Genomic DNA, 115,343 nt, shown 5'->3' on the forward strand with positions numbered 1-115,343 from the left:
GATTCGGGGACTCATTTGATGAAGCTCAATTTGTAAGTACTAATCCAAGAGTAGTTAAATACCTATCTCAAAAAGATGAAATTCTTAAGCGTCTGGCAAAATCCTTAGAAAATGAGGACTTGGAAGATGTAAAAGCATTAATAGAAGAATTAGAGATAGCGGATCCGGAAACAGGGTCTAAAAACTGGACGGATGTTCGGCAGTTTAATCTGATGTTTGGAACAAAACTTGGTGCTTCTGCTGATTCTGCAACTCAATTATACCTTAGACCAGAAACAGCGCAAGGAATCTTTGTGAATTTCCTAAATGTGCAAAAAACCGGGAGGATGAAAATTCCTTTTGGAATTGCACAAACAGGAAAAGCCTTTAGAAATGAAATTGTAGCAAGACAATTTATTTTTAGAATGCGTGAGTTCGAACAAATGGAAATGCAGTTCTTTGTTCGTCCAGGAGAAGAAATGAAATGGTATGAGTATTGGAAGGAAACAAGACTAAAATGGCATTTATCCCTTGGATTAGGAGAGGAAAATTACCGTTTTCACGATCATGAAAAACTGGCGCATTATGCAAATGCAGCAGCAGATATAGAATTTAATTTCCCATTTGGATTTAAAGAATTAGAAGGAATACACTCCAGAACAGATTTTGATCTTAAAGCACATGAGGAGTATTCAGGTAAGAAGCTACAGTTTTTTGATCCAGAATTAAAAGAAAGTTATGTGCCGTATGTAGTAGAAACATCCGTAGGACTGGACAGAATGTTCTTGGCAGTGTTCTCTACGGCGCTTCAGGAAGAAAAATTAGAAGATGGTACGACAAGAACCGTATTAAAACTTCCTGCTGTAGTCGCTCCTGTAAAAGCAGCTATCTTACCATTGGTCAAGAAAGATGGACTTCCAGAAATAGCACAGAAAATAGTAGACGATCTAAAATGGAAATTTAATGTAGTCTATGATGATAAAGATGCGATTGGTAGAAGGTATAGAAGACAAGATGCAAATGGAACCCCTTATTGTATAACAATAGATCACGATACGCTGAAAGATCAGACAGTAACCATAAGAGATCGAGATACAATGGAACAAAAACGAGTATCTATAACTGCCTTAAAAACGATAATCTCAGAAAAAACAGATCCGGAATTCTGGTTGAAATAAATTAGGATAAAAAGATTTAATAAGTATACTGAAGCTGCTCTGTACAGAGCAGCTTTTTTGTTAAAAAAAAGAAGAAAAAGTTTTGCAAAAATAAAATGTATACCCAAAGCAGATAATAAATTACCCCCTTTTGGTGTTTTAATTGAAAGATATTAAGTAAAATAGACTTGTGCTATATTCAAGTTTAATTGTATTTTAGTAGCTCGTAAATTTTTAAAATCAACAGTTATGTTGTTAAAAAAGATAGTAATTTTCTCTTTTTTGCTTTGTACAGCAATCGCATTCTCTCAAAAAAAAGAGGAAAGAAAAGCTACATTAGTAACAACAGCTAAATATATGAGAGAGGTTACTCCGATTTCCGGGAAAAAATTAATTCCTGAGAAACCGAGGCAGGGACCTATCAACCCCAGAAGAACAGATGGGAATAAGATAGTGCCGGGAAAAGGGTATCCGGTTGGACAGGATGAACTTATTCTGAAAAAACGCAGATCAAAATCTGCACAACGAAGGGGAAAATCTCCTTCTGTTGTTTTTGAAACAAATACCTCGTCAGCAGCACCATCGGATCCGACAGGAGCTGTTGGTCCCAATCATTATGTGAGTGCAAAGAACTTTGCTTTTACAATTCATGATAGGAGTGGGAATGAGTTAGTTGCTTCTACTTCTTTAGAAAATATATGGCCGGGAGAATCTGCAGGGGATCCTATTGTACTATATGATAATTTTGCAGACCGCTTCGTTATCACACAATTTTCTGATACACCCAATGGATTTTTAGTAGCAATATCCAAAGGACCAGATCCGGTTAATGATGGTTGGTATACCTATAGGTTTGAGACAGGAACCTTCCCAGATTATACTAAGTTTTCTATTTGGTCAGATGGATACTACGTTACCGCTAATAAAGATCAAGGAACATTAAATACTTCTGAAGTTGTATTTGCAATCGAAAGAGACAAAATGCTTGTAGGAGATCCGGATGCTCAGATGGTAGGATTTCCATTGCCTGGAGCAAAGATCGGAGGTTTTTATAGTCCGGCATCGTTTAATGCGACAGGGGTGGTATTACCACCAGAAGGAAATGCAAAGATTGCCTACTACCATGATGATGCATGGGAAGGAGTTGCCGAAGACGCGATAAAACTATGGACAATTAATGTGGATTGGTTCAATCCGGAAAACTCGACTATCGAAGAAGCCGAATTATTAACGGTTAGTAATGGAGATATTACTGCTTTTGATTCTGTTTTTGATGGAGGTTCTTTTAGTAATTTACCTCAACCCGGAGGAGAAGGTCAGGATATAGATGTACTACAAGGAGCCTTGATGTTTGCCAGTAATTATCGGAGATTTTGTAGTTATAACAGTGTGGTAATGAATTTTGCAGTAGACATTGATGATCGACCGGATTCGGATAATATAGCAGCAATACGATGGTATGAGCTGCGACAAAATGGAGATGATCAACCCTGGACAGTATACCAAGAAGGGACTTATGAATCTCCTGATGGAAAAAGTGCCTGGTGTGCAAGTATGGGAATGGATCGATATGGGAATATTGGAATGGGATATACAACTATGGGAACAGTGGAAAATGGCGCTACAGAAAATAGTTATCCTTCGATACGATATACAGGACGTTTGATGAATGATCCCCTTGGGACAATGACGATAGTAGAACAGGATATTGCTATTGGTACAGATGTACAGCGAAATGGAGGAGAGCGTTATGGAGATTACGCTCAATTGACAATAGACCCAAGAGATGATCAGACCTTCTGGCATATTGCAGAATATTTTAAAGGTGTAGGGGAAAACTCCAGGAATGTAGTAGGTGCATTTAAAGTAGCGGAAGCAATAACGAACGATATTGGAGTAGTGAGTATTCAATCTCCCGGTGATAAAACTTTTACAAGTTCAGAACAAGTAACTATCATTCTTCAGAATTTTGGGACTGCTTCGCAATCGAATATACCGGTTTCTTATAGTGTAGATGGAGGAGCAGTTGTAAATGAGATTTTTACAGGGACATTGGCAGCAGGAGAACAAGCTTCTTTTACTTTTGATGCAACAGCAAACCTGGCAGGAGGAAAAACATTTACAATTCAGGCAGAATCAAATCTTGCAGGTGATGAAATGACAGAAAATGATTGTGCAACAGTGATTGTTCACAATCTGTTTGCTAAGGATGTTGGAGTGTCGGGACTGGTATCTCCGGTTACAGGAGGAGGACTTTCTGCCGAGCAGGAAATACAAATAAAAATAAGAAACTATGGAGGAGAAGCTCAATCAAATATTCCGGTTTTTTATAGCGTGAATAATGGAGAGCGAATTAATGAAGTATATACAGGTACAATAGCCCCTGATGAGACCGTTACCTATAGTTTTACCACTACAGCAAATTTATTGGAATTTCAGGTATATGAATTCGAGTTGGGAACAGTGTTAGAAGGAGACGAAGACACAGAAAATGATATTCTTTTAAAGACAGTAGAGCATATGTTGTGTTCTCCAACCTCGGATTGTGAGAAATTTGGAGATGGAATTACATCATTTGAGTTGGCTAATGTGTCGAATATGGAAATTCCTTGTGATTCCGGCTATGAAGACTTTACCAATCTGGTGATTAATATAGATAAGGCAGTTGGAGCTTATGTTATGACGGTTAAAGCGGGTTATGCTTCAGATACAGCAGAGCGACTGTCATTATGGGTGGATTTTAATGATAATGCACTATTTGAAGCATCAGAGATGCTATTAGATAATGAAGTTATTAAAGAAGGAGATACAGCGCAGGATTTCTTGATTACATTTGGAGAAAATGCTGTAGAAGGGACACATCTTTTGAGAATTCGTGCAGGAGATACTGAGACGAATGATGGAGGTAAGCTGAATGATGCATGTGATTCTATGCAGTTTGGAACTACACATGATTATTCTATAAAGATTGGAGAAAATACGGTGCCGACAACAGACTTAATTGCTGTTGATCAATCCAATGATAAATTCTTGATAACAATGAGTGACTCTTCGATTGAAGAAGAAGAATTACGAATCTATATTTTTACCATTTTAGGGCAAATAATTGCTTCTAATAAGGTCAGAAGAGATGCCAATGCACGCTTTTCATATGAAATAGATATGTCTTATCGCAGATCGGGAATTTATTTCGCTCGTTTAGGAAATGAAAAAGATGGTAAAGTAGTTAAGTTTGTTGTTCAATGATGAGATCTAATGTTCTCGTATTTTGATCTCATTAATCAAAACTGGGCGTGCATCAGCACATCTGCTTTTTCTTCGTAAACTACTGTATTTAACCCAAACTAGAGCGGGAGGATTTTTTTTGTAAAAATCATTCAGGTTTATAGGGTCTAACTGATCTTTAAATTCTTCGACAGTTAAGACATACGGACATTGTGCATTTTTGTTTGTAGTAATACTTCCCTTACTATATCCTTCTTTCTTCATCTGAGAAACTAAATTTTCTTTAGACATTGTAGCGCTAAGTTTGTTTTTATGTGTGTTCTTCCCTGTGGTACATCCGAGTATGATCATCAATAAAACAGAAATACATATATTTTTCATGTGAATTAGGTGTTAAGTACATACCGTCGTATAAAAATACATTATTTTTTATGGTTTTATGCTTGTAAGTCAGTGTTTATAAAGGGGGTAAATAAGTTGCTGATTATGGGGCGTGCAGAAAACCTTTGCAACAAACCTGCTTTTCTGAGGTATTTAGTATTGAAAAGCAATACCATATATGAAATATTATAGGGCCATTCTGAAATATTATTATGAGATTAATCTATTTAACCTTCTCTTTTGCTTGTTAAGCGGATACCTGTTTGGCGTTTTTTGGGCAATACTATTCTTTTTTACAATAGGGATTGTTATTGGATTGATCGGGTTTCAAATATTTAAAAAGCAGGAATATTATATGTATTATAATTTGGGGTTTACCAGAACAGATTTATTAAAAAAAGTACTTCTGCTACATGGATGTTTGCTTATTCCTTTTACTGGTATAACCGTAATTTTTATATAAGATGAATCAGGCATTGTTTATAGGAGGGATGCATAAATCGTTTAACAGAGTACCTATATTGGAAAATATCTCTTTATGGTGTTATTCTGGAGAGATTATTGGTTTATTTGGCAGAAATGGCTCCGGAAAATCTACGCTGCTTAAATGTATTTATGGAGTGATTAAAAAAGATGAAGGACAGGTGTTAATAGATGGTAAAAGAATGACCTTTCAAAAAATAATCAGAGAGAAAAAGATAGGGTACTTGCCGCAAAATTCTTTTTTACCAAAAGAAAAAAGTGTCAGGGATCTCATCCCTTTGTTTTTCCCGGAAGAAGCGAAGCAAGATGCAATATTTTATGCTCCAGGAGTACATAAACTCGAAAAAACGAGAGTAGGAAAATTATCCTTGGGGGCGCTACGATATCTGGAGGTTCTTTTTTTAATGAACTGCGATCATCCTTTTTTGATGCTGGATGAACCTTTTTCTATGATTCAGCCATTGTATAAGGAAAGAATAAAAGAATTGTTATTGTCCGCCAAGAAAGAAAAAGGAATCATTATTACCGATCATTATTATGAGGATGTATTAACAATATCAGATCGTAATATTTTGGTAAAAGATAGAAAATTGATCCCAATTAATTCAGCAGATGATTTGAAAATAGCAGGATATCTTCGGTAGTCAAATAAGACGTGATATTCGCAGGTTACTTCTTTGGAAATATAGTAGCTTTTAGAATATCTTAGCAATTAGGAATGTGGTATTAGATGTCTGTTAATTTTGGACTACAGTTTAATTTTGTTTAGGATAAAATAGTCACTCAATAGATATTCCAGTTGTTTATTTATAATGTAGATGCACTTAGTTTGTAGTGATAAAAAAGAAATCAATGAAGATCATATCGTATAATGTAAATGGAATTAGAGCTGCCCTCAAAAAAGGATTTATAGATTGGTTGCAACAGGCAAATCCGGATGTTATTTGTCTACAGGAAATCAAAGCGACAAAAGACCAGTTAGATTTGGAAGTTTTTAAAGAAGCAGGATACCCGTATACATATTGGTATAGCGCAGAGAAAAAAGGATATAGTGGAGTAGCGATTCTTTCAAAAACAGAACCCACTCATGTGGAGTATGGTACAGGCATCGATTATATGGATAGTGAAGGTCGTAATATACGGGCTGATTACGATGGAGTATCTGTGATGAGTTTGTACCTTCCCAGTGGGACGAATGTTGCCAGAATTGAACACAAACTAAAGTATATGGCAGATTTTCAGGAGTATATTAACTCCTTAAAAAAAGAGCTGCCGAATCTTGTTATTTGCGGAGATTACAATATTTGTCATCAGGCAATTGATATCCATGACCCGGTTAGAAATAAAAATGTCTCAGGTTTTTTGCCGGAAGAACGAGAGTGGATAGGTGCTTTTATAGACAGTGGGTTTATAGATTCATTTAGGTATTTTAATAATGAACCGCATCAATATTCATGGTGGAGCTATAGAGCAAATGCTCGAGCAAATAATAAGGGATGGCGTTTGGATTATGGGATGGTTTCAAAGCCTCTAGAAGAGAAACTCTCCAGAGCAGTTATTCTTTCGGAGGCAAAACACAGTGATCACTGCCCTATAGTAGTAGAATTATCAGTGTGATAAGAGGTGATTGAAAAAACAATAAAACAATAAAACAGAAGAATAATGATTAGAAGATGGCTGGTGATTACAATGATTGGCGCATTAGCGACATCGTGTGTCTCAACAAAAGTACATAGAGAACTGGAGAATAAATATGCGCGATTAAAGCGAGATCATAGAAAACTGAATGATAAATATGCATCCCTGACAGATGAGAATAACAGGGAGAAAGCAAATTTAGAAAAACTAAGAGGCGATTTTCGAAAATTACAAGAAGAAAGAGATGCATTACAACAACAATATGATAATGCTACAGCAAACTATAAGAAGCTGGAAGATTCTTTTGATGCACTAGGAAGGAATAGTTCTGAGGCGATGGCGGAAAACAGTAGGCAGCACAGAAAATTACTGAAGCAACTGGAGGAGAAAGAAAATGCATTGGCAAAAGAACGAACAAGATTAGAAAAGCTTCAAAAAGATTTGGCATTGAGGTCAAAAAGAGTGGATGAACTAGAAGGGTTAATTGCAGCAAAAGATGCCAAAATGCAGGCGTTAAAAGCATCTATTTCCAAAGCTTTGAGAAATTTTGAAGGAAAAGGACTTACAGTAGAAGAAAGAAATGGAAAAGTATATATCTCCATGGAGAACAAACTGTTGTTTGACTCAGGAAGCTGGGCAGTAGGAGGAAAAGGAAAACAGGCAGTGGATCAATTAGGAACTGTATTAGGGCAAAACCCTGATATAGCAGTACTGATTGAAGGACATACAGATAATGTTCCTTATACCGGAAATGGACAACTAAAAGGGAACTGGGATCTTTCTACTAAAAGAGCGACAGCAATTGTGAATATTTTATTGCAAAACAAAAAAATAGATCCACAGAACCTGACAGCAGCAGGAAGAGGAGAGTTCTCTCCTGTAAGTTCGAATACCAGCACAGATGGAAGAGCTAAAAACAGAAGAATAGAAGTAATATTGACACCTAAGCTGGATGAAATTTCTAAACTGTTGAACGATATTTAATACGATAATGATCATATAAAAAAACGCCTTGGAGAACCCAAGGCGTTTTTTTACGCTGTAAGTAGGAAGTTTATAAACTGTTAAGTATACTTTCTACTTCTTTAGAGTTATTTTCTTTCAGACTTTCCTTCACTCGCTGGAGTACAACCTGAAACTTTTCGATGACTTTTTCAGATTGCATTTTGTCTAATTTAATTTCTTTTCCTGTAGTAGTTACAAGTACATACTCATAGAATTCAATAGGAACGGACTTATCTCTCTTTTTTTGTAGGGATACAGTTCCGTTTTCTTTAACAATGGAAATAACATTTCCTTTTGCAATAACTTTGTCTGTTTCTTTTCCAACATCTGTAGCAACAGAATATACCTGATCAAATACCTCCATTAAGGTAGACCAGTTCTCTTGAGCTTGGGAAGTAAGTCCCAAAGTAAAAACAAAACAAAATAGAAAAATTTTCTTCATGATATTGAGGGTGTTATAAAATGATTAATAAAAACTACTACGATCAGTTTCACGCATTTCTAAACGGAACAAAGATCCTTTTATTGTTAATTATGTAGGTTAAACATGATGTAAAGTAGTTAATTTATTTAACAAAAACCAAAAAGTATGCCATGAATTGAAAAATATAATGAAAGGATTTTTTGTATTAAAAGATTTTCAGGATAATACAGTACTGGTACTATAGTTTTTCGTGATAAAAAGAGAAAGAGATCTTTCTCATGTTTTTATTTTTTACAAATGTATTAGGGTGGATTCGTTAATTTCTATGAATAATTAGCAACAAACATGAAACATAGATATAAAATACATTTAAAAAAAAGGAAAAAACAGATAAGATCTCTTTTTGATATTCTGGCTAATAAAATTTCATCGTATGATCATATAGAACTGTTTTGAGGGTTAAACGATAGTACATTTTTATTTGTGTGCTGGGTTTAGTTTTTTGTATAAATGCAGGAAAAGGGGGCGATTTGGGGTATCAATTAACAAAACATCGGTTGCTCGAGATTAGTTCTTTTTTTACCCTTTTCCTGCTGTCATAGATGAAAGGTGTTATAGTTTATTGTAATAATTTGTATTCGAATTCAGGGTAGCCTCTAAGCCCATCACTATTGGTTAAGGCTGTAAATCTTATTTTATAGATATTGCCATTAGCATCTTTAAGGATGTAATAACGATCTGAATGTGCCACTTTCTTAAAAACACTTCTCCAGCTACTTCCAATAGCTGTTTGGTCTTCGGAGAAAAGAGTATCCTCTACACTCGTTAATGTAAAGTCTTCATAAGGAATATCTTCCGTATTGACTCTATAGGCAGTGACACTTCCTTTTCTATTGTGAATGATAAAATCCGAAAACCCATAAGAACCATATCCGGTAATTGCATTGGTGAATACGGTAAATCCTACATCCCACTTAGATGCTTCCGGTTCTACAGGAACTACTGCATTCTTTTCAAAGCTAAAAAAGGTAAAGTTATAAGCTGCATTCTTGCTGATTCGGATTTGTTGATGAGTAGTGTCATTTAAGTTTGCGTATTGAAGAATATATTCATTCCCTTCTCTGGTAATTCTTATCTTTTTCCAGCCTCTTTTCCCTCCAGAGATACTTACGCTTCCAGGTTTAGGAGTTTCTGTGCTAACTTCGCTTCCTAAATTAAGAAGGTATACTTTATTTTCAGAAGGTGTAACAGAAATTTCTGCAATGGCAGTTTCTAGTATATTTCCGTTAGGAGCGTCAATATATGCAATATTATCTGCTCTGAAAGTCCCTACAGCAACTTCTGGTTGTATAGCAATGACAGAAGCTTCATTGACACTATCGATATCGTCAGTATCTAAGGCTTTTGTAGCCATATATAGAGCTCCGTTTATCGTAACTCTGAAGTGTGCTCCTCCGTAGAAACCTAAATCCCAGGAATCCCTTCTTGGAGTGGTGGCAATTCCGCTACTAAGATCAATAAAAGCTTGATTGGGTTGATTGGGCCCCCCAACATTAACTTGTATATTTCCTCCCAGAGAGGGAGATGTTCCTAGGGCATATTCAATATTCCCTTGTATATTAGATCCGTTATAACTGATGTTCGTGATATTAAGCTTGATATCCGTAGTTTCATCCATATAAGGACTCAATTTTTTGAAGACAATTTTACTGGCAGCTTCTCCAATAGTGATAGGTAATTTAATCTGATTGTTTACAGCTTCAGGAACCGTGGTGAAATCAATACCGTAACGTGCATTTTTGGCATCTATGGAAATAGTAAAACTACCGTTTTCTTCAGCTACCTCAGAATATACAAGTTTGATTTCTGTTTGATTGGGAATCTCCGAAAGATTTGAGGAGAGGTTTTTAAAAGCAACAACAAAAGGATCAGGAGTAAGAGTCTCATCATCACTACATGCCTGAAATAATAGTAGTGTTATTCCATAAAATAGAACAAAGGTTATTTTTTTTATGAGTTTCATCTGTTAGTTTTTTATGAGTTGTCAGATGCAATCAGTCATTCTTTTTATCATTGGTTATATCGAAATGATCGAATGCTTTTTGTCTTTTTATTAAAGGTTGATATCGTATGCTAGTTTTAAGAAATAAGATCTTCCATAAGCAATCGGAATGCTTGTAGGACGACCACTATGTGCTCCTCCGGAAAGCGCATTGGTATCTATAGATCTCACATCAAACAGATTGCGGATTCCGAATGTGGCATGTATTTTATTCGACAGAAAGGACTTTCTGATGGTCGTATTCATCCAGCTATAGGCATCAGTAGTTCCTTTTACAAATACTTGATTCCCTTCTTCGTTGGTTTCTTCACGAAATTGATGTTGCTGACCAATATGCTTGAAATAAACACCGAATACAGTTTTCCATTTAGGAACAGAATATTCCAGGTTTGCATTTAATTGCAGATTGTATAAGAAATCATCTTTGGAGTTTACTTTGCTGTCCAGTATCTTGGAAATTCCAAGAAGAGACCCTCCTACCTGAGCAGAGAAAGTTCCATATCTTAGGGTGTTTTCAGAAAATACACCAAAAGATTTATAACTGTCAATGTTGTTATATTGATATGCTAGAGGGGTTCTGTTTACAACAATTAGTTCTATTCTGTCTTTTAACCCCAGATATGAAGCACTTATTTTATTGCTCAATATTAATTTATCATTTGCTAACCAAGATTGTTTTTTAAGGTGTATAAAAGCAGATACTCCTTGTTCAGGATCTAGACCTGGGTTTCCTTGTATATTGTGATTGACATCTACAAAATATGTAAATAGTTCATTGTAATTAGGTGTTCTGTTAGCAGTACCAATAACAGTTCTTAGTTCTATGTTATTTTTGAATAGATACTTGGAGCTTAAAGATCCGGTATATTGATTTTCGAAAATGCTGCTAAAAGAAATACGTGCTCCCGGACGAATAGAGAATCGATCCGAAAGGTTGATTTCTGACGAGGCAAATATATCATAGTTATCTAAGCTTCTTTTTACTTCTTCTTGCCCTGGGGCAATTGTGATAGCAAATGGAGAACCATTTCCTTCCTCTAAAGTAAGTTCATATCCAGCTTGAAGCGAAAGGGTATTCGAACTTATAATGTTATTAAAGGTACCTCTGGAGAACAGTGCAGATCTTTTTAGGTATTCCTGACTATCTCTGTTTAGCTTTTGATCTTTTCTGATTCGATATGTATATCGTTCCAAGTCTTTTTGCTGTTGCTGGTACGAAACAGAGATGTTGTAATTGGCTTGACCGGAAATCGTTCCAAATCCATTGATGTGATGGTAGTATCTGTTATTTGTAAAGATCTCATCTAACCCTACAGGATCGATTGTTTGCGTTGCTGCATTAGGGTTAAGGTTTACCGTTTTATCAAATTTTTCAATTCGTTCATTAAAATAATTAAACTTATAGAAGAAACGATGGTTCTCTCTGCTTAGGTTGACTAGTAAATTTCCGTTATGTTGTTCTTTAGGGAGCCACTCATGCCCTCTCAATCCATCATCTTTATCGTAGTTTTTTCCTTGATGATCGTTCCAGAAACCTCCAAAATCGTTATGAGTATAAGAGGCATTCCAATAGATTTCATCTGTGAGATTATGACCGATTTTTATAGATTGAACATGTCGCCCTTTATCGAATAATTCATATTCTTCTCCGACAGTTTCTTCCTGAATATAAGCGTCAATTTCCCAGTTGTGTATGGATTGTTTTTTGGTAATAATATTTATAATTCCGGAAACAGCATTAGATCCGTATTGTACTCCCATGGATCCTTCGACAATTTCTACGCGCTCTATATCGTCTAGATTTATTAAGGTAAGATCGGTGTTGTTTCCTACTCCCTCTTCATTAATGACAGGAATATTGTCAATAAGGACTTTAAAATATTGCCCGTCCAGACCAAAAAGGCTTACTCCCGATTTTCCGGAAGATGTATTGGGGATGATATTTAGATTGAGGGTGGTATTTAATATGTCGGCAAGATTATTCCCCGCTTGATTTTCTATTTCGGATCGTGTAATTGTTTTTACTTCAAATACTGATTTTTTTGCTGATTGAGGGTTGTACTGACCTGTCACTACAACTTTGTCCAGACGTTCGATGTTTAAAGAATCTTGGGGTTTATTTTCCTGAGCAAACAAAGGAGCTGTAAGTACTCCCAGGCTCAAGAATAGATATGATTTTAAACGTGTCATTAGTTTTATTCTTTTTTTTATGATGCAAATATATATCTTATTTATATTAAGTCTAAATAAAATTAATGTTTTTAACGTATCGGATTTGTGGGAAAATTCCCTTCTCTTTTTTTGGCAGGGAAGTGGGTTTTTTGAAAAATGGTATATTTGTCGGTAAATAGAAAATCTTTTCTAGTTACCTGTTCTGGAAGAATGAAATTTCTTTGTACTCCATAGTTTTTGAATTAATGTTTAATTTTTAAAACTATTTTATGATGAATTGGAAGATTCAAAAACTATTGAATGGAGAAACGATTATCTCCAAAGAACCAGGAAATTCTATGTTACCTATTTTGAAATCTAAGCAAGCTGTTGTCTTGGTACCTGCTGACTGGATGGATTGCGAACCAGGAGATATTGTTTTTTGCAAGGTAAGAGGTGCTTGTTTTACGCACCTGGTAAAGGCAAAGAATATAAAAAGAGGCGTTTTGATAGGTAATAATAAAGGACATCTTAATGGATGGACGAAGAATGTATATGGAAAAGTGGTCGAGATTTTACCACTTTCATAAAAGTAGCGCGGATAGCGCTTTTTTTATTTCACAGAGTTAATAAATTTCATTCATCAATAGCATTATAGATGGAGAGGTGTAAAGAAGATATAAACTAAAAAAGAACTTCGTCAGAAGTTCTTTTTATAGGTATTAAGAATAGCTTGGTTTATAAGAGTTCTTATTTACTATTAGGGTTGAACCATTCTCCGTTTTTATTAGCGTATACTGTTTTTGTTTCTTCGCCTATCACTAGAACTAATTTGAAGTTTCCTTCTTCATCCTGGAAGGCTTCTTTTATTGTAGCTCCTTCAAAATCTTTTTCTACCGCAGCTTTTACTACATTAGAAACCTGATCAGTTGCTACTTTTGTATACTTTTCCTGAGCTACCTCTATTACTGCTTCTTCTATAGCAGGTGCAGTCTGAGATCCCTGAGCTATGATTGTTGAAGAGAAAGAAACAACAAATACCGCGATTAAAATGCTTAGCTTTTTCATAAGTCTTGAAATTTTTAATTATTAGGTTAATTCGCTTATATCAGAGAAAGAACTGTTCCAAAAGGAAGAATAAAGTAGTCGCAATACTCATCTTTCTGTTTTTCAGTTAATTAGTGTTTTTTGGATTTTTTAATGAATTAAAATTTATTGTGGAAAGAATCATGTAGTTGTGGAATTTCTTCCCAAAAAAGCAATCAACTGCCTTGGAGTAGTGCTACAAAGTATTCAAGGGAAACTACTATAAATTTTTCGGTACAAGTGTCGAAGTTTTTAAATCTCACTAAGTGCATAAAAAGGGGATTTTTTTATAGGTACCCCCTAAAAGAGATTATGTATTTTTGGGAAGACAAAATTGATATGATTACTTAATTCTATAGAGATGAGATATACAAAATTGCCGAATACAGATATTAAGGTGAGTAAAATTTGCTTAGGTTCGATGACCTGGGGGGAGCAAAACACAGAAAAAGAAGGGCATGAACAATTGGATTATGCCATGAGTCAAGGGGTGAATTTTATTGATACCGCAGAATTGTACTCCATTCCTTCCAGAAAAGAAACACAAGGGAGTACGGAAAAAATTATTGGTTCATGGTTGCAAAAGAACAAGAATAGAGATCAGCTGATAATTGCTTCTAAAATTGTTGGTCCTGCAGAGTTTACAGCACATATAAGAGAAGGTAAGTTTGTGAAATCTGAGTTTGAAGACGCTATACATAAAAGTTTAGAAAGGTTGCAGACAGACTATATAGACTTATACCAATTGCATTGGCCGGAAAGAAATACGAATTTTTTTGGCAAATTAGGATATAGTCATTACGAAAAAGAGCTTTGGGAAGATAATTTCGCGGCAGTATTACAAAGTTTGGAAGGATTTATACAGTCTGGTAAGATAAGGCATATAGGATTGTCTAATGAGACACCTTATGGGGTGATGCGTTATATTGAAGAAGCCCGAAAAGGTGCTCCGAAAATGATTACGGTTCAAAACCCATACAGTTTGTTAAATAGAAAAGATGAAATAGGGTTGACAGAGGTGTTGCATAGAGAAAATGTAGGACATTTGCCATACTCTCCTTTAGGCTTTGGACAATTGACCGGAAAGTATTTAGATGCCACTCCTGAAAATGCAAGAGTTACATTGTTTCCTCAATATTCCAGATATCATAATGAGAATTCATTTAAGGCGACGCGTGCCTATAATAAGATCGCCAAAAAATATGGGATTAGTCTTACGCAGATGTCTTTGGCATTTGTTACAGATCGACCTTTTGTAACAAGTAATATTATCGGGGCAACATCTGTAGCACAATTAAAAGAAAATATTGATAGTATTAATCTAACATTGTCGAAAGAAATTCTAAAAGAAATTAATGCAGTACATGCGGATAATCCTAACCCAGCTCCTTAAAAATATCTTTTTTGAAGGAGGTATAATGTTGGAATTGAACGAGAAAATATGTTTGTTTATAAATAGACAAGGTTGTTTACTGAAAAGACTGCAAAAAGAGAGAAGATTGTAATAAAAGAAATTTGAAGGACTGTATATTTCGTTTGAAAATTTTAAAAATCAATCGAATATTATGAGAAAACAGTTACTGATTAAGATGTTTTTATTTGTTTTTGCAGGAGTTTTATTCTCGTGTTCTGAAGATGGGGCAGATGGAAAAAACGGTAAGGATGGTATAGACGGTATAGACGGCAAGGATGGAAAAGATGGAAAAGATGGTGAGGATGGAGAAGATGGGGGCTCCTCTACCTATATTGTGCTAAGCGGAGATATTACAGATGATGCTGCGGCAAAAAAACTGGAAGATATTAATGAATATACGGAAGTAATATTAATAAAAAACACCAGTAATCTAACCAGATTGCACATTACAAAAGCAGTTGACTTAGTTCGTCTGGAAATTAACAATAATGAGAAGTTGACCTCTATTGAGATAGAAGGCTTAGAAGAGGTATACGACTATGTGAAAATAAACAAAAACCCATTGTTAGAGCAGGTTAATATGGCGTCTTTATCGTCGGTAGAAAATTTTCTTTTTACGAACAACAAGAAGATAACGGCACTCTCTTTAAACTTAGAAGAAGCATTTGGAACAGTGTACATCGATAATAATGAAAAACTGGAAAGTGCTTCTTTTCCTCGTTTAAAAGGGAACCTGGAAACCAGCATAAGCATTAGTGATAATATGGCGTTAATAGCTATGGAGTTTCCGGAACTTTCTCGAGCGAACTCGATAAGATGTTATGATAATGTTGCGATAGAGCAATTAGATTTTCCAGCGTTGATAACTCTAGAAGATGGGATTCATATTAGTAATCATCAAAGCCTTTTAGGGGTTTCTTTTCCTGTGTTAGAGACTGCTAAGGATTCTTATATTTCCAGAAATAATAATCTAACAGATATAGATTTTTCAAAGCTTCAAACGATAGAACGTTTTGATTTGCAGTATAGTTGGGAAGATGGGGTGATATATGATGTTAATAGTTTAAAATTATCATCGTTAATAGATTTTAAATATATCGATATTTCGTCTAGAGCTAGAGTAAACACTGCAGATATAGATGCTCTTTTTGCGCATTTACTAACAGTTGCTCCTATTATTACAGGAAAATCGATTTCTTTAGCGGGGACTCCTTCTGCACAGGGAGATGTTGATATTCAGTCTTTTATAGATAATGGAAATACTGTCAATATATATAACCCATAAATACGAAAGAAAAGAAGAGATGCTTTTAGGTATCTCTTTTCTTTTTTTATTATCCAAAAAGATAGGCGGCTATATCTTCGATTTTGGCCACTAACTGAATTTCTATTTGGGTATTTTTTAGGGAAATTTTATTGTATTTTGAAACAAAAATGGTAGAAAACCCTAATTTTTCTGCTTCCTGAATACGTTGTTCTACTTTGCTCACAGGTCGAATTTCTCCCGCTAACCCAATTTCAGCAGCAAAACAGTATTCCTTGGGAACAGGAATGTCTTCGTTAGAAGAGAGAATGGCTGCTACAACGGCTAAGTCAATGGCTGGATCGTCCACAGAGATTCCTCCGGTGATATTGAGGAAAACATCTTTGGCTCCAAGCCTGAAACCAGCACGTTTTTCTAGTACTGCCAGGATCATATTTAATCGTTTTACATTATAGCCTGTACTGCTTCGCTGCGGGGTTCCGTATACTGCTGTACTAACAAGTGCCTGTATTTCGATTAATAGGGGACGCATTCCTTCTATTGTGGCAGCAATGGCAGTACCACTTAAGGCTTCTTCTTTTTTGGAGATTAATATTTCGCTAGGGTTTGTTACTTCCCTTAATCCATTTCCGAGCATTTCATAAATACCTAGTTCAGAGGTAGACCCAAATCTGTTTTTTAAAGATCTCAGAATCCGATATACATGATTTCTGTCACCCTCGAATTGAAGGACTGTATCTACCATGTGCTCTAATATTTTAGGTCCTGCGATATGTCCATCTTTGGTGATATGTCCAATAAGGATGACGGGAGTTGCGGTTTCTTTGGCGAATTTGATAAGCTCTGTAGTACATTCTCGTATTTGAGAAATACTACCTGGACTACTTTCTATGTAATCACTGTGAAGTGTTTGTATTGAGTCAATAATCAGGATATCGGGGTTAATTGCTTCTACCTGTCTAAAAATTTGCTGTGTTTTTGTTTCCGTGAGAACCAGGCAATTATCAGTTTTGGCAGTAATACGCTCTGCCCTCATTTTGATCTGTTTCTGACTCTCTTCTCCGGATACATATAATGTTTTGAAAGGAAGCCTGAGGCTGATCTGTAATAATAAGGTGCTTTTTCCTATTCCAGGTTCTCCTCCTAATAGCGTTAAAGACCCGGGAACAAGTCCGCCTCCTAAAACTCTGTTTAACTCAGCATCATTCGTATTGTATCTCGCATCATGAGAAGTATCGATCTCTGAAATCTTTAATGGTTTGGAAGAACGTTTTGTTTTTTTTGCATTTTCAGGGGTTTTCCAGTCATTTTTTTCTGCTTTCTGTACCAGCTCTTCTGCGATAGTATTCCATTCTTTGCAAGAAGAACATTGTCCTTGCCATTTGGAGTATTGAGTTCCGCAATTTTGACAAAAAAAAGTTGTTTTAGTCTTAGCCATAAAAGAATTCTGTTGTGGGTAAAAATACTACTATTTCTTTTTGATACGGTGTTTCCAAATAAAAAGGCTCTATAATTTAGAGCCTTTCTTTAAACTTATCTTGATTTGGTTACCAACCAAAATCTTCCTTAATTTTATTTACTTTTTCCAGCATAAAGTCTTTTGTCAAAAACGCGACTTCACTTTGTAGGAAACCATTTTCGTATGCTCTCATCGCTTTTTTGGGTTCCCCTATTTGTTCGTAATACATCCCTAAATAGTAATTGCCAAGCATAGTATCAGGGTGTTCTTTTCTGGCAAGTTTTCCTAAAGGTTCTAGCTCTTCCCAGTTTTTATTTTTCTCTATAGCTGTTGAGATAGCAATAAAATCATTGATCCGTATTTTTCTTTTGATACCATATAATTCTTCTGTTGTCTTGTATAGATCAGTAAGATATTCATAAGCGGATGTTTCCAGATGTAGAATAACCTCTTTGTATTTCTTTTTGCTGATTGGGCGATACATTTCAAAGATAACTTCTAATGCTCTGGGAATTGCTTTTCCTACCAGTGTGTAGTGAGTGGATTCTTCAAAATTGTCAAAGAAATATTTTACATTGTCATTATCGATTTCTTTGATTTTTTCATCTAAGCCGACAACATTGTTTCTTATTTTTTCTACATCCTGTGTTCCGGTTGCCATATAGAACCAGGTATCTGATGTTCTATTAGACAAGGCAGCTATGATGCGGTCTTTCATGTTAGGTGCCAAATCTGGGCTTAAGTTAATGTATCCGTGGAAGATGGGGTTTTCTTTAAAAAGAAAATAATTGATGAAGTTGGCAGTATGGTCATGCCCAACGATGATTTTTAATTGTGCTGTTCTATATGTTTGATCCAAATAAGGTAATAACTCCTGACCAATAAATTCATAAAACTCGGCGCCTTTGTTTACAGGAAGGAAATCAGCTAAGTCATATCGGGAGTCTTCTTGTCTTGTTTTGTCTTGGTTTATTCCTACTACAATTGATTCAGGCATGTCCTCCCAATAAGAGAAGTAGTCAACATTTCCTACTACAGGCTCAAATAAATAATCACCATCTAATACAATAATAAGCGGATAGATTTTATCTTCGTTCTTTTTATAATTTCTGGGTAGTTGGATTTTTAATTCCCGGGTTTGATCTAATTTTATAGATTTAAACTTTTCATAGATTACCTGGCCATATGAGCTGGCTGTGATAATGAATGCTAGAAGTAGGATAATACTTTTTTTCATGAGTAGACAATTAAGGTTAAGCACGGAGCAAGATAAGAAATTATTTCCCTCGGTTTAATATCGGAAGAAATAAAAAAGATAACGCTCCGGTAATAATATTTATTGCAGTTTGCGATCCCCATAAAATCCACCCAAAAGCTTCGCCAGCAGGTTTATCTACATTAAAAAGCAATAGTACAGAGGATATTGCCAGGGGAAAAGCTCCAATACCTCCATTGGTCGTGGACATTGCTAGAGACCCGGCAACAAAAGTGACCAAAATAGGTCCCAGGGATAAAGAAGCAGTCTCAGGAATTGTGTTTTTTATGACAAAAAACATAGAAACATATAAGACCCATATCAAGAGTGTATGGAAGATAAAAGCAGGTTTTTTTTTGATTTTTGAGATGCTTTTGACACCTTCCATAATACCATTGCCAAAATCTCGTATTTTGATAATCAATTTATTTTCAGACTTTCTGACTAGTCTTAAAAAAATAATCCCGGATAAGATTAGTGCTAATAAGATACCAAGTGTAATAAATGGATTGCTTATTTTGTTGCTTAAAAAATGGACTAAATATGTTGATTGATAAAAGAATGCAATACATATAATTAAAATAAGCATTAGTAAATCAATAACACGTTCAGAAATAATGGTTCCAAAAGCTTTTTTGAAAGGAATGTTTTCGTAAGAAGAAATAATACCTCCTCTTAAGAATTCTCCGGATCTGGGGATTCCCAGATTCGATAAATACCCCGCCATTACCGCCATGAAACTATTGGCTAGTTTTGGGGAATACCCAAGAGGTTCTAGTAAAAATTTCCAGCGATATGCTCTGGATAGGTGAGAGATAATTCCGAAAAACACCGATATAGCAATCCATTTCGGATTTGCTTCAGTAATGTATTGTAGGGTTTTTTGTCTTTCTTCAGGAGAAAGAGAAGAAATAGAATACCAAATTAAAAAAACTCCCAAACCAAGAGGGAGTATGATTTTTAAAAGCTTACTAAGATTTGGCTTCACTATTTATTTTAATAAATTGTTTTCTTCGTTAGGGAATACTAAAGAAGGTTTAAACTTTTTGGCTTCTTCAATATCCATCATGGCATAAGTGATAAGGATTAATACATCTCCCTTGGCAACTTTTCTGGCAGCTGCTCCGTTTAATGTGATTTCTCCACTGTTTCTTGGACCAGGAATAGCATAAGTCTCTAAACGTTCTCCATTGTTGTTGTTTACAATTTGAACTTTTTCTCCTTCTACAATATTCGCAGCATCCATAAGATCTTGATCTATGGTAATACTACCGATATAATTGAGATCCGCTCCGGTAACTTTGACTCTGTGTATTTTTGATTTTACAACGTGTACATACATGTTACAAAGGTAATTTTTTTAATTAAGGGCTATGTTGTCTATAAGTCGTACTTCTCCTGCAAAAGCAGCAATAAAAGCGCGATATTTTGTGTCAGGTTCAATTTTATGTGCCGATTTTAAGTCTTCGACAGAAGCTATCTCGAAATATTCAAGAGATAAAGTATCATTTTTTTCAAATTGTTGTGACACCCATTCTCTTAATGTTATAACATTTTTTATGCCAAAGTCCTTTTTGACAGCCTGAAGTGTGTCGTAAATGAAGGGGGATTCTTTCAACTGTTTTTCCGTAAGTCTTTTGTTTCTTGAGCTTAAGGCAAGTCCGGATGTTTCTCTGTAAATCGGACATCCGATAATATTTACTGACAAATTTTCTATAGCGACGAGCTTTTTTACAATTTGCAGTTGCTGAAAGTCCTTTTCGCCAAAATAAGCATTTGTAGGATTAACGATTGAGAAAAAATGTTTTAAAACAGTTCCTACTCCATTGAAATGATCTAGCCTGTATTTACCTTCCATTTCGTTTTCTAGTCCTCCAAAATCATATTTTGTAGAAATCATAGTATTTCCATAAACCTCTTTCGCTGTTGGAGAAAAAATAATTATGTCAGAAGATACTTCCGATAATAATGCAATATCTGACTGTAAAGTACGAGGATAGAGAGCCAGATCTTCGGAATTGTTAAACTGAGTTGGATTTACAAAAATACTAACAATAACCGTGTCGTTTTCTTCTAAGGCTCTCTTAACCAGTGCTATGTGTCCTTGGTGGAGTGCGCCCATAGTTGGAACAAAACCGATTGTTTTTTGATTCGTATGTAAAATTGCAACATCGGATTCTATATCCCGTCTTTTTACATGTACTTGCATTTGTCTGAATGTTAAAGGCGTGCAAAAATAAGATATTACTAGCAGACTGCATAAATTTTCGTAATTTTGCCAAAAATTTATTCTAGAGGGACAAGAAAATTATCGATTATATGAAAGATAAGAGGATATTGTATGTATCATCAGAAGTAATACCTTACTTACCAGAAACAGAAATCTCATCCATGTCTTTTGAGGCGCCAAGAATGGTAAATAGCAAAGGAGGGCAAACAAGAATCTTTATGCCCCGCTACGGGAACATAAATGAGAGAAGACATCAATTGCATGAAGTGATCCGTTTGTCTGGTATGAATTTAGTAATTAATGATTTAGATATGCCTCTTATTATAAAAGTTGCTTCCATTCCCAAAGAGAGAATGCAGGTGTACTTTATAGATAATGAGGAGTATTTCAAAAGGAAAGCTACATTGACAGATGAAGACGGGAATCTTTTCCCTGATAATGATGAACGTGCTATCTTTTTTGCTAAAGGGGTTATCGAGACAGTCAAGAAACTGAACTGGTCTCCTGATATCATACATGTGCACGGTTGGTTAGCTTCTCTATTGCCGCTATATCTTAGACATTACTACGCAAATGAGCCTTTGTTTACGGAAAGTAAAATTGTAACTTCTGTATATGGTCATGGCTATGAAGGAGCATTAGACAAGAATATGCAGGAAAAAGTAAAGTTTGATGGAATTCCTGAAGAAAAAATCAGTGTGCTGGAAAACCCAACGTACGATAACTTGATGAAAGTTGCGGTGGATAATTCAGATGCAGTGGTTGTAGGATCGGAAGAAATTTCAGAAGAACTAGTGAAGCATTTAGAAACGATTGATCAACCTGTATTAGATTACAAAAGACCGGAAGAGTTTGCTACAGCTTATGAAAGCTTTTATCAAACAGAGGTTTTTGTGTAAGGAACTTTGTTTAAATTATGAATTGGAATAACAGTTTTAAGAAACTAACAACTTTTGTAGTTGTTTTAAGTAGTGTACTTGTATCTTGTGATGACGAATTTAGTACTGTAGGAAGCAATATTATTGGAGATGTCAATTTTAATGATAGTTCCTATACGGCAATTCCGAAGGCATACTCAAAACGTTTTGAAAGAGTGCAGGTCAATAATTTACCTAATAACTTATTAGGAGTTTATGAAGATACATATGGTACATCTACCTATACTGTTTTATCCCAAATGCAACTGGGGACACAGAATCCGACCTTTGGAACAAATGCGGAATTAGATAGTGTCGTATTAACAATTCCATATTTTAGTACAGAAACAGAAAGCACCACCAATGATGAGGGAGAAGTGGAAAAAAAATATCGCTTAGATTCTCTATACGGTACAGATCCTGTAAAGTTATCGGTGTATCAATCTAATTATTTTTTAAGTTCTTTCGAGACAAATGGTTCTCCGGATGACCGAAAGGTGTATTATGCAGATGATATAAAAGCAAATAAGACGTTAATTGAAGGGACTTTATTAGCAGAGCAAGCAGTGTTTTATCCACAAAAAGATGAAGTGATCTTGCGAGTGAAAGATGGAGACGATGAAGGAGATGAATTAGATGTGGTTAGGCAAGCACCAAGACTGAGATTAAAGTTGTCTAAAGAGTATTTTAAAACATTAATCCTGGATAAAGAAGGGATGCCGGAACTCAGTAATTCGAATAATTTTAATAATTATTTTAGAGGAGTTTATTTCAAGGTAGCACCGATTAATGGCAAAGGTTCATTGCTTCAATTTAATATTAATCAGGCAGATATCACATTGTATTATACATACGACAAGGAGCAGACTACTAACGGAGAAACGACAACAGTACAAGAAGATAAAGAGTTTAAGCTTAATTTTGGTAATAGCGGAATAATACTTAATGGAATAGAGAATGATTTTACTGAAGGGATATTGGTTGGAGAAAGTGTTGTAGACGGTCTTATTGATGGAGAGGATAATTTATTCCTAAAAGGGGGGCAAGGATCTTATGGGATTCTGGAGTTCTTTACGGGGATTGCTAAAGATGCAGAAGGGAATGAGATTACAAACGGAGAAGGAGAGCCTATGACAGAGTTAGAGTATCTCAAGGAGCAGGAGTGGTTGATTAATGAAGCGAATATTAAGTTGTATATTAATCAAGATAAGATAAACTCTGGAGAAGCAGAGCCGGAACGGGTATTTGTGTTTGATGCTGATACAGGAGCAGTTCTGGTTGATTATATTGCCGACAGAACCAATAATGATAATAATCCGGTAAACTCAAGGATTAGTCATTTGGGAAGAATTACCAGAGATACTGACGATAAAGGAGAATACTATAAAATAAGAATAACACAACATATTATCAATCTCTTAAATGGAGATACAGAAAACATTAAGTTAGGAATATCTGTGTCACAAAATGTGAATGAACGTTCAATACGAGACGCTTCTGTTACCCCTACATCCCCAGAAGATCAAAAAGATATTGTACCGTCGTCATCACTGATTTCTCACGAAGGAACAGTGTTGTACGGATATGGAGAAAATGTGCCAGATGATAAACAATTAAAACTGGAAATTTTTTATACAGCAGCAAAAACGAACTAATCAAATATAACTTAAAACTATGTGTGGAATTGTAGGGTATATTGGATACCGTGATGCGTATCCAATAGTATTAAAGGGCTTAAAGCGATTAGAATATCGCGGTTATGACTCTGCAGGAATTGCACTTTATGATGGGGAAGACATTCGATTGTCTAAAACCAAAGGTAAAGTTGCTGATCTAGAAGAAAAACTAGAGAAAGAAATATCAACTTCAGGAAGTATAGGGCTTGGTCATACACGATGGGCTACTCATGGAGTTCCTAATGATGTTAACTCACACCCTCATTATTCTAATTCTGGTGATCTGGTAATCATCCATAATGGAATAATAGAGAATTATGAGTCGCTTAGGAAGGAGCTGATAAATAGAGGGTATTCATTTACTTCAGATACGGATACAGAGGTATTGGTGAACCTGATAGAAGATGTAAAGAAAAATGAAGATGTTAAGCTTGGAAAAGCAGTTCAGATAGCTTTGAATCAGACAGTAGGAGCGTATGCAATTGCTGTTTTTGATAAGAAGAAACCAAACGAAATTGTAGTGGCTCGATTAGGAAGCCCTCTGGCAATAGGTGTCGGAGAAGGAGAATTTTTTATCGCTTCAGATGCTTCTCCATTTATTGAGTATACGAACAATGCTATTTATCTGGAAGATGGAGAAATGGCGGTGGTAAATAAGAAGAAGGATATTAAAATCAGAAAGATTAATGATGATAGTATCGTAGCTCCTTATTTACAGGAATTAAAAATAAACCTTGAGCAGATAGAAAAAGGAGGTTATGACCATTTTATGCTTAAGGAAATTTACGAGCAGCCTAATGCAATATTAGATACCTATAGAGGTAGGATGAGAGTTGCAGAAGGAATCATAAAAATGGCAGGGATTGATGATAATCTGGCTAAATTATTAAATGCAAAACGAATTATCATTGTTGCTTGTGGTACTTCCTGGCATGCCGGTTTGGTGGCAGAATATATTTTTGAAGAGCTCGTTCGTATTCCTGTAGAAGTAGAATATGCATCTGAGTTTAGGTATAGAAACCCTGTTATTCATCAGGATGATGTGGTGATTGCTATTTCTCAAAGTGGAGAAACGGCAGATACCATGGCGGCAATAAAATTAGCAAAGGAAAGAGGAGCATTCGTATTTGGAGTGTGTAATGTAGTAGGATCTTCTATTTCTAGAGAGACTCATGCAGGAGCTTATACACATGCAGGACCTGAGATAGGAGTTGCTTCTACCAAAGCATTTACTACTCAGATTACAGTGTTGTCTCTTATTGCGCTTAAATTAGCAGAGAGAAAAGGAACAATTTCTAATGGGGATTTCCATTTCTATCTTCAGGAATTAGAACGTATCCCTGAAAAAGTAGAAGAATCCTTAAAGTCTAATGAGCATATTAAGTTTATAGCTGATACATATAAAGAAGCGAAAAACTGCTTGTATCTGGGAAGAGGATATAATTTCCCGGTTGCATTAGAAGGAGCACTCAAATTAAAAGAAATCTCTTATATACATGCAGAAGGGTATCCTGCAGCAGAAATGAAGCACGGACCAATTGCTCTTATAGATGAGCATATGCCAGTAGTGGTAATTGCTACCCGAAAAGGACATTACGATAAAGTCGTAAGTAATATTCAGGAAATCAAATCCAGAAAAGGGAAGATTATAGCCATTGTTACCAAAGGAGATGATACGGTGAGTAATCTTGCGGATCACGTTATAGAGGTGCCGGAAACAGAAGAGTTTTTAACTCCGTTGTTGACGACCATACCGCTACAGTTATTATCGTATCACATAGCGGTAATGTTAGGGAAAAATGTTGATCAACCGAGAAACCTGGCGAAGTCAGTAACAGTAGAATAATAACATTTTTTATTATAAAAATAAGAACCTGTGATTAATTTTTAGTCACAGGTTTTTTTGTAAGAAAACACGTAGTTGAGGGGTGAGAGCCATATTTTTAGAATGCTTTTTAGAAAGGATATAAAAAACAAAATAAAAGAGGTTATTTTATCATTTTAAAAAACTATATTTGCACCCTGAAAACGACTTGTACTTAATTTAATAACATGAAAGTCGTTTTTTAAGTAGAAAAATACTAAACATTAAATAGTTATATAATGTCTCAAGTTACGGGTAAAGTATCACAAATTGTAGGTCCGGTAATCGATGTAGAATTCGCTGCCGGTACTGAATTACCAAAAATTTACGATTCGTTAGAAATAAATAAGACTGATGGAAGCAAGCTGGTATTAGAAATCCAGTCTCATATTGGAGAAGATACTGTGCGTACCATTGCGATGGATTCCAGTGATGGATTAAGTAGAGGAATGGAAGTGGTTGCGACAGGAGCACCGATCCAAATGCCAATAGGAGGAGATGTATATGGACGTTTATTTAATGTAATTGGAGATGCAATCGATGGATTAGGAGATTTGCCTAAAGAAGGAGAAAGCGGATTGCCTATTCACCGAGCTGCGCCAAAATTTGAAGATTTATCAACTTCTACAGAAGTTTTATTTACAGGGATCAAAGTAATCGACCTTATCGAGCCTTATGCAAAAGGAGGTAAGATTGGATTATTTGGAGGTGCCGGAGTAGGAAAAACAGTATTGATTCAGGAGTTGATTAACAATATTGCAAAAGGACACGGAGGACTTTCTGTATTCGCAGGAGTAGGAGAAAGAACTCGTGAAGGAAATGACCTTCTTCGTGAGATGTTAGAATCAGGAATTATCAAATACGGTGATGACTTCTTACACTCTATGGAAGAAGGAGGATGGGATTTGTCCAAAGTAGATAAAGAAGCGATGAAAGATTCTAAAGCTACTTTCGTATTCGGACAGATGAACGAACCACCAGGAGCTCGTGCTCGTGTTGCACTTTCAGGTCTTACTATTGCAGAATATTTCCGTGATGGAGCAGGAGACGGACAAGGAAAAGACGTACTTTTCTTCGTAGATAACATCTTCCGTTTTACACAAGCAGGTTCTGAGGTGTCAGCTCTATTAGGACGTATGCCTTCTGCGGTAGGATATCAGCCAACATTAGCTACTGAGATGGGGGCGATGCAGGAGCGTATTACTTCTACTAAGAAAGGGTCTATTACATCTGTACAGGCAGTATATGTACCTGCGGATGACTTGACGGATCCAGCACCGGCAACAACCTTTGCTCACCTGGATGCGACAACTGTATTGTCTCGTAAGATTGCTGAGCTTGGTATTTACCCAGCGGTAGATCCGTTAGATTCTACATCAAGGATTCTTACAGCAGACATTTTAGGAGATGATCACTATAATTGTGCGCAGCGTGTAAAAGAGTTGTTACAACGTTATAAAGAATTACAGGATATTATTGCCATCCTTGGAATGGAAGAACTTTCTGAAGAAGATAAATTAGCAGTAGCACGTGCAAGACGTGTACAACGTTTCTTATCTCAACCTTTCCATGTAGCAGAGCAGTTTACAGGAATTCCTGGAGTATTGGTAGATATTAAAGAAACCATTAAAGGATTTAATATGATCATGGATGGTGAACTAGATCACTTACCTGAAGCAGCATTTAACCTGAAAGGTTCTATCGAAGAAGCTATAGAAGCTGGAGAAAAAATGTTAGCAGAAGCTTAATACCATTTATATATGTATTTAGAAATTGTAAGCCCGGAAGCTGTATTATTCTCATCAGAAGTTGATTCTGTTGTAGTGCCTGGTCTAAATGGAGAATTTCAAATGTTGAGTAATCACGCACCTGTTGTTTCTATTTTAGTCGAAGGAACAGTACAGATTCATACTCATACAAAGCAACATTTAGAATTAAGTGAGCTTTCAGGGAAATTAGTTCCTCATGCAGATGATGATAAGATTTTAACTTTAGCAATCAAATCTGGAACACTAGAAATGAAAGATAATAAAGTAATTGTTTTAGCAGATTAAGCTAATAATTCTTTATCTATAGATATAAAAAGCCTCAAAGCGGTATGCCGCTTTGAGGCTTTTCTTTTATATGTATACTGGTATCTTTTCTAAAAATATAGAAGCATCCAAATATAGAGATGAAGGCTGTTAATATAGAGAATAATGTGCCTATGGATACACTTTTTGCCGTGTCTAATGAAAGGATAACTGAGGCTTGATAAAATATAAGTTCTCTAACACCTATTCCCGAAAAAGAAAAGACAGAAAGGATCGAAGAAACTAAAAAAATAAGAATGTAATGAATATAATTGTCGGGGATGGACATGCTTTTGGCAATAAAATAAATGCTTAAGCACTGAAATAGCTGAACAAAAACAGAAAACAACAGTGTTTTTGTATAGTAGCTTTTAAACGATGGGAACAAGTAATATGTGAGCAGGTATCCAGCGGATATCATTAATGGAAGACAGCCTATAGTAAGTCCTTTTAACAAGAAGCTGGAGCTCTTAAAAACAGGAGTGAAAACAGATATTATTACAATTAAGATAAGAAGACCTCCTAAACCGATACAACGATCAAAAAGAATGCATGAAGTAACTTTTTTTACTGACCATTGTAGTTTTTTTTGTAGTAAATATACTTTATAAGCATCTCCTCCAATCCCTCCTGGAATAAAGAAGTTATAAAACATACCGACGAGATATAACTGATAATTACTTTTAGGAGATAAATAGAAAGAAATTGATTTAAAAATTTCTAGTAACCTGTTTGCAGAAATCCATTGGGAAATAATAAAGCTCAGCAACCCAATCAACAAAAAGGAAAGATTTGATTTTCTAAGGATTTCTATTGTTTCGTAAAAAGAGATCTTAGAAAAAACAAAGTATAGGAATACAATAGTGATAACTAGTTTAAGAAACGTGTAAGCTAGGTTCTTTTGTTTTTTCAAATGTGATTGTTTTTCTTATTTTATAAGGTGTTTTTTCTTGAGATTCATAGTATGTTCTCATAAGAAGATCCGTGACAATACCAATGGTAAAAAATTGAATTCCCACGAGAATTAATAATGTTCCCAAAAGTAATAAAGGTCTGTTTCCTATATCACTCCCCAATAGTTTAATCAGAAGGAGGTATACGTTAATGAAGAGTCCTGAACAGAATAATATCATACCTATATTCCCGAATAGATACAATGGTTTTTGAAGGTATTTTTTTTGAAAAATAATAAGCAATAAGTCATTGATAACTTTAAAAGTCCTTCCTAAACCATATTTTGATGCTCCATATTTTCTGGCATGATGCTTTACAGGAACTTCTGTTATTCGGGCGCCATCCATATGTGCATTTAAGGCAATAAACCTGTGAAGTTCCCCATATAAAGGAATACTTTTAGCAGTTTCAGCAGTCATAACCTTTAGTGCACAACCGGCATCTGTAATATGAAGATTTGTACTTTTTCGTATAATATAATTAGCAATCTTAGAAGGGAGTGTTCGGATAAAGGTATCTTTTCTTTTTTGTCTGATTCCTGTAACTAAATCCCACTGCTCGTGAATGGCAATATTGAGCATCATTTTAATGTCAGAAGGATCATTTTGTAAATCTCCGTCTAGGGTAATAATATAACTGCCTTTAGCTTGTGCAATTCCAGCTGCTAAAGCAGAACTCTGACCGTAATTTCTTTTTAATTCAATGAGGACAATGTCAGGGTTATTCAGTAGTATAATTTCTTTTTTGGTATTGTCAGTGGAGCCATCATCTATAAAAATGATTTCATAACGATATCCTTGAAGCGAGGTGGTAATAGCTTCGGTTAATAAGTGAACATTTCCTTCTTCATTATAAACAGGAATTATCAAAGATAAAAAAGGTGAAAGATACATTGTATGTATTTTTTAGAGACTAAATGTATATGTTTAATGTCAAGTTAATATTCAATTAAGGATAATAAATTGATAAGGTATCTTTTATTGATTATGAAATTGTTAAGGGGGGGATTATGTGTTTTTTTCTATAACTGTTCTTTTACTTTTGTCAGTATTTGTTATGGTGTAAAATTGTATGTATGGAGACCCTTGTTTTAAAAAAGGATTATATAGTACTGTATGTTTTATTAGGGATAGTATACTTATCAGGGATGTATTTGCCACTTATGGAGAATGATTCTGCTCAGCACGCAGTAATGGCAATGCGAATGTTCTTAGAGAATGATTTTCTTCATCTGTATAAAGGTGATGCATTGTATTTGGATAAACCACATATGCATTTCTGGTTGGCCGCTATATCGTTTAAAATTTTTGGAATTTCGCATTGGGCATATCGGTTACCTGCTATATTCTTTACGATAATAGGGGCAATCTCTTGTAATCGGTTAAGCAAAATATTTTATGGTAATGAAGCAGCTCATATTGCTTCGTTAGTATTTCTTTCTTCTCAGGCGATTGTCTTGGCAAATCACGACGTAAGAACAGATGCTGTATTGACAGGAGCTACTATTTTTGCTGTTTGGCAACTGGTATTGTTTGTTAATAAAGTGCAATTGGTGCATGGTATATTGGGGGGGATAGGATTGGGAATTGCTTTTTCATCAAAGGGACAATTAGCTGTTTTTGTTGCAGGGATCTGTGTCTTAAGTCATATTTTTTATACCAGAAAGTGGAACGTTATAGTTCAGTGGAAGACGATTGTAAGTGCCCTTTTTTTTGTAATTGCAATAAGCCCTGTTTTGTATGCGTATTATATTCAGTTTGATCTTCATCCAGAGAACGTTGTTAATGGAAAAACCAATGTTTCGGGATTGCGTTTTATTTTATGGGATCAAAGTGTGCATAGGTTAACCGCTAATGGATTTAAAGAAACAAGTCCGGATTATTTTTTCTTTTTTCACACCCTTTTATGGGCATTTTTGCCTTGGTCATTGATTGCTTACATAGCTTTGTATCAAAGATGTAAGCAGCTTGTAAGAATCCGGTTTAGGTATGAGAGAAATACGGAAATGCTTACTTCGATAGGAGTTCTTGTAGTATTGATTGTTATTAGCTTTTCAAAATTCAAACTACCACACTATTTGAACAGTCTTCTTCCAATACTGTCAGTACTGGTCGCAGGATTTTTATTAGACCTGTACAATAAACATCGAAGAAAACTAATCAATGGTTTACTTTTTTTTCAGATAGGAGTGTTGATATTAGGAAGTGTGTTGTTACTCTTTTTAATCTTTTGGATATTTCCAATACCCCATGTAGGATTGATGTTGTGTTATTTATTACTAATTGTAGGGGGGATCATTATTATGACAATCTCCATTAATAAAATGAGGAAACTGATTGTTGTTTCAGTCTATTTTATGATCTTGATTAACTTTTGTCTGAATACTCAGTTTTATCCAAATTTGTTATTGTATCAGGCAGGAAATAATGCCGCAAAAATTATTGATCGTGAAAAAATCAACCCTGAGAAAGTGTTTATGGGGGAAGGACGCCCCAGTTGGTCATTAGACTTTTATACACAGAGGATTACTCCTGGAATATCACTGAAAAGAATAAAAAACACATTGCATCATCACGATTGGTTATTTGTATATCAGCATCAATTAAATGAATTAAAAGAACAGCAGTTGGTTTGGGATAAAAAATATGAAATTAATCATCATCGAATAACGAGGTTGACCAAGAAGTTTTTAAATCCAAATACGAGACATACTGTTTTAGAAAAGGCATTCTTACTTCGGATTAAAAAAGAATAAGGGTGCAGGTATATTGTCTTTTTGCTTTTATCTATACAACTATTCTTTCTTTATAGGAAATATACCATGTTACAAACTTCTTAATCCCCTCATCGAGGTTAGTTTGAGGAGTGTACTGAATATGTTGTTTTAGAGAAGAGATGTCTGCAAAGGTTTTAGGAACATCTCCTGCCTGCATAGGCATAAAATTCTTTTTGGCTTTTGTTCCTGTATGATATTCTATAGATGCAATAAAATCCATCAATTTGATAGGGGTACTGTTTCCGATATTATGGATAGCGTATGGAGGTTGTTCTCTGGAAGGAGGAGTATTGTTAATTCTAATAACCCCTTCGACAATATCATCTATATAGGTAAAATCTCTTTCCATATTACCATGGTTAAAGACTTTAATAGGGGTGTTTTTCAAAATAGAAGAGATAAATAAAGAAGGTGCCATATCAGGTCGTCCCCATGGGCCATAAACCGTAAAAAAACGGAGTCCTGTAGTTGGAATATTGTATAAATGGCTATACGTATATGCCATTAGTTCATTACTTTTTTTGGTTGCTGCATAGAGACTAATGGGGTGATCTACATTGTCTGTTACAGAAAAAGGTGTCTGAGAGTTGTTACCGTATACAGAAGAACTGGATGCGTAGGTTAAGTGTTTGATAGAGAAGCGACGGCAAGCTTCTAAGATATTGAGAAACCCTTCTACATTACTTTTTATATATATATCTGGATTTTCTAGACTATATCGTACTCCAGCCTGCGCAGCGAGATGAATAACAGTGTCAAAATCTTCTAACCGGAATAACTCCATTAAGATTTTTTTATCTGTTAAATCCATTTTTATGAAACGACAATTACTATGTGTTTTAGATGCAACGTATTGCCTGTTTTCAATTTGAGTTTTGTCAATTCCCAATTGTGCTAAACGATCATATTTTAATTGTGGATCGTAGTAATCATTAATGTTGTCAAACCCTAAAACCTGATGACCAAGAGTAAGTAGCTTTTTTACGGTGTGATACCCGATAAAACCTGCTGCACCTGTAACTAATATTTTCATAATGCTGTTTTGCTTTGAGGCAATGGAATTGCTTGATTAAGGCTATTTTTGTTTAATTATTGGCAAGTATTTTTTCTTTTTGCTGCTCTCTGGAAGCGTATTTTTTTAACCACTCCCCTTTAGGAGTTCCATGATCAAAAGGACTTAATAAAACAGGGAATCGGGTTTTTTGACGAGCTTGTTCATTCGTGAAGTTTTCATATTCAATTCTGTACAAAGCACTGTATAAGATAGCTCTCCCAGTTCCATGGTGACAGTGGATTAATACCGGATAGGCTTCTTCTTTATCTAAAATGCGATAAAAATCTTTGAGGTTTTTATCATTCGGAATCTGTTCAGAAGGAATATTGATATAGGTTACTTGATCAAGTTTTTCTATGGTAGTTTTTTCTGAGTGTAAAGAAGAATCTGTACTAGGATTTAAAGGGTCGCTCACTGAGCCGATTCGTAAATCAATAACAGTTTTTATCCGATGTTTTTTGATGTATTGAGTTATTTTATCAGGGGGCATAGCAGCAGATCTGTATACTCTGTCTTTAGCAATTTCTGTAAAACGATACTCGACATGTACGTGATAAGTATAATAGCATGTAAAGAGAATAGCAATAGCTAGTAAAGAAAAAATGATTTTTTTAAAAACATTCATGATCAAACGATTAGTGGTTGTTTTTTAAAAATATTAAATCGTATCTCTCAAAAAATGCAATTGAAAAAAGCTAATTATTAGATAAAGATTATGCAACAAACCACTCCTTTTTTATGAGAGTTAATAACATATGCATAAAGATTTGTGTGTTTTTTGATAAACAGGGATATACTTTACCTAGGAGGGGAGTTTGCTAAAAAGGTGAAATTATAGATTATTTCCAATCCCATGTGATTAACTCCCAATTTTTACCCCCAGAGGAATATGTAGAGAGCGTAGAAAAACCAACAGAATGATGAGCTGCTAAAGAGCGGATATTATTAGTGGCTACTTCGGTAATGAGCAACTCATAATGATCTTTTAGGAAAGATCGCATGGTATGGTATAAGTTTTTGAAAACTCCTTGTTTTCTATATGCCTTGTCGATACAGATTTGCCCCATAATAATATAGGAAGTTTGTTGTGAGATATATTTTTCTAACTCTGTAAACATAGGGGCTAATACAGGGATTTTTTCCCGAAAATCTATTGTCATACTCAGGGCATATCCGATAACAGTATCGTTATGCTTTGCAATAATATGAGGCTCGGAAAGATGCATCTTTTTTAAAGTCTCAAAATCATGAATAACGGTGACATATCCTTCTTTCTGTTTCTCTTTCGTAGAAATAGCAGTTGCTAAATTTTTCTTTTGAAGTTGTAATATTTGATAGAGTTCTTCTTCTGTCGTGGTACGGGAATAAGTATATAACGGAGTACTCATAATAATGGGATATAGTTACTTTGTAAAAGTACTAATTTGATAGAGATGCATGTTATCACTTTTCCCTTTTAGCTTTGTAGGAGGGAGTTTTATAGCAGTAACATCATTTTTTATGTATTGAAGTGTTTGTTCTCCGATTAACACTTCATTTTCTTTTGCCTGCCCGCAGATACGAGAGGCGACATTTACCATATCTCCAATGGCAGTGTATTGATAGTGCCATTCGGCACCGATATTACCAATTGTAGCAATTCCCGTATTAATTCCTATGCCGAAATAAAGAGAAGGAACCCCCTCGGATGTAGCGTCAGTATTCATTGCTTTTTCCTTAATTCTCAATCCTGCTTTAACAGCTCTTTCTGCATGATTTTTTTGCTCATTGGGAGCATTAAAAACTGCCATGATTGCATCTCCCATATAGTTTACGATGACTCCTCCATGCAAGGATATCGCTTTCGTAGCAATATCTAAATAAATATCCAGCATATGTACAGTTTTTTGTGGATGCAATTTTTCACAGGTACTAGTAAAATTTCTGAGATCTGCAAATAGAACTGTAACTTCTCGTTCTATGCCTCCTAACTTCGGAACGGTTTTGTTTTCTAATAAATTCTTTCCTACTTCAAAAGGAATGTAGTGCTGGACGATAAATCGTAATCGTTCATTTGTAGCCTTTAAATCTTGACGCAATAAGATTAATTCATTGCGTTGTTGTTTCAGTGTTTGCTGGATGGTAGATTTAGGAGTAACGTCAGAGATCAGTACAAGAATAAAGTTTGTTTCTTGCTGTGTGTTATCTCTGTGAAAAGGAAGAATCGTCAAGTTTACATAGTGAAGTTCATTCGCAGGGGTTGTTTTATTGATGTTATCCAGGCTTATTTCCGGGCTTTTCCCTTAAAAAAGCTGAGATAAATACTCTTCGTATCCGTAGAGCTCTGGTATAAAGTCTAATAAGGACTCGGGAAACTGTAAGGTTTCCTCTTTGAAAAAAGCAAAAGTATTCTGATCTCCTCCAGACTCTGTGATCATAAGATTCTTATCAACGACAAGATATCCTGTTTTTTGCTTATTCAGAATCAGCTGAAAAAGAGGGGGAACTGTAAACATATTGTTAGGGGCTTATTAGAGAGGCAAAAGATACTCGATTTTTTACAAAGAGAAAAACTCACGGGATAAATTGCTCTCCTGCTTTTTTAATCTTTTTTCCAGCCAGATTTCCTAGACCATCATAGCTGGCATACTTATATAAATTGTGTAAAGTAGGATAATTAAAAACAGTACCTATGATATGAGATAATGTGTGTTTTTCTCTGATAATTGCCATGCCATAATGAATTAATTCGGTAGCATGATGCCCAATGATGTGGACACCAATAACAATTTTGGTTTTTGATTCGAAAATAAGTTTTAAAAAACCATTATCTGGATATCCCATGATCATTCCTCTGGAGATATCTCTATAATAGCTATATCCTACATTGTAATCAATACCATTTTCTTTTGCTTTCTCTTCTGTTAATCCAATTAAAGAGACCTCTGGAATGGTGTAAATACCGTATGGAAATATATCAGCTAGAGATTCCAGGTCAGCAGTTTTAAACATATGAGTTACTGCAATTCGACCTTGTTCCATACTAGTACTAGCTAGGGCTGGGAATCCAATAGTATCTCCCACAGCATATATATTGGGGATATTAGATTGGAACATCTCATTGACAATGATTGTTTCTCTGTCTCCTGTTTTAATACCAGCATTTTCGCACTGGAGTAATTTGATATTTCCACTTCTTCCTGCGGCAAAAAGAAAAGAGTCTACCTGAAGGATTTCCCCAGATTCTAACGTCAGGTTTAGGTTTTGATCAGGATCATCAGGAATATGATAATCGACAATAGAATTATTAAACAAGATGGAAATATTTCTTTTTTTCATTTGAGTAACCAGTGCTTTGGATATTTCTTTGTCTAAAAAAGTTAATATTTCATCTTTATTATTTACGATGTATGTTTTAATCCCCATGGCGGCAAAAATAGTAGCATATTCACAGCCGATAACTCCTGCACCTAACACGCAAATTGATTTAGGAAACTTTTTTATGTTTAGAATCGAATCTGAGTCATGAATACGTTCATTGTCGAAAGGAATATTTTTTGGATGATAAGGGTAAGATCCTGTAGCGATCAGGATGTATTTTCCATAAATGGTTTCCGATGTTTCACCACTGATTTTGACATGATTTTTATCGATAAAACTAGCAGTTCCCTGAAACACTGTAACACCGTGTTTTTCTAGATTATACTTGATAATTTTATCCATTGTGTTTACGACAATGTTCTTCCTGTACATAAAATCCTGAATCCCGGTTTCCCTTCCCAGATCTTTATCAATTCCAAATACGCCTTTTTGATAGATACCAGATAAGTATAACGCCGTTTCCTTAAGAGTTTTGGAAGGAAGAGTTCCCGTTTGTACTCCTGCACCACCAAACGCTTGTTCTTTTTCTATTAGCGCTACAGTATTTCCAAAATAGGCTGCTTTTACTGCAGCTTTCTCTCCTGCCGGACCAGATCCGATAACAATTAGGTCGTATGATTTCATAGATATGAGATTTTAAGATTAAGTATAACCTCATGATATATGAAGTATACGTGTTTTAGTTTAGAGAGGGGATCTAATAATTCCTGTAGAGGATGTCTACTCTTTCAATTTACAAATTTTATAGCATAATTTTTGGGAGGAACTTAAAAATGAGCAAAAATGAAAGTCTAAGATTAAGATTTTTAGAGGGAAAAACACTTTTAGTCTGGTTTGATTCTATGTGTAATTCTTCGGTTAGTGATGATAGTTTTTACGATGACATTTAGTGACCCGGTAGTATCTCCTGCAAGAGGAATGTTCTGGTCGTTGTTTATATCTGCTGCTGACAAGGTATTGTCATGAGTGCCGAGTTCGGTACCTCTCACATCAAAAGAGAAAGTACAGGTGTTTCCAGCGGCTAAATTCATTCCGCTAATAGAAAAACTATCAGAACCAGGAATAGCTGTAATTGTTCCTGTACAGGAAGAGGTTCCGTTTGGAGTTGCTGCTATTACCATTCCTGTAGGAAGGTTGTCTTCTAAAGATAAATTTGTAAGGTCTACTCCTGTAGCTGGGTTTTCAAGGATGATCGTTACGGTAGAGGTTTCATTGTATCCTACAGTAACAGGAGAAAATGTTTTACTGGCTACAGTAGGAAATGCAACTTCAGTAGATACGGCAAAAACTCCACCCCAGATTCCTTCGCTGGCACTTCCTAAGTCCACGTTTAATGTTGTAGCATTATTAGGAACGAACCCGGTAGCATCAAACATATCGATATCAATTCCCCAGTTGAAAGCCTGGTTTGGGTTTTTAGTGGTTACATTGACTCCAAATTTAGAAATGGTGCTATTTAATGTGTTATTGGTGGGATTTAGACCATTAGATAATGGAGTTCCATTGATTCCAATAAAGTCTCCTGTTTGATTCGCTTCTCCATCCATCCCAAAATAACCAGCATCGGTATCAAAGGTCCCTGTTGATGGGGTTAATAATCCGGTAACCGTAAACATATCATTAGCCCCAAATCCAAAAAAATCAAAACCATCCCAAACACTTACACTACGGGTAATATCTGCGGGATCTTCATAAATGATAACCATCGTCCATCCTCCAAAAGGACCTGTAAAAGCACTTCCTGTTATCAAAGCAATATCAGCAACTGTATATGTTCCTGAACCGGCATTTTGAACAATAGGGGTGATATCGGCGACAGACATAAAAACATTCCATCCATTGAATGATGAATTTATACTGGTGATCCCAGCATTAATTGTTGTATAAGTTGCCGCTCCAGGCTCTTGTATTTGTACTTGTTGTATGTTAAGGGAAGGATCTGGGTTGGTAATTCCTCCAAATGTAGAATTATGAGATCCCCCCCAATATAGTCCTGCCCATGATACTGTAGAACCTGCAGGTAAAGCAAGGTCTGCACTACTGGAGTTTGTTCGTGTTGCATCTATATTTGCATACCCCATTTGAACAGCTGGATTATTGGTTTGAGGGGTTGCAGGACAATTGGCAACACATACTAGATTTGTATTTCCAATCATATCAAAATTCCCCCTTACATTTAGAGAAAAACGTTCTTCATAGGGTCTGGAAGGCCCTATTTCTACATCGACAATTGTAATAACTCCCTGATCAGTAATAGTAACAGCAGGGTCACTTACATTTAACAGATTTATAAAAAAGGATTCATTGCCTTCTACAATAATATCATCCAGTAATGCGATTGTTATAGTATCGGTATCTCCGGATATCCCGGAAAAATTCAAAGTTCCTGAAGTTGTGGTATAGTCTGCTCCGGCAATTGCAGAATTATCAGCAGTGGTATAATCTACGGAAAAACTACCGGAAGTATCTAATCCTGTATGTGTGACTGTCAGTGTTACCGTGTTGTGATATTCATCAATAGAAATATCCTGAACGGTTAATGAAGTATTAAAGGTTGTAGTGGTGGTTACGGCATTAGCAAAAGCGAGATTTGCATTTTCCTGAATTATATCCCCAAAAATAACATCAGAAATAAAGCGAGTAACAATATCTAGATCAAAAGTATCAGAAAGTACTTGAATATTGTTGTTATAATTGGTAGCGTTAAAATAATGTTGTGCTTTTACAGATGTAGTTCCAATATAAATAAAAGCAAACCATATGATTTTAAAGATGCTTTTTGTTATCATAATAGCAATAAGTGAGGTTCTTACTTTTTTGAGAATCAGTTAAAAAGATACAAAAAAAAGATAAGTTATAAGTTTAATTGCTTGATTTATAAAAGCTTCATATTAATATTTGGATAAATAAAGAAGCATCTGTATACTTACATCATAATATCACATAGCTATGAGCGTATTGCCAAAAAAGTTGTTTAAGAAATTACAGAGCAGGGAAGTGAATAATGCACTTAGAACCTTGCCAGAAGTTTCTGTAGCTATAGATTTTGCTTCCAATGATTATTTAGGTTTTTCAACTTCCCAGACGATTTTTGAGGCAGTACATAATCGCCTAAAGTCAGCATTGGACCAACCAGTAAATGGAGCTACCGGATCTCGACTTTTGACCGGGAATCATATGTATTATAAAAAGACAGAATCTTATATAGCTTCTTTTCATAAGGCAGACGCTGCTTTATTATTTAATTCTGGTTATGATGCAAACGTGGGAGTCTTTTCATCAATTCCTCAGCGAGGAGATATTGTTTTTTTTGATGAATTCATTCATGCTTCCATTAGAGACGGAATACAAATGAGTAAAGCTTCTTCGTATAAATACGTGCATAATGATCTGGAAGATCTGGAACGAAGAATAAAACGAAAAATAGCAGAGGTAAATACAGAAAACACCGATGTGTATATAGTGACAGAGTCTGTTTTTTCTATGGATGGAGATAGTCCGGATCTGGAAAGATTGGTACAATTATCACAATTGTATAAATGTCATTTGATTGTAGATGAAGCCCATGCATTAGGGGTGTTTGGAGTTAATGGAGCAGGGCTTATACAGGAATTGGGGTTGGAGAACCAGGTGTTTGCTAGAATTGTTACCTTTGGGAAAGGGTTAGGGTGCCACGGAGCTGTTGTTTTAGGAACCGGAGCCCTGAAAAAGTATTTGGTTAATTTTGCCCGGAGTTTTATTTATACCACAGGGCTTTCTCCTCATGCGGTAGTAACCATTCATGAAACATACCATCAATTAGAGAAAACAAAACAAATAAATCACCTACAATCAAATATCACTTTTTTTAATCAGACAATTGAAGAGTTGGGATTAAAGAATATATTTATCAAAAGTAATTCAGCGATTCATTGTTGTGTAATTCCTGGGAATACGAGGGTAAAAAATATAGCGAAGAGTATCCGGGATGAAGGCTTTGATGTTCGGGCGATATTGTCTCCTACCGTAAAATCCGGGGCAGAAAGATTGCGCATATGCTTACATGCATATAATACTCAAAACGACATAAAAAAAATATTGGATATTGTTAAAAAACAGTATGTTTACAGTTCGTAAATAGAATTATTTATAGAAAAGACTGCAATTCCTTCTAAAAGCGTACTCCAAATAATAAACTACTTCCTACTTTTGTAGCCTTATTCTGTAACATTGACTGATCATAGGCAGTTTATATTGCTGAGAAGGAGTGTTTAGAAGAAATTTAGATTATTAATAAACCAATAAAAATACAGTTCATAGAAGAAGATTACAAAGAAGATACACACAAATGAGTCAAAATATATTTATAACAGGAATAGGAACTGATGTCGGAAAAACAATTGCTTCAGCCATTGTAGTTGAAGCATTAAAAGCGGATTATTTTAAACCGGTTCAAGCAGGAGATCTTCATTATTCAGACACGGATAAGGTTAAAGAGCTAATATCGAACACAACATCAAATTTCTATGAAAATGCATATGCACTAGAAACTCCGATGAGTCCTCATGCAGCAGCAGAAATAGATGGAGTAAAGATTGATATAGAGAATATTAAAATTCCTGAGCATGATGAGCGGGCAGTGGTAATAGAAGGAGCAGGAGGGATCTTGGTTCCCTTAAATGATGAGGATACTATACTGGATATTATTCCACTAGGAGCAAGAGTCATTGTGGTTTCCAGGCATTATTTGGGTAGTATCAATCATACATTGATGACACTTTGGATGCTAAAAGAACAAGGATTTAATGTAGCGTTGATTTATAGTGGGAAAGAACACAAAACTACAGAAGGAATTATTCAGAAAATGACAGAAACCCCTATAATTGGAAGGATAGATGAGGAAACCTCCTTCACCCCGGAAGTAATTAAGAAATATGCAGATCAGTTCCGAGAGAATTTAGAAAAATTATAATTGATTTTATGAGCCTGAGAGATAGAGATAAAAAGCACCTATGGCATCCTTTAACCCAGCATAAAATTCATCCAGATGCGTTGCCAATTCAAAAAGCAGAAGGGGTCTGGTTATATGATGATCAGGATAAAAAATATATTGATGGAATAGCCTCGTGGTATACGGCAATGTATGGACATTGTCACCCATATATATTAGAGAAAGTACAGGGACAAATGCAGCAATTGGATCAGATTGTGTTTGCTGGATTTACGCACAAACCCGCAGTGGAACTTTCTGAAAAATTGATGGAGATATTACCTGTAAATCAAGAAAAGATTTTTTTCTCTGATAATGGATCTACAGCGAATGAGGTAGGAATTAAGATGGCATTGCAATATTTTTTTAATCAGGGAAAGAAAAAAAATACGATTATTGCTTTTGAAGACGGCTTTCATGGAGATACTTTTGGAGCTATGTCTGCTTCAGGTTTATCCGTATATAATGGACCGTTTGAAGATTTTTTTATAAAAGTAGTTCGGATTCCTACTCCTAATGCATCCAATATAGAAGAAGTAAAGAAACAGTTAACAAATATTTTGTCAGAACATGAGGTCGCAGTATTTATATATGAACCTCTGGTACAAGGAGCAAATGCCATGCATATGTTTGAGGCAAAGTATCTGGAATCAGTGCTTCAGATTTGTAAAGAAAATGATGTATTGTTATTAGCAGATGAAGTAATGACCGGTTTTGGAAAAACAGGAACTAATTTTGCTTCTGATCAGATGGATTGTAAACCTGATATTATTTCATTATCCAAATCTTTGACAGCAGGGTTTGTTCCAATGGCAGTGACTAGTTGTACACAAGAGGTATATGATGCTTTTTTGGATGACTCTGTCGGGAAAGCGTTTTTTCATGCCCATACATATTCTGCAAATCCAATTGCCTGTTCTGTCGCAGTGGCAGGAATTGAGCTTTTAGCATCAGTAGAGATACAAGAAAATATACAAAAGATCATTCAGTCTCATCAAGACTTTGATACCAAAATAAGAAACCATTCAAAGGTAAAATCAACACGACAATTAGGAGTTATTTATGCATTGGATCTGAATATAGAAATGGATCGGTATGGAGAAAAACGATATCAGATTTTTGACCACTTTATGCAAAACGGAGTTGTATTAAGACCTCTGGGAAATACCGTTTATATTCTTCCTCCATTTGTTATTACAGAAGAAGAATTAGAGATAGTTTATGATACAATCTATCAGTTATTAGAGAAGATACTTTGATACTTTTTTTTAATAATACAAAAGCGATAAATAATTATTTGTCGCTTTTGTTATTGCTGCAAAGAATCGGGTCGCTCATATCCCAATAAATCGATTTGCTCGTCTGTTTCTTGGATAATGACGTAAATTTCTTCATAAGACCATTCTCCATCAGTTTTGGTTCCTTCTACGTATAAGGTAGCAGTTCCCTTAGGACCTTTTATAGGAACAGATATATCAGCTTTTCCCGTATTATTTTCAATAGAAATACTTCCCTGCATAATTCCATTGGTTTCGATAGGTTCCCCCAATAAATCAATCAGATAAGTGTCTTGTTTTGCTTTAGCGATCCCTTCCTTATATGGATCTGAGCCGGTCATTAGAGAGCTAACCCCGAAGAAGAGAGATCCCAGAAAGACAAAAAATAAGACAACGATTGTAAGACATCCTCCAAGAGGAACTGCCCACCCCCAGTTTCGACTAAACCAACTTTTTTTCTCTTCCTGATATTCCATATATTTTCGTTTAATTCACTAAGTGATATACTGATGCCCCAAGGTGTATTTCAAGACCGTTTTGCTATCAGATAAGTAGTAAAAATAAAAATTACGTTACAGACTGCCTTTAGATAAAGAGTCTATTTATAAAATTATTACTTCAGTATTGAAGAAGAATAAACAATCCAGTACATTTGCTCAAAAATTAAGTATTGTTACAGCCTATTTCTATAACAGGTATCTCATCCGTTTCCCCATTAGGAGTATCGTCTGAAGATATATGGAATCACTATAACGAGGATTCTCATCAGATCACAGAGGAAAAGCTTGGTGAACAACTAAGTTTGGTTTCCCGTCTGGATAAAAATACAAAAGATGTAATTAAACAATTACGGAATAGTAGTCACCATTATAAGGAGCTTGATGACTCTGTTTTGTTTGGTATATATGCCGCAAGGCAAGCGATTAGAGATGCAGGATGGGAAGGGGATTACGATTTTGGGATAAATATAGGATCTTCGCGAGGAGCAACACAACTTTTCGAAAAGTACTATCAGGAGTTTCTATCTACAGGACAGTCTTCAACACTTAGCTCGCCAACAACTACCCTAGGAAATATATCTTCGTGGGTGGCACATGATCTACAAAGCACAGGACCGGAGATTAGTCATTCTATAACGTGTTCTACAGCATTACATGCGGTTCTAAATGGAGTGGCCTGGTTGCAATCGGGGATGGCAAATCGTTTTTTGGTAGGAGGTAGTGAAGCACCTTTGACTCCATTTACTATTGCGCAGATGAAAGCTTTAAAGATTTATGCGTCTGATGTAGGAGCGTCATATCCTTGTCAAGCATTAAATTTGGAAAAACAAAGAAATTCTATGTTTTTGGGAGAAGGAGCAGGAGTGGTATGCTTAGAGAAAGGAATACATCCGAATGCAAAGGCGCTAATAAAAGGGATAGGATATGCTACAGAGGTTTTAAAACATAATATCTCTATCTCAGCAGAAGCAGATTGTTTTCAGAAATCGATGAAAATGGCAATTGGAACAATCCCATATGATACTATTGATGCCATTGTAATGCATGCACCTGGAACGGTAAAGGGTGATATAGCAGAGTATAATGCGATAAAGATACTTTTTGGGGATCAGATGCCAGCACTTACAACTAACAAGTGGAAAATAGGACATACCTTTGGAGCAAGTGGTTTGCTAAGTCTTGAGTTTGCAATTCTGATGCAACAACATCAGACATTTATTCCGGTTCCATTTGTAAAAAACACAGGTAAGCCAAAGCAATTACGAAGAATTATTGTCAATGCTGTTGGATTTGGAGGAAATGCAGTTTCTATTCTCTTAGAACAGCCAAACGGTTAGATAGTGTACTTAATATGGTAGATGGTACAATTGTATTTTATATGTTACTGTAAGAAACATATATTACAAGTAAAAATTTAATATACGATAGTATGATGATGAGACGAAACTTTCTTCTGATAGGTAGTGTGTTTTTCTTTATGTTTTTAGGATATGCTCAAGAAACAATTCACGATGAATACACTTCCCAATTTATTGAGATTAATGGATATAAAATAAATGTAGAAACTAAAGGGAAAGGAAACCCCGTTGTTTTTATCGCCGGAGGTCCCGGAGATTCTCATGATTACTTACAAGGAAATTTTGGGAAATACTACAAAGATGCGCAAATGGTCTTTTTTGATGGTTTGGGAAGGGGGTTATCGGATAATGCAAAAAATACATCAGAATATAGTATTGACGGGGATGTAGAGATTCTGGAAGGAATTCGAAAAGCCCTGAAGTTAAAAACATGGTCCTTGGTAGGGCATTCTTATGGAACTGTAGTCGCACAAGCATATGTATTGAAGTATCCGGAAGCAATTAATAGGGTTGTTTTGATCAATGGATTTCACAGTGGATTAATGTGGCAAGCGAATTGTGATAGCTATAACCAATATGCTAAAACACATTTCCCTGAGCAATGGAAGAAAGTAGATTCTTTAAGAAGTCTGGGGTATGTATCTAGTGATCCCGTTTTCTCTAAAGCATATGGTAGTTTTCCTGTAAAATATGTGTATTACCACAATACTAAATTAAAACAACCAATGCCTGAAAAGGTTCAAAGATCTTGGAATTCAGAGGTGTACTACTCTATTGTGGGAAGAGACGCGGATTTTCATGTAACAGGGAGTATGGGAGAAATTGATTTTAGGAAAAAATTAAAATCAGTAAAAGCTCCGACTTTAGTAATTGCAGGACGGTATGATGGCGTTTCTACACCAGAATACGCTATACAGTATAAGCATTTTATGCCACAAGCACAGTTCGAAATGTTTGAAGAAAGTGGTCATAATCCATATTTAGAGGAACCGGAAAAATTCTTCCCTTTGTTAGAATCATTTCTTGGGTTAGCCAAAAAATAAAGGGATTGGTCTTTCGGATTTTCTTTGTATCAGTAAAGAACTTCAACTCTATAACTTTATAATTTAGCAAAGAAAAGGGTGTTCAGTAGAGCAACAGACAACAGGCTATTGTTATCCATTTCATTAATTTGTAATTGCCGAATTAATTAATAGTAGAAGGGAAGCAGAAAGATAACTCGAGAGTAAGATCGACTTCTTTTTTGAATTTATTGTGATAGTGCAGTTGATTTTCTTACTTTTGGAACCTATTATTACTGTTAATTTATGAGTAAAATAAGACACGATTGGACATCTCAGGAAATACTGGATATCTATAATAAACCATTAATGGATTTGCTGTTTGAAGCAGCAACAATTCATCGTCAATACCACGATCCCAATACTGTACAAGTATCGACATTATTGTCGATAAAAACGGGGGGATGCCCCGAAGACTGTGGATATTGTCCGCAGGCAGCGCGATATCATACGGATATAGAAGGGAACGATTTAATGAGTGTTTCTCAGGTAAAAGCACAAGCTTTGAGAGCAAAATCATCCGGAAGTTCCAGAGTTTGTATGGGAGCGGCATGGCGTAATGTAAAAGACGGTCCTGAGTTCGAAAATGTCTTAGAGATGGTTCGGACTATCAATAAACTTGATATGGAAGTTTGTTGTACATTGGGAATGTTGACAGAGAACCAGGCACAACGTCTTGCAGAAGCAGGATTGTATGCGTACAACCATAATCTGGATACTTCCGAAGAATATTATAAAGAAGTGATCTCAACCAGAGGGTATGAAGATCGTCTTAAAACCATCGACAACGTAAGAAAAACAAATGTTACCGTTTGTAGTGGTGGGATTATCGGAATGGGAGAGAAACCAGAAGACCGCGCAGGAATGCTGGTAGCATTGAGTAGATTAAACCCTCAGCCAGAGTCAGTACCGATTAATTCTCTTGTCGCTGTAGAAGGAACTCCAATGGAAGAACAAAAACCAGTGGAGATTTGGGATATGATTAGAATGGTTGCCACAACCAGAATCGTAATGCCGGAGACTCAAGTGCGATTATCTGCAGGAAGAACAGAAATGAGCAGAGAAGGACAGGCGATGTGCTTTTTCGCAGGAGCAAATTCAATTTTTGCAGGAGATAAATTATTGACAACTCCGAATCCAGATGTAAATGAGGACATGAAAATGTTTAAACTGTTAGGACTAAACCCTCAGAAGCCATTCCTTAAAATTACACAACCAAAAACGGTAGAAGCTGAGGACTCAGAATATGTACCATTGTCAGAAAAACCAAAATGGTCTAGACCTAAGCATAAAATAGAAAGAAACGAAGAGGCTAGAAAAAGAGCCAGAAAGCAGAAAATATAAGTTTCTTATCTGGATTGGTGTAATTATTGCACTGTTTTATTCGGTAATTGGGAATATGGGAGTTTTAGATTTAAAACAGATACCAAGGGTAAAAACGATTTCTAAGGAAGTATTTATAAAAGAATATGTCATTCCTCAGAAGCCTGTTGTCATAGAACGGCTAACTGAGGATTGGCCTGCTTATACAAAATGGAGTCTGGAGTATATGCAGGAAATTGCAGGAGATAAGGAGGTGCCTTTATTTGATGATCGCCCTATTAATTCTGAGTTTAAATTTAATGAGCCTCATGCGAGTATGAAGATGAGTGATTATATCTCATTATTAAAATCTCAACCTACTCGATATCGCATTTTCTTATATAATCTGCTTAAGGAAGTGCCATCATTACAAAAAGATTTTACATTTCCGGATATAGGATTACGATTGCTAAAAAAATTACCATTTTTATTTTTTGGAGGAGAGCAATCTACCGTTTTTATGCATTATGATATTGATTATGCAAATATTCTGCATTTCCATTTTCATGGTGAAAAACAATGTATCTTATTTCCTCCAGAGGAGACCAAGTATTTGTATAAAATTCCTCATGCACTTATCTCTCATCAGGAGATTGATTTTTTTAATCCAGATTTTGATAAATGGCCAGCATTACAAAAAGCCAAAGGATGTGTTACCAATCTTTCTCATGGAGAAACCCTATATATGCCCGAGGGATATTGGCATCAAATGACTTATACAACACCTGGGTTCTCTATGAGTATTCGAGCGACCCCCAGAGGAGTTGTTAATTTTACTAAGGCAGCCTATAATGTTTTTTTAATGCGTCATTTTGATAATTTAATGCGCCGATTAAGAGGTCAGAAATGGATTGATTATAAGAATAGTAAAGCGATTACTAAAACACATAAGGTGAATAATATCAAGGGATAAGGGTCGTGGTTTTTTCATAAACTAAATGAGATTCCCATCCTCTGTACAGTAAATAATCTGCCAGTTTTTTCCTTTTTTTGAATTTATCTGTTTCTTTTATGGTATCTAGCTTTTTGATAGCTAATTCATTAAGAGTTTTTAGGTATTCTGAATTTTCAATATCAGATAAAGCTGTAGTGATATTGCGAGTAGAAATATGTCGTATTTTTAATTCCTGAGTGATGCGATTTTTCCCCCATTTTTTAATCGAAAATTTTCCGCGGGCAAAACTTTTGGCAAAACGTTCTTCATTGAGATAATTATGCGCCAGCAAATGCAGAATTATTTTTTCTTTTGCCTCGGGAATAAGGGAGTAAGTAGCTATTTTTTTTTCCACTTCCTGATGACAACGCTCCTGATATGCACAATAATGTTCTAACTTTTTTATTGCTTCAGCAACGGTAACTACTTGTTGAGGTCTTTTATACATTGGGGGGTAAAGATACAATGATTAAGACGAATAAAAAGCAACAAAAGATAAAAAGCACCAGGGATGTGGTACCAAAAAAGAGGTGTAATCCCTGGTGTTATTTGGTTAGATATGGCTTCTCATGCTTTTTACTAGCTGCGCTTTTTTGATTAAGAATATGATTTCTTTCGTTTCATTTTCTCCTTTGTCATTTTCGAATTTATCCAATACACTTTTATAAGTATCTTCAAAATTCGGATCCTTAATATATTCTATTTTTTCTGCACTAATTGTTCTAAAGAAATCTTCGGCCCATAAAACCATTCCAGGTAATCCAAAATAGTTGGAAGGTCCACTAATAACCGGAATTTCTTTTGTAAACCATACGGTAATTAAAAATTCTTCTTTTTTAGAGGTTGCTTTAATACACTCAAACCCCATAATATTTTTTGTCTCATTGGTGATATTCCATTTTATATCTCCGATATTTCCGGTGGTATAAAATACACGTTGGAAAATCTCTTCTTTTTTTATGTACTCCATAGGGTTTTTTCGTGCTGTATAGTGTAGCTTGTCCTCAGGGTCTAACCAGTATTCTTCCCTTCCCTTAGGCTTGTCTACTACAAGAGTGTCAAATGTGTAAATAGACTTATTGCTTTTAAGGTCTAAAGTTAGATTGTAGTAGTACTTATATCCGTAAGATAATGCCCTGTCTAGGTTCTTTTCCTCTTCAGGTCTGGAGTCATCAGTATCCACTCTATATTGGCTAAAAGGAACACTTTTATAAGTAACTTTCATCATTTGGGGTTCTTTGTTCTGAGCTAACAACTGAATGGAAAGTAAAAGAAAAAATAATTGTACAGTTTTCATTGTTCGTGTTTTTTAAAATTTGTGCGTTATACCAAATAAGAAGTATCCAGACAAGCTGGTGTTGATTACCTCCTGTCTAAGGGCTCCATTTGTTTCGGTTTGGATAGAATTAATGTTGTTTGGCGTGATCTTCAATAAATTTAATATAGATTTTGATTTTATAAAAAGAGAGGTTTTTTTGGTAAGGTTATATCTGGAATTAAAATCAATATCTGTTCTGTGAAAAGAATCAGTAGAAGTGTCGTAATAATCCCAAAAGAAAATTAACTCATATTCTAGTTTTTTGGTTTCTGATGAAATAAGAAGGTTATTTGTTATTATTTTTTGTTCAAAAGAAAGCTCATCATCAAAAAAAGATGAATTTTTAGACGCGGATGAGGTGATACTAATATCATCTAGGAAAAAATTTTGCGGTTCCAGGCTAATATTAGCACTTATTATAGCAGTATTATCTTTATATGTAACATTAGTATCTTGTATAATGGTAGGGGCATCAGAAAAAGAGTACTTAGTTCTAAGATCAAAGCTGATTTTATGATAGTTTTCAGAGAAGTAAAAACCTTTACCTGCACCTAAAGACAAACTCGTATGGTTCCTTCTTTTTAGTAATGTATTGTTATAAAAAATAATAGTATTCTCGTCTATACGATCAAAAATTGGTTGAATAAAATTATCGTCTATGGTGTGAGATACAGAAGAAGATAAAAATTTGGACTTAGCAATATTACTATACGAATACTGTAGCTGCATAACTCGATTTCTGTTTAGTAATAAGTTGAAATTTTCAGCAGAAGTTACTCTTGTATTGAAGGAGGTAGCAATCGTATCCAGAGAAAGGCTTAACTCATTTAGAAAAGAATTATCTGTATAGGAAGCGCTGATATTTTTGTTCGGAGATATTTTATATAAAAGAGAAGTGGTTATAGGTACGTACTCTCTTTGTATATCAGTGTTTTTTATTTTTTTTATGGTAGGAGAAACCTGTAGTGAATATTCTAATCTTTTTCCTTGCCCTCGTAAGATAGAAGTTATGCTGTAGTTATTGGTTCTTCTTTCTGTGTAAAAAGGATTTGTGTTTAAAGAAGAGTTGTTTTTTTCAGAAGTATTTAGATATAGAAAACCCACTCCTCCTGTCAATAGCTTAGAATATTTATAATCCAAGCCAATTTCTGCGGTTGTAAATCGATTATCATCTTTGATATATTGCGATAGTCGACGGATAGTACTAGATGATTGTTGGGAGTTTATAATAGAATAATCACTTTCAGAAAGCTCATTTAAAGAAGAAAAATTGGAATAAAGAAGAAACCGATCATTAAATAGGCTTCGTATTTTTACCTCATTGCTTGTTATAAAAGCATCGGCATCCTTTTTATTTCTCTCATCAATAAGATCCTGATTAGGAATATAAACGGTTGTTGTAATTCCTCTTCGATCTGTTTTGTTAGTGTTCCCCCCATTTAATTCATAACGAATAGATGTGTTTTTAAGTAATTTAGCATTGATATAAAAATTGGCAAAGGAAAGATTACCAATAGCACTATTTTCTAAGGTTTCTTCTCGAATAGTATTATTAATATCTTTAGTGTTTATCAATTCGTTTTTTAGCTGATCGATATAATTAAAATAAATGACCCCTCCAGTCTTGTAGTGAGTAGCCTCTTTTCTGATGGTTAAACTTGTATTGTTTGTAATATCTTTTTTTAATCGTTCCTGATTATTTAAGAAGGAGGATACATTTTGTCTAAAAAACTGAGAAGTGTATTTTTTGAAAGAAGAAGAAATATTTTTGAATTTAAAATCTTTTTCAAAAATGTTATTTGTGTTTTGGGTTAAAAAAGCATTGAAGTTGTCAGAAAAAAACATTGCTCTTCCTTTTGCCAAGAAACTGTTCTTATAACCATAGCCTGCTTCTGCGGTAAATTTTAATACTCCTCTGAACTCTTTTTTTGTGTCTATGTTAATGACAGGTTCTGTAAAATTAGAAAAATCAACATCAAAGCGATCTTTGTAGTTGTTAATCACTTGCAGGTTGTCAATTATTCCGTAATCTATATTATCCAGAGCAATACTGTTTTGGTTGACAAAAACTTCTTTTTTATTGATCAGGACTTTTGTGATGGGAACCCCATTAAAAGCAATATATCCATCGTCATTAATGTCAAAACCATCAGATTTGTTTAATACATCACGTAGGCTGGCGTTTTTAGATAAGCGAAGACTGTCCGTTTTAATACGAACAGTGTCTTTGTATTTTTTGACAACAATAGCGACAGTCTCAAGATTGACTAAATCTTTTTCTAAAACAAAATCTTGAGACATTACATTTTTAGATGTAGCGGAAAAATTAATTTCTTTTCGGACAGTTTTATATCCCAGATATGAAACTTCTAATGCGACTATTGCTCTGTTTTCTACGGATAATGTATACACTCCCTGATCGTCACTAATTCCATAGGAAAGAATAGCGTTTTCAGTATCTGCGGAATAGACAATAAGATTTACTCCGGATAAAGCTGTTCCAGACGGATCAGATACAGTTCCCTCAATGGTGTATTCCTGAGCATAAGTAGATAAAAAGAAGCTGAATATTATGTAACTAAGCGCTAGCCTTAACTTCATATAGAGATTTTTTTTCACTAGGTTTAAAACTGTAATACGATGTTATGTTCCAAATAATCATAATGGCAGCAAAAGAATACAGATGCATAAACGCACCTATGGATACATGCATTAATACAACTGCAATAAGGGTTATTTGCCTGGTTTTTTTGTAGTAGATAAGAAAAGGGTGTAATAGTTCTAGTAATACCACAGCAATTCCTGATATGGCTAGTACAATAGGAGGGATATAAAAAGAACTATTAAAAAAACTGGCTGTTGCTCTCCATATAGCATCTCCATCCCACCAGTTGGGATCAACACATTTAGCAATACCAGAGAAAAAGTATACAAGTGTAAGGTGGATTTGTATAATTCTTTTATAGGGTAAAGAATTCATGGAGTTTTGAGGTTTAAAGAGATAGTAATCTAGTGAAAAAAATCGACCTACAGGAAAAACGACGCAATAGAATAAAGACATAGTCATGAAGTGATCGTATCCATAATTAAATATAGGGAAGGATCTAAAAATAATTAACTGAAGTAATAAAGCTATAATTGCTGTAAAACGGGTTCCCAGACCAACAGCTAGTAAGATAAGTGCTGCAATATAAAAAAGAACAACATTGTCATAAAAAAAGTCGAGTAATGCGTAGTGTCTTAAAAAACCATAAAATTGGTCAAGTAGCGGAAAATATTCAGAAGTAAGATAACCGAGCTCTTGAGGAATAAGTGTTTTGTCTTTAGAAAAGAAGAAAGAGAGGTCGGAGGAGATTGAGAGAATGTCTATAATAGCTAACACAGGGATAGTACATCTGAAAAATGCTAAAAATAAGGCAGAATCCTTTGTGTTTTTAGAAGAGAAAATAAAACGATCTAATTGTAAGCGAGCTGAGGAGATCCCTTTTTTTATGAAAGTGAGAATTTGCTTCATAGCATTTGTTTTTATGAGTGTGTGATAGGTGGTTATTTTAATTGAGACAGATCGTATTCGATTTGCTTGTATATGAATGCGCTCGTTTTTTGATCATACTGCTCTTCTTTCCATATTTCTTTTGGATGGAGAGCTAATAACTTTACATTGTAATAGGCAGCATTTCTGGTGTTTTTCGCCGCGGTAAGCCCTACGTATTTAAAAATTTTATCTACATATTTATCATCGAATTTAGCTTGGGCTTCTAAGGCTTTGGAAGGCTTTTTTTTAAGTTCTTTTTTTCGATGTCTGTTTTCAGAAATTAGATTAAAAATCCCGGAAGATAATACCTGAAATCGAGACAAACTGTTTTTTTTATGAAGCCCGAAGGTGGTTACTTCTTTTATCTTGTTACAATCTTTATCCAATACCTCTACCACAAAAAATTTTTCTGTAGCCACATTGATTCCATAAAACCCGTATCCGGTATTTGTACCACTTAGGATTCGGTAATTTTTTATAATCGGATTGTTTAGTATATAATCTAATGTCCCGTTTACAACAGGGTTTTCTATTTTGGTTTTGTGATGAAATTCGAGGTATGAATTAAGAAATAAAAAAGTAGAAGAAAGTATGATGATAAAAAAATGTATCAGCAAGAATGTTTTTAAAACCTTTTTCATAATGATGGATGTGTGATTGGTAGAATAACGTTCTTAGTTTCAGAAGAGAGGTAGCAACCCTCATAATGAATATTGCCACCTTTCTGTAGTTAATCAGATTAATAGTTGTTCAAAACCTCAGAAGAACTCTGGATTTCTTTTGTCCAGGTTTTTCTTCTAGATACAAACTTATCTGGGAATGTTTTCTCATCTTGTACGAACTCAGCAGCTGCGATAGCTCTTTCAGAAACGTCTTCGTTTAAGTTGTCGATAGAAATAGTCTCAGAAGTATTCCCTATAGTAGAGAAAGAGAATAAAGAAAGAGTAACTACGAATACACCTAATGTTAAAATGATTTTTTTCATGATTTTTAATGCTATAAGATTAATAATTGTTTAATATTTGCTCCCCTTCGGCTGCAATTTCTCTGATCCATTTTTTGCGGTATGCGCTAAATTTATCAGAGTGCACTTTATACGATTCTGTAAAACTGATTACACCAGCAGCCTCAGCTTCTTGTGCAGTATTGATCTTTACTAATTCTACAGAAGCGGTATTGTTCTCAATCGTCTTAAAAGAGAACAATGTCAATGTAGCTAAACAAGCTGTTGCTGCGATAACTGTCTTTCTCATGATTAATAGTTGTTTAAGATTCGCTCATTAGAAGAATCAGTGATGTTTGTCCATGTCTTTCTAGAACGAACAAATTTGTCAGGAAAAGTATGATTAGACTCAGTGAAGTATCTTGTTCCTTCTTCTTCAACAGAAACAACACCTTCTTCGATAGATAATGCGTTATTTTCTTCTGTCAAAGAAGTAAAAGAACACAGTGAAAATACACCAGCCATTAAAAGCCCAGAAAAAACTACTTTTTTCATAATTTGTGATTTTATTTTGATTTAGATGCCTACTCTTTTTAGGATTTTCGGCGACTTCCTTTTTTGTCACGTAACAATTTTGATCAATCTAAATATAGCAGTAGGAACAAGGTGATTGCAAGGGGAGTTAGTCTGTATTTAAGAATTAAGAGTGTTCGATTTATGAATAACGATCCATATTTGAAGAGGGTGTATGATAATAAATACGGTATTTGACTCTACATTCGACGGTTATATTTTTTTTGTCCTAAAATTATACCCTATCTTGATCCGTGAAAATCAATAAAACTGTAATTCACACATTATAATTTTCTAAAGGGGTATGAGAACAACAACTGTAATTATTCTTTTGTTGAGTATTGGTATTATGAGCAAAGGGCATCTGCAAGAAAAGGCAGATATGGATACATCATCATTGATAGATAAAAGTTATATTGATTTAGGAGCCGGCTTCAGTCGGGCAACATCTTTAGCTATCAAAGAACAATATGTAGCAGCTTTTATTGAGAAAGCGAGAAAAGAAAAAGATACCTTGTATATCCTTGGAGGTTTTCAATTGTATACATTGGCATATAAAGGAGAGAAAGCAATCCAGTATGCAGATAGTATTATACACTACACAAAAGAAAAACCAGATTCTCAATATCCTGCGGTGGCTTATTTGGTAAAAGGAATAGAATACGATAAGCAAGGGAACTTTAAAAAAGCCCTGGACAATTTTATTATGGGAAATACCTATGCTAGCCGTTTCTTCAATGTAGAGGTAGCCTATAAATGTAATTATAAAATTGGGGTGTTAAAAGATCGTTTGGGGGAATATGAAGAAGCAATATCTATCCATAAACACAATGCAGTATTTGCAGAAAAACACAAGAAAAAGATAGGGAAGCAATCAATGATACTTTCCACCTTTGGACTTGCTTTTTCATATAAAAACCTAAAGAAATTAGATTCGGCATATTACTATAATGACTTAGGATTGCAAAGTGCCCGAGAAATAAAGAACGAAGAGTTAGTACAGCATTTTTTGCTGAATGAAGGGATTATTAATTATTGGGATCGGCAATATACAGTGGCTCGAGAGAAAATATCTGAGACTCTGAAGTATTTCGAAAAAGAAAACAAACAAAGTGATATAGGGGAAGCCTATTACTATCTGGGAAAAATTCAAGATCAAATAGGGAATAAGGAGCAGGCGATTGTATACTATAAAAAAGTAGATACGATATTTCAGAAAACCAAAGACTTAATTCCGGAAAGTAGAGAAGCGTATAACTATCTAACATCATATTATAGAGATCAGGGAGATCAAGAACAGCAATTAGTATACCTGGAGAAATTGATTGCATTAGACAAAGCATTGAATAGTAATCAAATTTATTTGAGTAAGAAGATTATTGAAAAGTTTGATATCCCTAAAATGATAGCAGAAAAAGAGGAGTTGATTACAAAGTTGGAGAGCGATAAGATAAATCTTAATTATATAGTTGGCGCTTTATTTCTATTGTTTGTTTTAATACTTGGTTATTTTTATCAACGACAACGGATGCTTAAGAAAAAATTTAATCAGATCCTCAAAGAGGATACAAAACAAGTTGAGGTTATCGTGCCACCATCTGATAAGGTAACTTTAGAAGTGCCACAGGAAATTGCAGAACATATTTTGAAATGCCTTGAAGAATTCGAGCAAAAAAAAGGATTCCTGGATAAAAACATTACACTGTCTTCTCTTTCCAAATTATTCAAAACGAATTCTAGTTATCTGTCCAAAACAATTAATTTTTACAGAGATAAAAATTTTCCGACATATCTCAATGATCTTAGAATAGAGTATGCTTTGGAAAAATTAAAAGAAGATCCTTCTTTTAGAAAATATACAATTAAAGCAATTGCAGGTGAAGTAGGATTTAAAAGTGCAGAAACTTTTTCTAAATTTTTCTTGAAAAAGAACGGAATGTATCCGTCTTATTTTATAAAACAACTGAGCAAAATGGAATCTTCATGATTTTTAAAATATTGACTTTATGTGATTTATGAGTCTTTATTTATGAATCAAGAGAAGTGCAAGGGGTGAAAACAGCTGTTTTTTCCTCAATAGATAATACTTTTACAATATCACTAAGACACGCAAACATGAAAAAAAATCAAAAAGAAAAACTAACATTAGAAAAATTTAAAGTATCAAAAATAGAATCGTCTTACGTTAGAGGGGGAGGTAGAAATGGCGTAGGTGACGGGGGAGGAGATACGGTTGATCCTGATAAACCTAGATGCATTGCTACATCTGCTATCGTGGTACAACAAGAAAACCACGTAAGGTAAAGCTAGTTAGTGGTCCCCTTTTTTACTTAGTTAACGAGTAAAATAGGGGATTTTTTATGTGCGAAGTTTTATATTTATACCAATTGTAATGTAAAAACCGCTAAAAAAGAATGTTTTTTAGGGGGAAGGTTACAAATTATGGTATTAAAGAGGATTTCCCTCTTTTTTTTCTAAATGTGGGTAATCCAACGTTAAGTATGAATAAAAAAAAATGGTTTAGCGGTATAATCCTCCTTTGTTATATCGTTTTTTGGAATATAAATGCACAACAATTAAAGAAAACGACACTTCCTGTGTCTGTTGTGAAAGATACACTTACCAGTATAAAAGATATTAAAAACATACCGCAATGGTATTATAAAGATATAATAGCGGATAGTCTTCCAGGTATCAGCTTGGATAAAGCATATAAAAAATTGTCAATGACCGGAGGGGATACGGTTATTGTTGCAGTGATTGACATGCCGGTATATATAGCGCATCCTGCTTTGAAAGAGCAGATATGGGTAAATACTAAAGAAATTCCTAATAATGGAATCGATGATGATCAAAATGGTTATATAGATGATCTGCACGGTTGGAACTTCTTAGGAAAAAAAGATGGAACAGGAATGCAATTTGTTCAGCAGGAGTACGCCAGAATACTTTTTAGGGATAACTTGATCTTTTCTGAAGGAGAAAAAAATGGAGATTCTGCTCAAAGACAAGAATACCTGAAAGCTAAAGAAAAGCATTCAAATAGAATGGCTGAAGCGGTTGAAATTCGTAAAAATGCAACTGTACTATATAAAGATTATTTTAAAGCTAAGAGATCCATAGAGCATTATTTTGGAGAAGTTGTTATGGAGGTTGATAGAATTGATAGTCTAAAGCAACGCCATTCTGATAATGATTCATTGCAATACCAGCTTTTATTATGGAATGATTGTATAAAGAACAGTTTATCAGAAGAGTGGGTGGTGTCTTATAAGAAGAAAGCAGACCAACGGATAGCTATATTATTAAATATAGAAAGGGATGTTAAAAAAGAAGTGGATTCATTTCCTGAGAATAAGAACTATATCAATTATGGGCATCACAATATAGCAGCACATGCGTCAGAGATGAAACACGGGACGTTAGTTGCTGGAATGCTAGGAGTTTCCAGGAATAGTGCTATTGATAATTTTAAAGGAATTTCAGATCGGATTTTGGTTATGCCAATATGTGTATCTGCAAATGGAGACCCGCATGACAAAGATATAGCCTTGGCAATACGATATGCTGTTGACCAGGGAGCTAAAGTAATCAATATGAGCTTTGGGAAGGCTTTTTCTTTGCATCCAGAATGGGTTGACGAAGCCTTGGAGTATGCAGAAAAAAAAGGAGTTTTAGTAGTGACATCTGCTGGTAATACAGCAACGAACCTTAATGAAAATACCAATCGTTATTACCCGAATGATTATGGGACAAAGGAAAAAGAAGAGGTAGTAGATAATGTTATTATGGTTGGAGCATCCTCTTATTTGATTAATAGTAAATTGGCAGCGAGCTTTTCCAGTTATGGAAATCGCTATGTAGATATATTTGCCCCGGGAGATCAGATAAGAACGACGGTGCCAGAAGCTTCTTATAGAAAGGATAGAGGAACCTCTTTATCATCAGCATTAGTTAGTGGCATTGCGGCATTGCTCTACCAATATTATCCGACACTAGAGGTTGGTGAGATAAAAGAAATTATTTTGAAATCCGGGGTGAGATACACGTTTCCAGTGGCTGTACCCGGGGCTGAAAAAAATGAAAAAATGCCTTTTTCGAGCTTATCAAAATCAGGGTCAATTGCTAATGCGTATCGTGCTTTGTTAATGGCAGAAAAAAAAGTAGCTTCTAAGGCTGAATAAGTGTCGTATGGATGCTCTTTACCAGTTAAGAAGCACCACTGCAAGCAGTGGTGTTCCTCCCTTTTTCTTAACTGGTTGCTTCATAATATGAAGCGTTACTTTCTGGAAATGGTAGTTCCCGTTCCCATATAAGTGTTAATTGATTTGCGTTATCTTGATAGATAATGAACACATATCAAAATTAGAGAAGCTAACAAGGAAATCTTATTTTTTTGATCTAAAAAAGCAGTAGTTTCAGTAGATTTTTCAGAAAAGCTTGTCGGGACTATAAATAATGAGTGTAAATAATTGTTTTTTATTGGTTTACAGGGAGGGGTTGCTTTAGGAAAAAATGAGATATCAGAAAGCTTTTTATTATCCTTAATTAAATAATTACCTTGTTTTTTTAGGTAGTTTCCTTCTAATTGTTAAGTTTTTTGTTTTTTGTAAATAAATGAAAGAGTTTGTTAGAAAAAATGTTGGCATTTTTGTTAAAAAACAAAACCTGAATTAGTGGCAAAATTGAATAATCCATATACTTTTTTTAATACCCTGGGAATTCGGATCCCTATGCTCCCACTTACCCAATATGAGAGATGGATAAAAGGGGTATCTTCCAAAAAAGATTATCAGTTGATATGGAAACAGGCAGTGGTCAAAGAGGCAATATATCTTTCATCTCCTGTAGTGTATAAAGAGCTAGAACAATGGTTGGTCTTAGGAAATCAGATTTCTGATGAAAAAGCACGACGTTTGGAGCATACCTTTATAAAATATCTTTCTCGGATGAGTAGCCGATGTACCCCTTTCGGGTTATTTGCCGGCTGTATTTTGGGAACCTTCGATCAAGAAGAAGAGGAGGTAGTTCCTGTGTCTTATGAAAAATATAAGAGGTCTACGCGATTGGATATGAATGTGTTGGTTGCTTTGGGGCAAGAATTAGCTAAGGATGTTGTTATTCGCAAACAATTGAAGTGGTATCCTAATAACAGTATATACCGTATCGGGGATCAGTATCGTTATATGGAATATACGTATGATGAAAACTATAGGAGAAGGTATAGTTTAGAAGCAGTGATGCAGCGCACTTATCTGGATAAAATATTGAATAAGGCTGAAGAAGGAGCTTCGATTATTACATTAGCATCAGAGATTACAGATCGAGATATAACGATTGAAGAGGCGACTGCTTTTGTAGAGGAATTAATTCATTATCAGATTTTGGTTAGCGAATTAGAACCTACAGTAACCGGGGCAGATTTTATGTCTCAATTGCAAAAAACGTTGCAGTTAGTACCTGGTACTACACTTTGGAAAGAAAAAATAAATAAGTGGAAAGAAAAGCTTGCTATATTGGATAGGAAACTAGGAAATTCGATTGAAGATTACCTGCAACTAACAAAAGAGATTAGAGAATTGATTCCATTGCATAAGGAAGTATCTTATCTTTTTCAAACAGATTTGTTTCCCGTATTAGAAAAAAACAAGGTGTCTAAGCGAATAGGATACGTGTTACAGCGTATGATTCCTGTTTTTTATGCAATTACAGCTAAAACAAAAAAAACGGCATTAGAACGATTTAAAGATAGTTTTGTAGAAAGGTATGAAACCAAAGAAGTTCCTTTGACGATAGCATTGGATACTGAGACAGGAATAGGTTATGGATCGGTAGCTGTGGATGATACTCCTTTTCTTGATGGAATAAGTGTTCCGGGCGTAAAACAAGAGACTGTTTATCAGTGGACAGATCAAGAAGAATGGTGGTTGCGGGAGTTAGAGAAAGCTAATGGGAGTTATAGTATGTCGATAGACGAACTTCCAATAGAAAGAGAAGTTGATTGGCAGCAACTACCAGATACATTATCTGCGATGGTGCAACTTATAACTGTAGAAGGAAAACAACGGTTGGTATGCAAAGGGGTGAGTGGGGGAGCTACTCGTTTATTTGGTCGTTTCTCTTCAACTGATGAGGAGATGCAGGCATTTGCCACAACAATTTCAGCACAGGAACAAATGATGGAAGAGGAGTGTATTTTGGCAGAAATAGTACACCTCCCAGAAGCTAGAACAGGAAATATTATTCAAAGAGCACAATTGAGGTCCTATGAAATTCCATACTTGGGAAGGGCAAGTGTATCACCTCCATATCAGCTGCCGATATCAGATTTGTGGGTGTCTGTTAGACAAGGAAAACTAGTATTGTATTCTAAAAAAAATAAGAAACAAGTGATTCCCTGTTTGTCTAATGCGCATAATTATGGAAACCTTCACGCTTTGCCGATATATCATTTTTTGTGTGACATGCAAGGGCAGCAAAAACAAAACTATTTAGGATTTCAATGGGGAGAAATAGCAGAAAAACGCTCTTTTTTGCCTAGAGTAACGTATAAAAACGTAATTGTTTCCAGAGCTCGATGGCGTATTGTTATTGCGGATTTAAAAAAGATATTAGAAGCGACAAATGAGAAAGATTGGGTTGAGGAAATAACCCGATGGCGGATAGCAAAACAGATGCCAGACAGGGTGCAATTGGTAGAAGGGGATAATGTTTTATTGATTCATTTAGAGGTATTGGAGTCATTGCAGATGTTTTGGGCAATGGTGAAAAAGCGAAAGTATATTATTATACGAGAGTTTTTAAGTGATGTGGCGATGCCTTTGGTAGCAAGAGAAAAGGATAGTTATGCGCATGAACTAATTGTTTCTTTTTATAAATCATCAGATAAAAGCAAAAACGAATGTCATTAGAAACAAATGTACAGCGTACGTTTATCCCTGGAGATCAATGGGGATATTATAAATTATATTGTGGGCAGCGAAGTTCAGATAGCATTCTTTTAGAGGTAATAAAACCTTTTGTAAGTAAGGCTTTAGAGAACAAGTGGATTGATCAATGGTTTTTTATTCGGTATACGGATCCGCAATTTCATATTAGATTGCGTTATCGTGTTACCGATACGAAGTATTATGGAGTACTAATTAGGGAGTTGTATTTAGTGTTAAATCCATATGTGGAAAACAATAAAATTTACAAGGTGCAAATGGATACCTATCAGCGAGAGCTGGAGCGTTATGGAGAAAATACAATAGAAGAAGCAGAAACCATTTTTTTTTATGAGAGCGAAATGTTGCTTTCTGTATTGGAGTATGTAGAGGATCAGGAAGAATACGCGTTATTTATTATATGGATTATGGATAAGTTTTTGGATGGTTTTGGGTTTTCCTTCGAAAGGAAAATGACATTTACTACTTATAATTATGAAGCATATCTAAATGAGTTTTCGGCAGATAAGAAAACAAGAAGGCAGTTAGATATTAAATATAAAAAATATCGAAAAGTGCTATGGCAATTTATGTCACCAAAAGATGTAGGTGAAGAGATGTCTTTATTTTTGGAGAATCAGCTACTGATAAAAGAGGAAAGGATGACCCAGGCGATAAAGCAGTTAGTAAAAAAAGATAGCGAAGCTGTATTAGCGGTATCACTTGATGCTTTGGTATCGAGCTATATTCACATGTTGATAAACAGGGCATTTCGATCTAGGCAGCGATTTTATGAAATGGTCTGTTATGGAATACTGGTTCGGTATTATAAAGAAATGTATTATAAGAAAAAGACATAAAAAAACCGGAAACATCGCATGATGCTCCCGGTTTTTTAAAAAATATTATTGTATCAATGTTCCATCTTTATCATGGAAATGATATTCTAAGTACGTGTAAGCGTCTCTAGGTTTTATTTTGATCCATTTTTTATGGTCTAAAAACCATTGGGATCGAATGGATGGAAATCCTTTGGTCAGAAAGGCTTCGATAAATGGGTGTGCACTCAATGTTATCGATTTATGTCCTTTACTGATTAATTTTTCTAAGTCAACCTTGATTTTGTCTATTAAAACTATTGGCGCCTCAACTTCGCTGTTTCCTCCGTTAGGATTGATCTCACGGGTTTTAATATTCATTTCAGGTCTGACACGCTGTCGCGTTATTTGAATTAGGCCAAATTTACTTGGCGGTAAAATCTTGTGTTTCGCCCGGTCGTCCTTCATCTCTTCTCGTAATTGATTGAAGAGGGTTCTGCGGTTTTCTGCATCATTCATGTCAATAAAATCAATGACAATGATACCTCCCATATCACGCAGGCGTAATTGACGGGCAACTTCTCTCGCACTGATCAGATTTACCTCCAGTGCTGTGTCTTCTTGGTTTTTTGCTTTATTTGATCGGTTTCCGCTATTCACATCAATTACGTGCATAGCTTCTGTGTGTTCTATGACCAGATACGCACCTTTATTCATGGATACCGTTTTTCCAAAACTAGTTTTTATCTGTCGTTCTATCCCGTATTTTTCGAAAATAGGAATATTCGACTTGTGTAATTTTACAATTGATTCTTTTTTAGGAGCAATCTCCTGTAAGTAATCTTTTACCTGATCTACCAGTACCTCGTCGTCTACACAAATAGAGGTAAAGGAGTCGTTAAAAACATCTCTCAGGATTGAGGATGCTCTGTTCATTTCTCCCAATACTTTAGAAGGATGATGTGCCTTGTATAGCTTCCTACACAGGGCTTCCCAACGACCAATCAGATTTTGTAAATCTTTGTCTAGTTCTGCTACTTTTTTGCCTTCTGCTACCGTACGAACAATGATTCCAAACCCTTTTGGTTTAATACTTTTAACCAACCGTTTTAAGCGATCTTTTTCTTCGGAAGATTCTATCTTTTGTGAGATAGAAACCCGGTTGGAAAAAGGAACTAAAACAATATATCTTCCAGCGATCGATAATTCCGAACTAATTCGGGGACCTTTAGTAGATATGGGCTCTTTCACTATCTGTACCAGTAGCGATTGATTTGATTTTAAAACATCGGTGATAACACCGTGTTTGTCAATGTCTTTCTCAAAAGGATAGTCCTTTAGAGAATAATCTTTTAGTTTACCTGTGCTTACACGTTTTATGAATTTTAATAAAGAAGCAACTTGAGGACCCAGGTCATGATAATGCAAGAAGGCATCTTTTTCATACCCAACATTAACAAATGCAGCATTAAGACCAGGAACAGCTTTTCGGATTTTGGCGATAAAAATATCTCCTACCGAGAAATTGCTATTTTCTTCTTCTTTATGTAATTCAATAAGTTTTCCATCCTTTAATAAGGCAAAATCTGTAGAGGAACCAGATCTGATGATCAATTCTTTGTTCACTCTCAATTAGATTTTTATCCATCTCAATAAGTATGTTGAGACAGATGGATTAAACAATTTTTTCACAGGAATTTTGTAATTCCAAATTGAGATAAAACCGCATATGGATAGCGGTATATGCATTGTTTTATCTCATATGTCAAAGAACTTTTTAAACGGAAAAAGTAGTTAAAAAAACTACTTTTTCTTGTGGCGATTAGCTCTTCTTCTTTTTTTACGCTTGTGCGTTGCTACCTTGTGTCTTTTACGTTTTTTTCCACTTGGCATAGTGTGTGTTCTTTTTTTGGTTATTAATTATCTTACTTAACTTCTACATTAGTTTTTACGCCTTCTACAAATACTTTAGCAGGCTTAAATGCAGGGATGTTGTGTGCAGGAATCTTAATAGTAGTGTTTTTAGAGATGTTACGTCCGGTTTTTTCGGCTCTTGTCTTGATGATGAAGCTTCCAAATCCTCTAAGGTATACATTGTCTCCTCCTTCTAAAGAATTTTTTACTTCTTCCATGAATGTTTCAACAGTCGCTTGAACGTCTACTTTCTCAATTCCTAATTTTTCTGAAATTTTTGCAACAATATCTGCTTTCGTCATTATAATACTAATTTAGGGGTTTCTTAATTTTTCGAGGGGGCAAATATAATAATTTAAAATCCAAAATATCAATACTTAAGATGAATTTATCATCTTTAACTAATTAAATTTGTAAAAATTGTAAATTTTAACATGAAGTTTGGTAAAAAACTCATTTTGTGGTACTTAGAAAACAAACGTTCTATGCCTTGGAGGGAAACCAGAGACCCTTATAGCATTTGGTTGAGTGAAATTATTTTGCAACAAACCCGGGTTGCACAGGGATTACCGTATTATTTGTCTTTTAAAAGTGCGTTTCCGACCGTATTTGATCTGGCAGCAGCACCAGAAGAAAAAGTATTGAAATTATGGCAGGGTTTAGGGTATTATTCCAGAGCAAGAAACCTGCATGCTACTGCAAAATACGTAGCAGATGAGTTAGGGGGGACATTTCCAGACTCATATGCTTCTCTACTGTTATTAAAAGGAGTAGGAGATTATACGGCAAGTGCCATTGCGTCTATTTGCTATGATGAAGCAGTGCCTGTTGTGGATGGGAATGTATACAGAGTTCTATCCAGGTATTTAGGAGTAGCGACACCTATTAATACTACTCAGGGGGTAAAAGAGTTTAAACAATTAGCTAAAGCATTGTTAGAGGTAAAAGAACCGGCAACCTATAATCAGGCAATTATGGAGTTTGGAGCATTGCAATGCAAGCCACAGAGTCCTGATTGTACACAGTGTGTGTTAGATTCTGATTGTGTAGCTCTTAAAGAAAAGAAAGTAGGAGAGCTACCTGTGAAACTTAAAAAACAAAAAATTAAAAAGCGATATTTCTCATATCTGATAATACAGACCAACGAAGAGACAATTTTGCAGCAGAGAACAGGAAAAGGGATTTGGCAAGGATTATATGAATTTCCTTTGGTAGAAACGTCAGCGCCTATATCTTATGAAGAATTAAAGAAAGCTTCTGTTTTTACGGAGTTACTGGGAGCGCAGACATATGAACTCTCTCTTTATAAAGAGGAGGCGGTTATTCATAAATTATCACACCAACATTTGTATACTTGGTTTTATGTGGTGCAAGTGCAGTGTCTGCCATTATTAAGTGCACCTCATCAGAAAGTGCGCCTATCTGATGTAGAAAGGTATCCGGTTCCTATTTTGATAGGGAATTTTATAGAAGCCTTTTTTTAAGGTGTGCGGCTTTTTTAGTACATTTACATATAAGTAAATAGGTGATGAATCACGGAAAATGGAAGTTTTTTGTGAAAAAAATTGAGGAAAAAAGATACCGTTTTCTTTTTTTTGTCGTTTTAAAAGAACCCTAATAATATAAAAAGATGTCTGGAACATTGAATAAAGTAATGCTGATTGGGCATACAGGAGATGAGGTGAAGATGCATTATTTTGAAGGAGGTAATTGTATTGGACGCTTCCCGCTGGCTACAAATGACTCTTATGTGAATAAGAGTACAGGAGAACGAGTGGTTTCTACTGAATGGCATAATATTGTCGTGAGAAATAAAGCGGCAGAGATATGTGAAAAATACCTGAAGAAAGGGGATAAAATTTATATTGAAGGGCGACTCAAAACGAGGAAATGGCAAGATGAACAAGGAAAAGATCGGTATAGTACAGAAATACAATGTACTGATTTTACATTTTTAACGCCTAAAAACGAGAGTGGGCAACCAGGAGGATCAATGCCCGGGATGCAGCCTCAGCAACCTGCGGCAACAGAAAACCCCTCAACTTCTTCTGTAGAAAATACAAATGCGGAAGATGATGATTTGCCATTCTAAATCGATGTTTAATTAAACCTACGGAATTTGGACCCTGACCCTGAACCCTTATTTATACAATTTCTTACGATAGATATTGCTCAGGCTATTTATATAATACTATTGCTAGCACTGCTCATTTGTTCTGCCTTGATTTCTGGTAGTGAGGTAGCCTTATTTTCATTAACACCTGCGGATCTTAGAGAGGAAGAAGAAATCTCTGAAAAACAAAAGGTAATTTCTAAGTTATTGAGTAAGCCTAAGAAGCTGTTAGCTACGATCTTGGTAGCAAATAATTTTATCAATATCGCAATTGTCTTACTTTTGGATGCGTTGGGGAAAATATATCTTCAGGATATGGCAATTGTCTGGAGAGGGTGGCTGGACCTTCGCTTTGTGATAGAAGTAATCCTGGCTACATTTTTAATTCTCTTGTTTGGGGAGATTCTGCCCAAAGTGTACGCTAGTAGAAATAGAGTGCAATTTTCATATTTGATGGCTAAGCCGTTGCAGATTTTGGATTGGTGTATTTCTCCTTTGAGTATTCCTATGCAGCGAGTTACGATAGGAATTCACAATCAAATAGGAAAGCAAAAATCTAATATTAGCGTAGGACAATTATCTCAGGCGTTAGAGTTGACGTCTGATAATGATACAACAACAGAGGAGAAAAAAATTCTGGAAGGAATTGTATCCTTTGGGAATACGGATACAAAACAAGTGATGCGACCCCGTATTGATGTGTTTGCTATCAATAAAACAGCTCCGTATGAAACCATCATTCCAGAAATTATAAAGAATGGATACTCGCGGATACCAGTATATGAAGATAGTATTGATAAGATTATTGGAATATTGTATGTAAAGGATCTGTTGCCGTATATCAATGATAAAAAGCTGGACTGGAATAAGCTGTTAAGAGATCCGTACTTTGTTCCTGAGAATAAAAAATTAGATGATTTGTTGAGTGATTTTAAAAATAAAAAAAATCACCTGGCAATTGTAGTGGATGAATATGGAGGAACTAGTGGTCTGATATCATTAGAAGATATTATAGAGGAAATCGTAGGAGATATTAGTGATGAATTTGATGATGAAGATCTGATTTATTCTAAATTGGATGATCGTAATTTTCTTTTTGAAGGTAGGACTGCTTTAAAAGATTTTTATAAGGTATTAAAACTGGATGGGGATATAAGCTTGTTTGAGGAGAATAAAGGAGATGCAGAAACGATTGCCGGTTTTTTATTAGAAATATCAGGAAGCTTTCCTGCTAAAGGAGAAATCTTATCAATGGAGCATTACGATTTTACAGTAGAATCTCTGGATAAAAAACGAATAAAAAGAGTAAAAGTAACCATACATGAAACAAAGAAGGATATATAGCATTTTTATTTTTGCAGTTATATTGCTTTTAGGAGCGTGTGGGAAAGAAACGCTGCCTAAGCCCAAAGCAATGCTTAAACTATCTTATCCAAAGCCCTCTTATATTGACTTATTGTCTTATTGCGGATACTCTTTTGAGGTTAATAAACAGGCGATAGTAAAACCTATGGGGAAGCAAGGAAGTTGTTGGTATAATATAGAATACCCTACATTAAAGGCGACTATGTATATCTCGTATTTTAAAGTTAATAATAACCTGGATTCTTTGTTGAGAGATGCGCAAAACCTAACACAGGAGCATGTGGTAAAGGCAGACGAAATATTACAGGAGCCGTATGATGACAGAAAGAATAAGGTTTATGGGATGTTTTATGAAGTAAGAGGAGATGCGGCATCTCAATCTCAGTTTTATGCTACAGATAGTGTACATCATTTTATAAGCGGATCTGTTTATTTTAAAGCCAGACCTAATTACGATTCGATTTTGCCAGCAGCTAATTATATGAAAGGAGACATGAGAAAGCTGGTCGAAACCATACGCTGGAATGAATAAAGTGTTGTTCATAGCAGGGTTTTGTGATACTTTTAATGTGTGAATATCTGTAGCAAAATAGAATGTGCTTTACCCCAAAAGAGCTATCAATTTTTTTAATTTACTTTTATCAGCATGGAATACTCCAAAAAAAAATGGCTATATCTCATTGTTTTATCAATAGTCTGGGGAAGCTCATTTATATTGATAAAAAAGGCATTGATTGGCTTGAGTCCTTTTCAACTGGGGGCTCTTAGGACATTGTTTGCTGCATTTTTTTTACTGCTAATAGGATTTAGAACGATAAAAACGATTCGTAGAGAATTATGGAAGTGGGTGTTTTTATCAGCTTTGCTAGGAACATTTATTCCTGCTTTTCTTTTTGCTTTTGCTGAAACGGAAATTGATAGTGCAATTGCTTCCGTTTTGAACTCAACTACTCCATTGTTGACATTGTTGCTTGGAATTTTGGTTTTTTCTTTTCGGTTTCATAGTAATCAGGTAATAGGGGTGTTTGTTGGTTTATTAGGGAGTATGATGCTTATTTGGGAAGGGGCAGCTGTCAATCCTCATCAAAACTATTGGTATGCGGGATTGGTATTGATTGCTTCTTGTTGTTATGCTATCAATGTTAATATCATAAAGAAACATCTAAGCCAGATTTCTCCTTTAGCTATTGCGAGTGGAAGTTTTGTTCTGTTGATTATTCCATCCTGTTTAGTATTGCTCTTTTCTGACTTTTTTACTGTTTCTGTTATTGAAGATACCAGAGTGTATACCAGTATAGGGTACCTTTTGGTGCTTTCGGTAGTAGGGACGGGAGTAGCTAAGGTCTTGTTTAATAAATTGGTACAGATAAGTAGTCCTGTTTTTGCTTCTTCGGTGACCTATATGATTCCTGTAGTAGCATCTATATGGGGGATAGCTGATGGAGAGTCTTTTACTTCTTTGCAGGTAATGGCAGCTGGAATTATAATTCTGGGCGTGTACTTGGCGAATAGGAAAAGAATATAAAAAAGCACCAGAATACACTGATGCTTTTTTGTGATAGATGATATGTTTGTTTTATTTAAAATCTTCTGGACTTACACCTTCATTGACTTTAACTTCTTTGACGATAAAATCCATTTTTTGAGGACCTAAAGATTGTGATATTGTGAAAGGAAACTTAATGCCATTAACATCTTTGTAGTCGCCATACTCTATAGTGACACTCATTTTTTGTCCTGCTTGTTCCTGTACTGTTACTTCTTTGACTTTTAAGCCGGATACAGTATCAAAATAAGCAGTTTTTTTATCACTTATTTTTACTGCGTATGCTTTTCCGTTTGCGTAAGGTTCTTGTTTTAGTAAAGAAACTTCTGTTTGGTGTAGTTCTGGAAAAGGGTAAGAATCTTTTTTAGCTTGAGCAGTCTGATTATCATCAAAAACTATTTTTTGCCCTTGCGCCATAGTGTATCCCTTTTCTCCGTCAAAAACTATTTTTTGAGCAATCTGGTCATTAAAACTTACGGCTATTAACGATTGGTTTTTCGAGGTAGATTTGGCTGATAGTCCTAGAACAGCACCATTGAAATCTGCAGTAGCAGTAATAAATGTGGATTTTACAGAGGCTAATTTTTCTTTTCCTCCAATTGCTTTAAAATAATTATCCAGGATTGACTGGGCAGTGACTCCTTTTGGAACTTCACTGTTGTAATCAGGTTTTTCTACTCGAGTAGCGTATTTGTCAAAAAAATGTATCGGTATTTTCTTTCCTTCAAAAGTTGTTTTTTCTAAAGCAGGCACAATTTCACTTCCTTTCCCTACAATTAGAATTCGAGCTTTGTCTAAGTTGAAATAGGTGTTGGCAATTCTTTTTACATCCTCCTTCGTTACGGCATTTATTTTATTTATAAAGGTTTCGTAAAAATCGGTAGGGAGTTTTTCTGTTTTTATTTGTACACTTCTATTGGCGATAGTTTTTTCGTCTTCTGATGATAAAATAAATTTTCCAAGAAAGCTAGCCTTTGCATTTTTTAAGACTTCATCACTAACGTCTTCTGTTCGGATTCTTTTTATTTCGTTGAGGATTTCTACCACGGCACTATCAGCGACATTATTTCGTACTTTAGCAAAAGCGCGAAAGACACTTTTGTAATTTTTATTTCTTGGAAGGGAAGAATAAGAGCCATAGGTGTATCCGTTTTTCTCTCTTAAATTTAAATTTAAGTATCCGCTAAAAGAACCTCCAAGGATATAATTAGTAACCAGAGCGGCATGATGATCAGTGTCAGACATTTTTATCGTAGCAGAATTTACTACCGCAATTTCAGCTTGTACAGCATTAGGCATGTCTACAAAATTGATTTGCCTGTATATGGGGTCTGAGATGTCAGATATTCCAAAAGAAGGTGCTTTTGCAGATTTCCACGGACCAAAATATTTTTCGGTTAATTTCTCTGCTTGGTCTGCAGAGATGTCTCCACTAATAACCATATAAGCATTTGTTGGTACAAAATAATCCCGGTAGTATTTGTTTATGTCTTGTAAACTGATGTTGTTTATGGTTTCTTTGGTGATAAACTCTCCTGCCGGGTGTTTTTTTCCGTAAACAAGAGCGTTCCGTACTCTGTTCATCACTTCGACAGCACTGTTTTCTCCGGCTTTTATATTTTCCAGTGTTCGTTTCTTTTCTGTGGATAATTCTTCTTCTGTAAATTTTGGATGAAGAGCAGCATCTGCAAATAAAGAAAACACTTTGTCAGTGTATTTAGAAAGGCATTGAGCATACCCTCCATAGGTTCCAACATTGACAGTTGCTCCTAAGAAATCAACTTCTTCGTTAAAAGTGTTTTTGTCCATATTTTGGGTTCCTTTCCCCATTAAGGAAGAGGTTAAGGAACTGATTCCTGTTTTGTCCCCTTCTACATGAGGAGGGGTGTCTATGGATAAGCTGATACTTATTTTGGGAAGTTTTTTATTTTCAACCACTAATACCGTCATACCGTTACTAAGGATGAAAGAATGTGGTTTCCCAAGATTAATAACAGGGGTGGGACCTGATGCGGGTATTTTTGATCGGTCTACCTGAGCATTTGAATTGATAGCGATCAGCAGACAAGCAAGTATAAAGATTATATTTTTTTTCATCTGTGTGTTTTTATTGTTATTCGATAATCAATAATGATAATTGATGTTTTTTTTATTTTCCAGTTCCAGGAAGGTAATCCAGATTGAGTCGCTGATTTTTGTTTAGATATTGTTTCGCTACTCGCTGTATGTCTTCTCGGGTAATGGATCTGTAAATTTCAATTTCTTTATTAATCAGGTCGGTGTCTTTGTATAGTACATGGTATCTGGCAAGGGAGTTTGCGATCCCTTCGATGCTGGAATTAGCATTGACAAATTTATTTTCAAACTTGTTTTGAAGCTTTTGAAATTCTCTTTCAGAGATTAATTCATTTTGTAATTTATTGATAGCATTATCCATTTCTGTCTGGAGTTTTTCTAGACCAACATCTCCTAGAGGTAATGCTGCCATGATGTAGGTTCCATAATCTTCCTGTGCATCCGAAAAAGCGAATACTTCTAGAGCCATTTTTTTATCCGTAACCATCTTTTTGTACAACCTGGAGCTTTTTCCTCCACTTAGGACTGTAGAGATATAATCGAATACATATGCATCTCTTTCTACTTGTTTAGGAGTTCTGTATACCAAAACTTTTGCTGGAATTCGGATATTGGCATCGTATTCTTTAGTGTTAATTTCAGTAGTGATAGGGTCCTCCAGTATGTTAGGTTTTACTGGTTTTTCTGAGATATTCTTGATGGGGGCAAAGTAGTCAGAAACAAAATTCATAGTTTCTTCTATTTTGATGTCTCCTGCGATTACTAGAGTAGCGTTATTAGGGTTGTAGTATTTTTTATTAAAGGCAATAAACTCATCTAAGGTGGCTGCGTCTAAGTGTTCCATACTTCCGATAACGGATTGACCATATGGGTGTTTTTTGAACAAGTGTTTATTTATCCCCGTTCTGTATATAATTTTTCCATAGGGAGAATTGTCGATACGTTGTCTTTTTTCTTCTTTGACAACCTCATTTTGAGTGTCGACTCCGATTTGATTTATAACAGGATGGAGCATGCGTTCTGATTCCATCCAAAGAGCGAGTTCTAGTTTATTAGAAGGAAAGGTTTCATAATAATAAGTTCTGTCTTGAGTAGTGTTGGCATTGTTTCTTCCTCCATTGGCAGCGACAATGTCAAACCATTTTCCGCGTTCTATATTTTTGGTTCCTTCAAATAATAAGTGTTCGAAAAAATGGGCGAAACCTGTTCGCTTCGGATCTTCATCTTTTGCTCCTACATGATACATAACTCCAACTGTGACTACAGGAGCTTTGTTTTCCTGGTGTAAGATTACATGAAGTCCATTTTTTAGATTGTACTCAGTGTACGTTACTTCCTGCGCACTAATCGATGAAAAGATCATAAGCCCACAAGCAATTGCGCGAAATTTGTTTTTCATTTGTGATTATTTTAGTTACTCGAAACTGGTGTATTGAAATCGATTTTGGTGCAAAAATATGTTAAAAACATGAGAATATTATCAGGTAAATATGTAAGATTCTAATTTACAGTCTATTGTGATTTTTTTGTATCTTTAAAGGGAACTTAAAAACAAAGTAATCATGAAAAAAATGGCGATTTCTATTAGATATGGAATTTTGATTGCTCTGGGGCTTATTATTTATTTTTTAACCTTGTCTTTATTTGGAGTTCAGACCAATCCAATATATAGTTTGGGAAATGGAATTATTGTAGGTTTCGGATTGTATCAGTCAATGAAAGTGTATAAGCTATATAAAGGAAGCTCTTATGATTATCAAAAAGGATTCATGGGAGGGATTTTTACAGGATTTAACGCTACCTTGATATTTACGGTATTTTTTGCGGTATATGTAACTAATATTAATGATAGTTTTTTACCAGAAATGTTATCGGGTTGGGATACCAGATATCATATAGGTGTGGGGACCGTTGTTTTTGTAGCGGCTGTTATGGGCTTTGCAACTACCACAGTATTAACGCTGTCATTTATGCAGCTCTTTAAAGAAAGTTGGAATATAAAACACTCGATTCCATCTTCATCAATAAAAGCATAAAATAAATATTTGTCAGTTAATTAATTAGCGTTATATTTGCACCTGCCTTTTTGGAAGGCATTATTTTTTATAGTTATAATTAATTAAACGTTACGCTATGTACGCAATTGTAGAGATAGCAGGGCAACAATTTAAAGTTGTTAAAGACCAAAAAGTTTTTGTACATCGTTTACCAGGAGAAGAAGGAGATAAAGTATCTTTCGATAAAGTTCTTCTTACGGCTGATGGTGATGCAGTTTCTTTAGGCGCCCCGGTTATAGAAGGAGCTCAGGTAGGAGCAAAAATTACAAGACATCTTAAAGGTGATAAAGTAATTGTTTTCAAAAAGAAAAGACGTAAAGGTTACCGTGTGAAGAATGGTCACCGTCAGGCGCTTACAGAAATTGTGATTGAAAGTATTGCAACTTCAGGGGCTAAAAAAGCAGCGCCAAAGAAAGCAGCAACACCAAAAAAAGCGGCTCCTAAAAAAGCAGCAAAAGGTGATGATTTAAAGAAAATCGAAGGAATAGGTCCAAAGATTGCTGAATTATTTAATAATGCAGGAATTGTAACTTTTGCTGACCTAGCAGGAACAGAAGTAGAAAAACTAAAAGAAATTTTAGTAGCAGCGGGATCTCGTTATGCTTCTAAAGTACCTGACACTTGGCCAAAGCAAGCTGGATTAGCTGCTGAAGGAAAGTGGGATGAATTAAAAGAATTGCAAGACAGATTAGACGGCGGGATAGAAAAGTAATCCTGTTTATTATTAACCATAAAACCTAAAGAAAATGGCTCATAAAAAAGGAGTTGGTAGTTCGAAGAACGGTAGAGAATCAGAATCGAAACGCTTGGGTGTAAAGATATTCGGAGGTCAAGCTGCCGTAGCTGGTAACATCATTGTAAGACAAAGAGGTACAGCGCACAAACCAGGAGAAAATGTATACGCTGGTAAAGATCATACATTACACGCTAAAGTTGATGGTGTTGTAAAGTTTACAAAAAAGAGAGATAATAAGTCATATGTTTCTATAGTGCCTTTTGAGGCATAAGCAATAAGAAAATATCTTATTTATATATAATAAAATTCCCTTTCGGTATATCCGAAAGGGAATTTTATTTTTTGGGGAATTGATAGATGAAAAGGCTTACGTTGTTTTTGCAGTATAGATGAGAGAAGTTCTTGCTGATTGAGGCAATAAAACCAGGAAGAAAACTGTTTTTCTATAAGATATTTAAAAAGAAAAAAATAGCTTGATAAAATCACAAGGTTTGTTATCGAAGAAGTAATTTTTAAGAGTACTTTTTTTATATATCCTGTGAAAGTCACTATTTTTAAATAAAATTTAAAGCCTTTTAATTATGCGAAAATTAACAGTATGCACATTGCTATCAGCTTCAATCTTGTTTTCTAGTTGTTTAGGATCCTTTAGTGCTTTTAATCAATTGAGAGATTGGAATGACGGTCTTACGGATAATAAGTTTATGGATAACTTAATATTTTGGGCGTTGAACATCGTTCCTGTGTATGGGCTCTTTTTTATTGGAGATGTGATTATTTTTAATGTTGTCGAGTTTTGGAGTGGATCCAATCCGATTGCAATGAATGAAGGAGAAACAGAAGTGCAGTATGTAGAAAAAGATGGGAATAAGTTTAAGATGGTTGCTACGAAAAACAGATTACAGGTAGAAGTGGTAGAAGGAAAACGAAAAGGAGATAAGTTGGATATGGTGTATAGTCCTTCAAAGAAGTCCTGGAGTGCTATAAAACCTAATGGAGAAGTAATTAAATTATCTTCTTTTGAAGAAGGGTTCTATGTAGTGCATTTGCCTAATGGAGAAAAAGTTAAGATAGATCCAATGGCTTCTAAAAATGAAGGATTGGCATTGTTAGACGGAAAGATTGCTTCGTATGAAAACTGCCTGCTGGCAGAAGCAAATTAATAAAATACAGTAGTCAGGGGTGTAATCATATGATTGCATTTTTGCAACACTTTATTCTAATAAAAAAAGCTCTATATTTTAGTATAGAGCTTTTTTTAATAGTTTGTTTTAGATTAGTATCTGTAGTATTCAGGTTTAAAAGGACCTTCTACAGTTACTCCTATGTATTCAGCTTGTTCTGGACGAAGTGTCTCCAATTCAGCTCCAAGACGTGCTAGGTGCAGTTTAGCTACTTTCTCGTCAAGATGCTTAGGAAGCATATATACTTCGTTTTTGTATTTATCAGAATTGTTCCACAGCTCTATCTGAGCTAATGTTTGGTTGGTAAATGAATTACTCATTACGAAGCTTGGATGCCCGGTTGCACACCCTAGGTTAACAAGGCGTCCTTCTGCAAGAATGATAATGTCTTTACCGTCTATGGTATACTTATCTACTTGTGGTTTGATCTCATCCTTGGTGTTTCCGTAATTGTTATTTAACCAAGCCATGTCAATTTCGTTATCAAAATGCCCAATATTACAAACAATCGCTTTGTCTTTTAAAGCTTTGAAGTGATGCCCCTGGACAATATCTTTATTTCCTGTAGTTGTAATAACTACGTCTGCATTGCCTATGATGGTTTCTAATTTTTTTACTTCGAACCCATCCATGGCTGCCTGTAGTGCACAGATAGGATCAATTTCTGTTACAGTTACAATAGACCCTGCACCTCTGAAAGAAGCAGCAGTTCCCTTTCCTACATCTCCATATCCGCAAACTACTACTCGTTTTCCTGCAAGCATGGTGTCAGTTGCTCTTCTGATCGCGTCAACTGCGCTTTCTCTACATCCGTATTTGTTATCGAATTTAGATTTGGTCACAGAATCATTAACGTTTATGGCAGGCATAGGTAATGTTCCGTTTTTCATTCTTTCATATAAGCGATGAACTCCGGTAGTCGTCTCTTCAGAAAGCCCTTTAATAGCATCAACTAATTCAGGGTATTTGTCTAAAACCATGTTGGTAAGGTCTCCTCCGTCATCAAGAATCATGTTAAGCGGTTCTCTTTTTTCTCCGAAGAAAAGTGTTTGTTCAATACACCAGTCAAATTCTTCTTCATTCATTCCTTTCCAAGCATAAACAGGGATTCCTGCTTCAGCAATTGCAGCTGCTGCATGATCCTGAGTAGAAAAAATGTTACATGAACTCCAGGTAACATCTGCTCCCAAAGCTACAAGAGTTTCAATAAGAACAGCTGTTTGGATGGTCATATGAAGACATCCTGCTATTCTCGCACCCTCTAATGGCTTGGTGTCCTTATACTCTTCTCTAAGGGACATTAAACCAGGCATTTCAGCTTCCGCCAACTCTATTTCTTTTCTTCCCCATGCAGCAAGAGAAATGTCTTTTACTTTGTAAGGTACATAAGGTGTTATTTTTGTACTCATAAGTGTTTATTTTGGTTTTATAGTGCGTTTATTTCTAGTATTTCGCTCCAATTTATTCTAAATTCGTTCCCGGAAATACAGCGTCAATTGCTGCGATTTCCGGATAGCAAAGGTACATAATAACTTTAAGAAAATATATGCCTCTTTACAAAACTATAACAGTAAATAATCACACTAAAGTGTTGATTTGGAAGATTGATGAATCGTTTGATTTTTTAAGTAAAGATGTTGTGTTGACTCCTCATTGTCAGCAGAGAGTAGATGATATGAAATCGGATATTCATAGAAGAGGTTTTATGAGTATTCGGCACTTACTCGCAGTGGTAGGGTATACGGATTTTGATTTGTATTATGATGCATCAGGAAAACCAAATTTGAAAGATGGAAAACAAATTTCTATTACGCATTCTTTTGAGTTTTCAGGAATCATTATTAGTGATAAGCCGGTAGGGATTGATATAGAAAAACAACGTGATAAAATACAGCGAATCGCTCGTAAATTTATAAACTATGAAAGTTCTTTTGTGGAGCAGCAGCTGTATAAAACCAGAGTGTTAACGGTAATTTGGGGGGCAAAAGAATCGCTGTATAAACTATATGCAACACCAGGATTGAGTTTTGAGCAACATATACAGGTAGCTCCGTTTGATTTTGATGCATATGCTACAGTAGGAAAGATAGCTTATAAAGGGGAGGAGAGTGATTATACAGTTCGGTATTTAGAGTTTGAAGGATTTACCTGTGTGTTTACCTTACCCTTAGAAGAATAGGGATATTTTTAGTGAAAAAAATAAAATACAGATGCAGATTTCAGTAGAATTGACATTATCTCCTCTTCAAGAGGATTATGAAAAACATATAATCACTTTTATAAAACGCCTGAGACAATCAAAGTTTGAGGTGATAGAGACCCCCTTAAGTACACAAGTATACGGAGATTATGATGAGGTAATGAAGTTCTTGTCTCAGGAAATTAAGAAGTCTTTTGAAGCGATGGAGCAGGTATTGATACATATGAAATTAGTAAAAAGCAATAGAAGTAACTATGAGCCAGATTTTTGATTTCTTTTTGAATGCATATTCTGAGACTCCTACTTCTTTTATAGTGTTAGAAGCGATTGCTTTTGTGTTTGGGATTCTAAGCGTTTTTTATGCAAAGAAAGTTCATATCTGGGTATATCCGACAGGATTATTAGCTACAGTTATATCAGTCTATCTTCTCTATAAGGCAGCATATTTTGGAGATATGATGATGAATTTTTATTACTCTATAATGAGTCTATATGGTTGGTGGAACTGGTCCAGAAAAAATAACAACAGCCCTGTTGTTCCTGTTTCCAGAACAAATCTCAAGGAAAAACTAGTTGGATTTTTTATGTTTTCTATAACAATGTTTGTAACTTATATGGTATATGCTTTAACTGGGGTAGCGATACAGGGAGAAAATTGGATTGATATATTTACTTCCGGTGTGTTCTTTACAGCAATGTGGTATATGGCGAATAAAAAAATAGAAAATTGGACACTATGGATTTTTGCAGATATAATTACAGTTCCTTTATATGCTTATAGAGGTTTGGGGATGTTATCTTTGCAATATTTAATCTTTACAGTAATAGCGATTTTAGGGTATTTAGCATGGAAGAAAAGCTTAGACAAGAACAAGGAGATTGTGTGAAAATTGTTTTATTTGGTCCGGAATCAACAGGGAAGACAACATTGTCTAAACAATTAGCCTCTCACTATGAGGTAGCTTGGGTACCAGAATATGCTAGAGAATATCTTCAGAAAAAATGGGATACCTCAAAAGAAATATGCGCTTATGCAGATTTGCTCCCTATAGCAGAAGGGCAAATGCAATTAGAAAATGAAGCGGTAAGACGAGGAGGTAAACTTGTAATATGTGATACAGATTTGTTAGTAACTAAAGTGTATTCAGAGGCTTATTTTGATGGGAAAGTAGCGGATGTGCTTGATAAATTTGCTATTGAAAATGAATATGATTTATATTTGCTGACATATATAGATACACCTTGGACTCCAGATGACTTACGAGACAAACCCCACGAAAGAGAGCAAATGTTTCTCCGTTTTAAAGAGGCTCTGGAAAAATACAAGCGTCCATATGTGGTCTTAAAAGGAGATAAAATACCTCGTTTTAAGCAAGCCGTTAAAATAATTGATGAACTAATTAAAGGAAAGACGTGAATATTTCGGATAAGGATATTAAGCTAATTAATCAAAGGGGGTTAACAGTAGAAAAAGTACTTTCTCAAATAGAGACATTCAAAAAGGAGATTCCTTTTGTAGCATTAAGGGATTCAGCAACAATTGGAAATGGAATTATTCAGGTAGCAGATCACCATCAATCAGAACTGATAAAGTTATATGAGTCTCGTATTGCTAATCTGGATACGATTAAGTTTGTTCCCGCTTCAGGAGCAGCAACTCGTATGTTTAAAGAATTGTTTAAGTTCTTGGATAATTATGAATATGAGAAAGAAAGTTTGAATGCCTACACTAATTATGAAAAAGCAAATGCAATTCGTCTTTTTTTAATTGGTTTGGAGAAATTTCCTTTTTACCGGGTGGTTATGAGAAAAGTCAGAAGCTCTTATCCTAATTTTGAATCCTTGTCAGAAGGAAAACAATTGTATGTATTTGTAGAAATGATGCTCAAAGAAAAAGGGCTGAATTATGGTGCTTTTCCCAAGGGACTTTTTCCGTTTCACAATTATTCAGAGGATGCATCTACTGCTTTTGAAGAGCATTTATATGAAGCAGCAGGATATAATTGTAATAAAGAGGCATTGTCTAGAGTGCATTTTACAATCTCTAAAGAGCACCTGACAGCTTTTAAAGGGGAATTTAAAAGAATAGAAAAGAAAGTACAGGAAAAAACAGAAACGCGTTTTGAAATTTCATACTCATTCCAAAAACCTGAAACAGATACAGTTGCGGTAACAGAAAAAAATGAGCCTTTTAGAACAGAAGAAGGAGAAATACTGTTCAGACCAGGAGGGCATGGGGCTTTGATAGAAAACCTCAACGATATAGAGGCGGATATTATTTATATTAAAAACATAGATAATGTAGTAGTGAGAAAGTATCAGGATGAGGTGTCAAAGTACAAAAAAATTCTCGCAGGGAAATTAATTGAAATACAGGATGAGGTATTCAGGATAATGAATGCTTTGGATAAAGAAACCCCTTCTGAGGCAGAGTTAAAAGATATAAAAAAATTCCTGGTACAACAGTTAAACGTAAGATTACCATTGGATTTTGATAAATTTTCTGAAAAATATAAACTGGAGTTTTTAAGGACTTCTCTTAACAGACCTATTCGTGTATGTGGTATGGTGATTAATGAAGGAGAACCTGGAGGAGGACCTTTCTGGGTTAAAAATGAAAGAGGAAGGTTAGTGCTACAGATTATAGAAGCACCTCAGATCGATAAAAATGATAAGAGACAACAAGATATCTTAAAAACAGCAACGCATTTTAATCCGGTGGATTTGGTATGTGGAGTGCGAAACTATAAGGGAGAAAAATTCAACTTGACGGACTTTGTAGATCCTGAAACTGGATTTATATCAAAAAAGTCATTAAATGGAAAAACACTGAAAGCTTTGGAGTTACCAGGACTGTGGAATGGAGCAATGTCTAACTGGATTAGCGTGTTTGTAGAAGTGCCATTAACTACGTTTAATCCAGTAAAAACAGTAAATGATTTACTGAAATCTGCTCATCAAACAAAATTATTTTCCTGAAAAAAATAGATGCTTCTGAAATACTAAAAAACTCCGATATAAACATCGGAGTTTTTTAGTGTGTAAAATTTCCACATTTTTATGTGGAATCTACATATTTGTTTTTCGTTGGTGATAATCTTTTTAGATGTAATTAATTGAAAAACAGTAATTTATGATTTTTTTTCTTTTTCTGTTTTTTTGGAATAATTATTCCTATTTCTATAGTGTATTAAAGTTAAATCTAATGAAAAAGATAGCAATGATAATAGCAGTTGTAATAAGTGTCATCTCGGCACAGGGAATTTCAGCGCAGCAGGATTTAGCAATGAATGGAATTTATGAAGAGTTGAATAGTTTTAATAATGAATTGGAAAAGTTAAATCATTTATTAGAACAAAATGAATATACAGAAATTGAGATAGCAGAATTACCCGTTGCAATAGTAGATGCTGTTGTAAGAGATTATGTCGATTTACATATTTATGGGGCATTTTTCTCAAAAGACAATACCTATAAGGTAATCCTAAAAGGAGATAAAAATAAAACCAAAACTCTTTTTGCAAGTGCAAAAGGACAATGGATAAAGCCAGACAACGAATCTTAAATCTAGGGGTAGAAAAGGATATCGTTCCATTAGTGTCATAGTGAACGATATAAAGTTGTTTAGTGCTATAAAAAGAGACTCAATCCCAGGAGTCTCTTTTTTTGATTAATATATAATAACATACGACTTTTAATGTTTAACTTTAGGGGGAGATATAATAAGTACATTTATAGAGAACTTTATATTTGTATGATTAAGAAGAATGAAGAAGAATTAATTAAACAATATGTCTAAGATACTGATCGTAGAAGATGATGTCGCATTTTGTACAATGCTTAAGACGTTTTTGCAAAAGAATGATTACGAGGTAAGTACTGCATTTTCAGGAAGTCAAGCAGTGTTACAAATACAAAATGATACTTTTGATGTGGTGTTAACAGATGTAAGATTACCGGATAAAGATGGAATTGCTCTTTTATCTGATATTCTAAACAAAAATAACGATACTCAGGTGATCATTATGACGGGGTATGCTGAAATTAATATGGCCGTTAATGCCATTAAGCAGGGAGCATTTGATTATGTGTCCAAACCATTTAATCCAGATGCGATTCTTCAGGTGATAAAAAAAGCGTTAGAATCAGGAGAGTCCAAAGAAGAAATTACTCAGAAGCCAAAAAAGAATACAATTGATGTTTCTAGAAAAACGCCCAGCTCTTTTGTAAGAGGGGTTAGTGATGCTTCTAAGAAATTAGGGGATTATATTGCATTGGTTGCTCCAACAAGAATGTCTGTTTTGGTGATTGGCGATAGCGGTACGGGAAAAGAATATGTAGCGAGTAGCATTCATAAAGCAAGTAAAAGAGCTGAAAAACCATTTGTGGCAGTCGATTGTGGAGCTATTCCCAGAGAGATTGCATCCAGTGAATTTTTTGGTCATATAAAGGGTTCTTTTACCGGAGCGGTAAACGATAAAGTAGGTCATTTCGAAGCAGCGAATGGAGGAACATTGTTTTTAGATGAAATAGGGAATCTCAGTTATGAATTACAGGTACAGTTGTTAAGGGCACTACAGGAGAGGAAAATTAAACCTGTAGGGAGTAATAAAGAAATAGAAGTAGATATAAGAGTCGTAGCAGCAACGAATGAAGATCTCAGTCAGGCAGTAAAAGATGGAGACTTTAGAGAAGATTTATATCATAGGTTAAATGAATTTTCTATAAAAGTACCTCCTCTAAAAGATAGAGTAGAAGACTTGATTTTATTCGCTAACCATTTTCTGGAGGAATCTAATGTAGAATTAGATAAACAGGTTGTTGGTTTTTCAGAAGAAGTAATAGAAGCTTTTAAAAAATACGATTGGCCAGGAAACCTTAGGGAGCTAAAAAATATTATTCGCAGATCAGTATTGCTTTCTCAGGAAGGGATGATTTCACTAACAGTATTACCAAATGATATTGCTTATGCTTCCCATACAAGGAAACAGACATATGGATTGTTTAAAAATCAGAATGAGCAAGAACTTATTCTCGATGCTTTGGAAAAAACAAATGGGAACAAGGCAAAAGCAGCTCGTTTATTGTCAATCGACAGAAAGACATTGTATAATAAGCTAAAACAATATGATATAAGTCTTTAAGAGGTTACTTTTAGGTTTTCGATAAGTTTTTTAATTTTATGCATGGCAGTAGATGCCAGAGAAAGCATTGAGGTGTTTGTAGCATCCATATGTTCCAGTTCTTCGAGCATAGGAATTATTTCTTTAGCCTTTATTTGTTTGAACATTGGCAGTATTTTATGAGCTATTTTTTTGATCTGATCTTTGTCTTCTTTTTCAATAAGCGATTTTAGACTATTCATATTCTCAATGGTACTTTCATAAAATGTATCCAGAATAGCATGTAGGGAATCGGTGTCTCCATGAGCAAATAACATTAAATCTTCTAGAGAATATTGTTCGTTTTTTGAAACAAGGAGTTTGTTTTGGGAGGTGGGTAATGGTTCTTTTGTATTAATATTAAGGGTCTCCGCAATTAATTTAGTCAGTTCTTTAGGAGCATATGGTTTTCGTAAGTTTGCAGAAAAACCAGCATCCTTATATTCTGTGACAGAAGTATTGATCCTTCCTGATAAGGCAATAACAGGGATGTCCTTGTACTGATCCATTTTTTTTAAAGCATCAAGCAATTCGAAACCGTCCATTTTTGGCATTTGAATATCAGTTAATATTAAATCATACCTGTTTTCCCTGATCATGGATAGTGCTTTAATAGCATTGTCGCAAGAATCATAGGATAAGCCTGCCATAGAAACTACTTCACTGGTTAATGCTAGTTGACTACTCTCATCATCTACAATCAAGACTTTTTTATCAACAAAATCTAATATATCATTTGTGGCGTCATTCTCTTCGGGAATAATAAAATTAGAATCTTTGATAGGAATAGAAATGGTAAACTCACTTCCTGCATCAGGATCACTTTTTAAAGATATTGCCCCATTTAATAAGGATATTATTTTTTTGGATATAGCAAGCCCAAGACCAAAACCTCCATATTTTTTATCAGTATCATCCTCTCCCTGAGTGAATTCGTCAAATATATATCTTTGCTGTTTTTTTGAGATACCAATTCCGGTGTCCTTTACTTTAATGATCAGTTTTTTGTCAGAGATATCAGATTCGTCTATTTCGCTTTGGATAGTAATAGATCCTTCAAAAGTAAATTTATAAGCGTTACTTATGAGATTCGTGAGAACTTGTTTTATTCTGAAAGGATCGCTGAGATATTGCCTGTTTAGAGCATCAGTAGAAATTACCTTTATTTCGATGTCTTTTTTGCTATTAACCGGGATGGCATTAGAGATGGTGTTTTCGATGATTTTTTTTGGAACAAAAGGAAGCTCCTCAATAATCATCTTTCCAGCATCTAGTTTGGATAAATCCAAAAGATCATTAACCAGGTGTAAGATGTAATCAGAGGATTTTTTTAGATAATCCAGATAGTGCTTTTGCTTAGCATTTAAATGTGTTTTCTCTAATAGGTCAGAATATCCAATAACAGTGTTTAAAGGAGATCTCAAATCATGAGTAACCGTATTGATCAGAGATTCTCTCATTTTCAGAAGAGATTCTGTATATGCTTTTTCTGCCTCTAAGTCATTCCTGTACTTTTGACTTCTGGAAACATCTTTGATAATCATGAATAGAAAAAGAATTGTGATAAGCAAACTGATAGAGGAAATAAGAATAATTGTATTTGTCGTTTTATCCAAAACCTCATTAGAGGCTTTTAGACGAGAGTAATATTGGTTTCTTTCATTTAATTCGATAGTGGCAAGAAGTCCTCTAAGTTGTTGTGTAATAATTTGATCATTTTCTAATAATGTATTTTCTTTTTCCAGAATTTCTTTTTCGTGCTTTTTGTCTCTTTTTTCCAGTTCAGCAAGTACATGTTTCACCTTTGCAGCCAGAGAGTCAACAGTTTGATTGGTTAGTCGCTTAGCATTATCTTGCTTAGTTAGTTTGATAACGTTTACAATAGTTTTTCTGAATTCCGGAGTCAGGTTTTTAAAGCGTTCGTCATAGTTGGGATCACCAAAAGATTCATTCGCTTTTTTCAGTTCGTCAATAGCAGTTTCGTATAACCCTTTTTCATTTTGCTGTTTGTGAAGCAGCATTAAATCTTCCAGGTTTTTATTTTTACTGTCTACCAGATATCTGATGCTGTCAATTTTTTTTATTTGAATAGAGTCCCCGGATATTTTACTGACATTATCGATGGTTTTAAGAATAGAGTCGATTTTAGCCTTGTAGTTTTCCAGTTTTTCCAGGTCAGAGGTTTGTATAATAGTACGGGTAAGACTTTCTGCTTCATATAGGTCAGTCAAAGCAGAACTAACCATAAAAAGCTTTTCGTTATTTTCGTTCTTAATATCGGTGATTTTTGTGTAGTTGCTCACCTGGTGATTAATAACCCAAAAAGCAACAATGGCAAGGGCAGTAAGGATAATATACCCTACAATAATCTTTAATGTTACAGAAGTTTTCGACTTACTCATATGACTATATAACTCAGAATGAAAGAAAGCATTGTTCTAATTGAATAAAGTTATTATAAATCACCAAAACCTACTACTTTTGCACTTAGAATTTCGAGAGGGGTGCTGATTTGAATTAAAAACTTAGAGTCGGCTGAGAAGATACCCAATGAACCTGAGCAGGTAATGCTGCTAAGGGAGGAAGCATACTATTTTTATGTCTTTATACAGGAACTCTTCCTGATGGTTATGCCTCAAAAGCGGATTGTAAGGAGGTTCTGCAGCATCGTACTCTTGTTTTTTTATGAAAGAAATGTTCAAAGTAAAGAAGAACATGGTTTTTAGTAATTATGAAAAAATAAAGAGATGTCAAATAAAGTATATGGTATCATATGTATGTTGTTTTCTGTAGTAGGAATAGCACAAGAAAAAGTACAAGATTCTATAAAAAAAGAACCAGAAAAACTAGATGAGGTTTTAGTAAAAGCAGTTCGTGTAGAGGCAGATGCACCTATCACCTATTCTAATGTCAGTAAGGAAGAACTGTCAGGAAGAAACTTAGGGCAGGATATCCCGATATTATTAAATTATCTTCCGGGAGTAGTAACCACTTCTGATGCAGGAGCAGGGGTAGGGTATACAGGAATACGAGTGCGAGGTAGTGATGCTACCAGGGTTAATGTAACCCTGAATGGAATTCCTTTTAATGATTCAGAAAGTCAAGGGACTTTTTGGGTGAATTTACCTGATTTTGCCTCTTCAGTAGAAAATCTGCAATTGCAAAGAGGAGTAGGGACATCAACTAATGGTTCCGGAGCGTTTGGGGCAAGCCTGAATCTTTTAACAGATGCTGTTTCGGAAAAAGGATATGGAGAAATAACAAACTCATTCGGTTCTTTTGGCACTAGAAAACATACATTGAAATATAGTACTGGGCTTTTGGATAATAAGGTAGAGTTTTCGGGAAGGCTTTCGGCAATTGCTTCTGATGGATATATTGATCGGGCAGCTTCGGATTTGAAATCATATTTTTTGCAAGGGGCGTATATTACAGATGAGACGTTGATTAAAGCAATTGCTTTTGGAGGTCATGAAATTACATATCAATCCTGGAATGGAGTTGATGAAAAAACATTAATAGATAACAGAACGTTTAATTCTGCTGGTCAGTATGAAGATGAAAATGGAAATATTCGATTTTATGATAATGAAGTAGATAATTATAAGCAAGATCATTATCAATTGCATTGGAATCAAAAATTTGATAATTACTGGTCGTCTAATATAGGGCTGAATTATACTTATGGAAGAGGGTATTTTGAACAGTATAAAGAAGATGAGGATTTTGAAGATTATGATTTTACGCCTATTAATATAGGGGGAGAGATTATTAATACCACGGATCTGATCAGACGAAGATGGCTGAAAAATGATTTTTATGTGATTAATGCCAATGTAAATTATAAAAAAGAAAATCTGGATATTAAAGCAGGAGGTTTCTTTAGTCATTATGATGGAGACCATTTTGGAGAAGTTATTTGGGCTCAATATGCAGGCGGGTCGGAAATAAGAGACCATTATTACTCTGGTAATGGAAGAAAAAATGAATTTACTGTTTTTGGAAAAACAACCTACAAAGTCAATGAAAAATGGAGTGCATTCCTGGATCTTCAGGGGCGATTCGTAACTTATAAAACAACTGGACTTACCTCTGACAGGGTTGCGTTACAGGTTGATGAAACATATGATTTTTTTAACCCTAAAATAGGAACAACCTATACGATTGATAAACAGAACCATCTATATGCTTCCTATGCTATAGCCCATAGAGAACCGAGAAGAGACGATTTTGAGAATGGAATCAATACGGCAGAAAAATTACAGGATGTAGAAGTTGGCTGGCGATTATTCTCTGATAAATTAGTATTGAATACCAATGCATATTTTATGTGGTATAAAGATCAATTAGTACTAACAGGAGCTATTGATGATGTAGGGGAGCCTATCAGAGCAACAAGTGGAGAAAGCTATCGATTAGGGATAGAAGTAGATGCACAGGTAGTGATATTAAAGGATAAGCTTTTAGTTAGACCTAATATAGCTTTGAGCGACAATAAAAACAAAGATTTTATCAAAACAGAAGGCGATGCATTAGTTTCTCTTGGAGATACTCATATTTCTTTTTCTCCTCAGATTATTGCAGGAAATGTGATTGAATACCATCCGGTTGAAAACATGACAATTGGTTTTTTATCTAAGTATGTAGGCGAGCAATATATGGGAAACATTGACAGTAAAAAATCAAAGTTAGACGATTTTTTTGTCAACGACCTGAATATCGTTTATGAAATTACAGATTTTTCAGTGTTTAAAAGTGTTGTACTTAGTGGAGTGGTGAATAATATTTTTGATCATAAATATGAATCTAATGGATATTTTTATACCTATCAAGATGATTTTAGTACTCCAGGAACAATAACAACTGAAGAAGGGGTAGGGTATTATCCTCAGGCAGGAATTAATTTTTTGTTAGGGGCAACACTAAAATTTTAAAACAGTCTAACACGAAATGCATGCTTACGGTAGTGTAACCTTGCAGTTGGTATTAAGAATTGATCTAAAAAGCGAATAAAAATTGCTTTTTAGATCAGTTTGATTACTTTTACAACATAAACTTTAGGGGTGTCCTTATTTTTTGTAATGAAAGTGAGGTCTGAGAAATACCCTTTGAACCTGATGCGGCTAATCCCGTCGAAGGGAAAAGTTATTATCGATTTTTTTCGGTAGTATTTCTTCAATGGATGTAACGATATTGTATTCAATTATGTAGTTACAGTACCTAGAGTTTATGGCAATATAGCTAAGAACATGACCATAAACGTTAATAATCAACAACAAAAAATAGAAGAAAACAGCTCTGTACAGACGTTGTTACAGTTACTTCAGTTATCCTCTCAGGGAATTGCAGTTGCGATTAATAATACAATTGTACCAAAAACAGATTGGGAAACTCTTTTGTTCAAAGAAGGAGATAATGTTATTATTATTCAAGCGACACAGGGAGGATAAATAGAAGGAACTGTCTCAGACGAAGCCTGTGAGGGGTTCGTTTGAAACAAATTTTTAATTGAGAGGCTTGCCTCGGAGCATGAATCTCACCAAGTGAGTAAAGTAATAGCTCAAAATAAATCGTTAAAATACGTTACCATGAAGAAAAAAGATACAGCACCTCAGGAAAATGTAATTTCTACTACCCCGTTTCCTGCATCGAAAAAGATCTATGTTCCGGGAGAAATTCATCCTAATATAAAGGTTGCTATGCGTGAAATTACCTTGAGTGATACTGTTGATAGTTTCACAGGAAAGAAAACACCAAATCAGCCTGTTACGGTATATGATACCAGTGGACCATATACAGATCCTTCAAAAAAAATAAATGTACACGAAGGAATAGAGCGTATTAGAGAAGAATGGATTATGAGTAGAGGTGATGTGGAAGAACTAGATGGTTTTTCTTCTACATATTGTAATGAACGGTTAAATGATAAAAGTCTGGATCACCTTCGATTCAATCATATTCAAAAACCGAAAAGAGCCAAAAAAGGTAAAAATGTCTCTCAGATGTATTATGCTAAACAAGGAATTATTACTCCAGAAATGGAGTATGTAGCAATACGAGAGAATCAAAAACTTCAGGAGGCGAAACGATTGTCTGTACAGCATCCGGGACATGATTTTGGAGCTAGTATTCCCGATGTTATTACTCCTGAATTTGTGAGAGAAGAAGTTGCCAGAGGAAGAGCTGTAATTCCATCTAATATTAATCATCCAGAAAGTGAACCAATGATTTTGGGAAGAAACTTTTTGGTAAAGATTAACGCCAATATAGGAAACTCTGCTACTACCTCTTGTATTGAAGAAGAAGTAGAAAAAGCTGTTTGGGCATGTAGATGGGGAGCTGATAATATCATGGATTTATCTACAGGTAAGAACATACATGAAACCAGAGAGTGGATTATTCGTAACTCTCCAGTGCCAATAGGAACTGTTCCTATCTATCAGGCATTAGAAAAAGTAAATGGAAAAGCGGAAGATCTCACCTGGGAAATCTTTAGAGACACATTGATAGAACAGGCGGAACAGGGGGTTGATTACTTTACAATTCATGCTGGGGTTCGTTTGGCATATGTGCCGATGACAGCAAAACGAATTACAGGAATCGTATCCAGAGGAGGATCAATCATGGCTAAATGGTGTTTAGCACATCATAAAGAAAGCTTTTTATATACGCATTTTGAAGAAATTTGTGAGATATTGAAATCCTATGATGTGGCATTTTCTCTTGGAGATGGACTCCGTCCAGGATGTATTGCTGATGCTAATGATGAAGCACAATTCGCAGAATTAGAAACACTGGGAGAATTAACCAAGATTGCATGGAAGCACGATGTGCAGACATTTATCGAAGGACCAGGGCATGTACCTATGCATATGATTAAAGCAAATATGGATAAGCAGCTGGAAGCCTGTGGAGAAGCACCTTTTTATACATTAGGTCCATTGACAACAGATATAGCCCCTGGGTATGATCATATTACTTCGGGAATCGGAGCTGCTATGATTGGGTGGTATGGAACCGCTATGTTATGTTATGTAACTCCAAAAGAACACTTAGGTCTTCCTAATAAAGATGATGTACGAACAGGAGTAATAACCTATAAACTGGCAGCACATGCTGCGGATTTAGCAAAAGGACATCCAGGAGCGCAACATCGAGACGACGCACTTAGTAAGGCGCGATTTGAATTTAGATGGGAGGATCAGTTTAATCTTTCTTTAGATCCAGAATTAGCAAGAGAATATCATGATGAGACGCTGCCGGCAGAAGGAGCAAAAATTGCTCATTTCTGTAGTATGTGTGGACCAAAATTCTGCTCGATGAAGATTTCTCAGGAGGTCAGAGATTATGCTGCTAAGAAAGAAATTGAAGAGAAATCAGCTCTGAAAATTGGATTGGAAGAAAAAGCGGAAGAGTTTAAGGAAAAAGGGAGCGAAGTATACTTATAATATTAATTGAGGGTACAAGTCATTTTGTACCCTCAGATAATGATTTTAAATAATATACGCATGGTGATCGTTCTTACCTCAGAAAAAAATGTTTCAGAAGAAGCTAATGTTATCAATAGTTTGTTTGCTAATGGATTGCAAGTATTACACTTGAGAAAGCCTGAGTTTTCCAAAGAAAGATATAGGGAATTGCTAGATCAGATCGAGAAGCCATTTCACAATCGGATAATGCTGCATTACTTTCATGATTTATGCAAAGAATATAAGCTTAGAGGAGTGCATATTCAAGAAAAACCTCGTATAGACTTGGGCGCAAAATTAGAAAAATATGTGCAGTCATATATAGAAAAAGGATATCGCGTAAGCAGCTCTTTTCATCTTCCTGAAGCTATTGAAGCTTGTCCAGTCTCATTTGATTATGTATTACTGAGTCCTGTTTTTAGTTCGATATCCAAGCAAGGATATGAAGGAAGAGGATTTGATGTAACCCAAAGTTCAAAAAAAATTATTGGAATGGGAGGGATTAATAAGGAAACAATACGAGCCACATGTGATTTAGGGTATAAAGGTGTTGGCATTTTGGGAGGAGTGTGGAATACTACTGATCCATTGACTAGCTTTATAGAAATCCAACAAGCATACGAAGCAGTAACGAAAAAATAGGAGTAATAGTTCTTTTGAAATGAGAAATAGACCGTATGTAATAACAATAGCAGGTTTTGATCCTTCGGGGGGTGCAGGTTTGGTTGCGGATAGTAAAACATTCGATCATTTAAAATGTTATGGACTAGCGGTATGTACAGCAAATACAATACAAGACGATAAGTGTTTTAAATGCTGTCATTGGATAGAAAAACAGGTAATTAAACGGCAACTGCAAACCTTGTTAGAGCGTTTTGATATCGAGGTTGTAAAAATTGGGATTATAGAAGATTGGGAATTACTACATGAGATTATAGATGTACTGACAGTGTATAATGATAGAATAAAGATTGTAGTAGATCCTGTATTGAGATCCAGTACCAATTTTGATTTCAAAAAACAAGAAGAGCAAATAGAAGTATTTAATGCTGTTTTGAAAAAAATAACATTGATTACTCCTAATTATGACGAAATAGAAGCTTTATTTCCAGAAAAAGATATTGAAGAAACAATAGCATATATCAGCGGGAGAACCGGTTTGTTGTTAAAAGGAGGTCATCGTTTAGAAGCTATAGGAAAAGACGAATTATACCTGCCATCAGGAGAGGTATTTACCTATAATCCAAAAGGAAAAAACCATTCAGAGAAACACGGAAGTGGCTGTGTGTTATCGTCTGCTATAGCAGCTTATTTGGCAAGAGGATTTTCACTTCACAAAGCAGTCTATAGAGGAAAAAGATATACAGAGAAAGTATTGCAATCAAATAAAAGTTTATTAGGATACCATGGATAGAGTGTATTACATATCTCAGGGGAAAACTCCGGAAGAACATCTCGAAAACATAAAAAATGTTTGTAAGGGAGGCTGCAAATGGATACAACTGAGAATGAAAAATGTAGACACAGTTGTCTACTTACAAACAGCATTACGATGTAGAGAAATTTGCGATGATTATGAGGTTATTATGATTGTAAATGACAATGTAGATGTGGCAAAGGCAGCTCAAGCGGATGGAATCCATCTGGGGCTGAATGATGTAAGTCCCGAAGAAGCAAGAAAAGTGCTGGGAGCTAATTTTATTATCGGAGGAACAGCAAATACTTTCGACGACTGCAAAATGCATATAGACAATGGAGTCGATTATATTGGTTTGGGACCATACAGGTATACCAGTACAAAGGAAAACTTAAGTCCTGTATTAGGGATAGAAGGATATAAAGAAATTTTATCTGAAGTTAGAAACTATAAAGCCTCGGTTCCTGTCGTAGCTATAGGAGGTATAAAAGAAGAGGATGTAGGAGCATTACTAGAGACAAAAGTTTCAGGAGTGGCGGTGTCCGGAATGTTGACAGCTACAATGGATATAGAAGAAAAAATAAAAAATATAAACACACTGGCGGTTAGTAGATAAAGATATGGATAGGTTAAAAATAGCAGATAAGGAGTTTTCTTCTCGATTATTTACAGGAACAGGTAAGTTTAGTTCTTCTTTACTGATGAAAGAAGCCTTACTGCAATCAGAAAGTGAGTTGATCACAGTAGCGTTGAAGCGTGTAGATGTACATGATGATGAAGATGATTTATTAACCCATTTACAGCATCCTCGCATTAATTTATTGCCCAATACATCTGGAGTTAGAGATGCGAAAGAAGCTGTCTTTGCAGCGAAACTGGCAAGAGAAGCTCTGGAAACGAATTGGGTTAAGTTAGAGATTCATCCTGATCCTAAGTATTTGTTGCCGGACCCGATTGAGACTTTAAAGGCAGCAGAAGAATTGGTAAGAGAAGGTTTTGTGGTAATGCCTTATATTCATGCAGACCCGGTTTTGTGTAAACGGTTAGAAGAGGTGGGCGTACAATGCGTAATGCCTTTAGGAGCACCGATCGGAAGTAACAAAGGGTTAAAAACAATAGAGTTTCTGGAGATTATAATTGACCAAAGCAATGTTCCGGTAGTCGTTGATGCTGGGATTGGAAGCCCTTCTCATGCTGCATATGCAATGGAGATCGGTGCAGATGCTGTATTGGTTAATACAGCAATTGCAGTTTCCCAGAATCCAGTACATATGGCCGAAGCATTTCGAAAAGCAGTAGAGGCAGGTCGAATGGCATATAATGCAAAACTAGCTCCTGTGCGATCACATGCGGAAGCAAGTAGTCCTTTGACAAGTTTCCTGTCTGAAAATTAATAAAAAAGTATAGTGTAATTATATCCGGATGAACAGCTTTAAAAAAATATTCGAACAATATCCATGGGATGATGTTCTTTCTAGTATTTTTTCCAAAACATCAGAAGATGTGGATAGGGCATTGCATAAAGAGAAAAGAAATCTGGAAGATTTTAAAGCATTAATTTCCCCTGCAGCAAAACCGTATCTTGAACAAATGGCACAACAGAGTAGTTTGTTGACTAAAAAGCGTTTTGGAAAAACAATACAGATGTATGCCCCTATGTATCTCAGTAATGAGTGTCATAATATTTGTACATATTGCGGATTTAGTATGACTAATAAAATTCCGAGAAGAACATTAACGGATGCTGAAATACTTAAGGAAATCGGTTATTTAAAGTCTAAAGGTTATGACCATATTCTTTTAGTAACCGGAGAAGCAAATAGAACGGTAGGAGTAGATTATATCGATCATGCGATTCAGCTAATCCGATCAAACTTTGCAAATATTACAATAGAGGTACAACCCTTGCTCCAGGAAGAATATGAACGCTTAATTGCAAGTGGTTTGTATGCGGTATTAGTGTATCAGGAAACCTATCACAAAGAAGAATATAAAAAACACCACCCCAAAGGAAAAAAATCAAATTTTGATTTTCGGTTAGAAACCCCGGATAGGTTAGGAAGGGCAGGGGTTCATAAAATAGGTTTAGGAGCTTTGTTTGGTCTTGAAGATTGGAGAGCAGATAGTTTTTTTACAGCACTGCATCTTCAGTATTTGCAAAAAAACTATTGGAAAACAAAATACTCCATTTCTTTTCCCAGATTGAGACCTCATTCGGGAGGTTTAGAACCTAAAGTAGCTATGACAGATGCGGATTTGGTACAGTTAATTTGCGCTTTTAGGCTGTTGGATGAGGATGTGGAACTTTCCTTATCTACCAGAGAGAGTGAAGTTTTTAGAGAAAATATAGTTAATTTAGGAATTACCTCCATTAGTGCAGAATCAAAAACCAATCCAGGAGGATATGTTGTAGAACCAGAATCTCTGGAACAGTTTGAGATTTCTGATGAACGCCCTACAGAAGTGATTGTAGAAATGTTAAAAAAGAGAGGGTTAGAAGTAGTCTGGAAAGACTGGGAAAACAATTGGCAATAAAAAGATTACGGAGCTATAAAAATTGCTCCCAGCAGAAGTAAGTTTTTTTTACTCTCTAAATAGGATGTAAATGTTCCGGTACTTGTGTTGAAATATTTTATAGTAGTTTCCTTTGAGTGTTTCGTAGATTTGTCCGGAGGTAGTTAACTGTATTTATTTTCAGTAGTATAAAATTTTATAAAAATAGATGAGGTTTAGTAAGGAAGAAAAAATACAATACAGCAGGCATCTGATTTTAGAAGAAATAGGAGAAGAAGGACAGCAAAAAATCGGTTCTTCAAAAGTATTGGTGATTGGTGCAGGAGGACTAGGGTGCCCGGTGTTACAGTATTTAACAGCAGCAGGTATAGGACATATTGGGATTGTAGATGATGATGTAGTGGATCAGACAAATTTGCAAAGACAAATTTTGTATACTATAGATGATATAGGGAAACCGAAAGCAATTACAGCTTCTAAAAGGTTGGAGAAGCTGAATCCATACATTTTTTTCAAAGTGTATAACGAAAGGCTTACCAAAGAAAATGTACTGGATATTTTTTCAGAGTATGATATTATTGTAGATGGGAGTGATAATTTTCCGACACGCTATTTGGTAAATGATGCATGTGTTTTATTGGATAAACCATTGGTTTTTGGATCAATTTTTAAATTTCAGGGACAAGTATCCGTATTTAATTATAAAGGAGGAGCAACATACAGATGTTTGTATCCTACCCCTCCAGAACCAGATGCAGTTCCTAATTGTTCAGAAATAGGAGTACTGGGAGTATTACCTGGAATTATCGGAAGTTTTCAGGCGAATGAGGTTATCAAGATGGTGTTGGAAATAGGAGATGTTCTGTCAGGAAAACTGCTATGTATAGACGCATTGTCATTACAACAATATATACTCTCTGTAACTAAAAATGAAGCGTCGGATATTGTCACATTAGCCGATGATTACGATTTCTTTTGTGGGATACTGCCTGCAGGTAGAATAGTAGAAATTACTGCACAGGAAGTGCAAAACAATCTACAGGAATATCAAATCTTAGATGTCCGAACCCAAGAGGAGTTTGAACAGTTTAATCTTGGAGGGATTCATATACCCATTGAAGAAATGGATGATAAAATTCATCAAATTCAGTCAGACAAGCCGATTGTTGTTTGTTGTCAATCAGGAGTAAGAAGCAAGATCGCTATACGTAAAATACTTGCATTGAGAAATGATCTGAATTTGCTGAATCTAACTAACGGACTAGCTGTAATATCTTAATTTGTAATAAAAAGGGTATTTCCTTCTGCTCTAATAGTATATCGAAGCAAAGGATAACCACCTTCTCCTTTAGTTTGTATGCCAGTAACGATATTGTATACATTATCGTTTCCACAGTTAGAAGAAGCTAAAATACCCGTTACCGATAAAGGAGAACAATCGCTTATAGGAATATTCGGATCACTTAGTTCAAAAGCTGAAAACTGAGAATTTCCTTTGCTGTAAATAATGATACCTTTTATACCTCTTCCTGCGGTTGTTTCAATAACATGATTTCCGGAAAATTTTAAATCACTGTATTGAGGAAGGTTTAAATCAATTTGGAAATTGACATTTACCTCAGGTAAAAACGGGTTTCTTCTCGCAACATCGTCGCTGGAACAAGCAATTGTAATTAATGCTAAAACAAGAAAATAAAAATAGCGTCTCATAAAAAAGAAATATTCAAAATAAGATAAACACTGGTTATTTAAAAAAATAAAGACAGAGAAATAAAAAGTAAACATACTTCATTTGAATAAGAAAACCCAAATGATTGTGGCTCTTTTTTGTCTTTTTACAAGTATTAAATCGTTTTTCTTGTTGAAAAATACTCCTGTCCCATTACTTCTATCAGGTGTTTTTTTTCTTATCTTTGTTATACTAAGATCCCATCTTTATGGGATTTTTTCTATTTTATAAACGATGAAGTTATGAGCAAAGTATCTTATTATACTGCGGAAGGATTAAAAAAATTAAGAGATGAATTAAATCATCTCAAAGATATAGAACGTCCTAAAGCTTCTCAGGCGATTGCAGAAGCCCGCGATAAAGGGGATTTAAGTGAAAACGCAGAATACGATGCTGCGAAAGAAGCACAGGGACTTTTGGAAATGAAAATATCGAAGCTGGAAGAAACCTTATCAGGAGCAAGGTTGATAGATGAATCACAATTGGATATTTCTAAAGCATTGATACATTCTACAGTAAAAATTAAAAATCAGACAAATGGAGCCGAAATGATATATAAACTAGTGGCTCAGAGTGAAGCGAACCTTAAACAAGGAAAAATCTCTGTAGATTCTCCTATTGGAAAAGGGCTGCTGGGAAAAAGTGTAGGAGACGTAGCTGAGATTCAGGTTCCGAATGGAATTATGAAGTTTGATGTGATTGAAATTTCCAGAGAATAATTAAATCTTAAAAAATCAAAAAAGCCTTTCTTAAGAAATCAAAGAAAGGCTTTTTTTGATTTTATCTTCGGGTTAAATACCCTATATTTCCGTTTTATAAACGCAAAGAAACATCCTAAATGGCCTCAATATTTACAAAAATTATCAATGGAGAAATCCCTTGTTACAAAATTGCAGAAGACGAACACTTTTTTTCTTTTTTAGATATAAATCCTAATGCTCAGGGACATGCATTGTGTATCCCTAAAAAAGAGGTGGATAAATTATTTGATTTAGACAAAGAAACATATCAGGGATTGATGAATTTTTCAAGGAAAATAGCAATTGCTATAGAAAAAACAGTGTCTTGTAAGCGTGTTGGAATGGCTGTAGTAGGATTAGAAGTGCCACATGTGCACGTGCATCTGATTCCGCTTAATGATATGAGAGAAATGACATTTCAGCATAAGGTGTCTATGCAAAAAGAAGAATTCATAGCGCTGGCAGAAGCAATACGAGCAAACCTGTAAGCAGTGAAGATGAGTGAGTCAACAAGTAAACTCTCCTTGCAATTGCGAATTGACTGGAGTGAAATGGATACCTATCAGCATGTGAATAATGTTAATTTTATGAAATACATGCAAAGCGCCCGGGTTCAGTTTTGGGAAGTTAGTGGCTTGGCAAAACTTTATGAAGAAACTAAAAAAGGACCTATGCTTGTTTCTACTCATTGTGATTTTAAACACCCGTTGTTTTTCCCAGGCAATGTTTTAATTAAATCCAAAGTTGCCTTTGTCAAAAATTCTAGTTTTGGCTTATATCATGAACTGTACAATGATGATGGTGTATTGTGTGCAGAGGGTCATGATGTAGCCGTTTGTTTTGATTTTAACATCGACAAAACATTTAGAATTCCAGATGCCTTAAGAGCACTGATGAAAGAGTATCAGTAAAGACGGTTAAGATTTTAGATAAGGAGACAATGTGTCCCAATACATAATAATAACGGTAATGGCTGTCAATAAGAAGAAAATGAAGTATGATAATCCAGAAAAATGCATGGATGCAGGTTTTGGATGGATCGTTTTTTTATGATACTTATATACTAATTCGATGTCTTTAGTCCATTGTCCAGGAAAAATGGAGGACTCACATTTGGAGCAGTGCATCGACTCTTCTATTGCAGGTTTTACAATGGTTAATAATCGGGAGCGTAATCGTTTTTGTCGAAAAGCAAGTGTTATACTTCCTTTGGCATAACATTCGGGGCAGTTATTGTTCAGAATCGCTTCTTTCAGGATAATTTGTTCCGTTTTCACTTGTATGTAGGTTTACATACTATAACGGATTTGTCATAATTATGTTATGCAAGAGGGTCAGATTTACGCAGGGTGATTTGAAAAGAGGTTCCCTTTCCTATTTCAGATTTATAGACTTTAATTCGCCCGGAGTGATAGCTTTCTATAATTCTTTTTGCTAGCGATAGTCCCAATCCCCATCCTCTGCTCTTAGAGGTGTATCCAGGTTCGAATATTTTAGAAAATTTGCTTTTTGGGATCCCTTTACCGGAATCTTTAACCTTGATATAGACTCTTTTGGTGTCTTCGGTTAATGAGATATGAAGATTTCCTTTTCCTCTCATTGCATCAATCGCATTTTTAACAAGATTTTCTATTGTCCAGCTATATAATTGCCGATTCAGGTATACTTCTATAGGATAATCAGGAAGATTGATTGAAAAATTAATAAGTTTAGAACTTCTCGCCTGGAGATACAAATAGGTTTCTTTGGTTTCGTGGACGATATCCAGTTTTTCCAGATTGGGAATAGAACCGATTTTAGAAAAACGCTCTGTTATCTCTTTTAATCGGGCAATATCTTTTTCCATTTCTACGAGGTACTCAGGATTGACATTTTCTGATTTTAAAATTTCACCCCAACCGACTAATGAAGATAAGGGAGTTCCGATTTGATGAGCGGTTTCTTTTGCCATTCCTGCCCATAGTTTGTTTTGTTCACTGACTTTAGAGGTAGAAAAGAAAAAGTAAATAACACCGATAAGCAAGAAAATAATCAGGGCGATCGCAATCGGATAGTATTTTAATTTATTTAACACAGCAGAATCTCCGTAATAAATATATTGAACACTTTCTTTTAGGTCGATAGTCATAGGGTCATTTTCTGACTTTAGCTCTTCGAGATACTCTTTTAACTTTTCCGAATCCTCGTTGACTCCATCAGGAAGATTGGCGCATAAAGTAGGGTCAATGTTATCATTTTCATCAGTGATAATGATTGGGATTGTAGTATTGGACTTATTGATAATAATTGTCAGATCTAAGTAATCATCCATTAGGTCACTGTTAAAAGCTTTTTGTGCCTGTGCCCATACCTGCATTTTTATACGCTCGTCATCTTTTAGTTTTTGAAAAAAGAGAGAAGTGTTCCATAAGACAAGCCCGGTAATCACCAAAACAGCTACAATGATAAAATAGCTCGCAAAATTACGCTCGTCAGAAAAATTCATAGGATATTGATTTATTGAATTTCAAATATAATCGTTTTTAGAATGGTTTTATTGTTTGTGGATATTATGAAGAATAAACTTCCTTTTTCTACTCTGATTAGGGATAAACTTTAGTTATCTTTGTTTTAGAATTTTATAGATATGATAACAATAGATCCTTCTCAGGTAACGACAGGGAAATTACACGGTATGATGTTAGGAGCCATAGGTCCCAGACCTATTGCTTTTGCGAGTACAATAGATGGAGATGGGAATCCGAATCTTTCTCCTTTTAGTTTTTTTAATGTTTTTAGCGCGAACCCTCCTATTCTGATATTTTCACCAGCAAGAAGAGTTAGAGATAATACGATTAAACATACGCTGGAAAATGCTCAGAAGACCAAAGAAGTTGTTATTAATATCGTTAATTATGATATTGTACAGCAAATGTCTCTATCCAGTACTGAATACCCAAAGGGAGTGAATGAGTTTGAAAAATCTGGATTGACAATGGTCTCTTCGGAGAAAGTAGCCCCTTTTAGAGTAGGGGAGTCCCCTGTCCAGTTTGAGTGCAAAGTAAATGAGATAATGCCGATGGGGAATGAAGGAGGAGCAGGAAACTTAATTATATGTGAAGTAGTTCTTATGCATGTAAAAGAAGAGGTGTTGGATGAAGCGGGTAAAATAGATCAACATAAAATTGATCAGGTTGCTCGTATGGGGGGAAATTGGTATTCCAGAGCTAATATGGGAATGTTTGAAGTGCCGAAGCCATTAACCACTATGGGGATTGGAATTGATGCACTCCCGGAAACAATAAAACACAGCACAGTATTTACAGGGAATGATCTCGGTAAATTAGGAAATGTAGAGAAAATCCCGTTACCAGAGGAAGCAATAGCCTTTGTTGATAATAGTACGGAGATTAAGACAAAATTAGATCAGGATAACGTTGAAGAAATTCATAAATTTGCCAAGCAGTATCTAGAAAAAGATGATATTCATACTGCATGGAATATTTTAGCAGCAAAATAATAATACAGAAAGATGGAAGTACAAGGTAAAGTAAAGATGATAGGTTCTACACAAACCTTTGGAAACAATGGTTTTAGAAAGCGTGAAATTGTTGTAACTACAGATGAGCAATATCCACAGCATATAATGGTAGAATTTGTGCAGGATAAATGTGACTTGTTAAACAATTTTGGCGTAGGACAAGATGTGAAAATTAGTATCAACCTTCGAGGTCGTGAGTGGGTAAACCCTCAGGGAGAAACCAAATATTTTAATTCGATCCAGGGGTGGAGAATTGAAGCGCTGCAAGCTGCTGGAGCTGGGATGCAAGCACCTCCTCCAACACCTCCGGCAGATGCTTTTGAACCAGCATCAGATGTGTCGAATGATGAACACGATGATTTACCTTTTTAATAATAAGAAAAGAGATGTTTTTTGCAAACAAATGGGTTTGTTGAAATCAACAAAATAGCAAAAAGTCCGATACATTGTATCGGACTTTTCATATTGTGAATTATTATAACCTTTTAGTAACTCAAAAAGCAATGATGAACAAAATTAACCTAAAAGGTTCTAACAAATATTATCATTATTTTAATGAATTCAAAATGAATGTATAATGTTTAACCTAGAGATAAAGTAAAAAATTTGTTTTGTATATTCTTAATGATTCCATAGTGTTTCCTCCGGTTTCTCATGCAAATCCGGATGGGTTGTTAGCATTGGGAGGAGATTTATCTGTAGAACGATTAATAGCTGCTTATCAACAAGGAATTTTTCCATGGTTTAATGATGATCAACCTATTATGTGGTTCTGTCCGGATCCCAGAATGGTTCTTTATCCAGAAGAGATTAAAGTGAGTAAAAGTATGCGCAAATTATTCAGGCAAGAAGCATTTGAGGTGACTTACAATACTTGTTTTGATCAAGTAATAGAACAATGTGCTTCTATAGAACGGGTGGATCAGGATGGAACATGGATAACAAAAGAAATGAAGAGATCGTATAAAAAACTTCATCAAATGGGAATTGCAGTATCTGTAGAAGTTTGGAAGGAAAACAATTTAGTTGGTGGGTTATATGGCGTTTGGCTTAGAGAGAAGAAAGTTTTTTGCGGAGAAAGTATGTTTTCTCATGTTAGTAATGCTTCTAAATACGGTTTTATCAGTTGGGTGAAGGAATTAATGCGCTATGAAACCAAGATAATAGATTGTCAGATGTATACGGAACATTTAGCAAGTTTAGGAGGAAGGGAAATCCCAAGAGAACAGTTTTTGGCATACCTGAGGGAATAAACAACTTATGTCTTTTTTTAATAATAAACTAATTTTTATGAGAGTATATAATTTTGGAGAAAAAAACTCAATACTGAATCATTTTGTATCAGAGATCAGAGATGAAGAAATTCAAAAAGATCGAATGCGGTTTCGCAAAAATATAGAACGAATTGGCGAAGTGCTGGCATATGAGATGAGTAAGGAGATTTTATATACTACTCAGGAAATAAAAACACCTTTAGGGGTGAAAAAGATGTCTTTGCCAGAAAAAGAACTGGTTTTATGTGCGGTACTTCGTGCCGGGTTACCTTTATATCAGGGGGTGCTGAATTATTTTGATTTTGCAGAGAGTTCATTTATTTCTGCTTATAGGGAGCATACGAATTCGGATACCGATTTTGAGATCATTACGAATTATCTGGCGACCCCTTCATTAGAAGGCAAAGTACTCGTAATTATAGATCCTATGTTGGCAACCGGAAGTACATTGGAAACAACTTATAAGGCATTGCAAAAACAAGGAAAGCCAAAAGAAATACACATTATATCTGTAATAGGATCCGCTAAGGGAGTTGCTTATGTACAGGATCACTTTCCTGCCCACACGTCTCTATGGATAGGTGCAATAGATGAGGAGTTGAATAATAAAGGGTACATTATACCGGGATTAGGAGATGCAGGAGATTTAGCGTATGGAAGTAAATTGTAACGGCTTATACTTCCTTGTGCCTGAAACAATCTACTACATGATCATTAACCATTCCTATAGCTTGCATAAAAGCATAGATAACCGTAGAGCCAACAAACTTGAATCCTCTTTTTTTCAGGTCTTTGCTAATGATGTCAGAGGTGTCAGTAGTAGCAGGACAATCTTTGTGATGCGCCCAGGAATTAATAATAGGGGTATGGTTGACAAAGCTCCAGATATATGTGTCGAAACTGCCGAATTCTTCCTGTATTTTGATAAATGCCTGCGCATTTGATACGGTAGCATTTACTTTTAGTTTGTTGCGGATAATACCAGCATTTTGAAGTAAAGCCTGTTTTTTGTCATCTGTATACAATGCAATTTTTTGATAGTCAAAATTATCAAAGGCATTTCTGAAATTTTCTCTCTTTTTTAAAACTGTAATCCAGCTAAGTCCTGCCTGAAATGTTTCGAGAATAAGAAATTCAAATAATTCTTGCTCATCATGTAACGGAACTCCCCATTCCTCATCGTGGTATTGTTCGTATAAAGAATCACCAACACACCATGCACATCTGTGTATTTCCATTTTACTTTTTGTTATAAATATATTGTTTTTCTGTCTTTGTATATAAAAAAGCCCTCTAGAATTTAGCATTAAAGAAATGAATCTGACAATGAGGTAGCCACCTTATTATTCTTTCTTTTGCAGCTTGTGAAAAAGGATTTTTAGCAGCAAAAAGCTGTGTAAGAGCAGTTAGATGTTGAATAGAAGAGGGAAGAGCTTCTAGATAATTGTGAAAGAGATATAATGTTTTTATCGATGTTAATGAGCCAATAGTATCCGGGATAGAGGTTAGTTTGTTTTTAGAGAGGTACAATGCTTCCAGCGATTGAAGTGCTCCAATGGTACCTGGTAAAGAGGTTAGTTGATTTCTGTTGAGGTTTAAAACCCGGAGTTTTTTTAATTTTCCAATAGAATCCGGGATGTCGGATAATTGATTGTTGTAGACCAATAATATGTGAACGTTAGCAATATCACCTATGGATGCAGGCAAAGAAGTGAGTTGGTTATGATGGATGATAAGCCGCTGTAGGCGTATCATAGTACCGATGGATTCAGGAAGGCTGACAAGTTGGTTATAGGTTGCGTATAGATGGGTTAGGTTTTTTAGCGATCCTATAGACTGAGGGAGCTTTTTAAGTTGGTTCTTATTTAAAAAAAGCTGTGTTAATGCTTGTATATTTCCCAGAGATTCCGGCAGGACAGTTAGTTTGTTTTCTTGAAGAAATAAAAGAGTCAGTTTCTGTAAGCCGGAAGCTGTATCCGGAAAATTTTGAAGATTGTTTCTGATCAGGTGTAATTCTTTTAAATTGTTTAGCCTTTGTATAGAAGCAGGGAGTGTTTGTAAGTTGTTGTTGTTTAGGTATAATGTTTGCAAAGCGGTTAGGTTTCCTATAGTCTGAGGGAGTGCTTGAATTGAATTGTTTCTTAGGTTTAGTTCTTTTAAGTGTATAAGCCCCTGGATGGATTCTGGAATGGTAGTCAGAGAATTGTCATTGGCTATGAGTTTTTCCAGAGCGGTCAAATTTCCAATAGAAGGAGGGAGTTTTTCGATATGATTAAGGTGAAGAAAGAATTCTTTGAGGTTGGGGAGGCTTCCAATAGTATTCGGAAGTTCAGTTAGCTGATTTTTATAAATATTTAGTTTTTCTAGTCGCATTAACCCATGTAAGGAATCCGGGAGCTTTGTTATTTTGTTTTGTTGTAGTTCTAGTGATACTAAATTGGATAGTAACCGAATGCTTTCAGGGATAGAGTGAAGTGCATTATTGTGCAGGATTAAGTGTTTTAGTTGCTGCATATTTCCAATAGAAGGAGGGAGTGTTTTGAGTTTGTTATTGTAAGCGCTCAGGTAAGACAGTTTTTCTAGCGATCCAATAGTATTCGGCAGGTATTGGATGTGATTCCATTCTAAGTGTAATTCTTTTAAGGAAGGTAAGTCGCCAATCGTATGAGGTAATGAAGAAATGCGGTTGCCTTCAAGATGTAAGATTTTTAGTTCTTTTAAGTTGCTGATAGCAGTGGGGAGTTGTGCTAATTTGTTTTTTCTGATAAATAGTTTTTCCAGATTTTTGAGTCCACAGATAGCTAGTGGAAATGAGGTGAGAAGATTATTATTTAGGTTTAATTTTTTCAGGGCATTCATTGTGCTGAGCTCTTCAGGGATTTTTTTAAGTTGATTATCACTTAGGTTGAGCTCTTTTAGTCTGGTTAGCTGCTTTATGGAAGCGGGTAATGAAGAAAGTTGATTTCCTTCCAGGAATAGATATTGAAGATTGCGGAAGCTGCCAATTGACGATGGAAGTTTATCCAGTTGCCGGTATGACAAATCAAGGATATAAACCTGCTCTTTATGTAATAGCGCTTCAGATAATGAGCGATACTTTTTTGTCTCTTGAGCATTTGTACAATGTATGAGAATAAAAGAGAATAATATGTGGTAAAATAGCTTGATAGGTGTTTTTTTTGTAAGTAATGAGTTTTGAGGAAGCTGTTATTTCTTAGTAGATGTAAAAATAAGCACTTATCCAATACTATTAATTATTTGTTAAACAACAGGCTTCTTTTTAACAAAAGAATAATAATTAAATGCGTAAGTTTCCATCATTTTTTTCGAACTAAATAAAAAAATAAAGAAACACGCCAGTATTATGAAAGAAACATCAACATTATCTGTCAATCAATTGATTGATGAAGGAATTAAAAACTCCAGAAGCTATTCAGATTATAGAACATTAGTGAATGACTTAATTTCGGAAGGAAAATCTACAGCAAAAGAACAGACAGAAGACTTGTTAAATTATAGTACGTTAAATAATCGTAGGATGAAACGATTAGATAAGACGATCAAAATAGATGAAACAATAGCATCTGGCATTAAAGCAAAGAAACTGGATGTTACCTGGTTAGTGCTTTCAGAAGGTTGGTGTGGAGATGCAGCTCAGTCTTTACCGGTTATAAACAAAGTAGCAGAAATTAATGAAGGGATTGATCTTAGGATTGTGTTGAGAGATGAGAATGATGCGCTAATGAGTCATTTTTTGACAAATGGAGGGAAGGCAATTCCTAAGCTGATTGCGATTGACAACTCTAACAGAGAAATTATCGGAACATGGGGACCAAGACCATCGACAGCAACAAAAATGGTTAATGATTATAAAGAAAAACACGGAGGTTTGGATGCCCAGTTCAAAGAAGATCTTCAAGTATGGTATAACAAAGACAAAGGGGAAAATATAGTAAACGATCTCAGTGGATTATTAGCCTAATTAGGGTTATTCACTGTAGTTAAAATAATACGTAATAGTGCCTTTTTGTTCCTTTACTTCGGAAGCAGAAAAAATAGCTTGATTTGCATAATCTAAGGCATTGTCAAAAAGGCATTCGTTTCTGGTTGTAGAGTTTTTTTTGTCTACTTTGCTATGAGATACATAGCCATTGGCATTTACCTGAACTTTTACAACGACTTTACCGCTTCCCTGACATGTATATATTGGATTGGGGAGATCGATTGCTTTTCTTCCCTTTAGGGTAAAAGTGAGGGAACTATTTCTGTTATTGGTTTCGTTAGTTTTTTGTTTTTGCTTATTGGTATCGGTATTGGTTTGTTCAGGAGTTTCTTCTTTTTCTTTGTCTTCTTCTGTAGAAACATCTCCCAGATTATTCGGACCATCCTCAGAAGATTCGGCGATAGGACTTTCTGTAAGTGCTTTTAAACGGTCTTCAAAAGAAGTGTCATCAGGATCTTCAAAATCTTCATTATAGGCATTGTGTGTGCGTTTAGCAGCAATGAGTTTTCGTTGTTCCTGTATAGGATCCAGTTCCTCCTTTTCTTTTTCTAGCTCTTCCATAATATCTTCTACGGGAAGTTCGACTAGCATTTCTCCTTTGTTATTGGAGGTGCCCAGCATATGAATGTTGTATAGCCCAAGTAGTAAAATCCCCATGAGAAGGGAAGTAATAATTAAGGCTTTATATTTTTCTATGAAATTCATCAATAAAGTAAACTCTGTTTCTATGACAATATTTTATGGATTGCTTATTTCAGGGGTTAATAAGGCTTCAAATTCTTCTATAGTAAGTGCCTTTTCGGTAGAAAAGTCTCCTATTTTGGTTCTTCTTAATGCACTCAGATATCCGCCACTATGTAATGCTTTTCCAAAATCATTAGCTAATGATCTGATATAGGTACCTTTGCTGCATACAACTCTAAAATCTACCTCCGGCAATTCGATTCGGGTAATTTCGAATTCGCTAATTGTAATTTTTCTGGATTTTATTTCAACAGCTTCTCCTTCTCTGGCATATTCATACAATCGTTTTCCATCTTTTTTTAAAGCAGAAAAAACAGGAGGGTATTGATCGATATCACCCAAAAACTGTTCTGTAGTTTTTTTTACAATTTCTGCTGTAATATGTTCTGTAGGATATGTTTGATTGATTTCAGTCTCCAGATCATAGGAAGGAGTTGTTGCTCCCAGTGTAATAGTACCGGTATATTCTTTTATTTGCCCTTGGAAATCCTGAAGTTTTTTAGTGAATTTTCCTGTGCAAAGGACAAGTAAACCTGTAGCAAGAGGATCAAGAGTACCAGCATGACCAACCTTTATTTTTTTTAGGTTGAATTTTTTTCGGATATGCCATCTAATTTTATTGACTACCTGAAAAGAACTCCATTCCAGAGGTTTGTCAATTAGAATTACCTGACCATCTTTATAATCTTGTTCGGTTAGCATTTGGGGGTTATTTTATAAAACTAAAGCCGATGGCAATTAGTCCAACTATGATACAATATAAGGCAAAATATGATAACTTGCTTTTTTTAACCAAAGAGATCATCCACGTGCAGGCTACTAACCCAGATAAAAAGGCAGCAATAAAGCCAATAGTCAAAGGAAGGATATTAGCATTAGCGAAATCAATTTTCCCACCCAAAAGATCTTTAGCAATTTTACCAAAAATTAATGGAATTACCATTAGAAAGGAGAAACGAGCAGCCTTGGTTTTGTCATTTCCTAGTAAGACAGAGGTGGAAATCGTAGCACCACTTCTAGAAATTCCTGGCAACATTGCTATTGCCTGAGCAATTCCGATTACCAGGGCATTTGAGGTACTTATAGATTTCAACGTATCTTTTGCCTTGTCAGCCAACCAGAGAAGGACAGCGGTAACCAGAAGCATGTACCCTACAAATCGGATGTTACCTCCAAACAACTGTTCTAGTTCTTCTTCAAAAAATACTCCAATAATAATAGCAGGAATCATAGAAATGAGGATCTTAAATGAAAAAAGAGTTTCCTCATTTTTTTTGAAAGCGAATAAGCCCTTAAAGATATCCAGAATGTCTTTTCTAAAAATAACAATGGTGCTTAGTGCAGTAGCAAAATGTAAAACAACGGTGACCAGTAATGACTCTTCTGGAATGCTTTCTGCTCCCAAAATAGCTTTTCCCAGTTCTAAATGACCACTAGAAGAAACAGGTAAGAATTCTGTAAGTCCCTGAATAATTCCTAAGATAATTGCGTCTAAAATTTCCATGTGTATATTGCTATATAGCTACGTTGCTCTGTCAGTATCAGAGGGTCGGTAGATTTGTGCGTATTGATTAAGGTCTGCAAATATACTTACTAATCTCAAAGAAACTTAAAAAATAAGAAGAGAATGCACTGTAAAAAACGATGAGAAACAGAAGAGAGCTACTTTTTCTTTTTTTTGTCAGGATCAAGTAATATGGCATAGGCTTCAATACCAAATCCAAGTAATACAATCATAGGAGCAAGCCGAATTCTTCTGAAATTATAAATTTCAGGATTAAAAACAGCAGGATCATCACTACCACCACCAGCCATGAGAATAAAACCTAATGCGATTACGCCCAGACCTATCGCCATAACAATATAGTTTTTCTTTCTAAAGACAAAATCAGATTGTGATGGTGTTTTAGATTGTTTTTTCATGAGTGTCGTTGTTTATTTCATTAAAAATTACCTGCTCGTCTATTATCAACTTGGATATATGTCCCATGTTGCAATCTCGGGTAAAGATAGTCCATCTTTTAATAGAATACAAAGTAACTTTTTTATTCAGAAGAAGTGGTTGGAGTACATCTAATTTTAATTGATGTTGTAAGCCTCTGTTGATGTAGTAATAATGATCATCTCCCTGAATCTTTATTGCTATGTCGTCTCCGGGAGCTTCATAAATACGTTCGACAATACCAGATATTAGCATAACATCTTCAGGTTCTACATTGCGTACAGGTTTGAATGTTTGTATCACGATCCATAAGAAAATGATAAACAGAAAGGACATGATTATGAAGTATACTTTTGCGAATTTTTTCATAGTAACTAAAGGTCTTTTTTGCTCATCAGGCTTAGAATGATTCCGGTAAATATAAAAGGTAGACTTAATAACTGCCCCATATTTATAATCATATTCTCTTCAAAAGAAGCTTGGTTTTCCTTGAAAAACTCAATGATAAACCTGGCAGAAAACATAAGAACTAAGAACAGGCCAAATAAATATCCTTTCTGCTCTACAATTTTTTTCTTTTTGTAAAGGAACCATAATACGCCAAAAATGATTAGGTATGAGAAACCTTCGTATAATTGAGTTGGGTGTCGAGGGATTAAATCATCCTTCATAAAAATAACCCCATAATTTCCTTGAGTAGGTTTTCCATAAATCTCAGAATTCATAAAATTTCCTATTCTGATAAAAAAAGCAGTAACAGGAATAATCAAAGCTACTCTGTCGATAGCCCATAAGAAAGATGTTTTTGTTTTTATGGTGTACAAGGTAATTCCAACCAAAATACCGATGGCAGCTCCGTGACTTGCTAATCCAGAGAAACCGGTATAATGCCATCCGCTATTCGTTATTTTTACCGGAAGAAAAATTTCTAAAGGATGATGGTAAAAATACGAGAAGTCATAAAAAATACAATGCCCTAATCGCGCTCCTATTAAGGTACCCAGAAGGATGTAAGTAGCTAGTTTATCTAAGTCCTTGAGGGGGATATTTTCTGAGATGTAGATTTTCTTTATAACTTGATATGCCAGAAGAATTCCTGCTACGAATAAAATACCATAATAGCGTAGTGGGAGTACACCAAAAAGTGTTGTAATCTCAGGGTCGATATTCCAGTGAATAGGTCCCATAATCTAGTAATAAAGATCGTCCGTTCTGAGATTTAGAAAACGTTGTGTGGCAATGTATGTACTAATCCAGGTAATGACAACTCCTATGATAAAAACCCCTATAAATAGAATAGCGAGTAAGATCGTATCGTTAAGTAAAGCAAGTTCAGGGAAGGCTTCGTTCAGGTAATATAAAACGGTTCCGACTCCCGCAATAGCAACAATAGCGCCAATCATACCTAAGCGTACACTTTTCCATACAAAAGGACGACGAATAAATTTTTTAGTAGCCCCTACCATTTGCATCGTTTTTATAATAAAGCGCTTAGAGTAGACAGACAATCGGATAGAACTGTTGATTAATAATACCGCAATAAATGTAAAAATTCCGCTGGCAAGTAATACCCAGAAACTAATACGTTTAATATTGTCATTCAGAAGAGAAATTAATGGTTTGTCATAGATAACCTCGTCCACAAACTCTTTTTTTGAGATAGTAGCACTAATTTCCGCGATTTTGGCAGCATCTACATAAGCGGCTTTTAAGTTGACATCAATACTGTTTTGTAATGGATTGTATCCCAGAAAATCCATGAAATTCTCACCAATATCTTTACTGTGCACTTCTGCAGCTTGATCTTTAGAAATAAAAGTTGTTGATTTTGTATATTCAGCCAAAGCCAGGCTCTTTTCTAATTGTTTTATTTCGACATCTTTGGTACTGTCTTTTAGGTAAATGGTTAAGGCAATTTTTTCCTTAAAATGATCCGCTACTTTTTTAGTATTTAAGACTAATAGACCCAGGAGACCTAGTAAGAAAAGTACGAGAGATATACTTATGACAACAGAAAAATAAGAAGAGATTAATCTTCGCTTTTGATACCTATCGAAAGATGAACTCATAAAATGTATTTTTATGGGGTAAAAATAATAAAGAATAGTTAATTACAGATCTCAAGAAAAAAATACTCTTTATGTTTTATACATTGATAATTTACTAAATAAATTATAAACTTAAAAATTAGCTAATTATTGAGAAGCTGTTATAGAAAAATGTAACCTAAAGAAAATATTTATTTAAATTAAAAAGACATGCATACAGTTATTATAGGTGTTGGGGGTGTTGGAGGGTATTTTGGAGGTAAAATTGCTTATTCCGGTCAGAAAGTAACGCTTTTGGCTAGAGGGAAACATCTTGAAGCGATAAAAAAGAAAGGATTAGTCGTTAAGAGTATTGAGGGGGATTTTAGTGTAAAACCTTATCAGGTAACTAATAATATTGATATAGTAGAGAAAGCAGATGTGATTCTGGTTTGTACAAAATCTTGGCAGGTGCGTGAAGCCGCCCGACAAATACAACCTATCTTAAAAGAAGATACAGTTGTAATCCCTTTACAAAATGGGGCAGATAATGTAGAGAAACTAGAACAGGAACTCAAAACGGAGCATATCCTGGGGGGACTGTGTAAAATCTATAGCAAAATAGAATCCCCGGGAACAATTTTGCATTTTGGATTTCCTCCGGAAATCATTTTTGGAAATGTGTTTAACAAAGAATCCGAAAAATTAGAAAAAGTAAAACGCATTTTTGATACAGCAGGAATAAAAAATAAAATTGCAGACGATATTAATGTAGCCATCTGGAGAAAATTTATGTTTATAGCAGCTGTCAGTGGATTAGGTGCTTTGACAAGGGCAACTATTGGAGAGATGTATTCAGATATGGAGTTGCGAAAAATATTAGCGATGGTTGTCAGTGAAATTTATCAGGTAGCAAAAGCTAAAAAAGTCAACTTAGAAGAAACCGCAGTATCCGCTACTATGGATTTTATAGCAGGACAACCTTTTGATTCTACGGCATCTACACAAAGAGATATTTTAGAAGGGAGACCTTCAGAGTTAGAAGACTTTAATGGGTATATTGTCAAAGAAGGAAAACGATTAGGGGTAGAGACCCCAGCCAATAAATTTGTTTACTATTGTCTAAAACCGATGGAAGAAAAAGCAAGAAAATAGTTGTGAGTTCTGATTTTTGTCCGTTTTTAGAGAAGTACTAGGGCTACTTCGTCATAAGAAAAATAAGGAAGCGCTGAAATACTCTTATAAAATTGTAAATTTGCGGACTGAAAAACCAGGTTGATGAAATACGATTTTAACAAGATAGAAGCCAAATGGCAAGCATATTGGGCTGAAAAAGGTACTTTTAAGGCTGAAAATGCTAGTGAAAAAGAAAAATTCTATGTTTTGGATATGTTTCCATATCCCTCTGGAGCAGGGTTGCATGTAGGGCATCCTCTCGGATATATCGCTAGTGATATCTATGCGAGATACAAACGCCATAAAGGATTTAATGTCTTGCATCCGCAAGGGTATGATTCTTTTGGGCTTCCAGCAGAGCAATATGCTATACAAACAGGACAGCATCCTGCCATCACTACCAAAGATAATATAGCCAGATACCGTGAACAGCTGGATAAGATCGGATTTTCGTTTGATTGGAGTAGAGAAGTAAGAACCAGTGATGCAGCTTATTATAAGTGGACTCAATGGATTTTTATTCAATTGTTTGACTCCTGGTATGACCTTAAAAATAATATGGCAAAACCGATTAGTGATTTGATTGCCATATTCGAGAAAGAAGGAAATAAAGAAGTAAAAGCTGCATGTGATGATGCAATACAGACTTTTTCTGCGGGAGAATGGAATGCGTATTCAGATAAAGAAAAACAAGCAGTATTACTTACATATAGATTAACCTACCTGGCAGAAACTGAGGTAAACTGGTGCCCTCAGTTAGGAACAGTGTTAGCAAATGATGAGATTGTTAATGGAGTTTCTGAGCGGGGAGGATATCCTGTAATCAGAAAAAAAATGACCCAATGGAGTATGCGTATTTCTGCATATGCAGAACGATTGCTCCAAGGGTTGAATACTATTAATTGGACAGATTCCTTAAAAGAATCTCAGCGAAACTGGATAGGGAAATCGGTAGGAGCAAGCGTTACTTTTAATATAAAGAATTTTGAAGATACAATAGAGGTGTTTACTACTCGACCTGATACGATCTTTGGGGTTACTTTTATGACCTTGGCACCAGAACATGAATTGGTTGCAAAAATTACTACAGAAGCACAAAAAGAAGCAGTAGAAGCTTATGTAGAAGCTACGTCAAAAAGAAGCGAAAGAGAACGTATGGCTGATGTGAAAACAATCAGTGGAGTTTTTACCGGAGCTTATGCAGAGCACCCTTTCAGTAAAGAACCAATCCCGATATGGATTGGAGACTATGTACTAGCAGGATATGGTACCGGGGCTGTAATGGCAGTTCCTTGCGGAGATCAAAGAGATTATGATTTTGCGAACTTCTTTTCAGGAAAAGAAGGAATGCCTGTTATTAAGAATATTTTTGCGGATGCAGATATATCAGAAGCGGCATTCGCAGATAAAGAGAAAACAATTATTGCGAATTCCGATTTCTTAGATGGATTGAGCTATAAAGAAGCGACTAAAAAAGCAATTTCGTCCTTAGAAGAGATTGGTCAGGGAAAAGGACAGACGAATTATAGATTGAGAGATGCGGTTTTTAGTCGCCAGCGATATTGGGGAGAGCCGTTTCCTGTGTATTATGTAGATGGGATGCCTCAAATGATTGAAAAAGAGTATTTGCCGATAGAATTGCCGGCAGTAGAGAAATACCTGCCAACAGAGACAGGAGAGCCTCCGTTAGGAAGAGCAGATGCCTGGGCTTGGGATACCAAAGCACATAAAGTAGTGTCTAATGATTTAGTTGACCACACTACAGTATTTCCGTTAGAATTAAATACGATGCCAGGATGGGCTGGAAGTTCATGGTATTTGTTTCGATATATGGATCCTTTGAATAAAGAAGAATTTGCTTCAGAAGAAGCGTTGTCTTATTGGGAGAATGTTGATTTGTATATAGGAGGAAGCGAACATGCGACAGGTCATTTGTTATATTCTCGATTTTGGACAAAGTTTTTAAAGGACCGAGGTTTTATAAGTGTAGAAGAGCCCTTTAAAAAACTGATTAACCAAGGAATGATTTTGGGTACCAGTGCGTTAGTGTATAGAGTTAGCGGTACTAATAAATATGTATCCAAAGGTTTGGCGTCTTCATATGAGACAGAGGCGCTACGTGTAGATGTGAACCTGATTAATGCATCGGATGAACTTGATATCGATGGACTAAAGCAATGGCAACCACAATTTGCTGATGCGGAATTCGAATTAGAAGACGGAAAATATCTTGTAGGAAGAGAAGTGGAAAAAATGTCCAAAAGATGGTTTAATGTTGTGAATCCAGATGATATTTGTAATGAATATGGAGCGGATACTCTTCGATTATATGAGATGTTTTTAGGACCGTTAGAGCAAGCAAAACCATGGAATACAGCAGGAATAACCGGAGTACATAATTTCCTGAAAAAATTGTGGAAATTATATATTGGAGAAGAAGGACATGTTGTTTCTGAAACAGCTCCGACAAAGGATAACCTGAAGACATTACATAAAACTATTAAGAAGGTAGAAGAAGACATCGAAAACTTTTCATTTAATACCTCGGTTAGTACATTTATGATCGCAGTGAATGAATTGACTGCTCAGAAATGCAATAGCAAAGAAGTGCTAGAACCATTATTGGTATTAATTGCTCCATATGCTCCCCATGTAGCAGAAGAATTGTGGAGTCTGATAGGAAATGAAGCTTCAATTTCTATCGCTTCTTTCCCAAAATTTGAAGCAGCACACCTTGTAGAAAGTACTAAAAATTATCCAATATCATTTAATGGGAAAACTCGTTTTACAATGGAGTTGTCATTAGAAATGAGTAAAGAGGAAATAGAAAAAGAAGTAATGGCTCACGAAAAAACGCAGCAACAGTTAGCAGGTCGTAGTCCTAAAAAAGTAATAGTAGTCCCAGGTAAGATTGTCAATATTGTGGGATAAGCTATTTTTATAAAAATAAAAACGAGAAAAGCAGGGGGTATTGGTTGTATATCTCCTGCTTTTTTTAAGAGGTAACCTGTCTATAGAAGGGGGATAAAGCTGTTTCGAAAAGGAGTGATTGTAAATTATCAAATCTTCAATTTTAGCTTTTTTTTTATTGTGTATTTTCTTTAAATAACATAATTTCGGCAAAAAAATAAAAATATGATAATAGGTGTTCCTAAGGAGATCAAAAATAACGAGAACAGGGTTGGGTTAACCCCTGCCGGAGCAATGGAGCTTGTTAAAAATGGTCACACTGTATATGTTCAGCATACAGCTGGAGTTCAAAGCGGGTTTAGTGACGAAGAATATGTTGAGGCAGGTGCTAAAATATTACCTACTATTGAGGAGGTATATAGCATTGCTGAGATGATTATCAAAGTAAAAGAGCCTATTGAACCAGAATATTCATTGATTAAAAAAGATCAACTAGTTTTCACGTATTTCCACTTTGCATCAAGTGAGCCATTGACAAAGGCAATGATCGAAAGTGGATCTGTATGTGTTTCTTATGAAACAGTTGAAGAAGCTGATAGAAGCTTGCCGTTATTGACTCCTATGAGTGAGGTGGCAGGAAGAATGTCTATCCAGCAAGGAGCTAAATATTTGGAAAAACCATTAAAGGGAAGAGGAATTCTTCTTGGAGGTGTTCCAGGAGTTGCTCCTGCAAAAGTATTAGTACTTGGAGGAGGAGTTGTAGGGACACAAGCGGCTAAGATGGCTGCTGGTATGGGAGCCGATGTCACAATACTTGATATTAGTATGAAGCGTTTGCGCTACTTAGATGATGTAATGTCGGCAAATGTGAATACTGAGTATTCTAATGAATATACCATTCGTAAGCATATCAAAAATGCTGATTTGATTATCGGAGGAGTGTTGATTCCAGGAGCAAAAGCTCCAAAGTTGATCACCAAAGATATGTTGAAAGATATGAGACCGGGAACTGTAGTGGTTGATGTAGCTGTTGATCAGGGAGGATGTTTTGAAACCACAAAACCTACTACACATCAGGATCCTATCTACATTATTGACGATGTAGTACATTATTCTGTGGCGAATATGCCTGGTGCTGTGCCATATACGTCAACTTTGGCACTGACAAATGTCACTTTGCCATACGCTGTACAATTGGCAAATAAGGGATGGAAAGCAGCATGTGCAGATAACGAACCTTTGAAAAAAGGATTAAATGTTATTAATGGAGATGTTGTATATCCTGCAATTTCAGAGGCTTTTGATCTTCCGTTAAAAGATGTTGAAACATATCTGAACTAAGAAACAAAGGACAATAGATTTCTATAATTTATATAAAAACCTCGCTTACGGCGAGGTTTTTGTTATTATATTAGCAAGTAACAATGTAAAATTATGTAATTATGATGGGATATTATATTCTTGGAGGAATCATTTTTTTGGTAAGCTCCTTGGTGAGTAGTCGTTTGAAAAGCAAATTCAAAAAATATTCTAACATGTATCTGTCTAATGGGTTAAGTGGTCATGAGATCGCGACAAAAATGTTGCATGATAATGGGATATATGATGTAAAAGTGATTTCTACTCCTGGTATGTTGACAGATCACTATAATCCAATGAATAAGACAGTGAATCTTAGTGAAGGAGTATATAATCAAAGAAATGCAGCAGCAGCAGCAGTGGCAGCACATGAATGTGGTCATGCGGTTCAACATGCGACGGCTTATAGCTGGTTGACAATGAGGTCTAAGATTGTGCCTGTAGTTGGTATAGCGGGAAAGTTTTCTAATATTGTGATTATGGCTGGGCTGGTTCTTACGGCTTCAGCTTCGGCAATAGGAAGTACTGTATTTCTGGCAGGGATTGTATTGTTTGCGATGACAACTTTGTTTAGTGTAATTACATTACCTGTCGAGTACGATGCGAGTAACCGGGCATTAGCCTGGTTAGAAAATACCAATACTCTGACAAAAGAAGAACATGGAGCGGCAAAAGATGCTTTAAAATGGGCAGCAAGAACATATGT

General features: G+C 35.3%; 110 protein-coding genes and 1 riboswitch (2 of these 111 running past the window's edge). Of the genes, 64 read left to right on the forward strand and 46 right to left on the reverse strand.

All coding sequences use genetic code 11. The features are described from left to right. Together ACFSTE_RS00785 and ACFSTE_RS00790 are read left to right on the forward strand one after the other, a co-directional pair. A protein-coding gene (locus ACFSTE_RS00785; RefSeq protein ID WP_176028039.1) for a glycine--tRNA ligase crosses the window boundary here: on the forward strand, positions 1–1,157 show its 3' portion. It extends 379 nt beyond the left edge of the window; the window shows 1,157 of its 1,536 coding nt (coding positions 380–1,536); its start codon lies off the left edge, out of view; the stop codon is at positions 1,155–1,157. A 228-nt stretch (positions 1,158–1,385) separates the two neighbouring features. Further along, positions 1,386–4,382 (forward strand): GEVED domain-containing protein, encoded by a 2,997-nt coding sequence (locus ACFSTE_RS00790; protein WP_378257951.1) that lies wholly within the window; start codon positions 1,386–1,388, stop codon positions 4,380–4,382. Positions 4,383–4,388: 6 nt separating this feature from the next. Here the strand turns inward: ACFSTE_RS00790 and ACFSTE_RS00795 are convergent, their stop codons facing one another. Beyond that, positions 4,389–4,742, reverse strand: a complete 354-nt coding sequence (locus tag ACFSTE_RS00795; protein WP_176028037.1) for a hypothetical protein — start codon at positions 4,740–4,742, stop codon at positions 4,389–4,391. Positions 4,743–4,920: 178 nt separating this feature from the next. On the opposite strand from ACFSTE_RS00795, the gene ACFSTE_RS00800 reads away from it, so the two are divergent. From ACFSTE_RS00800 to ACFSTE_RS00815, 4 genes are all read left to right on the forward strand, one after another. Continuing rightward, a complete protein-coding gene (locus tag ACFSTE_RS00800; RefSeq protein ID WP_176028036.1) occupies positions 4,921–5,205 on the forward strand; it encodes a hypothetical protein in 285 nt (94 codons plus the stop codon). A 1-nt stretch (position 5,206) separates the two neighbouring features. Next, the gene (locus tag ACFSTE_RS00805) at positions 5,207–5,869 is read left to right on the forward strand and encodes an ATP-binding cassette domain-containing protein (RefSeq protein WP_378257954.1); all 663 of its coding nucleotides are present in this window, start codon (positions 5,207–5,209) and stop codon (positions 5,867–5,869) included. Between the two features lie 208 nt (positions 5,870–6,077). Then, a complete protein-coding gene (locus ACFSTE_RS00810; RefSeq protein ID WP_176028034.1) occupies positions 6,078–6,842 on the forward strand; it encodes an exodeoxyribonuclease III in 765 nt (254 codons plus the stop codon). Positions 6,843–6,887: 45 nt separating this feature from the next. After that, positions 6,888–7,847: an OmpA/MotB family protein gene (locus ACFSTE_RS00815; RefSeq protein WP_176028033.1), complete on the forward strand. Its 960-nt coding sequence runs from the start codon at positions 6,888–6,890 to the stop codon at positions 7,845–7,847. 70 nt (positions 7,848–7,917) lie between these two features. Here ACFSTE_RS00815 and ACFSTE_RS00820 read toward each other — a convergent pair whose 3' ends face one another. The 3 genes from ACFSTE_RS00820 to ACFSTE_RS00830 form a co-directional block, all read right to left on the reverse strand. After that, positions 7,918–8,310: a hypothetical protein gene (locus ACFSTE_RS00820; protein WP_176028032.1), complete on the reverse strand. Its 393-nt coding sequence runs from the start codon at positions 8,308–8,310 to the stop codon at positions 7,918–7,920. A gap of 601 nt (positions 8,311–8,911) precedes the next feature. Beyond that, positions 8,912–10,315, reverse strand: coding sequence for an HmuY family protein (locus ACFSTE_RS00825; RefSeq protein ID WP_378257957.1), 1,404 nt, complete (start codon positions 10,313–10,315; stop codon positions 8,912–8,914). 90 nt (positions 10,316–10,405) lie between these two features. Further along, positions 10,406–12,544 carry a TonB-dependent receptor plug domain-containing protein gene (locus tag ACFSTE_RS00830; protein ID WP_254884108.1) on the reverse strand — a complete coding sequence of 713 codons (2,139 nt, stop codon included), beginning with the start codon at positions 12,542–12,544 and terminating at the stop codon, positions 10,406–10,408. Positions 12,545–12,795: 251 nt separating this feature from the next. Between ACFSTE_RS00830 and ACFSTE_RS00835 the strand changes: the two genes are divergently transcribed. Beyond that, on the forward strand, positions 12,796–13,095 hold the full coding sequence (locus ACFSTE_RS00835) for a hypothetical protein (RefSeq protein WP_378257959.1): 300 nt from the start codon (positions 12,796–12,798) through the stop codon (positions 13,093–13,095). Positions 13,096–13,255: 160 nt separating this feature from the next. On the opposite strand, the gene ACFSTE_RS00840 is transcribed toward ACFSTE_RS00835, so the two are convergent. Beyond that, positions 13,256–13,573, reverse strand: coding sequence for a hypothetical protein (locus ACFSTE_RS00840; protein ID WP_176028029.1), 318 nt, complete (start codon positions 13,571–13,573; stop codon positions 13,256–13,258). Positions 13,574–13,952: 379 nt separating this feature from the next. On the opposite strand from ACFSTE_RS00840, the gene ACFSTE_RS00845 reads away from it, so the two are divergent. Both ACFSTE_RS00845 and ACFSTE_RS00850 read left to right on the forward strand, forming a co-directional pair. Beyond that, the gene (locus tag ACFSTE_RS00845) at positions 13,953–14,984 is read left to right on the forward strand and encodes an aldo/keto reductase (protein ID WP_378257961.1); all 1,032 of its coding nucleotides are present in this window, start codon (positions 13,953–13,955) and stop codon (positions 14,982–14,984) included. A gap of 172 nt (positions 14,985–15,156) precedes the next feature. Beyond that, positions 15,157–16,290 carry a hypothetical protein gene (locus tag ACFSTE_RS00850; RefSeq protein ID WP_378257963.1) on the forward strand — a complete coding sequence of 378 codons (1,134 nt, stop codon included), beginning with the start codon at positions 15,157–15,159 and terminating at the stop codon, positions 16,288–16,290. A gap of 49 nt (positions 16,291–16,339) precedes the next feature. Here the strand turns inward: ACFSTE_RS00850 and radA are convergent, their stop codons facing one another. The 5 genes from radA to panC form a co-directional block, all read right to left on the reverse strand. Then, positions 16,340–17,707, reverse strand: coding sequence for a DNA repair protein RadA (gene radA, locus ACFSTE_RS00855; protein ID WP_378257965.1), 1,368 nt, complete (start codon positions 17,705–17,707; stop codon positions 16,340–16,342). 109 nt (positions 17,708–17,816) lie between these two features. Then, positions 17,817–18,965, reverse strand: coding sequence for an alpha/beta hydrolase (locus ACFSTE_RS00860; protein ID WP_176028025.1), 1,149 nt, complete (start codon positions 18,963–18,965; stop codon positions 17,817–17,819). A gap of 40 nt (positions 18,966–19,005) precedes the next feature. Then, positions 19,006–19,971: a lysylphosphatidylglycerol synthase transmembrane domain-containing protein gene (locus ACFSTE_RS00865; protein WP_378257967.1), complete on the reverse strand. Its 966-nt coding sequence runs from the start codon at positions 19,969–19,971 to the stop codon at positions 19,006–19,008. Between the two features lie 3 nt (positions 19,972–19,974). Continuing rightward, a complete protein-coding gene (gene panD, locus ACFSTE_RS00870; protein ID WP_176028023.1) occupies positions 19,975–20,325 on the reverse strand; it encodes an aspartate 1-decarboxylase in 351 nt (116 codons plus the stop codon). A gap of 18 nt (positions 20,326–20,343) precedes the next feature. Then, positions 20,344–21,192: a pantoate--beta-alanine ligase gene (gene panC, locus ACFSTE_RS00875; protein WP_378257969.1), complete on the reverse strand. Its 849-nt coding sequence runs from the start codon at positions 21,190–21,192 to the stop codon at positions 20,344–20,346. 110 nt (positions 21,193–21,302) lie between these two features. Between panC and ACFSTE_RS00880 the strand changes: the two genes are divergently transcribed. The 5 genes from ACFSTE_RS00880 to ACFSTE_RS00900 all read left to right on the forward strand — a co-directional run bounded on the left by ACFSTE_RS00880 (position 21,303) and on the right by ACFSTE_RS00900 (position 27,724). After that, positions 21,303–22,112 (forward strand): glycogen/starch synthase, encoded by an 810-nt coding sequence (locus ACFSTE_RS00880; protein ID WP_176028021.1) that lies wholly within the window; start codon positions 21,303–21,305, stop codon positions 22,110–22,112. A gap of 17 nt (positions 22,113–22,129) precedes the next feature. Beyond that, entirely contained in the window at positions 22,130–23,785 is a 1,656-nt protein-coding gene (locus tag ACFSTE_RS00885) for a DUF4270 domain-containing protein (protein WP_378257971.1), read from the forward strand. Positions 23,786–23,804: 19 nt separating this feature from the next. Continuing rightward, entirely contained in the window at positions 23,805–25,652 is a 1,848-nt protein-coding gene (glmS, locus tag ACFSTE_RS00890) for a glutamine--fructose-6-phosphate transaminase (isomerizing) (protein ID WP_176028019.1), read from the forward strand. Positions 25,653–25,909: 257 nt separating this feature from the next. Beyond that, entirely contained in the window at positions 25,910–27,418 is a 1,509-nt protein-coding gene (atpD, locus tag ACFSTE_RS00895) for a F0F1 ATP synthase subunit beta (protein WP_176028018.1), read from the forward strand. 12 nt (positions 27,419–27,430) lie between these two features. After that, on the forward strand, positions 27,431–27,724 hold the full coding sequence (locus ACFSTE_RS00900) for a F0F1 ATP synthase subunit epsilon (protein WP_176028017.1): 294 nt from the start codon (positions 27,431–27,433) through the stop codon (positions 27,722–27,724). Between the two features lie 34 nt (positions 27,725–27,758). Here ACFSTE_RS00900 and ACFSTE_RS00905 read toward each other — a convergent pair whose 3' ends face one another. Together ACFSTE_RS00905 and ACFSTE_RS00910 are read right to left on the reverse strand one after the other, a co-directional pair. Continuing rightward, entirely contained in the window at positions 27,759–28,655 is an 897-nt protein-coding gene (locus tag ACFSTE_RS00905; RefSeq protein ID WP_176028016.1) for a lysylphosphatidylglycerol synthase transmembrane domain-containing protein, read from the reverse strand. Beyond that, positions 28,618–29,589: a glycosyltransferase family 2 protein gene (locus ACFSTE_RS00910; protein ID WP_176028015.1), complete on the reverse strand. Its 972-nt coding sequence runs from the start codon at positions 29,587–29,589 to the stop codon at positions 28,618–28,620. The genes ACFSTE_RS00905 and ACFSTE_RS00910 overlap by 38 nt, the downstream gene beginning before the upstream one ends. A 182-nt stretch (positions 29,590–29,771) precedes the next feature. On the opposite strand from ACFSTE_RS00910, the gene ACFSTE_RS00915 reads away from it, so the two are divergent. Beyond that, a complete protein-coding gene (locus ACFSTE_RS00915) occupies positions 29,772–31,451 on the forward strand; it encodes an ArnT family glycosyltransferase (RefSeq protein ID WP_378257975.1) in 1,680 nt (559 codons plus the stop codon). A gap of 31 nt (positions 31,452–31,482) precedes the next feature. On the opposite strand, the gene ACFSTE_RS00920 is transcribed toward ACFSTE_RS00915, so the two are convergent. From ACFSTE_RS00920 to ACFSTE_RS00950, 7 genes are all read right to left on the reverse strand, one after another. Further along, positions 31,483–32,505 carry an NAD-dependent epimerase gene (locus tag ACFSTE_RS00920; protein WP_378257977.1) on the reverse strand — a complete coding sequence of 341 codons (1,023 nt, stop codon included), beginning with the start codon at positions 32,503–32,505 and terminating at the stop codon, positions 31,483–31,485. Positions 32,506–32,557: 52 nt separating this feature from the next. Continuing rightward, positions 32,558–33,151, reverse strand: coding sequence for a fused DSP-PTPase phosphatase/NAD kinase-like protein (locus tag ACFSTE_RS00925; protein ID WP_378257979.1), 594 nt, complete (start codon positions 33,149–33,151; stop codon positions 32,558–32,560). A 214-nt stretch (positions 33,152–33,365) separates the two neighbouring features. After that, positions 33,366–33,914 carry a GNAT family N-acetyltransferase gene (locus tag ACFSTE_RS00930; protein WP_176028011.1) on the reverse strand — a complete coding sequence of 183 codons (549 nt, stop codon included), beginning with the start codon at positions 33,912–33,914 and terminating at the stop codon, positions 33,366–33,368. A gap of 15 nt (positions 33,915–33,929) precedes the next feature. Further along, entirely contained in the window at positions 33,930–34,736 is an 807-nt protein-coding gene (locus ACFSTE_RS00935) for an adenylate/guanylate cyclase domain-containing protein (RefSeq protein WP_378257981.1), read from the reverse strand. Positions 34,737–34,808: 72 nt separating this feature from the next. Further along, positions 34,809–35,021, reverse strand: a complete 213-nt coding sequence (locus tag ACFSTE_RS00940) for a hypothetical protein (RefSeq protein WP_378257983.1) — start codon at positions 35,019–35,021, stop codon at positions 34,809–34,811. A gap of 58 nt (positions 35,022–35,079) precedes the next feature. Next, positions 35,080–36,510: a Si-specific NAD(P)(+) transhydrogenase gene (sthA, locus tag ACFSTE_RS00945; protein WP_378257985.1), complete on the reverse strand. Its 1,431-nt coding sequence runs from the start codon at positions 36,508–36,510 to the stop codon at positions 35,080–35,082. A 200-nt stretch (positions 36,511–36,710) separates the two neighbouring features. Further along, positions 36,711–38,675 carry a DUF7933 domain-containing protein gene (locus ACFSTE_RS00950; protein ID WP_378257987.1) on the reverse strand — a complete coding sequence of 655 codons (1,965 nt, stop codon included), beginning with the start codon at positions 38,673–38,675 and terminating at the stop codon, positions 36,711–36,713. A gap of 160 nt (positions 38,676–38,835) precedes the next feature. Here ACFSTE_RS00950 and ACFSTE_RS00955 point away from each other — a divergent pair, with 160 nt between their 5' ends. The 3 genes from ACFSTE_RS00955 to bioA all read left to right on the forward strand — a co-directional run bounded on the left by ACFSTE_RS00955 (position 38,836) and on the right by bioA (position 42,114). Beyond that, positions 38,836–40,002, forward strand: a complete 1,167-nt coding sequence (locus ACFSTE_RS00955; protein ID WP_378257989.1) for an aminotransferase class I/II-fold pyridoxal phosphate-dependent enzyme — start codon at positions 38,836–38,838, stop codon at positions 40,000–40,002. A 211-nt stretch (positions 40,003–40,213) separates the two neighbouring features. Further along, positions 40,214–40,837, forward strand: a complete 624-nt coding sequence (gene bioD, locus ACFSTE_RS00960; protein WP_378257990.1) for a dethiobiotin synthase — start codon at positions 40,214–40,216, stop codon at positions 40,835–40,837. An 8-nt stretch (positions 40,838–40,845) separates the two neighbouring features. Then, complete coding sequence (bioA, locus tag ACFSTE_RS00965; protein WP_378257992.1) at positions 40,846–42,114, forward strand: adenosylmethionine--8-amino-7-oxononanoate transaminase; 1,269 nt, start codon at positions 40,846–40,848, stop codon at positions 42,112–42,114. A 50-nt stretch (positions 42,115–42,164) separates the two neighbouring features. On the opposite strand, the gene ACFSTE_RS00970 is transcribed toward bioA, so the two are convergent. Continuing rightward, the gene (locus tag ACFSTE_RS00970) at positions 42,165–42,608 is read right to left on the reverse strand and encodes a cytochrome c oxidase assembly factor Coa1 family protein (RefSeq protein WP_378257994.1); all 444 of its coding nucleotides are present in this window, start codon (positions 42,606–42,608) and stop codon (positions 42,165–42,167) included. Positions 42,609–42,802: 194 nt separating this feature from the next. Between ACFSTE_RS00970 and ACFSTE_RS00975 the strand changes: the two genes are divergently transcribed. The 4 genes from ACFSTE_RS00975 (at position 42,803) to ACFSTE_RS00990 (ending at position 47,326) form a co-directional block, all read left to right on the forward strand. Next, positions 42,803–43,969, forward strand: coding sequence for a beta-ketoacyl synthase N-terminal-like domain-containing protein (locus ACFSTE_RS00975; protein ID WP_378257996.1), 1,167 nt, complete (start codon positions 42,803–42,805; stop codon positions 43,967–43,969). Positions 43,970–44,061: 92 nt separating this feature from the next. Next, a complete protein-coding gene (locus ACFSTE_RS00980) occupies positions 44,062–45,033 on the forward strand; it encodes an alpha/beta fold hydrolase (RefSeq protein WP_378257998.1) in 972 nt (323 codons plus the stop codon). A 264-nt stretch (positions 45,034–45,297) separates the two neighbouring features. Further along, a complete protein-coding gene (gene bioB / locus ACFSTE_RS00985; RefSeq protein ID WP_176028001.1) occupies positions 45,298–46,395 on the forward strand; it encodes a biotin synthase BioB in 1,098 nt (365 codons plus the stop codon). Between the two features lie 55 nt (positions 46,396–46,450). Further along, positions 46,451–47,326, forward strand: coding sequence for a cupin-like domain-containing protein (locus ACFSTE_RS00990; RefSeq protein ID WP_176028000.1), 876 nt, complete (start codon positions 46,451–46,453; stop codon positions 47,324–47,326). Here ACFSTE_RS00990 and ACFSTE_RS00995 read toward each other — a convergent pair. The 8 genes from ACFSTE_RS00995 to ACFSTE_RS01030 form a co-directional block, all read right to left on the reverse strand. Beyond that, on the reverse strand, positions 47,316–47,795 hold the full coding sequence (locus ACFSTE_RS00995) for a regulatory protein RecX (protein ID WP_176027999.1): 480 nt from the start codon (positions 47,793–47,795) through the stop codon (positions 47,316–47,318). The two genes, ACFSTE_RS00990 and ACFSTE_RS00995, sit on opposite strands and share 11 nt — an antisense overlap. A gap of 105 nt (positions 47,796–47,900) precedes the next feature. Beyond that, positions 47,901–48,644 carry a GLPGLI family protein gene (locus tag ACFSTE_RS01000; RefSeq protein ID WP_176027998.1) on the reverse strand — a complete coding sequence of 248 codons (744 nt, stop codon included), beginning with the start codon at positions 48,642–48,644 and terminating at the stop codon, positions 47,901–47,903. 12 nt (positions 48,645–48,656) lie between these two features. After that, on the reverse strand, positions 48,657–51,266 hold the full coding sequence (locus ACFSTE_RS01005; protein ID WP_378258001.1) for a carboxypeptidase-like regulatory domain-containing protein: 2,610 nt from the start codon (positions 51,264–51,266) through the stop codon (positions 48,657–48,659). Then, the gene (locus ACFSTE_RS01010) at positions 51,244–52,179 is read right to left on the reverse strand and encodes an HTTM domain-containing protein (protein ID WP_176027996.1); all 936 of its coding nucleotides are present in this window, start codon (positions 52,177–52,179) and stop codon (positions 51,244–51,246) included. Before ACFSTE_RS01010 ends, ACFSTE_RS01005 begins: the two co-directional genes overlap by 23 nt. A 32-nt stretch (positions 52,180–52,211) precedes the next feature. Then, complete coding sequence (locus ACFSTE_RS01015) at positions 52,212–52,841, reverse strand: hypothetical protein (RefSeq protein ID WP_176027995.1); 630 nt, start codon at positions 52,839–52,841, stop codon at positions 52,212–52,214. Between the two features lie 98 nt (positions 52,842–52,939). Further along, positions 52,940–53,185 carry a hypothetical protein gene (locus ACFSTE_RS01020; RefSeq protein ID WP_378258004.1) on the reverse strand — a complete coding sequence of 82 codons (246 nt, stop codon included), beginning with the start codon at positions 53,183–53,185 and terminating at the stop codon, positions 52,940–52,942. Positions 53,186–53,204: 19 nt separating this feature from the next. After that, on the reverse strand, positions 53,205–53,453 hold the full coding sequence (locus tag ACFSTE_RS01025; RefSeq protein WP_378258006.1) for a hypothetical protein: 249 nt from the start codon (positions 53,451–53,453) through the stop codon (positions 53,205–53,207). A 2-nt stretch (positions 53,454–53,455) separates the two neighbouring features. Continuing rightward, the gene (locus ACFSTE_RS01030; protein ID WP_378258008.1) at positions 53,456–53,698 is read right to left on the reverse strand and encodes a hypothetical protein; all 243 of its coding nucleotides are present in this window, start codon (positions 53,696–53,698) and stop codon (positions 53,456–53,458) included. A 322-nt stretch (positions 53,699–54,020) separates the two neighbouring features. Between ACFSTE_RS01030 and ACFSTE_RS01035 the strand changes: the two genes are divergently transcribed. The 5 genes from ACFSTE_RS01035 (at position 54,021) to ACFSTE_RS01055 (ending at position 61,502) form a co-directional block, all read left to right on the forward strand. Then, on the forward strand, positions 54,021–55,703 hold the full coding sequence (locus ACFSTE_RS01035) for a helix-turn-helix domain-containing protein (protein ID WP_378258010.1): 1,683 nt from the start codon (positions 54,021–54,023) through the stop codon (positions 55,701–55,703). Between the two features lie 128 nt (positions 55,704–55,831). Continuing rightward, complete coding sequence (locus tag ACFSTE_RS01040) at positions 55,832–56,020, forward strand: hypothetical protein (RefSeq protein WP_378258011.1); 189 nt, start codon at positions 55,832–55,834, stop codon at positions 56,018–56,020. Positions 56,021–56,217: 197 nt separating this feature from the next. Next, positions 56,218–57,900 carry a S8 family serine peptidase gene (locus ACFSTE_RS01045; RefSeq protein WP_378258013.1) on the forward strand — a complete coding sequence of 561 codons (1,683 nt, stop codon included), beginning with the start codon at positions 56,218–56,220 and terminating at the stop codon, positions 57,898–57,900. Positions 57,901–58,392: 492 nt separating this feature from the next. After that, positions 58,393–60,627, forward strand: a complete 2,235-nt coding sequence (locus ACFSTE_RS01050) for a lantibiotic dehydratase family protein (protein WP_378258015.1) — start codon at positions 58,393–58,395, stop codon at positions 60,625–60,627. Next, positions 60,618–61,502 (forward strand): thiopeptide-type bacteriocin biosynthesis protein, encoded by an 885-nt coding sequence (locus tag ACFSTE_RS01055; RefSeq protein WP_176027987.1) that lies wholly within the window; start codon positions 60,618–60,620, stop codon positions 61,500–61,502. The genes ACFSTE_RS01050 and ACFSTE_RS01055 overlap by 10 nt, the downstream gene beginning before the upstream one ends. A gap of 45 nt (positions 61,503–61,547) precedes the next feature. On the opposite strand, the gene ACFSTE_RS01060 is transcribed toward ACFSTE_RS01055, so the two are convergent. Further along, the gene (locus ACFSTE_RS01060; protein WP_176027986.1) at positions 61,548–63,086 is read right to left on the reverse strand and encodes an Rne/Rng family ribonuclease; all 1,539 of its coding nucleotides are present in this window, start codon (positions 63,084–63,086) and stop codon (positions 61,548–61,550) included. Between the two features lie 299 nt (positions 63,087–63,385). Further along, complete coding sequence (locus ACFSTE_RS01065) at positions 63,386–63,676, reverse strand: HU family DNA-binding protein (protein ID WP_176027985.1); 291 nt, start codon at positions 63,674–63,676, stop codon at positions 63,386–63,388. Positions 63,677–63,808: 132 nt separating this feature from the next. Here ACFSTE_RS01065 and mutY point away from each other — a divergent pair, with 132 nt between their 5' ends. From mutY to ACFSTE_RS01090, 5 genes are all read left to right on the forward strand, one after another. Then, positions 63,809–64,858 (forward strand): A/G-specific adenine glycosylase, encoded by a 1,050-nt coding sequence (mutY, locus tag ACFSTE_RS01070; protein WP_378258018.1) that lies wholly within the window; start codon positions 63,809–63,811, stop codon positions 64,856–64,858. A 146-nt stretch (positions 64,859–65,004) separates the two neighbouring features. Next, entirely contained in the window at positions 65,005–65,466 is a 462-nt protein-coding gene (locus ACFSTE_RS01075; RefSeq protein ID WP_176027983.1) for a single-stranded DNA-binding protein, read from the forward strand. Between the two features lie 27 nt (positions 65,467–65,493). Continuing rightward, positions 65,494–66,831, forward strand: coding sequence for a gliding motility-associated protein GldE (gene gldE / locus ACFSTE_RS01080; RefSeq protein ID WP_176027982.1), 1,338 nt, complete (start codon positions 65,494–65,496; stop codon positions 66,829–66,831). Beyond that, on the forward strand, positions 66,809–67,384 hold the full coding sequence (gldD, locus tag ACFSTE_RS01085) for a gliding motility lipoprotein GldD (RefSeq protein ID WP_176027981.1): 576 nt from the start codon (positions 66,809–66,811) through the stop codon (positions 67,382–67,384). Before gldE ends, gldD begins: the two co-directional genes overlap by 23 nt. A 114-nt stretch (positions 67,385–67,498) precedes the next feature. Then, complete coding sequence (locus tag ACFSTE_RS01090; protein ID WP_176027980.1) at positions 67,499–68,377, forward strand: DMT family transporter; 879 nt, start codon at positions 67,499–67,501, stop codon at positions 68,375–68,377. A 51-nt stretch (positions 68,378–68,428) separates the two neighbouring features. Here ACFSTE_RS01090 and ACFSTE_RS01095 read toward each other — a convergent pair whose 3' ends face one another. Both ACFSTE_RS01095 and ACFSTE_RS01100 read right to left on the reverse strand, forming a co-directional pair. Next, entirely contained in the window at positions 68,429–70,495 is a 2,067-nt protein-coding gene (locus ACFSTE_RS01095) for a M16 family metallopeptidase (RefSeq protein ID WP_176027979.1), read from the reverse strand. 52 nt (positions 70,496–70,547) lie between these two features. Beyond that, the gene (locus ACFSTE_RS01100) at positions 70,548–71,873 is read right to left on the reverse strand and encodes a M16 family metallopeptidase (protein ID WP_378258021.1); all 1,326 of its coding nucleotides are present in this window, start codon (positions 71,871–71,873) and stop codon (positions 70,548–70,550) included. Between the two features lie 163 nt (positions 71,874–72,036). On the opposite strand from ACFSTE_RS01100, the gene ACFSTE_RS01105 reads away from it, so the two are divergent. From ACFSTE_RS01105 to ACFSTE_RS01120, 4 genes are all read left to right on the forward strand, one after another. After that, entirely contained in the window at positions 72,037–72,510 is a 474-nt protein-coding gene (locus tag ACFSTE_RS01105) for a DUF4199 domain-containing protein (protein WP_176027977.1), read from the forward strand. A gap of 97 nt (positions 72,511–72,607) precedes the next feature. Further along, positions 72,608–73,243 carry a 50S ribosomal protein L21 gene (gene rplU, locus ACFSTE_RS01110; RefSeq protein ID WP_176027976.1) on the forward strand — a complete coding sequence of 212 codons (636 nt, stop codon included), beginning with the start codon at positions 72,608–72,610 and terminating at the stop codon, positions 73,241–73,243. 34 nt (positions 73,244–73,277) lie between these two features. Further along, positions 73,278–73,538 carry a 50S ribosomal protein L27 gene (rpmA, locus tag ACFSTE_RS01115; RefSeq protein WP_176027975.1) on the forward strand — a complete coding sequence of 87 codons (261 nt, stop codon included), beginning with the start codon at positions 73,278–73,280 and terminating at the stop codon, positions 73,536–73,538. Positions 73,539–73,848: 310 nt separating this feature from the next. Further along, positions 73,849–74,430 carry a DUF3332 domain-containing protein gene (locus ACFSTE_RS01120; RefSeq protein ID WP_176027974.1) on the forward strand — a complete coding sequence of 194 codons (582 nt, stop codon included), beginning with the start codon at positions 73,849–73,851 and terminating at the stop codon, positions 74,428–74,430. A 113-nt stretch (positions 74,431–74,543) separates the two neighbouring features. Here the strand turns inward: ACFSTE_RS01120 and ahcY are convergent, their stop codons facing one another. Continuing rightward, positions 74,544–75,860 (reverse strand): adenosylhomocysteinase, encoded by a 1,317-nt coding sequence (ahcY, locus tag ACFSTE_RS01125; protein WP_378258025.1) that lies wholly within the window; start codon positions 75,858–75,860, stop codon positions 74,544–74,546. 137 nt (positions 75,861–75,997) lie between these two features. Here ahcY and ACFSTE_RS01130 point away from each other — a divergent pair, with 137 nt between their 5' ends. The 7 genes from ACFSTE_RS01130 (at position 75,998) to ACFSTE_RS01160 (ending at position 81,795) form a co-directional block, all read left to right on the forward strand. Continuing rightward, on the forward strand, positions 75,998–76,630 hold the full coding sequence (locus tag ACFSTE_RS01130; RefSeq protein WP_378258027.1) for a 4'-phosphopantetheinyl transferase family protein: 633 nt from the start codon (positions 75,998–76,000) through the stop codon (positions 76,628–76,630). Positions 76,631–76,661: 31 nt separating this feature from the next. Further along, the gene (locus ACFSTE_RS01135; protein WP_176027971.1) at positions 76,662–76,922 is read left to right on the forward strand and encodes a YkoF family thiamine/hydroxymethylpyrimidine-binding protein; all 261 of its coding nucleotides are present in this window, start codon (positions 76,662–76,664) and stop codon (positions 76,920–76,922) included. After that, a complete protein-coding gene (pnuC, locus tag ACFSTE_RS01140) occupies positions 76,906–77,538 on the forward strand; it encodes a nicotinamide riboside transporter PnuC (protein ID WP_176027970.1) in 633 nt (210 codons plus the stop codon). The genes ACFSTE_RS01135 and pnuC overlap by 17 nt, the downstream gene beginning before the upstream one ends. Continuing rightward, positions 77,499–78,068, forward strand: coding sequence for an AAA family ATPase (locus tag ACFSTE_RS01145; protein WP_378258029.1), 570 nt, complete (start codon positions 77,499–77,501; stop codon positions 78,066–78,068). The genes pnuC and ACFSTE_RS01145 overlap by 40 nt, the downstream gene beginning before the upstream one ends. After that, entirely contained in the window at positions 78,065–79,630 is a 1,566-nt protein-coding gene (locus tag ACFSTE_RS01150; protein WP_378258031.1) for a DUF4301 family protein, read from the forward strand. Before ACFSTE_RS01145 ends, ACFSTE_RS01150 begins: the two co-directional genes overlap by 4 nt. Positions 79,631–79,856: 226 nt before the next feature. After that, positions 79,857–80,216: a hypothetical protein gene (locus tag ACFSTE_RS01155; RefSeq protein ID WP_176027967.1), complete on the forward strand. Its 360-nt coding sequence runs from the start codon at positions 79,857–79,859 to the stop codon at positions 80,214–80,216. 226 nt (positions 80,217–80,442) lie between these two features. Further along, the gene (locus ACFSTE_RS01160) at positions 80,443–81,795 is read left to right on the forward strand and encodes a sigma-54-dependent transcriptional regulator (protein WP_176027966.1); all 1,353 of its coding nucleotides are present in this window, start codon (positions 80,443–80,445) and stop codon (positions 81,793–81,795) included. On the opposite strand, the gene ACFSTE_RS01165 is transcribed toward ACFSTE_RS01160, so the two are convergent. Further along, positions 81,792–84,215 (reverse strand): ATP-binding protein, encoded by a 2,424-nt coding sequence (locus ACFSTE_RS01165; protein WP_378258035.1) that lies wholly within the window; start codon positions 84,213–84,215, stop codon positions 81,792–81,794. The genes ACFSTE_RS01160 and ACFSTE_RS01165 overlap by 4 nt on opposite strands. Before the next feature lie 345 nt (positions 84,216–84,560). Here ACFSTE_RS01165 and ACFSTE_RS01170 point away from each other — a divergent pair, with 345 nt between their 5' ends. The 9 genes from ACFSTE_RS01170 to moeB all read left to right on the forward strand — a co-directional run bounded on the left by ACFSTE_RS01170 (position 84,561) and on the right by moeB (position 94,492). Continuing rightward, entirely contained in the window at positions 84,561–86,747 is a 2,187-nt protein-coding gene (locus tag ACFSTE_RS01170) for a TonB-dependent receptor (RefSeq protein WP_378258039.1), read from the forward strand. A gap of 115 nt (positions 86,748–86,862) precedes the next feature. Further along, positions 86,863–86,971: riboswitch (TPP riboswitch) on the forward strand. A gap of 91 nt (positions 86,972–87,062) precedes the next feature. Then, positions 87,063–87,263: a sulfur carrier protein ThiS gene (thiS, locus tag ACFSTE_RS01175; protein ID WP_176027963.1), complete on the forward strand. Its 201-nt coding sequence runs from the start codon at positions 87,063–87,065 to the stop codon at positions 87,261–87,263. 138 nt (positions 87,264–87,401) lie between these two features. Then, positions 87,402–89,261, forward strand: a complete 1,860-nt coding sequence (gene thiC / locus ACFSTE_RS01180; RefSeq protein WP_176027962.1) for a phosphomethylpyrimidine synthase ThiC — start codon at positions 87,402–87,404, stop codon at positions 89,259–89,261. Positions 89,262–89,300: 39 nt separating this feature from the next. After that, complete coding sequence (locus ACFSTE_RS01185) at positions 89,301–89,924, forward strand: thiamine phosphate synthase (RefSeq protein WP_378297918.1); 624 nt, start codon at positions 89,301–89,303, stop codon at positions 89,922–89,924. A gap of 19 nt (positions 89,925–89,943) precedes the next feature. After that, positions 89,944–90,696 (forward strand): hydroxymethylpyrimidine/phosphomethylpyrimidine kinase, encoded by a 753-nt coding sequence (locus ACFSTE_RS01190; protein ID WP_176027960.1) that lies wholly within the window; start codon positions 89,944–89,946, stop codon positions 90,694–90,696. Beyond that, positions 90,689–91,315: a thiamine phosphate synthase gene (locus ACFSTE_RS01195; protein WP_378258044.1), complete on the forward strand. Its 627-nt coding sequence runs from the start codon at positions 90,689–90,691 to the stop codon at positions 91,313–91,315. The genes ACFSTE_RS01190 and ACFSTE_RS01195 overlap by 8 nt, the downstream gene beginning before the upstream one ends. A 4-nt stretch (positions 91,316–91,319) precedes the next feature. Continuing rightward, complete coding sequence (locus tag ACFSTE_RS01200; protein WP_176027958.1) at positions 91,320–92,093, forward strand: thiazole synthase; 774 nt, start codon at positions 91,320–91,322, stop codon at positions 92,091–92,093. A gap of 28 nt (positions 92,094–92,121) precedes the next feature. Beyond that, entirely contained in the window at positions 92,122–93,234 is a 1,113-nt protein-coding gene (gene thiH, locus ACFSTE_RS01205; protein WP_176027957.1) for a 2-iminoacetate synthase ThiH, read from the forward strand. 187 nt (positions 93,235–93,421) lie between these two features. Continuing rightward, on the forward strand, positions 93,422–94,492 hold the full coding sequence (gene moeB, locus ACFSTE_RS01210; RefSeq protein WP_378258047.1) for a molybdopterin-synthase adenylyltransferase MoeB: 1,071 nt from the start codon (positions 93,422–93,424) through the stop codon (positions 94,490–94,492). Here moeB and ACFSTE_RS01215 read toward each other — a convergent pair. Continuing rightward, on the reverse strand, positions 94,489–94,923 hold the full coding sequence (locus ACFSTE_RS01215) for a hypothetical protein (protein WP_176027955.1): 435 nt from the start codon (positions 94,921–94,923) through the stop codon (positions 94,489–94,491). The two genes, moeB and ACFSTE_RS01215, sit on opposite strands and share 4 nt — an antisense overlap. Positions 94,924–95,184: 261 nt before the next feature. Here ACFSTE_RS01215 and greA point away from each other — a divergent pair, with 261 nt between their 5' ends. From greA to ACFSTE_RS01230, 3 genes are all read left to right on the forward strand, one after another. Next, entirely contained in the window at positions 95,185–95,661 is a 477-nt protein-coding gene (gene greA / locus ACFSTE_RS01220) for a transcription elongation factor GreA (protein ID WP_176027954.1), read from the forward strand. A gap of 119 nt (positions 95,662–95,780) precedes the next feature. Then, positions 95,781–96,170 (forward strand): HIT family protein, encoded by a 390-nt coding sequence (locus tag ACFSTE_RS01225; protein ID WP_378258049.1) that lies wholly within the window; start codon positions 95,781–95,783, stop codon positions 96,168–96,170. A 9-nt stretch (positions 96,171–96,179) separates the two neighbouring features. Next, a complete protein-coding gene (locus tag ACFSTE_RS01230; RefSeq protein ID WP_176027952.1) occupies positions 96,180–96,593 on the forward strand; it encodes an acyl-CoA thioesterase in 414 nt (137 codons plus the stop codon). A gap of 6 nt (positions 96,594–96,599) precedes the next feature. Here the strand turns inward: ACFSTE_RS01230 and ACFSTE_RS01235 are convergent, their stop codons facing one another. Next, a complete protein-coding gene (locus ACFSTE_RS01235; protein WP_378258051.1) occupies positions 96,600–96,959 on the reverse strand; it encodes a hypothetical protein in 360 nt (119 codons plus the stop codon). 44 nt (positions 96,960–97,003) lie between these two features. Next, entirely contained in the window at positions 97,004–98,167 is a 1,164-nt protein-coding gene (locus ACFSTE_RS01240) for a sensor histidine kinase (RefSeq protein WP_176027950.1), read from the reverse strand. A 141-nt stretch (positions 98,168–98,308) separates the two neighbouring features. On the opposite strand from ACFSTE_RS01240, the gene ACFSTE_RS01245 reads away from it, so the two are divergent. From ACFSTE_RS01245 to upp, 4 genes are all read left to right on the forward strand, one after another. Further along, a complete protein-coding gene (locus ACFSTE_RS01245) occupies positions 98,309–99,181 on the forward strand; it encodes a flavin reductase family protein (protein ID WP_378258053.1) in 873 nt (290 codons plus the stop codon). A 12-nt stretch (positions 99,182–99,193) separates the two neighbouring features. Next, the gene (locus tag ACFSTE_RS01250) at positions 99,194–99,574 is read left to right on the forward strand and encodes a DUF3127 domain-containing protein (RefSeq protein WP_176027948.1); all 381 of its coding nucleotides are present in this window, start codon (positions 99,194–99,196) and stop codon (positions 99,572–99,574) included. A 239-nt stretch (positions 99,575–99,813) separates the two neighbouring features. Further along, positions 99,814–100,455 carry a leucyl/phenylalanyl-tRNA--protein transferase gene (gene aat, locus ACFSTE_RS01255; RefSeq protein WP_176027947.1) on the forward strand — a complete coding sequence of 214 codons (642 nt, stop codon included), beginning with the start codon at positions 99,814–99,816 and terminating at the stop codon, positions 100,453–100,455. Positions 100,456–100,492: 37 nt separating this feature from the next. Then, positions 100,493–101,146, forward strand: coding sequence for a uracil phosphoribosyltransferase (upp, locus tag ACFSTE_RS01260; RefSeq protein ID WP_378258056.1), 654 nt, complete (start codon positions 100,493–100,495; stop codon positions 101,144–101,146). Positions 101,147–101,150: 4 nt separating this feature from the next. On the opposite strand, the gene ACFSTE_RS01265 is transcribed toward upp, so the two are convergent. Both ACFSTE_RS01265 and ACFSTE_RS01270 read right to left on the reverse strand, forming a co-directional pair. Then, a complete protein-coding gene (locus ACFSTE_RS01265; RefSeq protein WP_176027945.1) occupies positions 101,151–101,714 on the reverse strand; it encodes a DNA-3-methyladenine glycosylase I in 564 nt (187 codons plus the stop codon). Positions 101,715–101,769: 55 nt separating this feature from the next. Next, on the reverse strand, positions 101,770–103,644 hold the full coding sequence (locus ACFSTE_RS01270; RefSeq protein ID WP_378258961.1) for a leucine-rich repeat domain-containing protein: 1,875 nt from the start codon (positions 103,642–103,644) through the stop codon (positions 101,770–101,772). A gap of 196 nt (positions 103,645–103,840) precedes the next feature. On the opposite strand from ACFSTE_RS01270, the gene ACFSTE_RS01275 reads away from it, so the two are divergent. Further along, complete coding sequence (locus ACFSTE_RS01275) at positions 103,841–104,458, forward strand: thioredoxin family protein (RefSeq protein ID WP_176027943.1); 618 nt, start codon at positions 103,841–103,843, stop codon at positions 104,456–104,458. Between the two features lie 6 nt (positions 104,459–104,464). Here ACFSTE_RS01275 and ACFSTE_RS01280 read toward each other — a convergent pair whose 3' ends face one another. The 7 genes from ACFSTE_RS01280 to ACFSTE_RS01310 all read right to left on the reverse strand — a co-directional run bounded on the left by ACFSTE_RS01280 (position 104,465) and on the right by ACFSTE_RS01310 (position 109,234). After that, positions 104,465–105,184, reverse strand: coding sequence for a hypothetical protein (locus ACFSTE_RS01280; protein WP_378258058.1), 720 nt, complete (start codon positions 105,182–105,184; stop codon positions 104,465–104,467). A gap of 33 nt (positions 105,185–105,217) precedes the next feature. Continuing rightward, the gene (gene truB / locus ACFSTE_RS01285) at positions 105,218–105,925 is read right to left on the reverse strand and encodes a tRNA pseudouridine(55) synthase TruB (RefSeq protein WP_176027941.1); all 708 of its coding nucleotides are present in this window, start codon (positions 105,923–105,925) and stop codon (positions 105,218–105,220) included. A 7-nt stretch (positions 105,926–105,932) separates the two neighbouring features. Next, positions 105,933–106,727 (reverse strand): undecaprenyl-diphosphate phosphatase, encoded by a 795-nt coding sequence (locus ACFSTE_RS01290; RefSeq protein WP_176027940.1) that lies wholly within the window; start codon positions 106,725–106,727, stop codon positions 105,933–105,935. Positions 106,728–106,885: 158 nt separating this feature from the next. Next, positions 106,886–107,146 (reverse strand): DUF3098 domain-containing protein, encoded by a 261-nt coding sequence (locus ACFSTE_RS01295; protein ID WP_176027939.1) that lies wholly within the window; start codon positions 107,144–107,146, stop codon positions 106,886–106,888. Further along, positions 107,130–107,534, reverse strand: a complete 405-nt coding sequence (locus tag ACFSTE_RS01300; protein WP_176027938.1) for a hypothetical protein — start codon at positions 107,532–107,534, stop codon at positions 107,130–107,132. The genes ACFSTE_RS01295 and ACFSTE_RS01300 overlap by 17 nt, the downstream gene beginning before the upstream one ends. A gap of 5 nt (positions 107,535–107,539) precedes the next feature. Continuing rightward, complete coding sequence (lgt, locus tag ACFSTE_RS01305) at positions 107,540–108,352, reverse strand: prolipoprotein diacylglyceryl transferase (protein WP_176027937.1); 813 nt, start codon at positions 108,350–108,352, stop codon at positions 107,540–107,542. Positions 108,353–108,355: 3 nt separating this feature from the next. Further along, the gene (locus tag ACFSTE_RS01310) at positions 108,356–109,234 is read right to left on the reverse strand and encodes a cell division protein FtsX (protein ID WP_176027936.1); all 879 of its coding nucleotides are present in this window, start codon (positions 109,232–109,234) and stop codon (positions 108,356–108,358) included. A 189-nt stretch (positions 109,235–109,423) separates the two neighbouring features. Here ACFSTE_RS01310 and ACFSTE_RS01315 point away from each other — a divergent pair, with 189 nt between their 5' ends. The 4 genes from ACFSTE_RS01315 to ACFSTE_RS01330 form a co-directional block, all read left to right on the forward strand. Continuing rightward, positions 109,424–110,347 carry a ketopantoate reductase family protein gene (locus ACFSTE_RS01315; protein WP_176027935.1) on the forward strand — a complete coding sequence of 308 codons (924 nt, stop codon included), beginning with the start codon at positions 109,424–109,426 and terminating at the stop codon, positions 110,345–110,347. A 123-nt stretch (positions 110,348–110,470) separates the two neighbouring features. After that, positions 110,471–113,299, forward strand: a complete 2,829-nt coding sequence (leuS, locus tag ACFSTE_RS01320; RefSeq protein ID WP_378258062.1) for a leucine--tRNA ligase — start codon at positions 110,471–110,473, stop codon at positions 113,297–113,299. A 204-nt stretch (positions 113,300–113,503) separates the two neighbouring features. After that, positions 113,504–114,619, forward strand: a complete 1,116-nt coding sequence (gene ald, locus ACFSTE_RS01325) for an alanine dehydrogenase (RefSeq protein ID WP_176027933.1) — start codon at positions 113,504–113,506, stop codon at positions 114,617–114,619. Between the two features lie 101 nt (positions 114,620–114,720). After that, positions 114,721–115,343 carry the 5' portion of a zinc metallopeptidase gene (locus tag ACFSTE_RS01330; protein WP_176027932.1) on the forward strand. The gene runs 70 nt beyond the window's last position, so the window shows 623 of its 693 coding nt (coding positions 1–623); it begins with the start codon at positions 114,721–114,723; its stop codon lies off the right edge, out of view.

Origin of the sequence: Aquimarina hainanensis, assembly GCF_042684685.1 — a bacterium.
Taxonomy (GTDB): Bacteria; Bacteroidota; Bacteroidia; order Flavobacteriales; family Flavobacteriaceae; genus Aquimarina; species Aquimarina hainanensis.

Coding starts and splice junctions, on each gene's coding strand:
- ACFSTE_RS00790 (WP_378257951.1), top strand. CDS start 1,386: ATGTTGTTAAAAAAGATAGTAATTTTCTCTTTTTTGCTTTGTACAGCA.
- ACFSTE_RS00795 (WP_176028037.1), bottom strand. CDS start 4,742: ATGAAAAATATATGTATTTCTGTTTTATTGATGATCATACTCGGATGT.
- ACFSTE_RS00800 (WP_176028036.1), top strand. CDS start 4,921: ATGAAATATTATAGGGCCATTCTGAAATATTATTATGAGATTAATCTA.
- ACFSTE_RS00805 (WP_378257954.1), top strand. CDS start 5,207: ATGAATCAGGCATTGTTTATAGGAGGGATGCATAAATCGTTTAACAGA.
- ACFSTE_RS00810 (WP_176028034.1), top strand. CDS start 6,078: ATGAAGATCATATCGTATAATGTAAATGGAATTAGAGCTGCCCTCAAA.
- ACFSTE_RS00815 (WP_176028033.1), top strand. CDS start 6,888: ATGATTAGAAGATGGCTGGTGATTACAATGATTGGCGCATTAGCGACA.
- ACFSTE_RS00820 (WP_176028032.1), bottom strand. CDS start 8,310: ATGAAGAAAATTTTTCTATTTTGTTTTGTTTTTACTTTGGGACTTACT.
- ACFSTE_RS00825 (WP_378257957.1), bottom strand. CDS start 10,315: ATGAAACTCATAAAAAAAATAACCTTTGTTCTATTTTATGGAATAACA.
- ACFSTE_RS00830 (WP_254884108.1), bottom strand. CDS start 12,544: ATGACACGTTTAAAATCATATCTATTCTTGAGCCTGGGAGTACTTACA.
- ACFSTE_RS00835 (WP_378257959.1), top strand. CDS start 12,796: ATGATGAATTGGAAGATTCAAAAACTATTGAATGGAGAAACGATTATC.
- ACFSTE_RS00840 (WP_176028029.1), bottom strand. CDS start 13,573: ATGAAAAAGCTAAGCATTTTAATCGCGGTATTTGTTGTTTCTTTCTCT.
- ACFSTE_RS00845 (WP_378257961.1), top strand. CDS start 13,953: ATGAGATATACAAAATTGCCGAATACAGATATTAAGGTGAGTAAAATT.
- ACFSTE_RS00850 (WP_378257963.1), top strand. CDS start 15,157: ATGAGAAAACAGTTACTGATTAAGATGTTTTTATTTGTTTTTGCAGGA.
- radA (WP_378257965.1), bottom strand. CDS start 17,707: ATGGCTAAGACTAAAACAACTTTTTTTTGTCAAAATTGCGGAACTCAA.
- ACFSTE_RS00860 (WP_176028025.1), bottom strand. CDS start 18,965: ATGAAAAAAAGTATTATCCTACTTCTAGCATTCATTATCACAGCCAGC.
- panD (WP_176028023.1), bottom strand. CDS start 20,325: ATGTATGTACACGTTGTAAAATCAAAAATACACAGAGTCAAAGTTACC.
- panC (WP_378257969.1), bottom strand. CDS start 21,192: ATGCAAGTACATGTAAAAAGACGGGATATAGAATCCGATGTTGCAATT.
- ACFSTE_RS00880 (WP_176028021.1), top strand. CDS start 21,303: ATGAAAGATAAGAGGATATTGTATGTATCATCAGAAGTAATACCTTAC.
- ACFSTE_RS00885 (WP_378257971.1), top strand. CDS start 22,130: ATGAATTGGAATAACAGTTTTAAGAAACTAACAACTTTTGTAGTTGTT.
- glmS (WP_176028019.1), top strand. CDS start 23,805: ATGTGTGGAATTGTAGGGTATATTGGATACCGTGATGCGTATCCAATA.
- atpD (WP_176028018.1), top strand. CDS start 25,910: ATGTCTCAAGTTACGGGTAAAGTATCACAAATTGTAGGTCCGGTAATC.
- ACFSTE_RS00900 (WP_176028017.1), top strand. CDS start 27,431: ATGTATTTAGAAATTGTAAGCCCGGAAGCTGTATTATTCTCATCAGAA.
- ACFSTE_RS00910 (WP_176028015.1), bottom strand. CDS start 29,589: ATGTATCTTTCACCTTTTTTATCTTTGATAATTCCTGTTTATAATGAA.
- ACFSTE_RS00915 (WP_378257975.1), top strand. CDS start 29,772: ATGGAGACCCTTGTTTTAAAAAAGGATTATATAGTACTGTATGTTTTA.
- ACFSTE_RS00920 (WP_378257977.1), bottom strand. CDS start 32,505: ATGAAAATATTAGTTACAGGTGCAGCAGGTTTTATCGGGTATCACACC.
- ACFSTE_RS00925 (WP_378257979.1), bottom strand. CDS start 33,151: ATGAATGTTTTTAAAAAAATCATTTTTTCTTTACTAGCTATTGCTATT.
- ACFSTE_RS00930 (WP_176028011.1), bottom strand. CDS start 33,914: ATGAGTACTCCGTTATATACTTATTCCCGTACCACGACAGAAGAAGAA.
- ACFSTE_RS00940 (WP_378257983.1), bottom strand. CDS start 35,021: ATGTTTACAGTTCCCCCTCTTTTTCAGCTGATTCTGAATAAGCAAAAA.
- sthA (WP_378257985.1), bottom strand. CDS start 36,510: ATGAAATCATACGACCTAATTGTTATCGGATCTGGTCCGGCAGGAGAG.
- ACFSTE_RS00950 (WP_378257987.1), bottom strand. CDS start 38,675: ATGATAACAAAAAGCATCTTTAAAATCATATGGTTTGCTTTTATTTAT.
- ACFSTE_RS00955 (WP_378257989.1), top strand. CDS start 38,836: ATGAGCGTATTGCCAAAAAAGTTGTTTAAGAAATTACAGAGCAGGGAA.
- bioD (WP_378257990.1), top strand. CDS start 40,214: ATGAGTCAAAATATATTTATAACAGGAATAGGAACTGATGTCGGAAAA.
- bioA (WP_378257992.1), top strand. CDS start 40,846: ATGAGCCTGAGAGATAGAGATAAAAAGCACCTATGGCATCCTTTAACC.
- ACFSTE_RS00970 (WP_378257994.1), bottom strand. CDS start 42,608: ATGGAATATCAGGAAGAGAAAAAAAGTTGGTTTAGTCGAAACTGGGGG.
- ACFSTE_RS00980 (WP_378257998.1), top strand. CDS start 44,062: ATGATGATGAGACGAAACTTTCTTCTGATAGGTAGTGTGTTTTTCTTT.
- bioB (WP_176028001.1), top strand. CDS start 45,298: ATGAGTAAAATAAGACACGATTGGACATCTCAGGAAATACTGGATATC.
- ACFSTE_RS00990 (WP_176028000.1), top strand. CDS start 46,451: ATGGGAGTTTTAGATTTAAAACAGATACCAAGGGTAAAAACGATTTCT.
- ACFSTE_RS00995 (WP_176027999.1), bottom strand. CDS start 47,795: ATGTATAAAAGACCTCAACAAGTAGTTACCGTTGCTGAAGCAATAAAA.
- ACFSTE_RS01000 (WP_176027998.1), bottom strand. CDS start 48,644: ATGAAAACTGTACAATTATTTTTTCTTTTACTTTCCATTCAGTTGTTA.
- ACFSTE_RS01005 (WP_378258001.1), bottom strand. CDS start 51,266: ATGAAGTTAAGGCTAGCGCTTAGTTACATAATATTCAGCTTCTTTTTA.
- ACFSTE_RS01010 (WP_176027996.1), bottom strand. CDS start 52,179: ATGAAGCAAATTCTCACTTTCATAAAAAAAGGGATCTCCTCAGCTCGC.
- ACFSTE_RS01015 (WP_176027995.1), bottom strand. CDS start 52,841: ATGAAAAAGGTTTTAAAAACATTCTTGCTGATACATTTTTTTATCATC.
- ACFSTE_RS01020 (WP_378258004.1), bottom strand. CDS start 53,185: ATGAAAAAAATCATTTTAACATTAGGTGTATTCGTAGTTACTCTTTCT.
- ACFSTE_RS01025 (WP_378258006.1), bottom strand. CDS start 53,453: ATGAGAAAGACAGTTATCGCAGCAACAGCTTGTTTAGCTACATTGACA.
- ACFSTE_RS01030 (WP_378258008.1), bottom strand. CDS start 53,698: ATGAAAAAAGTAGTTTTTTCTGGGCTTTTAATGGCTGGTGTATTTTCA.
- ACFSTE_RS01035 (WP_378258010.1), top strand. CDS start 54,021: ATGAGAACAACAACTGTAATTATTCTTTTGTTGAGTATTGGTATTATG.
- ACFSTE_RS01040 (WP_378258011.1), top strand. CDS start 55,832: ATGAAAAAAAATCAAAAAGAAAAACTAACATTAGAAAAATTTAAAGTA.
- ACFSTE_RS01045 (WP_378258013.1), top strand. CDS start 56,218: ATGAATAAAAAAAAATGGTTTAGCGGTATAATCCTCCTTTGTTATATC.
- ACFSTE_RS01055 (WP_176027987.1), top strand. CDS start 60,618: ATGTCATTAGAAACAAATGTACAGCGTACGTTTATCCCTGGAGATCAA.
- ACFSTE_RS01065 (WP_176027985.1), bottom strand. CDS start 63,676: ATGACGAAAGCAGATATTGTTGCAAAAATTTCAGAAAAATTAGGAATT.
- mutY (WP_378258018.1), top strand. CDS start 63,809: ATGAAGTTTGGTAAAAAACTCATTTTGTGGTACTTAGAAAACAAACGT.
- ACFSTE_RS01075 (WP_176027983.1), top strand. CDS start 65,005: ATGTCTGGAACATTGAATAAAGTAATGCTGATTGGGCATACAGGAGAT.
- gldD (WP_176027981.1), top strand. CDS start 66,809: ATGAAACAAAGAAGGATATATAGCATTTTTATTTTTGCAGTTATATTG.
- ACFSTE_RS01090 (WP_176027980.1), top strand. CDS start 67,499: ATGGAATACTCCAAAAAAAAATGGCTATATCTCATTGTTTTATCAATA.
- ACFSTE_RS01095 (WP_176027979.1), bottom strand. CDS start 70,495: ATGAAAAAAAATATAATCTTTATACTTGCTTGTCTGCTGATCGCTATC.
- ACFSTE_RS01100 (WP_378258021.1), bottom strand. CDS start 71,873: ATGAAAAACAAATTTCGCGCAATTGCTTGTGGGCTTATGATCTTTTCA.
- ACFSTE_RS01105 (WP_176027977.1), top strand. CDS start 72,037: ATGAAAAAAATGGCGATTTCTATTAGATATGGAATTTTGATTGCTCTG.
- rplU (WP_176027976.1), top strand. CDS start 72,608: ATGTACGCAATTGTAGAGATAGCAGGGCAACAATTTAAAGTTGTTAAA.
- rpmA (WP_176027975.1), top strand. CDS start 73,278: ATGGCTCATAAAAAAGGAGTTGGTAGTTCGAAGAACGGTAGAGAATCA.
- ACFSTE_RS01120 (WP_176027974.1), top strand. CDS start 73,849: ATGCGAAAATTAACAGTATGCACATTGCTATCAGCTTCAATCTTGTTT.
- ahcY (WP_378258025.1), bottom strand. CDS start 75,860: ATGAGTACAAAAATAACACCTTATGTACCTTACAAAGTAAAAGACATT.
- ACFSTE_RS01130 (WP_378258027.1), top strand. CDS start 75,998: ATGCCTCTTTACAAAACTATAACAGTAAATAATCACACTAAAGTGTTG.
- ACFSTE_RS01135 (WP_176027971.1), top strand. CDS start 76,662: ATGCAGATTTCAGTAGAATTGACATTATCTCCTCTTCAAGAGGATTAT.
- pnuC (WP_176027970.1), top strand. CDS start 76,906: ATGAGCCAGATTTTTGATTTCTTTTTGAATGCATATTCTGAGACTCCT.
- ACFSTE_RS01145 (WP_378258029.1), top strand. CDS start 77,499: ATGGAAGAAAAGCTTAGACAAGAACAAGGAGATTGTGTGAAAATTGTT.
- ACFSTE_RS01155 (WP_176027967.1), top strand. CDS start 79,857: ATGAAAAAGATAGCAATGATAATAGCAGTTGTAATAAGTGTCATCTCG.
- ACFSTE_RS01160 (WP_176027966.1), top strand. CDS start 80,443: ATGTCTAAGATACTGATCGTAGAAGATGATGTCGCATTTTGTACAATG.
- ACFSTE_RS01165 (WP_378258035.1), bottom strand. CDS start 84,215: ATGAGTAAGTCGAAAACTTCTGTAACATTAAAGATTATTGTAGGGTAT.
- ACFSTE_RS01170 (WP_378258039.1), top strand. CDS start 84,561: ATGTCAAATAAAGTATATGGTATCATATGTATGTTGTTTTCTGTAGTA.
- thiS (WP_176027963.1), top strand. CDS start 87,063: ATGACCATAAACGTTAATAATCAACAACAAAAAATAGAAGAAAACAGC.
- thiC (WP_176027962.1), top strand. CDS start 87,402: ATGAAGAAAAAAGATACAGCACCTCAGGAAAATGTAATTTCTACTACC.
- ACFSTE_RS01185 (WP_378297918.1), top strand. CDS start 89,301: ATGATTTTAAATAATATACGCATGGTGATCGTTCTTACCTCAGAAAAA.
- ACFSTE_RS01190 (WP_176027960.1), top strand. CDS start 89,944: ATGAGAAATAGACCGTATGTAATAACAATAGCAGGTTTTGATCCTTCG.
- ACFSTE_RS01195 (WP_378258044.1), top strand. CDS start 90,689: ATGGATAGAGTGTATTACATATCTCAGGGGAAAACTCCGGAAGAACAT.
- ACFSTE_RS01200 (WP_176027958.1), top strand. CDS start 91,320: ATGGATAGGTTAAAAATAGCAGATAAGGAGTTTTCTTCTCGATTATTT.
- thiH (WP_176027957.1), top strand. CDS start 92,122: ATGAACAGCTTTAAAAAAATATTCGAACAATATCCATGGGATGATGTT.
- moeB (WP_378258047.1), top strand. CDS start 93,422: ATGAGGTTTAGTAAGGAAGAAAAAATACAATACAGCAGGCATCTGATT.
- ACFSTE_RS01215 (WP_176027955.1), bottom strand. CDS start 94,923: ATGAGACGCTATTTTTATTTTCTTGTTTTAGCATTAATTACAATTGCT.
- greA (WP_176027954.1), top strand. CDS start 95,185: ATGAGCAAAGTATCTTATTATACTGCGGAAGGATTAAAAAAATTAAGA.
- ACFSTE_RS01225 (WP_378258049.1), top strand. CDS start 95,781: ATGGCCTCAATATTTACAAAAATTATCAATGGAGAAATCCCTTGTTAC.
- ACFSTE_RS01230 (WP_176027952.1), top strand. CDS start 96,180: ATGAGTGAGTCAACAAGTAAACTCTCCTTGCAATTGCGAATTGACTGG.
- ACFSTE_RS01240 (WP_176027950.1), bottom strand. CDS start 98,167: ATGAATTTTTCTGACGAGCGTAATTTTGCGAGCTATTTTATCATTGTA.
- ACFSTE_RS01245 (WP_378258053.1), top strand. CDS start 98,309: ATGATAACAATAGATCCTTCTCAGGTAACGACAGGGAAATTACACGGT.
- ACFSTE_RS01250 (WP_176027948.1), top strand. CDS start 99,194: ATGGAAGTACAAGGTAAAGTAAAGATGATAGGTTCTACACAAACCTTT.
- upp (WP_378258056.1), top strand. CDS start 100,493: ATGAGAGTATATAATTTTGGAGAAAAAAACTCAATACTGAATCATTTT.
- ACFSTE_RS01265 (WP_176027945.1), bottom strand. CDS start 101,714: ATGGAAATACACAGATGTGCATGGTGTGTTGGTGATTCTTTATACGAA.
- ACFSTE_RS01275 (WP_176027943.1), top strand. CDS start 103,841: ATGAAAGAAACATCAACATTATCTGTCAATCAATTGATTGATGAAGGA.
- ACFSTE_RS01280 (WP_378258058.1), bottom strand. CDS start 105,184: ATGAATTTCATAGAAAAATATAAAGCCTTAATTATTACTTCCCTTCTC.
- truB (WP_176027941.1), bottom strand. CDS start 105,925: ATGCTAACCGAACAAGATTATAAAGATGGTCAGGTAATTCTAATTGAC.
- ACFSTE_RS01290 (WP_176027940.1), bottom strand. CDS start 106,727: ATGGAAATTTTAGACGCAATTATCTTAGGAATTATTCAGGGACTTACA.
- ACFSTE_RS01295 (WP_176027939.1), bottom strand. CDS start 107,146: ATGAAAAAACAATCTAAAACACCATCACAATCTGATTTTGTCTTTAGA.
- ACFSTE_RS01300 (WP_176027938.1), bottom strand. CDS start 107,534: ATGAAAAAATTCGCAAAAGTATACTTCATAATCATGTCCTTTCTGTTT.
- lgt (WP_176027937.1), bottom strand. CDS start 108,352: ATGGGACCTATTCACTGGAATATCGACCCTGAGATTACAACACTTTTT.
- ACFSTE_RS01310 (WP_176027936.1), bottom strand. CDS start 109,234: ATGAGTTCATCTTTCGATAGGTATCAAAAGCGAAGATTAATCTCTTCT.
- ACFSTE_RS01315 (WP_176027935.1), top strand. CDS start 109,424: ATGCATACAGTTATTATAGGTGTTGGGGGTGTTGGAGGGTATTTTGGA.
- leuS (WP_378258062.1), top strand. CDS start 110,471: ATGAAATACGATTTTAACAAGATAGAAGCCAAATGGCAAGCATATTGG.
- ald (WP_176027933.1), top strand. CDS start 113,504: ATGATAATAGGTGTTCCTAAGGAGATCAAAAATAACGAGAACAGGGTT.